This window comes from Streptomyces olivaceus (assembly GCF_000721235.1).
Lineage (GTDB): Bacteria > Actinomycetota > Actinomycetes > Streptomycetales > Streptomycetaceae > Streptomyces > Streptomyces olivaceus.
The window spans coordinates 1-115343 of record NZ_JOFH01000019.1 but is presented as its reverse complement, the minus strand read 5'-3'; the positions used below and the strand labels follow the sequence as shown (position 1 = coordinate 115343).

The window sequence follows — 115343 nt, the reverse complement described above, 5'->3', positions numbered from 1 at the left end:
GGGCTTCCGTCCGTCCACGCATAGTCCACAGAGATACGTTGAGGCCCCTCGGAACCTCGCTGATCTACTGCGGAGCCCTCCAAGATCAACACGCCGTTACGACGTGATCAGTGGCAAACGGCTGCTTCCGGCGGCATCCGCCTGCACATACGCGAAGACCCCGACTCCAGCGAACGCGCTGGTGGCGGGGTCTTTGGGCACCCAATACAAGGTGCCCCCGGCAGGATTCGAACCTGCGCACACGGCTCCGGAGGCCGCTGACGTACCTCACATATGTGCAGATCACACCCCTGCACCTGCTCGGGCTCGGGCCACCAGTCCACGGATGGTCCACGTTCCGCTTCACAGCCCAACCTGCGATCCGCCATACGCTTAGCCTTGCTGGCTGGCACTGTTCTCCGAGCCCATCGGCGACGTCTCTACGCGCCTCCGGATGCAGACGCAGCCCCGAGTTCGTCCGGATTCCCTGGCTCGTACAGCCGTCCTGCCGCTGCAGAGGCGGGGCGCGGGGACCCGTGGGAGCACGGCGACCCCGGGTTCACAGCTAGTTGGCAAGCTGATGCCCGCGGTCGACAGCCGCACTCTCGGCCTTTGCTGCCGCCTTCTTGGCGTACTCAACATCATCACGGGCAACCAGGATGGTCGGCTCCTGCGCAACCGTGGCCGGAGCAGCCTTCCGCGCCCGCTTCTTCGCCCTGTGCTCAGTAGCGATCTGTCCCCTGAGCACCTTCCGGTAGACGAGGGATTTGCTCTGCTGGCCGGCTCCAGAGCTGCCCGCCGCGCTTGGCTGCGCGTCAGCACGTGCATTTTTGGGGCGGAGCCTTACTCCCGCAGGGCGAGATCGAGCCAGTGGCCATCGGCTGGCTGATCACCAGAAGCTGGCGCGTGCCGACCCAGGGGTCGGCACGCGCGTAGGCAACGACGATTTAGTCCAGGACTGCCCTCACATCGGCTGGCTTTGCGAATGGGGCCTGAAGTCGCTCCACCTTTCCGTTGCGGTAGAAGAGCAGGTCACCGTCCCCGAGGAGGTTTTCTGCTCCGCCCTGGTCCAGGACAGTCATGGAGTCCCGATGGCTGGGCAGAGAGAAGGCCATCCGCGCGCTGAGGTTCGCCTTGATACTTCCAGTAATGACGTCGACGCTGGGCCGCTGGGTGGCGAGCACGAGGAAGATCCCGTATGCGCGCGTGAGCTGGGCGTAGCGCTGGATGAGCTCGCTGAAAGCTTTGCGGTCGCTGCCGGACAGGATGAGATCCGCGAACTCGTCGACGAGGATCACTAGCTGGGGCAGCTCTTCTAGCGTTCCTCCGGATTCGTAGAACTCAGATGCTGAGCTGACGCCCGCTTCCTCTAGGATGGGCTGCCGGCGCTCGAGTTCGCTTTCCAAGACGTTCCGCAGTGTTTCCAGAGCGATGTCGGCATCGCTGATGATCTGGGAGTTGCGCAAATGCGAGGCCTTGGCGAACGGAGCGAAGTCGAGCCTCTTGGGGTCGATGATGATCAGCTCGAGCTGTTCCGGGGTACGTGACCGAAGTAGCTCAACCAGCAATCCTCTGAGGAATACTGATTTGCCCGAGCCAGTGGCGCCGGCGACGAGCAGGTGGGGAAGCCGGGACAGATCGGCAATGTGCGCGGTTCCGCTCGGGGCGATGCCGGCGATGAAGGACAGAGCTCCGGGCTTTGCGGGCTTGTCGAGTTCGTGAAGCACCTCGCCCAGAAGTACTGGCTGGCGGTGCTGTCTTGGGACGTCGATCGTTACGTAGCCCGGTTCATGGCCGACGGCGATCTCACCTGTGGTGGCGACCTCGCGGCTGATGTCCCTGGCACGCCGTTCGATGTCGCTGATGGACAGTTTACCCAGGGTGCGGGTACGGAAGCGAATCACGCTCGGGCCTTGGTGGGCGAGTTCCGGACCGAACGGTTCGACAGCCAGCCCGTATTTAGCGAATGCGCTGTCCAAACGCTGAGCCACGGACACTACTTCTTCCCTGTCCTCCTCGGTCACGGTTGGATCTGCTTTCTTCCCAGGCTTGGCCTGGCTGTCATGCCCGTTCGGCAGTAGATCCAGGCCGGAGGGCGCTACCGGTTTCGGATCGAAGCCGGCTGGCGTGCCAGTGTCCTGTGGGGGAACCGGTGTGAGTCGGTGCCAGCTCGCAGGGGCCGCAACCGGGTCTCCGCGCAGTGCGCTTCGCACAGCCGTACTGCGTACGCTGACTACGTCGACCGGTCCTTCTGGGCCGTTGAGTTGGTGCAGTTCAACGGTGCCGGGGGCGTTCCGTTCGACGGACACCACCATGCCCCGTCGATAGGAGCCGCTGCGCCAGTGGCCGAAGGCCAGTTCATAGTTGCCTTGTGCTACTTGCTGTAGGAGGTCTTCAGCGTCTCCCCGTGTTGCTTCGGTGAGTCCGAAGGCGGTATTGCGGGCAGTGGCGGAGCGGATGAGCTCGGCAAGTTCCCGGCCCCGGAGGTCCTTCAGCGGGCCGGGGGTTTGGAACCGGTCGGCCAGCCATTTGATGCTCTCTTCGACCTGCGCGGCGGCGTCACTGTAGTTGGGTGCTTCGCTCCAGAACTTGATCTCAGCGACGCTCATCTGTACCAGCGGCGGCCTGTTATCACGGGGAAGCAAGCTGACCAGGAGCAGGTCGTCACACATCGCGCCGTGCTTTTTGCGGGTCGCAGCCAGCCTGTGTGGGACTCCGGCCTGTGGAAAAGAGGGGACGAGTTCTTCAAGTGAGACGATGGCCCGCAGCCCGGGTAGAGGGTCGAGTGCGCCCTCCACTCCCTGGGCGTAGCGGATGGCACACGCTGTTCCGGCGCGCTCGAGTACTTTGTTCTGGGGGCGCTGGACGATCTGCAGGGCCCACCTGCCAGAGACGCTTTCCAGCAGGGCCATCAGCGACTGAGCCTGCTGTGGATCAGGCGCAGCAATTCCGTCGAGGGCTCGGTTGAGTGCTGCGACGTACGGGCCGACGTACTCCGTGCCCGTGATGCCGTCGTAGCCGGATGAGTCGGGATCTGCCCGTTCCTCGTATTCCAGGACGGTGCGTCGCCGTGCACTTGCGAGAGTGAACGCTTCGAGGCCAACCAACCGGTCTAGGTGTATTACCCACGCCGACTTGCCGTACCACTCCGACAGGGCCTTGTCGGAGGTGCGGACAGTGACCATGCGGGTCTGGTCAGCGGCGAGATTTTCCCCACCCTGCCCGCCGACCAGCTCCAGGCATCGATACTGGATGGCTTCCAGATCGGATGAGCCTTGGTCCGGCTGAGGAGCGAAGACTCCGGTGGCGAAAACCGGATCGGCGTCGGGAATCAAAACTCGTCCGGGTGCACATGCGAGCGCACGGGCGAAGGTGGTACCCGCTCTCCGTTGCAGGCCGACCGGCCGTACCTTGCGTTCGCCGGGGCTCCGGAATAGGAAGGACAGGTGGGAGAAGTCCTGCTCGTCAGCGGGGCGGTGGCGGATGACCGAGCGAGTGCATACCAGTCGGTCCAGAGGATCGGAGGCGGCCGAGGCGACCAGCGATGAGACGCCGTGCCGGATCCCGTCTGCGTCCCCGTCAAGGGTCACGCGGAGCTTGGGGCGCGTATACGCCTGGCGTGTCAGGTCCTTGCGGTAGAACTCGCGCATCGCGTCCAGGACTGGCTCGATGCCGGGGTTGGCGAAGGTGACGGCAACAGTGGCGTCGGGATTGCTCATGCCCGGGTGAACATCCAGGAAGAAGGCGATGCGGCCGGCAATGAACGAGCTGTTGCGTTCAAGCGCTCCCGGCGTGCTCCCGTCCAGCGGTCGGTAGCGTCTCCACAAGAAGGCATGGGGGCAGGGCACGCCTTCGTGCCAGCTGCCGTCCGCCATGATCAGGGGCAGCAGGTGCTGCGGTGAAAACGCGCTGAGGTCGGCCTTGTCCAAGTCTTCCGCACCTGCACCAACGAGTTCGGCGAAGCGCGTGGTGAGGCCCGCGTAGAAGGCAATGCTCAGCGGATTGGTGGGCGCCACGAACAAGTCCGGGGTCCCGATGACTTCAGTGGTGTCGATGAGCAGGAGCCGCTCGTACTCAGTGCGGGAGGCACCGCTGCGGGGCAACGCTTCGAGCAGGGCGCGGTAGGTGCTGGTGTAGGCAGATGCCTCAGGGGATCGCGGGTCCAGAGCAAAGACGCTGCCGACGGCGGCGGCAATTTCGAAGAACCGGCGTCTGGCATCGGCGAATGCCTTGAGCTCCTTTGCCCACGAGGCTTCGGGCTGTGGCAGCTGCTGGAGGACTTCGGCACCCGTGCTGCTGACGCGGAAGGCAGCTCCCTCAGGGTGCTGAAGGATCAGACTCTCGGGTCCGAGGAGGCTGGTCTTGCCGATCCTGGGCTGCACCTCGACACGCTGTGCACCGTATCTGGCGGTGATCTTCTTCTGTTGTCCGGATGCGGTTGTCTCAGGGATGTTGGCGTTCGCCGGCCAGTCGGATTGGCGGAAAGCGAGCATGGCGTGGGCGAGCGTGAGCTGCTGTCCGTTGGTGGGCAGGGATTCGCCCCTGCCGAGGGCAGGCCGATTCAGCAGAGGGTCCGGTTCTGGCCCGGTATCTTCGTCGCCGTGCAGGTCCTCGTGGTCGGCCTCGTCGTTGTCGGCGCGACTTCCCTTGGCGTCGAGCAAGTCGGAACCGGGGCCAGAGGCGTCTTCCTCCTCGTCAGTTTCTGTGGCGCTGCGAGGCACCACCGGGACGGGCCCGACGGGTGATCCTTGCAGCAGGCCTGTGACCAGTTGCGGACCATCGTTGTCGCTGTTGTCCGTAGCAGGGGTGATGATCTTGGCCGTGCCGAGTTCCTTGCCGTCAGCGCGCCAGGCGTCGAGCTGCGGCTGGTCCGCGCAGATGAACCCCCCGACGTCAGGGTCGACGTCGAGCCCGCGCTCAAACCCTGCGATGTCTGCGTCACTGAAGAACAGTGCCAGACGGAAGCTTTGAACCGGGCCATCGGGCGAGTTCAGTTCAACGGCGCCGAAGCGCCATTGGGCAGCGCTTGGCGGCGCCACGTTGAGGAGCGCGCCGCGGCCCTGAGTCTTAAGGGTGGCGTAGCTGTCGTGCTGCCACCGCACGCGCACGCTCTCTCCTCGTCCGAGAAGCCGGATGAGGTTGAATTGCAGTGTCCCACCGCTGGCAGGCATCCAGATGGCCAGACTCTGTTGGCCCTTCAGGACAAGCCGCGGCCCGCTGACGGGGTGGACAGCGTCCAGGTCCAGTGCGGCGCCAGTGGCGCTGCGGGCGAGGTCGTCCAGCGTGAATCCCGTGTAGTCCATGCCGCGGAGGCTGCGTGACTGCAGGACCTTGGCGGCTCCTTCGGCCGGGATTCGCTTCAGGAGGAGCCGGCGCGCCAGGTCCTCGGAAGGGGATGCGATCCAGTCGTCAAGGTCCCGCCGCCAGTCAGCGGATTTGGCCAGGCGCCGCGGGGTGGGTTTGCTGTCGGCGATGTAGAAACCGAGCAGTGGAAGTGCCAGGCCTGCGTGTGTTTCGGGCTTGTCCTTGTTGTCCGTCACCCAACCCCGGAGCCGCTCAGCGTCCTGCCAGTTGATCTGGGCGCTCGTGACGCACCGGTCGAGGTAGTCCTCGACGACGGCTGCAACGAATGCAGACAGGGACGGTGTCTCCTGCACCGCGGCCTGCCGGGCAAGCTGGGTCCACTCCAGTTCGGGGAGCAGGGCGGCGTCCTCGGTCGTGGACAGGACTGTCTCAGGGGGTTGGTGGTCGAGGATGAGCAGGACGCGGGGCTCGGTTGCTCCAGCAAGGAAATGGGTGCGCAAAGCGGCGGCGAAGCCTTCGCCTCCGGTGTTGGGTCCCGTCGGCGTCGAGGTATCCGAGTTGACCAGGTACGGGATGAGCAGGGTGCCGTTGGCCAGCCTGGTCGCGGTGATATCACGGGACTGCCCGCTGAGGCCTTCAGGGTAGACCGTCACGGTAACGGTCTCGGAGGCCAGGAGTGCGGGCAGGAGGTCAGCGGGGGCCAATCCGTGCAGACCGCGCAGCATCAGGCGGCGGCCTGCACGCTGGGGCTGTGCTGCCGCCTGCTTGAGGGCGGCAGCCACAAGTGTGGTGTAGTGCCGGCGGCCTGAGTCAGAGGATGTGGCGGACATACAGTGCCTCCCCGGCATCGCTGTAGCGTTCGAGCAGTCCCAGACGGCCCAGGGCCTGGGAGAGAAGTTCTTCCTCCGCCGCGTCCTGAGGCGCAAGGCCGTACTCGCGGAGACCCGGTAGGAATTCCTGGCGGAAAGCCAGCTGGTTCCGGCCGGAGTTATCGAGCAGCAGCTTGACGAGGAGGAAGATGACCTGTTCGTCCAGCTCGAAGAAACGCACTCGGCCGCGGTTGCGTTTCAACTCGCCGCTGAAGCCGCCGACGAACGTGTTCACAATGTCGCGGCCCCGTTGCTTCAAGGCATTGCCCCGGCTCCGGAATGAGGCCAGGACGGCCTCTCGAAGGGCGTAGACTCCGATGCCCGGATCCGATGGGACAACTTCCGTGCTGTCCTTCCGGAGCATCACGGCTGCGGCAGCACACAGCAGGTCCGCCAAGACCCGGCCAACCGGATCGCCGGCCAGAGCCTGTGCGCAGGCGTACGGGTCGGGTACGGGGCCACAGTCTGATCCGCTGACCTGCGCTACCTGGTGAACCAGATTTGCGGAGACCATGTTGGCTGGTAGGGCCAGTAGGTGATGCTCATCGAGATGCCGCCAGGCTTGGGCGCAGGCGTCGGAGGCCCGAACCGGCCGGTCACCTGCGCTACCGACGCGGAAAAGGATTCGCCCTTCAAATCTAGGGCGCTCAGGCAGCTCCTTGCCATCGAGGACCGCTGCCGCGCAATCCAGCCCCGTCCCCAGGCGGAATGCGAGCCGGTAGTAGTAGAGGGCGATGTGGAGGCTGAACACTGCGATCAGCGCGTGTGCCTTGTCGTGGCGGGGCAGTTGGAGCTTGACTACTGCCAGCAGGTCCCGGCGGATGCGGTCCAGGCTCTCTTGATCGAATGCGCCGGGCGCGAGGTCGTTCCGCAGCGCTTCACCGTACCGTTCGAGGAGTCGCCTCGAGGACACAGGTGCTAGCTCCTGCGAGCTAGCCGCCGTGCGGGCGGCATTCAGGAAAACCCGGTCCAGTGGGCTGAGGCCGTCTTCGCTTCCCAGGAACTTGGCGATCTCGTCGGCCAGCGCGGTGTCGAAGCCGCTGCCGTCCCAGCACAGAAAGAGCAGCAGATTGCCGCGAAACGACTTGTAGCGGCCCGCATAGTCGAAGGCGGTGGGGAGCTCACTGTGGAACGGCGCGAGGAAGCTGCGCGGGCTATTCGAGGCTGAGGTGGGGTGGATCCAGTACTGCCTCTCGGTGACGGCGGCCAAGACCTGCCGGTGGCCCTGGTCGACCTGCAGGAGGTCGGCGAGCTTCTCGCGGAGATTCTCGTCGTTTACGCGGTTGCCCGAGTTGTCGGACATGTCCTGCAGGATGTTGTAGAGGGTCTTCTCCCGTACGTCACCGCGCGCACGGGAGGGAAGAGCGCTGGGAATGTGGGCAAGGCGGTCGAGGTCGGTTCCGTCGATCGGAAGCGCGAGCTCGGACTGCCGACCGGCGTACGTTGCCCGCAGCGTCCGGCCGTCAGCCAGCAGGCTGATCGTTGCGTTCCGTGAGGCCGCGACTGTGTTCAGCGTGTCCTGCAGGCTCGCGGCAGGGCCGGTCATTCGTTCACCATCCTGGCGTTGAGAGTGAGCTTTCCGCTGAAGCCCGTCCGGGGCTCGATGACGAAGCGGCATCCGGATGTCGGGTCGTCCACAAGCATGTGCACGTACTCTCGGTCTTCTGCGAGCCGTGCGAGCGTTGCTGCCGCCCTCCGCAGGGCGTAGACACGTTCGGCGTCCCCACTGCTGGCCACTCCCCGGGTGGCAGCGCTGAGGATGCGGTAGGAGGGGAGGTCAACAGCCAGCTGGGCGTCCGGTCGGCCGTCTCGCCCTTGTTCAATGCGGAGGGATACAGCCATCGGTCTGTAGCCGACGTGGCGCGTTCCGGTCGGGTTTGTCGACGATGGCTTGTCGAGGACAGGCACCGCTTCGGCCAGAGTGAGTCTGAACTGCACGAACACCCGCGTTGGCTCCCGGGCGTCGTAGATGTGGACGGGTAGGTAGGTGCCCCCTGAGGCCTGAGCGCCGAACAGGGCAGCGAAGCCGCCGGCGAGCTCGTCAACCATGGCGCTGACGTGCTGTTCGACGTCCTCTTCGAGTGCTGTATCCCCATGATTGTCGCGCTTTGCTGCCTGCCAGCGTTCGTAGGCACTGAGCGCACGGAGAAACCGCTCCTCCTCATCGAACTGAGTGTCCGGAAGCTCGTCCAGGAAGTAGCGCGATCCGATGACTGTGGCCGCCACCAGGTCACGCCAGGCGCGTTCCTGGGTTGCGTCCGGACTGGTGGACCCCGCCTTGAGGGCCTCGGCTGCGGTCCGCAGGGCCGGTGTGTCGATCCCGGCTCTCTCTACGGCCTCCACCAGACGCTCTACCGGTCGCGCGTCCTGGATCGGGAGCAAACCGGAGTCTGCGAAAGCCTCGTATGCCTCGCGTGTCGGAGCCAGTGCCGGCGACTGTGCGGCGATGCGGGGCCCTACCTCGCCTCCACCAGCGAACGCGGTCACCGGAAGCAGGCCTCTAAGCACGAAAGTGGCATCGTCCTTCTGGTGAGCCTGCAGACTTGCCTCACAGGGGTCAACGAAACTGTCGTACAGCTCCGGTCGCAGGACAGTCCGGCTTACCAGATCCCATAGCGCCCGAGGGGTGTCGCTCCGCCCGCGTTCGACGGCCGCGCGGCGTGCCACCGTGTCGAACGCGCTGACGGCTACTGTCGACAGCAGGACCGCATTCGTGTGGGCGGGGCAGTGTGAGATGGCCGGACAGGTGCCGCATCTCCTGGCATCGAACAGAGCCGTGCCGTCGCCCGGTGCCAGCCGCTTGAGCATCTCCGGCAGCAGGGTCCCCTCTCCTGCGGTAGGGCGGTGGTCCAGGTTCAGCACCTCGACCTGCAATGGGAGCAGCGGTTGTCCGACCGCGTCTTCCACTGGCAGGCCCAGGCGCGTGAACAGCGCATGGACGAGAGCGGTGAACTGGAACCCGCGTTCTTTCCACAGCGGAGCAAGTTGGATGAGCATCCCGATGTTTGCTGCGACAAGGATCGGTGCGCTGGGGCGTTGGTCTGCATCGTCGGCAAGGTCGGCGAGTCTGCGCGCAAGGCTGTCGGCCTGGTCCTCGCCGGGGCTATCGGCATGCGTGGCGTCCTCCACTATGACGCTGAACTTTTCGGCGTGAGCCTGCCGTTGGAACTCCGCTGCTCCGCTTTTGCCTCCCCCTGCGCTACCAGTGATGAAGATGGCATGCGGCGGAACGGTTTGAGAGGCCAGTTCCGTGATCGCGTCGTCGACTGCGCTGGGGACGTAAGCTGCTGCCTGCGAGTCAGTCTGGCTACCGAGAGCTACGACGGCGCCTTGGGCATCGGCGCGCATCTGGCGGATAGCCGCCAGCGGGCTGGGGGAGTCGTCTCCCCACGGACGTGCCTGATTACCTGTCACCAGTGAAGTTCTCCGATCTTGTCTTCGGCCACACGTGCTGAAGCCCACTGGGTAGGGACCCGGAACCGGGAGGCGACCCGCTCCAAGGCGGCTGTAAATTCGGTGGGATCCTGCGGCAGTGGCCTTTGCCGCAAGTCAGCGGCCAGCAGGGCTTGAGGTACGAGGATGCGGGACGCTACATAGGTCGCCTCCCTCTCAGCCACCGAGCCGACTTCTCTCACCTGGCACTCCGGTATGGTCCCGCTCTCGGCGGCGATGAGTCGATGGGCGATGCCATGCGCACCCCAGAGCCGCTGTCCCATCGGGGCACTGTCATTGCCCCGAGGGAACTCGTAGCACTGGCCTTGGCGGGCGAAGCGGGCCTCCGTACCGTTACTCGGAACGAGGGTGAGACCTGCCTTCTTGGCAGCGAGCCGCACGTCTACGGGCCTCGCGCTCCCCAGATCGGCTGAAAATTCTGACGAGAGCAGCCTCAGATGCGTCACGCGGAGTGCCGACAACGCATCTGGGTTCAGTCGGCCGTCTCGCAGAACACGGCGGATACTGGGGTCAGCGAGTTCGGCCGAGCCGGCCGACGCTAGCGGCCCAGCCAGACGCAAAACCTCCCCCTCCTCCAGCCCAACGTTGCGGGCGACCGCCAATGCAACTTGGAGTGACCGGACTGGTAGCACACCGTTCTCGATCCGGGAAAGCGTCGAATACGAGATCCCGCACCCCTCGACCGCGTCACGCTGAGTGATGCGCCCACGTTTGCGTGCTTCGCGCAACGCTGCCCCGAGCAGGCTGTCCCTTGATCCGGTCACACGATGAACAATCTCACCCACGCTCCGACAACCTCAAGGAGATTGCACGTTGCGCAAATGCAACACACTCGCGCTGGTGACATCGGTTGTTCGTCGTCAGCCCCGCTCGGGTGACGTACGAGCCGTAGATGCCCTCTGGGAGGTGGGGAGACCGCGCCCGTGTGGGTGCCTCAATCTGACGCGAGGCTGACGTTCACCCAGTCCCTGCACTGCCGCTCGGTTGGCATGGAGGCGCCGACTGCCACGTCTGTTGTCACACCTGCCCTTTAAGCTCCGCCCATGGAAAAAGGGGCCATCTCGCGTGACGACATCCTGAAGACTCTGCAGGAGTACGACGAACTGGGGGCGGAGGCGTTCCTCGACCTCTACGACTTCAAGCCGGGCCGGAAGTTCCCGATCCTGCACGACGGCAAGGAGTATGACTCCAAGGCCGTGGCAGCGGTGGCCCACAAGCACTCTCAGGGTAGGCCCTTGACTTGGGGTGAGCTGAGCGCCGGTGTGGGACCCGCAGTTGGCTGGCTCAAGCGCGAAGGCTTTCAGGTGGGAGTATCTCGTAGCCCGAAGTGGACCAGGGACGAGCTGATCCTCGCGTGCGATGTCGTCGCCAAGAACGGGTGGCGAGCGCTCCCATCCTCGGACCCCCGGATCGCGGAACTGTCCGACCTCCTACAGCTCTTGGCTGCTTACCCACCGGAGCAGCGGGCGGCCGAGTACCGCAACCGCAACGGCGCGGCGCTCAAGACTGTCAACATCGCCAGCTTCCACCCCGACTACGACGGTGATCCGACCAACGGCGGACAGCTGGACCGCGAGGTACTCCGTGACTTCCTGGACCGACCGGCCGAGATGGCGCGTGCCGCTGAGCTACTTCGTGAGGGACTGCGGTCCGGTGATCTGCAACCTGTAGCGCAGTCTGATGATGGAAGCTTCGATGACGACGTCAGCGTACCCGAGGGACGTGCTCTCTACCGGCGCCATCGCACGCGCGAACGCAATAAGGGTCTCCGCAGGAAGAAGATCGAATCGGTACTCAAGCGGGGTGGCGCCCTGTCTTGCGAAGCCTGCGGATTCGACTTCGCCAAGGTGTACGGCAAGCGCGGTGACGGTTACATCGAGTGTCACCACGTAGTGCCGCTCCACGTGGCTGGAGAGGGCACTACAAAGCTGGCGGACCTGGCTCTGATCTGCTCGAACTGCCACCGCATGATCCACCGCAGCGCGCCGTGGCCCACCCCGGCGGAACTTCGCCTCCTGGTGCTGGAGCAAGCTAACGATGGAGAACCCGGTTTGCCAGGCCCTCGGGCACCGATGGAGTCCGCGGACGTGTGACCGCTGCGACCATTCTCTACAGCCACAACTGATCACCGACGGCCGTAACCTGCGGCCGCCTAATCGATCAATGTCCTGACCTGCTGCTGAGCTGTCGGTAGCTGTCGACGTTGGTCAACGCTGAGCGCCCCTCCACGGCCCGAGGACGGCCCGGGAGGGCGCTTGTGCATCTACCCGCGCAAGTTCGATCTGGTACCTCCGACCACTCCGTAGACGACGCTGCTGCTAAGGACTGCTCGATACTGCTGCTCCAAGGTTTCCGGGGGTGATGGGCCTGCTGACAGGAATACCTCAGCGACCGAACCATCGGCGCGGGTATGGTGTATGGCGATGCCGGTGGCAAGATCGGGGGACCCGATGAACCAAAAAGAAGATGAGTGGCGGCCTTTTTCGGCTCGTCGCAGTGAGGCTGCACACCAGGAATTTGTGCGACTCACGGACGGAGTCCCTTCCTGGCTCCGCGAGTCCTTGTGGAGTTGGCTCTCTGGGCAGCTTCACAGCACGTATGGCAACAACCGGAGCGGCTCCTACTCTGCACCAAACGCCGAGAAGATGCGTAGAGTCGAACGCGTTCTGAGGATTTCATCCGGATGGACCGGCGGCGAAGCCACAATTTCCGACAGGCAAGCCCTCCTTCATCACTTGCGAGGCACCCTCTATAAAGACGACGAATCATTCCTCGGCGCCGTGGACCTGATGCTGTCGGATCTACCACCTGAGCACTACCACTGCGAGGAGTTGGAGCGGTCGCTTGAGGAAGCCGCCTCAGCCTGGCGAGTTGGCCTCGTATCGGGCAAGCCGGGACTCGTCGAGCGCATCGATGCCACGGTGCAGCTCGCCGCAGAGACAACGGGAACTCTCGATGCACGTGCCGGCAGGCTGCTTGCTGACGCTTGGAAGCACGCCTTCTCGATGACGAGGGACCCTTCAGCCGCCTACCGATATGCGGTTCGGGCGGTGGAGGCCGCCGCCGCGCCGGTTATCTCACCAAAAGACTCCATCCCGACTCTCGGTAAAATGATCACAGCATTCCGAGATAAGCCTGATAAGTGGAACTTCACTTTCAAGGTCGACTCAGCGGCAGATCCCAAGACTGTTCTCCTTGGGATGATGCAGATTCTTTGGACGAACGAGTACACCCGGCACGTCGACCCTGACATCCAAGCCCCCTTGCACGTCTCTCAAGCGGAAGCAGAGAGCGCCGTGGTCCTTGCATTGACTCTGGTCAATTGGTTCGTCTCGGGCGCGATCAGCCCGGTGTAGGTGTACCGCAAGGTCGGCGGAGCGGCTTTGGGCTGGAGCTGCTTTGGGGCGAGTGATCATGGCCCCGTAAGCTGATGGCGAGTCGGGCAGTCTGTGGACCTGCCCGGTAAAGTACGACGTTGGGGCCATGATCTTAGAGGCTCGCCCCAAAGTGGCTGCCTAAAGCCGTGGAGCCGACCGCCCCAGCCACAGAGGGTGTCTCCCACTTCTGCCCGCAGCCGCCGAGCGCGCCGCCGGGCGCGGCCAGCCGGGGCGGAGACAGGAGGCAGGCCGCGCCGCAGAGGCGGCGCGCGCCCGCGCCGTGCGCGGGCCTTGAACCCGTGAAGAAGGTTGTAACTCAGTCGTCGGTTGGGATGCGCCACAAGGGAGCTGCGTACTGCTTCGGGCAGCTACTGATGAGCAGTTGGCGCAGGGCGTCCCTGTGAGAACCGCTGAGGTTCAGGGCCTCGGTGATGTGGCGGAACGTCGTGTGGGTGGCTCCGCGGGCTCGGGCCTCGCTCTGGAACTGGTCGAGCCGAGACAGGGTGTCGTCCGGGTCCAGCTTCGTCGGTGGCCGCTCAGTGAGCCATGCTGCCTTGTTGCGCTCGTAATCGATTTCCGAGAAGCCGCAGATTTCGCGGCTGTATGCCTCGGCCTCGTCCAGGGCGGCGGTCGTCATGATGGCGCGGGCCAGGCTGTTGCGGCTGATCGCGTCGTCCAGGTCGACTTCGTGAACTGTGGGCCCCTCGTCGGTGAGGGGGACGGGGAGGCCGGCGTCGCGCACCTCGCAGATGCCGCGGGCTCCTCGGGCGGTTGCGGCGAGCATGGCGGTGGCCTCTGAGGGGTGCCATTCCAGGATGCTGCCGATCGTCTCCACGTCCTCGGCGGTGAAGGTGTGGACGAGGGTGCCGAGCAGAGGGCGCAGGTCGTCGGCGGGGATCTCGCCGTCCAGCCCGGGGCCTGCGACCAGGAGCCGGATCGGGGCGTTGACCTGGCAGCAGGCGGCGAGGGTGAGGGCGTCGGCGAGGGGGCTCTTGAGGGTGGGTTCGTCGCCCTGGGCGAGGATGTCGCCGCCGACATCGAGCAGATCGATCGATGCCGGCGCCAGGTGGGACACCAGCTCTTCGAGCTGGCGAGTGATGCCCTCGGCGCCGTGGTGCGGGTCGAGCAGAGCCAGTGTGTGCGGGAGCTCCGTCGCGAGTCGGGGGAGTGCGGAGCCCGCCGGGGCGATCGGCTGGGCCTCGGCCGGCACCGACCAGACGGACTGAGTGACGGGTTCGAGTCCCGTGAAGCTGTCGGCTCCCCGTGGTCCCGGGAGGGGGTCGATCAGGAGGCGGTCCCACGCGTACGTGAGGATCACCGCCCGGTCCTCGTCGCCGTATAGGGCGGCGTGAAGCATGGCGGCGGCGACTGCGTCGCCCCCTCCTCCTGCTGCGACGATCAACCGCGTCATGCGCTCAGAGTACGGGTTCACGGGTTGGCCATTCACCCTATAGTGGCCAAAGGCCATAGCCACTTGGACGAGGAAGGGAGGGGAGATGCCGCAGATCGAAGAGGCCCAGCCGAAGTATCTCCAGATCGCCCACTACATCCGTGACCAGATCCTTCGGGGTGACCTGCGACCGGGGGACGAGGTTCCTTCGGAACGGCAGCTCGCCGCGGACTGGAAGGTGTCCCGGCCCACGGCTGCGCGGTCGTTGGAGGCGCTGAGTCATCAGGGCCTGGTCGAGAAGCGTCAGGGCTCGGGGACGTACGTGCGCAGCCTCCAAGTGAACCGGCGCGCACGCGAGTTGTACGGACGCGCACGGCAGACCGGGAAGATCTACACGCCCGGAGAGTACGCGGTGATCACCTCGACCGGGTGGCTGGAGGCTCCGGACTACGTTGTCGAGGCGCTGGGACTGGTGAAGGATCGCCGAGCCGTGCACCGCCGGCGGGTGACGAACAACCAGGACGGCCCGATCAACCTGTCCACTTCGTGGTTCGCTGCGGATGTCGGCCAGCGGGCACCCAAGCTCTTGGACCCCGAGCGGATCCAGGAAGGCACGCTCATGTACGTCGAGCGAATGACGGGGCGTCAAGGCAGTTACGCGGAAGACCGGATGTGCGCTCGTGCTGCCACGGATGAGGAGGCGGACGACCTGCGGTTGGAGCCGGGGTCCGCGGTCCTCATCGTCCATCACGTCGTCTTCGACCTCCAGGACCGTCCCCTGGAGTTCGCCGAAGCCACCTACCCGCCGCACCGCTGGGCGTTCGAGCAGGGCTACCCGCTCACCTGACGACGACTCGCCAGTTCCGGCGAACCGCTTGCACACCTCAAGTGGCCAATGCCACTATCCAGAAAGTGGCTAAGGCCACTTGAGGAGAAGGGGGCACGACGTGACGAGTCGGCGGCCGGTACAGGGCGCGCGGTTAGCTTGCCGGGGGTGTCGGGGGCGTGGATGGAAGCGCGTCGGCTCCCGAACGGCGCTGGCGCTCTCCACGGCCAACGACCGCGACCGTGCCACGTCGAAGCGGCGCTGCCTCGACTGCGACGGCAGCGGCAAGGAGTGAGCACGCATGGCCTACACGATCGACCGCCACCCCTGTGAGGACTCGCCGCGGCTCGGAGCGATGACCTTGCATCCGGAGCCTGAGTCCGTGTCTCGTGCGCGGCGCTGGTTCCGGAAGTTCATCGCCCCGTACAACCCGGCCTGCTCGATCGACGACTGCACGCTGATGATCTCGGAACTGGTGACCAACGCCATCTGCTATGGGAAGTCGGATAACCCGTGGTTGGTGCGGGTCGAGTGGTACCGCGAGGGAACCTCGCTCCGCGTCGACGTGCACAACCCGGGGTTCCCGGCGAACGTGCGGCTGAGGCATCCGGAGGCAAACGACGCTCACGGACGGGGGCTGCTCCTGGTCGACTCCATCGCGGATTCCTGGCGCTCCGGGCCCAGCCACCTCGGCGGAACGGTCGTCTCCTTCGTGGTCGCTGATGCCTGGCCGGTGTGACGGGATAGCTCGCCTCTCCTACTGTCACTGTGAAAGTGTCGCTAGGCTGGTTGACCAGTTGACTTGGCCAATCCCGACAGGCGGCGTTCATGGCGTATGAAGTGGAGCCACCGAAGTACGTGCGCCTCGCGCAGACGCTTCAGCAGCGCATCGAGGACGGCACATACGCGCCCGGCACCCGCGTACCAAGTGAGAACCAGCTGGTGCAGGCCTTCGGGATGTCCCGCCCGACCGTCGTCCGGGCGCTGGAGCTGCTGAAGCGGGACGGCTGGCTCGAGTCGCGGCAGGGGTACGGCACGATCGTCCGCGGTCGACCGGAAGTCGTCGAGCAGAAGGACCGGCGGGGGCGTGAGGCGCTGGAGCGCGATGAGACGCAGGGTGCGGGGCGGCTGATCGAAGTCGGGCGTGTACCTGTCCCGGCTCGGGTCGCCTCGGCGCTCGGCCTGCCGAAGCAGACCGAGGTTCTCATGCGTCGCTTCCTGGTCGAGGAGGACGGTGAAGCTGTCGAGCTGGTCTCGTCGTACTTCCCCGCCGGCCTGGTCGAGGGTACTGAGCTGGGGACCGACGAGCCTCTGAGCGGGAGTGTTCGCGAACACCTCGAAACGCGGAAGAAGGTCCGCTTCGACCACGTGGTCGAGCGTGTGTCGGCCCGGCTGCCCGAAGCGAGTGAAGCCGAACTGCTGGATCTGCCGGACGGTATGCCCGTGCTGAGTGTCCTGGTCGTCGCCTGTGACGCCTCCGGCCGGTCCTTGCAGGTCGCTGACGTGCTCCTGCCCGCTGACCGGCAGGAACTCGAAGACACCTACCGTCTGAGCTGAGCCCCGTCCGGGAGCGAAGCCCCGCGACAGCAGCTTGACAAGTCAACCTGGCATCCTTAGCTTCGAACTTGCTAAGTCAACTTGTCAGGTTGGCGAGTTGATCAACTCTCAGAAGGAGCAATCCCTGTGCGTGTGATCCGCGTTGACGCCTCGACCGCCACGATCCTGCTCACCGAAGCTCCGGCGCCGAAGGTGCGCGACCGGCAGACCGGTGAAATCGCCAAGGACGCGATGACCGGTGAGGCGCTGATGACCGTCGGCGTCGTCTACATCGACGAGGGCGAGTCGTCACTGATCCAGGTCACCGTCCCGGAGAGCGGCGTGACCGAGGGCCTGACGGTCGGTGCTCCGGTCTCGCTCCCGGGGCTGGTGGCACGACCTTGGCAGAGCGTCTTCAACGGCCGGGAGCGGCACGGCATCGCCTACCGGGCGACCGCCGTCGCTCCGGGCGCCTTCTCGATGGCACAGGCAGGCTGACCGCCATGACGGATCTGGTGACGTGGGCCGAGCTGGGCGGTTCGCTCGCCGCGATAGGCGGCGCCGCCTACGCCCGGCACGCCCACCCGGCGGCGTACTGGTCCACGGTCGGGCTGCCGCTCTCGGTGGCCCGGCTGTTGGCCTCGTACTCCTCGACCATGGACGCTTGCGGCCTGACCGTCGAGCCGTCCCGGTGGCGGGCACTGGCTGTCCGGGCGACCACCCGCCGTGAGGTCCGGCCGGTGCCTCCTCGCCGGGGCGTCATCCGTCCCACCACGACCGGCCTGCGCATACGGCTGCGGCTGGCCCCGGGCCAGGAGCCGGCGGACGTGGCGGCCTCCGCCGAACGCCTCCGGCACGCCTGGGGCGTCCACGCCGTCCACGTGCGGGACGTCAAGCCGGGCGTCGTCGAACTGCGGCTCGTCGGCTTCGACGTGCTGCGGAAGGTGCGGATGCCCCGTCGGCTCGACGGCGGCTCGCTTCGGATCCCGGTGGCGTTACGAGAGGACGCGACCGCGTTCGTACGGGACTACCAGGCCGTGCCGCATGAACTGGTGCTCGGCGCAACGCTCTCGGGCAAGTCCATGTACCTGCGGAACCTGCTGACCGGGCTCGCCGCCCAGCCGGTGGCCCTGGTCGGCATCGACTGCAAGCGCGGGGTCGAGCTGGCGCCCTTCGCACCCCGGCTCTCCGCCCTGGCGACCGACCCGGACCAGGCGGCCGAGCTGCTTCCCGCGCTCATGAAGGAAATGGAGGACCGATACGACCTGATCAAGGCCCGGCAGGGCATCGCGCCCGGCACCCCAGAAGAGCTAATCACCTCGGACCTCTGGGGACTGCCGGAGGACGAACGCCCGGCCCCGATCGTGCTCTTCGTCGACGAGGTGGCCGAACTCTTCCTCGTCGCCACGCGGAAGGAGGAGGAACGGAGGGACGAGATGGTCACCCACCTCATCCGGCTCGCCCAACTCGGCCGGGCCGCCGGCATCTACCTCGAAGTCTGCGGCCAGCGCTTCGGCGCCGAACTGGGCAAGGGCGCGACCATGCTCCGCGCTCAGCTCACCGGCCGCGTCTGCCACCGCGTGAACGACGAAGCCTCGGCCAAGATGGCACTCGGCGACATCGCCCCTGAGGCGGTCCTCGCGGCCTGCGCCATCGCCCCCGAGCTGCCCGGCCTGGCCGTCGTCGGCGACACCTCCGGCGGCTGGTCCCGCATCCGCACCCCCTACCTCTCCCTCGCCGACGCCGCGGCCACCTGCCGCGCGACGGCTCACCTCGCCCCAGACGTACCGGCGCTCCACCCCCTCCGGCCGTACGTCCAGCCGATGCCGGTAGAGGCGTACGGGCCCGTAGCCACGGCCCGCCCGGTCATCGAGTAAGCGCACCCGCCCACGGCCGGCACGGCCGTCCCGTGCCACGTCCCTACCCCCTCCATGCCTGGAACCGGAAGGAGCTGCGCCGTGCGTGCCCTGTCCGTCCGCATCGACGCCGTACTCGTCCAAGCGCTGATTGCCGCCGCGCTGTCTTTCGCCCACCTGCATGACCTGGCGCTGGCCGCCGGACAGGACGGCTGGAAGGCCTGGGCCTACCCGGTCTCCGTCGACCTGCTGTTGGTCGCAGCCTGGCGGCGGCTGCGCTCCGGTGAGGCGAAAACGGCCGGGTGGTGCTGGTTCCTCGTCGCCCTGACCGCCTCGCTCGGCGCCAACGTCGCCACGGCCGGACTCCTCGACCTCGACGACGTGCCGGACTGGCTGCGCATCCTCGTCGCCGGATGGCCCGCGATCGCCTTCCTGGGCGGAACGCTGCTCGCCCACGGAGCAACCGCGGACGCCTCGACGGAGCAGCGCGAGTCGGCCCCGGAACCCATCGCGTCCGAAGCGCGCTCCTCTGCACCTGAGTTGCCCGCTGCGGAGCCGGAGCCGGCTCCACCCTCCACGCCCCCGGTCCCGCCGGCGCTCGTCACGCTCGCACGCAAGGTCGCCGACGAGCACCGCGCCCGCACCGGAACGCCCATCGACACCTCGACCCTTCGCTCCCGGCTCGGCGTCCCGCTGCCGCTGGCCCAAGCCATCTCCACCCACCTGACCTGACCCGGAGGACTTTCCCCCGTGCGCCCGTCCACGCTCCGCGCGCTGAAGCGTGCCGCCGAGCTGACCCGACAGAACCGCCTCACCGAAGCCGTGCTCATCGCCGAGCCCGTGATCCTCGCCGCCGACAGCTACGAGGGCGACGAGATCTTGCGCTGGCTGGCCGAGCACGTCACCGACTTCACCGGCCAAGACCTCAAGGAGACCCCCTGATGACCGCCAACCGCCGCTTCCGCCGCGTCGTCCGCATCGGCCCCGTGCAGGTCGCCACCTACTACGACGACCGGGGCCGCGAGAAGCACACCGCCGCCTGCACGGCTCCCCGCTGCGGCTTCGCCACCGACTACGACAGCCGCGCCGCCGCCGAGCTGGCCGCCCGTACTCACCGCTGCGCCGTCCGCTGAAGGAGCTTCCGTGACCGTCTCGCTGCCGCTCGTCTTCGTCCTCGGTGTCATCGCCTGGGCCGCGATCAAGTTTCTCGGCGTCCGGCTCTGGGTCGCCGTCGTGATCGCGCTTTTCGGCTTCTGGCTCTCGCACACCTTCCTCGCCCCCGCCATCGAATCCGGCACCCGTTCCGGGGTCGACGTCGTCAACGGCACCCACGAGTGACAAGGAGATCCGCCGTGTTCCGTCCCAAGCTGCCCGACGTCCCGACCCTGCCGACAACGGCCGTCACGCATCAGCAGACGCAAGCTCCGGTTGCCTCGGCCGGTCGTCCGGTCGCCCCGTACGTGGGCATCGGTGCCGGCGCGGTCGGCGCCGTGGTCGTCGTCGGGATCGTGCTCACCGCGCTCCTGGCGGCGGTCGCCGTCTCGGCCGTTTCCGTGGCCATCGCCGCCGTGGTCCTGCGCTCGCTCGTCAACGGCGCACACAAGCGCTGACCGGCCACCGGGGCGGCAACAAGCCGCCAAGCATCCCGCCGCCCCGGGGCCGTCCCTTCCGAACCGTCACGACAGCCGAAAGGAACTCCCATCATCACCCGGCAGACTCCGCCTCCGCTGGCGGAACTCTCCATGCTGGCCTCCCTCGGCACCCTGCCCGAGCTGGGCCGCCAACTGTCCGGCCTGGGCGGCTGCACCCGCCCGGTACGCCTCGACGGCCACCGCACCGAATACGCGGTGGACCGGACCACCGGGGAGATCGGCCGCGTCCTGCACCACCTGGACTCCTCCGCCCTCCCGGCCGGCCAGCTCCTCGTCCGCTGCAACAACCGCCGCGCCACCCGGTGCGCGGCCTGCGCCGAGACCTACCGCCGCGACACCTACCACCTGATCACCGCCGGACTCCGCGGCGGCAAGGGCACCCCCGAACGGGTCGCCACCCACCCGCGCGTCTTCGCCACCTTCACCGCCCCCGGCTTCGGCCCGGTCCACAACCGCCCCTCCGGCGATCGCCCCTGCCGCTGCGGCATCCGCCACGACGGCCAGGACCCGGCCCTGGGCACGCCCCTCGACCCGGACACGTACGACTACGAAGCGGCCGTGCTGTGGAACGCGCACGCCGGGGCCCTCTGGCAACGCTTCTCGATCTACCTCCGCCGGGAATTCGCCAAGCGAGCCGGCCTCACCCAGCGGGCCTTCCGCGACCATGCCCAGGTCTCCTTCGCCAAGGTGGCCGAATACCAGAAGCGTGGCGCCGTCCACTTCCACGCGGTCATCCGCCTCGACGGCCCGGAAGGCGGCGAGACCGCGCCCCCGGCCTGGGCGACGGCCGAGCTACTGACCGACGCCATCCGCGCTGCCGCCGCTGCCGCTCGCGTCGACGGCCCGGAGGTCGACGGCCGGCCGCACACCTTCGTCTTCGGCCGACAGCTCGACGTCCGTACGATCCGCTCTGCCGACTTCGGCGACGGCCAGGACCTGACCGAGCGGGCCGTAGCGGCGTACGTCGCCAAGTACGCCACCAAAGGCGCCGAGACGGCGACCGGCACCCTCGACCGGCCGATTCGCTTCCTCGCCGAGCTGGCACAAGCGAGGATCACCGACCACGCCCGGCGCATGATCCGCACCGCCTGGACCCTGGGCGCACGCACCGAGCTGGCAGACCTCCGCCTGCGGGCCTGGGCCCACATGCTCGGCTTCCGCGGCCACTTCTCCACCAAGTCCCGCCGCTACTCGACCACCCTCGGCGCCCTCCGCGACGCCCGCGCCGAATGGCGCCGCGCCCAAGCCGCTCCGGCCGTCGACACCGCCCAGGAAACGACTCTCGTCCTCGCGCACTGGGTCTTCGCCGGAACCGGCCTCTCCGGTGCTGAAAGCTGGCTCGCCGCCACCCTCGAACCCGCTCCCGGAACGGAAGGAGAACCGACATGGACCGCCGACGCGACGAACTCATGACCGTTCCGCAGATCCTTGCCGAGCTGGGTGGGGTGTCCCGGCGCACCTTCTACCGCTGGCGCGAATTGGGCCAGGGCCCCGCTGCGTTCAAGTTGCCCAATGGGGAGCTCCGGGTGTGGCGGAGTGACTTCACAACGTGGCTCCGGCAGTTGGAGGCGGCGGCGTGAAGTCTCTCGATGTGAAGGTCTGGAGCGTTCGTAAGCGGGACACCAAGACGCCCTCATATGGAGTCCGCTGGTCTGTTGCGGGCAACGTCTTCTCGGAGTCCTTCCGGACCAAGGCGCTCGCCGACCACTACCGCACGAAGCTCATGCGCGCGATGCGGGACGGCGAGGAGTTCGACACGGAGTCGGGCCTTCCGGCCTCGATGGAAGAGAAGAAGTCGGCCGTGTCGTGGTACGCCTTCGCTCTCAGGTACCTCGCCATGAAGTGGCCCCATGCCGCCCCCAACACACGGGACGGGATCAACGAAGCCCTCACCAGCGTGACGCTCGAACTCCTCGACGAGCGTGCTGGACGGCCGTCCGACGAGGTGATCCGCAGAGCACTGCGCAACTGGGCCTTCGTGCTGCCGGGGCCGGATGACCGGGAAGTCCCGGACGACGTGCGGAACGTTCTCCACTGGGTGTCCAAGGCGTCCCGGCCGCTCGCCGATCTCGCAGAACCGGCCACGGCTCGCGCGGTCCTCGACTCGCTGAAGCTCAAGCTCGACGGCACGGCGGCAGCGGCCGAGACGGTGCGGCGCAAGCGTCGGACGCTCGTCAACGCCGCGAATTACGCCGTCGATCTGGGGGAGCTGCGGGAGAACCCGATCACGGCTGTCCGCTGGCAGAAGCCAAAGGTGTCCAACCAGGTCGATCCGCGGGTCGTCGCCAACCCGGAGCAAGCACGAAACCTGCTGGCGGCGGTTTCCTACGTGGGCGGGTACCGGCGTGCCCGTGGTCGTCGCCTCGTGGGTCTGTTCGCCGCCATGTACTTCGGTGGTCTCCGGCCGGCGGAAGCGGTCGGCCTCGTCGAGACGGACCTGAACCTTCCCGGGCAAGGCTGGGGCTCGGCGCTGCTCCACCGGACACGTCCGTCCGTCGGCAAGCAGTGGACCGACTCGGGGGAGACCCATGACGACCGCGGGCTGAAGAACCGGCCGACCGAGGACGTCAGGCGGGTGCCCATCCCGCCCCACCTCGTCGCCGTGCTCCGCGAGCACCTGGCCACCTTCGGCACGGCGGACGACGGGCGGCTGTTCTTCAGCGAGAAGGGCTCGGTCGTCCCGTCCTCGACCTACTACCGCGTGTGGCAGGAGGCCCGGCTCCTCGCGCTTCCGCCGGCCGTCGCGGCCTCGCCGCTCGCGAGTAGGCCGTACGACCTCCGGCACTCGGCGCTGTCGACGTGGCTCAACGCCGGTGTCGATCCGACCGAGGTGGCCGAGCGCGCCGGCAACAGCGTCGAGGTCCTGCTGACCCGCTACGCCAAGTGCCTCGACGGACGGCAGGACGTCGCCAACCGGCGAATCGAGGACCTGTTGCGCGAGTACGAGTGAGGCGTCCTGCCCCAACACTGAGGCCCCAGACTTATCGTCTGGGGCCTTGTTCGCTCCCCGCCCTACCTGTGCTGCTGCTTCCTCACTTGTTCGGGCAGTTGCGCTTGTCGTGCCCGTGGTAGTTGCACACGCTGCACTTCCCAGCGTTGTGAGAGACATCGCACGTCCTCTTGTCGTGCCCCGCCTCGCCGCACCAAGAACAAGTGCGGGTCCCGCTCGCGCTCATTTCCCCTCCCCATGGTCCGTGGCTCGTCGCCAACGCACGGAGTGTAACGCCGCAAACCAGCTAGATCGGCGTTTTGTCAGACTGCTGGTGCTCCCGGCTTTCTCCCTTGAGTTGGTTGCTGCGGGTGCACTTACCATTGCCCGTCGACGGCACGCGGACCCTTTGGCGCCCGCCGGGTGGAGGGCCGCTTTCGCCTACGAGTGCTCGCAGTCTCCAGGGCTCACCTGCGGCGACGCTCCAAGATCCCGTCCACGCCTCGTCCACAGACCCCGACATACGCCCGCTCCGAGCGGCATACGCCTGCACATACGCGAAGACCCCGGCCTCAGCGTTTCCGCTGGTGACGGGGTCTTTGGGCACCTAATCCAAGGTGCCCCCGGCAGGATTCGAACCTGCGCACACGGCTCCGGAGGCCGTTGCTCTATCCCCTGAGCTACGGGGGCGTGTCGGTCGCGGTCGGTGTTGCTCGCGGCGACGGGTAGAACACTACCAGCTTGCCCGGGGTGGTCAGGTACGGGTTTTGGCGGGTCGGCGGCCCGGTCCCGACGGGCGTTGTCCCCCGCACGGGGTGGAAGTGGGGAAAACCCGGACGCGGCGGCCGGGGGCGACCTACTCTCGAGTTGTGCCTAGGGCGTCTGGCCGAGTTCTTGTTGTGGACGACAACAAGGTCATCCGGCAGCTGATCAGGGTCAATCTCGAGCTGGAGGGCTTCGAGGTCGTGACCGCGGGCGATGGTGCCGAGTGTCTGGAAGTCGTCCATCAGGTGCGGCCCGACGCCGTGACGATGGACGTGGTCATGCCCCGGCTGGACGGGCTCGGAGCCGTTGCCCGGCTGCGTGCCGATCCGCGTACCCGGGACCTGCCGATCGCGATCGTCAGCGCATCCACGCCGTACGAGGTCGAGGCCGGGCTTGCCGCCGGAGCCGATGCCTTTCTGTCCAAGCCTTTCGAGCCCGCCGAGCTGATCGTCCTCGTGCGGCAGTTGGTCGAGCGGAAGGCGAGGGGAGTGGGCGCCGGTTCGTCGGGGTTCGGGGCGGCGCATGTGCTCGGGCGGGCGGGGGAGAGTGAGTCGCCCGCTCAGGCGTGACCTGAGGGTGGTCCCAGCCGTGGCGTCCATATCGCGGGACTCCCGGAAACCGGGTCGCCTTCCCCGCCCCCTCCTCCCATACGCTTGACCCGTGACCCCCGTAGAGCTCTCCCGCACCGTGTTGCACGCGGTGCGTCGCGCTGTCGACGCGGGGGAGCTGAGTGTGGCCGTACCGGAGCGGGCCGTGGTGACGCTCCCCGGGCCCGGGGGGTGTGGTGACTACGCCACCAATGTTGCCCTTCAGCTGGCTCGGCCGGCCGGGCAGACGCCGCTGCGGGTGGCCGAGGTGTTGCGGCGTCGTCTTGTCGGGGTGGGCGGGATCGCCGACGTTGTTCTTACCGGGCCCGGGTTCATCAACATCAGTCTTGATGAGGGGGGTGGCGGGGCCGTCGGTGCCGGACTCGTTGCCGAGGTGCTGCGGGCCGGGGGGCGGTACGGGCATGTCGAGAGGGCCGGCGGGGCCGTCGTGCGGCTGCACTGTGCGCGTGAGGTGCGGGCCGTCGTCGTGGGTGAGGTCGTCGGGCGGTTGCTGCGGGCGCAGGGCGTGACCGTGCGGACCAGTGCCGAAGGGGTCGAGCCCCGCTGGACCGACGTCCTCGGGGTGCGGGTCGATGGTGGCGGGAGTGCGTCCGCCGAGGTGTCCGTGAATGTGCGGCCCGTGCCCGTGGCCGACCCCGACTCCCTTCTCGCCCTCGGGCGTGATGCCGGGCGCTGGGCGTTGCTGCGACCCGCCGGGCACGACCGGGTCCGGGGTGGGGCGGAGGGGCTCGTGCAGCGGGAGGTCAATCCGCTGTTCCGGGTGCGGTACGTGCACGCCCGGACCCGGGCCCTGGGGCGGAATGCCGCTGATCTCGGGTTTGTGGCTGATCCCGGGCCCCTGGAAGGCGCCGAGCGTGTTCCCCCCGCCACCCTCGCCGCCCTCGCCGACCACCCCCGCGTTCTCGCCGCCGCCGCCGAGCACCGTGCCCCGGACCGGCTCGCCCGGCATCTCGTCGCCGTGGCCGATGCCGCGCTGCCCCTGCTGCCCGGCGTGCTGCCGCGCGGTGGGGAGAAACCCTCGGCCGCCCACCGTGCCCGGCTGGCTCTCGCCGAAGCCGTCGGGGCGGTGCTGGCCGGCGGCCTGTCCCTGCTCGGCATCGACGCACCCGACCACATCTGAGAGAGCACGAAGAGCTATGAGCCGTTCCGCACACCCCGCCGGGCCCCGGCACGCCGATGTCCTGCCCGAGGGTCACTACACCGCCCCGGCGGACGACCTGAACGCCCTCGACCCGAAGGTCTGGGCCCACACCGTCGGGCGGGACGCCGACGGCGTCGTCACCGTGGGCGGGATCGCCGTCACGCAGCTCGCCGAGGAGTACGGGACGCCCGCCTACATCCTCGACGAGGCCGACTTCCGGGACCGTGCGCGGGCCTGGCGGACCGCCTTCGGGACCGACGCCGATGTTTTCTATGCGGGCAAGGCGTTTCTGTCGCGGGCCGTTGTGCGGTGGCTGGATGAGGAAGGGCTCAACCTGGATGTGTGTTCCGGGGGTGAGCTCGCCACCGCGCTGTCCGCCGGGATGCCGGCCGAGCGGATCGCCTTCCACGGCAACAACAAGTCGCCGGAGGAGATCGAGCGCGCCGTGCGGGCCGGGGTCGGGCGGATCGTGCTCGATTCCTTCCAGGAGATCGTCCGGGTCGCTCACATCGCCGAGTCGCTGGGCAAGCGGCAGCCCGTGCAGATCAGGATCACGGTCGGGGTCGAGGCGCACACCCATGAGTTCATCGCCACCGCTCACGAGGATCAGAAGTTCGGGATTCCGCTGGCCGGCGGACAGGCCGCGGAGGCTGTGCGGAGGGCGTTGCAGCTCGACGGGCTCGACGTGATCGGGATCCACTCGCACATCGGGTCGCAGATCTTCGACATGTCCGGGTTCGAGGTCGCCGCGCACCGCGTGGTGGGGCTGCTCAAGGACGTCCGCGACGAGCACGGGGTCGAGCTCGCCGAGATCGACCTGGGGGGCGGGCTCGGGATCGCCTACACCAGCGACGACGACCCCCGTGAGCCGCACGAGATCGCCAAGGCGTTGAGCGAGATCGTGACGCGGGAGTGCGAGGGCGCGCGGCTGCGTACGCCGCGGATCAGTGTGGAGCCGGGGCGGGCCATCGTCGGGCCGACCGCGTTCACGTTGTACGAGGTGGGGACCGTGAAGCCGCTGGAGGGGCTGCGGACGTACGTCTCCGTGGACGGGGGGATGTCCGACAACATCCGGACCGCGCTCTACGACGCCGAGTACAGCGTCGCCCTCGCCTCCCGCACCTCCGACGCCGAGCCGATGCTCGTGCGCGTCGTCGGCAAGCACTGCGAGAGCGGGGACATCGTGGTCAAGGACGCCTTCCTGCCGGGTGACCTGGCACCGGGGGACCTGATCACCGTACCGGCGACCGGGGCCTACTGCCGTTCCATGGCCAGCAACTACAACCACGCGATGCGGCCGCCCGTCGTCGCCGTACGGGACGGTGCGGCGCGGGTCATCGTGCGGCGGGAGACCGAGGAGGATCTGCTCCGGCTCGATGTCGGATGAGAAGTCGGGTGAGAACGGGTGGGAAGTCGAGTGAGACGCCGAGGGGGCGGCGGCGGGAGATCCTCCCGTCGCCGGGGGCGGTGAAAATGAAATGTACGTCTCATGATGCGGACTAATGGTAGGAATTCGCGTCCGGTGCATGAGACTGGTCGAACCGTAGACGGTAGAGGAAACGAGGTCGGATGATGCGTACGCGTCCGCTGAAGGTGGCGCTGCTGGGCTGTGGAGTGGTCGGCTCAGAGGTGGCGCGCATCATGACGACGCACGCGGCCGACCTCGCCGCCCGCATCGGGGCCCCGGTGGAGCTCGCGGGGGTCGCCGTGCGGCGGCCCGACAAGGTGCGGGAGGGCATCGACCCCGCCCTCGTGACCACCGACGCCACCGCCCTGGTCAAGCGCGGCGACATCGACGTGGTGGTGGAGGTCATCGGGGGGATCGAGCCCGCCCGTACGCTCATCACCACCGCCTTCGCGCACGGTGCCTCCGTCGTCTCCGCCAACAAGGCGCTCATCGCCCAGGACGGCGCCGCCCTGCACGCCGCGGCCGACGAGCACGGCCGGGACCTGTACTACGAGGCCGCCGTCGCCGGTGCCATCCCGCTGATCCGGCCGCTGCGCGAGTCGCTCGCCGGCGACAAGGTCAACCGGGTGCTCGGGATCGTCAACGGGACGACCAACTTCATCCTCGACGCGATGGACACGACGGGGGCCGGGTACCAGGAGGCGCTGGACGAGGCGACCGCCCTCGGGTACGCCGAGGCCGACCCGACCGCCGACGTCGAGGGGTTCGACGCCGCCGCCAAGGCCGCCATCCTCGCCGGGATCGCCTTCCACACGCGCGTGCGCCTCGACGACGTGCACCGCGAGGGCATGACCGAGGTCACCGCCGCCGACTTCGCCTCCGCCAGGCGGATGGGCTGCACCATCAAGCTGCTGGCGATCTGCGAGCGGGCCGCGGACGGGGCGTCGGTCACCGCGCGGGTGCATCCGGCGATGATTCCGCTCAGCCATCCGCTGGCCAACGTGCGCGAGGCCTACAACGCCGTCTTCGTCGAGTCCGAGGCCGCCGGACAGCTCATGTTCTACGGGCCCGGCGCCGGCGGTTCGCCGACCGCGTCCGCCGTCCTCGGCGACCTCGTGGCCGTGTGCCGCAACCGGCTCGGCGGCGCGACCGGGCCCGGTGAGTCCGCCTACGCCGCCCTGCCCGTCTCGCCGATGGGCGAGGTCGTCACGCGGTACCACATCAGCCTCGACGTGGCCGACAAACCGGGCGTGCTCGCCCAGGTCGCGACCGTGTTCGCGGAGCACGGTGTCTCCATCGACACCGTGCGGCAGTCCGGCAAGGACGGCGAGGCATCCCTCGTCGTCGTCACCCACCGCGCGTCCGACGCCGCCCTCGGCGGTACCGTCGAGGCGCTGCGCAAGCTCGACACCGTGCGGGGTGTCGCCAGCATTATGCGGGTTGAAGGAGAGTAACCAGCAATGACCCACCAGTGGCGCGGAATCATCGAGGAGTACCGGGACCGGCTGCCCGTCTCCGACAGCACGCCCGTCGTGACGCTCCGTGAGGGCGGCACCCCGCTCGTGCCCGCGCAGGTGCTCTCCGAGCGCACCGGCTGCGAGGTCCACCTCAAGGTCGAGGGGGCGAACCCGACCGGGTCCTTCAAGGACCGCGGCATGACCATGGCCATCAGCAAGGCCAAGGAGGAGGGCGCGCAGGCTGTCATCTGCGCGTCCACCGGGAACACCTCCGCCTCCGCGGCCGCGTACGGCGTGCGCGCGGGCATGGTGTCCGCGGTGCTCGTGCCGCAGGGCAAGATCGCGCTCGGCAAGATGGGCCAGGCCCTCGTGCACGGCGCGAAGATCCTCCAGGTCGACGGCAACTTCGACGACTGCCTCACCCTCGCCCGCGCGCTCAGCGACAACTACCCCGTGGCGCTGGTCAATTCGGTCAACCCGGTGCGGATCGAGGGGCAGAAGACGGCCGCCTTCGAGATCGTGGACATGCTCGGGGACGCACCCGACATCCACGTCCTCCCGGTCGGCAACGCGGGCAACATCACCGCGTACTGGAAGGGGTACCGGGAGTACGCCGACGACGGGGTCAGCACCAGGAAGCCGCGGATGTGGGGATTCCAGGCCTCCGGCAGCGCCCCGATCGTGCGCGGCGAGGTCGTCAAGGACCCGTCGACCGTCGCCACCGCCATCCGGATCGGCAACCCCGCCTCGTGGAACTTCGCGCTCGCCGCCCGCGACGAGTCCGGCGGCGCCATCGACGAGGTGACGGACCGTGAGATCCTGCGCGCCTACCGGCTGTTGGCCTCTCAGGAGGGCGTCTTCGTGGAGCCCGCGTCCGCCGCGTCGGTGGCCGGTCTGCTGAAGGCGGCCGAGCAGGGCAAGGTGGACCCGGGCCAGCGCATCGTGTGCACCGTCACCGGCAACGGGCTCAAGGACCCGGACTGGGCCGTCGCCGGCGCCCCGCAGCCGGTCACCGTGCCGGTCGACGCGGCGACGGCCGCCGAGCGGCTCGGCCTGGTCTGAGCGGCGGCGGCAGCGGCAGCGGCGTCGTGGAACGCGCCCAGCGTACGGGGGCGTAAGCGACGCTCGGCCGGGCATCTCACCTGCGGGGGGTGCACGGGGGGGCTTACGACACGCATCGTGCGCCTCCTGTGCGCCCTGTGTCGCCGCAGAACCTTCCTTCGATAGGCTGTACCGAACCCGCCTGCCGCATATGCAGCGGTGCCGCGCCGTCTCCGCGGTCGGAAGGCGGCCGCACACGCGGGCCGGCAGCAGCCGGCAGCGGTCGACCGTTGGGCAGGCAGCGGCGAACCCAGGGCCGTGTGCGTCGTGCGTCGTCGAATGTCGTGCGACGGGTCCGACACGTACGCCGGGCTCGACAGTTCCATCCCGACAGTTCCAACCGCCCCGACAGCTCCGACAGATACACAGTTCGACAGTCACCGCAGCTCAAGGAGAGTCATCGAGCGATGGCCGGTCCAGCGTTCCGCGCCGCCGCCGTCAGGGTGCGCGTCCCCGCCACCAGCGCCAACCTCGGCCCGGGCTTCGACGCCCTCGGCCTCGCGCTGGGGCTGTACGACGACGTGGTCGTCCGAGTGGCCGACTCCGGACTGCACGTCGACATCGCGGGCGAGGGCAGCGAGACCCTCCCGCGCGACGAGAAACACCTCCTCGTCCGCTCCCTGCGCACCGCCTTCGACTTGCTGGGCGGGCAGCCGCGCGGCCTGGAGATCGTCTGCGCCAACCGCATTCCGCACGGCCGCGGCCTCGGCTCGTCCTCCGCCGCCATCTGCGCCGGCATCGTCGCCGCGCGCGCGGTGACCATAGGCGGCGAGGCCCGCCTCGACGACGCCGCGCTGCTCGACCTCGCCACCGAGATCGAGGGCCACCCCGACAACGTCGCGGCCTGCCTGCTGGGCGGGTTCACCCTGTCCTGGATGGACTCCGGCGCCGCGCGGGCGATCAGGATGGACCCCGTCGATTCCATCGTTCCGGTGGTTTTCGTGCCCGGAAAACCGGTACTGACCGAGACCGCGCGCGGACTGCTCCCGCGGCACGTCCCGCACGTCGACGCCGCCGCCAACGCGGGCCGTGCCGCGCTGCTCGTCGAGGCCCTCACCAGGCGCCCCGAGCTGCTGCTGCCGGCCACCGAGGACCGCCTGCACCAGGAGTACCGCGCACCGGCCATGCCGGAGAGTGCGGCACTGGTGGAGAGGCTGCGCGGCGACGGCATCCCCGCGGTGATCTCGGGTGCCGGACCCACGGTGATGGCACTGGCCGACGCCGACACGGCCGACAAGGTCGAGGCGCTGGCCGGAGCGGAATGGGCGGCCAACCGGCTGAGCCTGGACCAGCAGGGCGCGAGCGTGCTGCCCCTGGCGACCTCCAGCGACATTTGAAACGCGCAGGGTTGCCGGATTTCGAGAGGGGGAATGTTTGTTGGATCCGGTAGTGTTAACCTCAAGTCTGCACCCGACCCCACCATGGCGAGGTGCCTCGTGTCCCCGTCCGGGACAGACATCCTTCCGGGAGCCCCCCAAGCCGCATTGTGTAGTGGATGCCGTACGTGATCTGCACGGCCTGCACGGACACTGAGCGGCCCGACGGGCACGCTCCGGAACCGGTGCGACCACGCCGCGTGACACGGACACAGGGTGCCACGGCCAGGGGGCGCGCCATCACCAGATATCCCTTCCGCCGTTCAGGCGGACCACCGCCCCGGCACGGTTCGCACAGCAAGAACCGAAGCCGGACAGCACAACCGGTCGCCGAGCCAGACAGGCCGACGTCCGCTCCAGGGAAGGACCCTTCGTGAGCGACACCACCGATCTGATGGGCGCACGTGTCGAGGAGACCGCTGCCGCGCCCGCCACGGACGCCTCCGCGCCTGCCACCGGTGCCGGCTCCCGGCGGCGCCGCGGTACCGGCCTCGAGGGCATGGTGCTGGCCGAGCTGCAGCAGGTCGCATCCGGCCTCGGCATCAGGGGCACCGCGCGGATGCGCAAGAGCCAGCTGATCGAGGTCATCAAGGAGGCGCAGGCCGCGGGGGGCGCCTCCGCCAAGGCCGCCCCCGCCGCGGACGCCGGCGAGACCAAGCCGAAGCGCCGCAGCACCTCCCGTTCCCGTACGGGCGACGACGCCTCCGCCGAGAAGGCCGAGCGGGCGGAGAAGGGCGGCAAGGCCGAGAAGAAGGCGGACACGGCGGACGCCGACCAGTCCGCCGCCCAGCAGCAGATCGACATCCCCGGGCAGCCGTCCGCCAAGGTCCCCGCCGACGCGCAGGCCGGTGCCGGTGACGACGCCCCCACCGAGCGCCGTCGCCGCCGCGCCACCGCGGGCGCGGGCAGCCCCGCCACCGACACGGTGGCCGTCGAGACCCGCGGCGAGCAGAAGGCCGCCGCGTCGGCCCAGCAGCAGCCCCAGTCGCAGGGCGGCCAGCAGCAGGGCCAGGGCGACGGCCGCTCCGACGGCGACGGCGGCGAGGGCCGCCGCCGCGACCGCCGGGACCGGGGTGACCGGGGCGACCGCGGTGACCGGGGCGACCGTGGTCGCGACCGCGACCGCCGGGGCAAGGGCGACGACCAGCAGAACCAGGGCGGCGGCGGTCAGCGCCAGCAGCAGGGCGGCGGCCGCCAGGACCGTCAGCAGCACGACGACGGCTACGACGACGACGGCAGTGGTCGTCGCGGACGCCGGGGCCGCTACCGGGACCGCCGGGGCCGTCGCGGCCGCGACGAGATCCAGGAGCCGCAGATCAACGAGGACGACGTCCTCATCCCGGTCGCCGGCATCCTCGACATCCTCGACAACTACGCGTTCATCCGGACCTCCGGCTACCTGCCCGGACCCAACGACGTGTACGTCTCCCTCGCCCAGGTCCGCAAGAACGGCCTGCGCAAGGGCGACCACCTCACCGGTGCCGTGCGCCAGCCCAAGGAGGGCGAGCGGCGCGAGAAGTTCAACGCGCTGGTCCGCCTGGACTCGCAGAACGGCATGGCGCCCGAATCGGGGCGCGGACGCCCGGAGTTCAACAAGCTGACGCCGCTCTACCCGCAGGACCGCCTCCGCCTGGAGACGGACCCCGGCGTCCTCACCACCCGCATCATCGACCTCGTCGCGCCGATCGGTAAGGGCCAGCGCGGTCTGATCGTGGCCCCGCCGAAGACCGGCAAGACCATGATCATGCAGGCGATCGCCAACGCGATCACGCACAACAACCCCGAGTGCCACCTGATGGTCGTCCTGGTCGACGAGCGTCCGGAAGAGGTCACCGACATGCAGCGCTCGGTCAAGGGCGAGGTCATCTCCTCGACCTTCGACCGCCCGGCCGAGGACCACACCACGGTCGCCGAGCTGGCCATCGAGCGCGCCAAGCGCCTGGTGGAGCTGGGTCACGACGTCGTCGTACTGCTCGACTCGATCACGCGTCTGGGCCGTGCGTACAACCTCGCCGCCCCGGCCTCCGGCCGCATCCTGTCCGGTGGTGTCGACTCGACGGCCCTGTACCCGCCGAAGCGGTTCTTCGGCGCGGCCCGCAACATCGAGGACGGCGGTTCGCTGACCATCCTCGCCACCGCCCTGGTGGACACCGGGTCCCGCATGGACGAGGTCATCTTCGAGGAGTTCAAGGGCACCGGCAACGCCGAGCTCAAGCTCGACCGGAAGCTCGCCGACAAGCGCATCTTCCCCGCGGTGGACGTCGACGCGTCCGGTACCCGCAAGGAGGAGATCCTGCTCGGCAGCGAGGAGCTGGCCGTCACCTGGAAGCTGCGCCGGGTGCTGCACGCCCTCGACCAGCAGCAGGCGATCGAACTGCTCCTCGACAAGATGAAGCAGACCAAGTCGAACGTCGAGTTCCTGATGCAGATCCAGAAGACGACCCCGACGCCCGGCAACGGCGACTGACGTCTTCGCCCGCACCACCCACCGCAGGGACCGCACCACCAGGACCGCCCCGTCGCGCACCGTGACGGGGCGGTCCTGTGTGCTCCCTGTGCGCGGGCGGCCCTGTGCGGCCGTGCTCTCTGTGCGCGGGCGGCCCGTGCGGCGCGATCTGCGCCACAGCCGCCGCACTCGCCGACGGGTGCGCCGGCTCCCACCCGGTCGGCCGAAACCCCAGGTGGCCGCCCCGATGGCGCCCTCGGCCGCCACGGAGGGTGACCGCTGTCGTACGTATCGGACACGTCCCGTTGTGCAACCCTGGCCCGAGTTCCGCCGTCTCCGTCACGGAGGGACGATGGTGAGGTACCGGTGGAAAACCGCCGGAGCCGACCGACCCGCCCCGACCGCAGGGGGTAACCGAACCGGACGAACACCGAGGAGCCCATGTCCGCCGAGAGCACGCCGGAACCCGCGATACCCGACCCCGGACAGGCCGGCGCCACCGGACCGGGACGCCGGGGCAGGGGCCGCCGCCGCAGGCCCCGAACGGGCCGCCGCAAGGCCCTGCTCGTCGCGGCCTGGAGCGCCGCCGGCATCGTGGTCCTGGGCGGCAGCGGTGCCGGAGTCCTGTACTTCAAGCTCAACGGCAACCTCACGAGCGTCGACATCGACCAGGCGCTCGGCGCCGACCGGCCCGAGAAGGCCGACAACGGCTCCGAGAACATCCTGGTCCTCGGCTCCGACACCCGCTCCGGCGGCAACAAGGACCTCGGCGGCGGCACCGACGACGGCACCGCCCGCTCGGACACCGCGATGGTCGTGCACGTTTACGAGGGCCACAAGAAGGCCAGCGTGGTCTCCATCCCGCGCGACACCCTCGTCGACCGCCCCGACTGCACCGACCCCGACGGCGGCGACCACCCCGCCGCACGGGGCGTGATGTTCAACTCCGCCTACTCCACCGGCGGCGGCGCCTGCGCGGTGAAGACCGTCGAGTCGATGAGCGGCCTGCGCATGGACCACTACCTGGAGGTCGACTTCAGCGGCTTCCAGAACCTCGTCGACGACCTCGGCGGCGTCAAGGTCACCACCACCGAGGACATCAACGACCCCGACAGCCACCTCGACCTCACGGCCGGCACCCACCGGCTCGACGGCGAGCAGGCCCTCGGCCTGGTCCGCACCCGGCACGGCGTCGGCGACGGCTCCGACCTCGGCCGGATCCAGCTCCAGCAGGCCTTCGTCAAGTCCCTGGCCGAGCAGGTCCGGGACATCGGCCTGCTCGGCAACCCGAAGAAGCTGTACGACATCGCCGACACCGCCACCAAGACGGTGACCACCGACTCCGACCTCGGCTCGGTGAACTCCCTGATGTCCTTCGCGAGCGGCCTCAAGGGCATCGGCCCGGACGGCATGCACATGGTCACCATGCCGGTGACCTACGACCCCGCCGACGCCAACCGCGTACTGGTCGAGAAGGCCAAGGCCGGCCAGGTGTGGACGGCCCTGCGGAACGACCGGCCGATCCCCGCGAGCGCCACCGAGGGCAACGCCACCGGCGGGGCCGAGGGCGTCGTCGGCAGCGGGCAGCGGGCGGCGGAATAGATCGCGGCCGCCCCCGGTTTTGGAGGGTGGCCCCAGTCCTGGCAGACTGGTACGTCGGCTCCGGTTCACGCTCCCGCATCCCGCGGCTGCGACCCGGCGCCCTCCCGGAACAGTAGGAGACACCTTGAAGCGCGACATCCACCCCGAGTACGTCGAGACGCAGGTCAGCTGCACCTGTGGCGCGTCGTTCACCACCCGCAGCACCATCGAGTCCGGCACCGTCCGGGCCGAGGTCTGCTCCGAGTGCCACCCGTTCTACACGGGCAAGCAGAAGATCCTCGACACCGGTGGCCGCGTGGCCCGCTTCGAGGCCCGCTTCGGCAAGGCTGCCGCCGGCTCCAAGAAGTAGCGAGCCCCCAACCGCCGGTCCACGGCCGCATCCCCTCCCCGGGGAGCGCCGGGACCGGCGTTTTTGGTCGCCCGCCTTCCCCTTCCAAGCAGTAAGCAGGAGCCCAAGATGTTCGAGGCCGTCGAGGAACTCGTCGCCGAGCACGCCGACCTGGAGAAGAAGCTCGCCGACCCGTCGGTCTTCGCCGACCAGGCGAACGCGCGCAGGCTGAACAAGCGGTACGCCGAGCTGACCCCGATCGTCGCCACGTTCCGCTCCTGGAAGCAGACGGGCGACGACATCGGCACCGCGCGCGAACTGGCCGCCGACGACCCCGACTTCGCCGCCGAGGTCAAGGAGCTGGACAAGCAGCGCGACGAGCTCACCGAGAAGCTCCGCATGCTGCTCGTGCCGCGCGACCCCAGCGACGACAAGGACGTCATCCTCGAGATCAAGGCGGGCGCCGGCGGCGACGAGTCGGCCCTGTTCGCCGGGGACCTGCTGCGCATGTACCTGCGGTACGCCGAGCGCGTCGGCTGGAAGACCGAGATCATCGACTCCACCGAGTCCGAGCTGGGCGGCTACAAGGACGTCCAGGTCGCCGTGAAGACCAAGGGCGGCCAGGGCGCCACCGAGCCGGGGCACGGCGTCTGGGCGCGGCTCAAGTACGAGGGCGGCGTGCACCGCGTGCAGCGCGTGCCCGCGACCGAGTCCCAGGGCCGGATCCACACTTCCGCGGCCGGCGTGCTCGTCACGCCCGAGGCCGAGGAGATCGACGTCGAGATCAACCCCAACGACCTGCGCATCGACGTCTACCGCTCCTCCGGGCCCGGCGGCCAGTCCGTCAACACGACCGACTCCGCCGTGCGCATCACGCACATCCCCACCGGAGTCGTCGCCTCCTGCCAGAACGAGAAGAGCCAGTTGCAGAACAAGGAGCAGGCGATGCGTATCCTGCGCTCCAGGCTGCTCGCGGCGGCACAGGAGGAGGCGGAGAAGGAGGCCGCGGACGCCCGGCGCAGCCAGGTCCGCACCGTCGACCGCTCCGAGAAGATCCGCACGTACAACTTCCCGGAGAACCGCATCTCCGACCACCGCGTCGGCTTCAAGGCGTACAACCTGGACCAGGTCCTGGACGGCGACCTCGACTCGGTGATCCAGGCCTGCGTCGACGCGGACTCGGCCGCCAAGCTCGCCGCCGCGTAGGCGCCGCGGCCGCACCCGTACGACCGGGCAGGCCGCGCCTGCACGATCCGACCAGCCGCACCCCTCGCCCGTACCGGACGAACCGCTCAGCCCCGGAGGACCAGCGTGAACCTGCTGCTCGCGGAGGTGGCCCAGGCCGCCCAGCGGCTGGCCGACGCCGGCGTGCCCTCGCCGCGCACCGACGCGGAGGAGCTCGCCGCGCACCTGCACGGCGTCAAGCGGGGCGAGTTGCACGCCGTGCCGGACGCGGACTTCGACGCCCGGTACTGGGAGGTCGTCGCCCGCCGCGAGGCGCGCGAGCCGCTCCAGCACATCACCGGCCGCGCCTACTTCCGCTACCTGGAGCTCCAGGTCGGCCCCGGCGTGTTCGTGCCCCGCCCCGAGACCGAGTCGGTCGTCGGCTGGGCCATAGACGCCGTGCGCGCCATGGACGTCGTCGAGCCCTGCATCGTCGACCTGTGCAGCGGCTCGGGCGCCATCGCGCTGGCGCTGGCCCAGGAGGTGCCCCGCTCGCGCGTGCACGCCGTGGAGCTGTCCGAGGACGCCCTGGTGTGGACGCGGAAGAACATGGAGGGGTCCAGGGTCGACCTGCGCCAGGGAGACGCCCTGACGGCCTTCCCCGACCTCGACGGGCAGGTCGACCTGGTCGTCTCCAACCCGCCGTACATCCCGCTCACCGAATGGGAGTACGTCGCCCCCGAGGCCCGCGACCACGATCCGCAGCTCGCCCTGTTCTCCGGCGAGGACGGCCTCGACCTGATCCGCGGCCTGGAGCGCACCGCGCACCGCCTGCTGCGCCCCGGCGGCGTGGTCGTCGTCGAGCACGCCGACACCCAGGGCGGCCAGGTGCCGTGGATCTTCGCCGACGAGCGGGGCTGGGCCGACGCGGCCGACCACCCCGACCTCAACAACCGCCCCAGGTTCGCGACCGCCCGCAAGGCGCTGCCGTGACCGCCCCGACGACTCCCACCCCGCAGTACGTGTACGAGGAGGCCCGCTAAATGGCACGGCGATACGACACCAACGACGCGACCGACCGTGTGACCGGTCTGCGCGAGGCCGCGTCCGCCGTCCGCCGTGGCGAGCTCGTGGTACTGCCGACGGACACCGTGTACGGCATCGGCGCCGACGCCTTCACCGCGGAGGCCGTCGGCGACCTCCTGGAGGCCAAGGGGCGCGGCCGCAGCATGCCCTCGCCGGTGCTCATCGGCTCGCCGAACACCCTGCACGGCCTGGTCACCGACTTCTCCGAGATGGCCTGGGAACTCGTCGACGCCTTCTGGCCCGGCGCGCTGACGCTGGTCGCCAAGCACCAGCCGTCGCTCCAGTGGGACCTCGGCGAGACCCGCGGCACCGTCGCCGTGCGCATGCCGCTGCACCCGGTCGCCATCGAGCTGCTCACCGAGGTCGGCCCCATGGCCGTCTCCTCCGCCAACCTGACCGGGCACCCGGCGCCCGAGGACTGCGACGCCGCCCAGCAGATGCTCGGCGACTCCGTCTCCGTCTACCTCGACGGCGGCCCCACCCCCGCCAACGTCCCGTCGTCCATCGTCGACGTCACCCGCGAGGTGCCCGTGCTGCTGCGCGCGGGCGCCCTGTCGGCGGAGGAGCTGCGGAAGGTAGTACCCGACCTCGAGGTGGCGAATTGACGGCCCCTGGGACGGGGCGTGGCATAGGCAACGGGGAACGTGCCGCGGAGATCACGACGACGTTCGTCGGACTTCCGCGCGACAGCTTCCGCATCCTCCACGTCAGCACCGGCAACGTCTGCCGCTCGCCGATCACCGAGCGGCTGACCCGGCATTTCGTGTCGGAGCGGCTCGGCGTGCTGGGCGGCGGCCTGATCGTGGAGAGCGCGGGCACCTGGGGCCACGAGGGCGCCCCCATGGAGACGAACGCCGAGACGGTCCTCGCGGACTACGGCGCCGACCCGGCCGGCTTCACCGGGCGCGAGCTGCTCGACGAGCACGTGATCCGCGCCGACCTGGTGCTCACCGCGACGCGGGACCACCGGGCGCAGGTCATCTCCATGGGCCACTCGGCGGGCCTGCGCACCTTCACGCTCAAGGAGTTCACCCGCCTGGTGAACGCCATCGACCCGGCGACGCTGCCGCCCCTGGAGGACGGCCTGGTCACCCGCGCCCGCGCCCTGGTCCGCGCCGCCGCCGCGCTGCGCGGCTGGCTCCTGGCGCCCACCGTCGACGCCGACGAGGTCTACGACCCGTACGGTGCTCCGCTGCCCTTCTTCCGCTCGGTGGGCGACGAGATACACCAGGCGCTGGACCCGGTCGTGACGGCCCTGACGGGAGTCCCGGCGCGGGCGTAGGGGCGGGGCGGCGCCGCGGGGGCCCTGCGTCCGGCGCCCGGAGCCTCGGACGGTGCTCGGCGTCGTGGTGGGGGTCGGCCGGGTCGGCGCCCGGCGTCCGGGGCCGTGCCCACCCGTCCCGCCCTGCGGGACGACTGCCCACGGCGGGGCGGGGCGACGGCCCACGGCGCGGCCGGGCGGCACCGGTCCGCGCGGCCTACATTGGACGTACGTCACCGTCGACGCACGCCCGGAGCGCACCATGTCGGTCACCCACGACGTCCTAGAGGCCGATGCCGATGTCCTGAGCCGTCAGGACCCCGAGCTGGCCGAGATCCTCTTCGCCGAACGCCGCCGGCAGTCGACGACCCTCCAGCTGATCGCCGCCGAGAACTTCACGTCCCCGGCCGTCCTCGCCGCCCTCGGCTCCCCGCTGGCCAACAAGTACGCCGAGGGCTACCCCGGCGCCCGCCACCACGGCGGCTGCGAGATCGTGGACGTCGCCGAGCGGCTCGCCGTGGAACGGGCCCAGGACCTCTTCGGCGCCGAGCACGCCAACGTGCAGCCCCACTCCGGCTCCGCCGCCGTGCTGGCCGCCTACGCGGCCCTGCTGCGCCCCGGCGACACCGTGCTCGCCCTCGGCCTGCCCCACGGCGGACACCTCACCCACGGCTCGCCCGCCAACTTCTCCGGCCGCTGGTTCGACTTCGTCGGCTACGGCGTCGACGCGGAGACCGGCCTCGTCGACCACGACCAGGTGCGCGCCCTGGCCCGCGCCCGCCGGCCCAAGGCGATCGTCTGCGGCTCCATCGCCTACCCGCGCCACCTCGACTACGCCTTCTTCCGCGAGGTCGCCGACGAGGTGGGCGCCTACCTCGTCGCGGACGCGGCCCACCCGATCGGCCTGGTCGCCGGGGGAGCGGCGCCCAGCCCGGTGCCGTACGCGGACATCGTCTGCGCCACCACGCACAAGGTGCTGCGCGGCCCGCGCGGCGGCATGGTGCTGTGCGGGAGCGAACTGGCCGAGCGGGTGGACCGGGCCGTGTTCCCGTTCACGCAGGGCGGGGCCCAGATGCACACCGTCGCCGCCAAGGCCGTCGCCTTCAAAGAGGCGTCGGCCCCGTCCTTCGCCGCGTACGCCCGCCAGGTGGTCGCCAACGCCCGCACCCTGGCCGCGCGGCTCGCGGACGACGGTCTCGTGGTGACCACCGGCGGTACCGACACCCACCTGATCACCGCCGACCCCGCCCCGCTCGGCGTCGACGGCCGGACCGCGCGGGGCCGGCTGGCCGCCGCCGGGATCGTCCTCGACTGCTGCGCGCTGCCGCACGCCGATGCCCGCGGGCTGCGCCTGGGCACCGCCGCCGTCACCACGCAGGGCATGGGACAGCGGGAGATGGAGGCGGTGGCCGCGCTGCTCGCCGGCGTGCTGCGGGGCACCACCGAACCGGCCTCGGCGCGGGACGACGTACGCTCGCTGGTCGCGGAATTTCCGCCCTATCCGGACTGAGACGGGGTAGGCGTGCACAGGTGCACAGCCACACGTGCAACCATCGTCGCTACCCGGAAGTCCTCAACCATATGCGCGCATCGCTAGGGTGTGGGGCTGAGGATGGCCAGCGAGACCTGTGGGGAAGCCTGTGCGTGAATACCTGCTGACGCTCTGCATCACGGCCGCGGTGACGTATCTGCTGACAGGGCCGGTACGGAAGTTCGCGATCGTGGCCGGAGCGATGCCGGAGATCCGGGCACGTGACGTGCACCGGGAACCCACTCCGCGACTCGGCGGTATCGCCATGTTCTTCGGGTTGTGCGCGGGCCTGCTCGTCGCCGACCACCTCACCAACCTCAGTGAGGTCTTCGAGAAGTCGAACGAGCCCCGCGCGCTGCTCTCCGGCGCCGCCCTGATCTGGCTGATCGGCGTCCTGGACGACAAGTTCGAGATCGACGCCCTGATCAAGCTGGGCGGCCAGATGATCGCCGCCGGCGTGATGGTGGTGCAGGGCCTGACCATCCTGTGGATCCCGCTGCCGGGCGTCGGCACGGTGGCGCTCACCCAGTGGCAGGGCACCCTGCTGACGGTGGCGCTGGTCGTCATCACCATCAACGCGGTCAACTTCGTGGACGGCCTGGACGGCCTCGCGGCCGGCATGGTGTGCATCGCGGCGGCGGCGTTCTTCATGTACGCCTACCGGATCTGGTACTCGTACGGCATCGAGGCGGCGGCGCCCGCCTCGCTGTTCGCCGCCATCCTGATGGGCATGTGCCTGGGCTTCCTGCCGCACAACATGCACCCCGCCAGGATCTTCATGGGCGACTCCGGCTCGATGCTGATCGGCCTCGTCCTCGCGGCCGGCGCCATCTCCGTCACCGGGCAGGTCGACCCGGACCTGATGAACCTGTTCACCGGCTCCGAGCGCAACGCGGTCCACCAGATGGTGCCCGTCTACATCCCGCTGGTGATGCCGCTGACCATCATCGCCATCCCGGCCGCCGACCTGATCCTCGCGATCGTCCGGCGCACCTGGCGGGGCCAGTCGCCGTTCGCCGCGGACCGGGGGCACCTGCACCACCGGCTCCTCGAGATCGGGCACTCGCACAGCCGCGCGGTGCTGATCATGTACTTCTTCTCGGCGCTGATCGCCTTCGGCGCGCTCGGCTACTCCGTGAACGCCGCGTCCATGTGGATCGTCCTCGGCGTGGTCGCCCTCAGCGCCATCGGCCTGGTGCTCCTCCTGCTGCCGCGCTTCACGCCGCGCGCCCCGCGCTGGGCCGAGCGGTTCGTGCCGCCGCGCTACCGGCGGCGCCGCGGGACGGCCGGGGTGGCCGCACCGGAGGCGGCCACGGGCGCGCCGGCGGTGGACGAGGACGCCGAGGAGCGGGTCCCGGTGGCCGCGGGCGTCTCGGGCGTCAACGGGGCGACCGCCGTCGGATCCCGTTCGCGCACAAGGTAAGAATCTGACTAGAGCATTGCCAACTCGTGGGGGAACGAATGCCCCTAATACCAGACAAGTGGGTGCAGTAATTGCTCAGGCGCGCAGTGTCACTCTCATGTGTGACAGCCAGCACACCCACAGGTAAAGGTCTCATCAAATAGTTTGTGATACGGTTCACGAGTATCCCGGGGGCCGCTGAAAGACCGTACTGCGACGGTCTCTTGGCGTGAGGACCTCACTCGGCCCGGGACTACGCTCGTCCATGACGACACCTACCCCCTGTGTGTGAAAGCGGAGTTGCCGCCATGCCGTCCAATGACGCCCGGATCCTGCTTCAGGCAGCCGTGCCCACGGCCGCCGTCGGCGCCGTCGCCGCCGTGATCAGTGCCGTGGTCGCGGGCGGCAAGGGGGCGTTGGGTGCCGTCGTCGCGACGCTGGTGGCGATGCTTTTCATGGGGATCGGTCTCTATGTCCTGCAGCGCACCGCCACATCGCTTCCGCACCTTTTCCAGGCGATGGGCCTGATGCTCTACGCGGCGCAGATCCTGCTGCTGTTCGTCTTCCTCGCCGTGTTCAAGAACACGACGCTGTTCAACCCCCGGTCCTTCGCGATCACTTTGGTCGTCGTCACGCTCGCGTGGATCGCCGCGCAGACGCGGGCGCACATGAAGGCCAAGATTCTCTACGTCGAACCCGAACCGACCGGCGAAAAGTCCGAAAAGACGGGCCACTCGTCGTGAGGGGTAGGGCCGGGATAAAGGGGCGTGTGAACTCCTGCTATCGTCCGGTGCCAACTGCGGCATCGCGGGCGCGGGCATCCGAGCTGACGCCTGCCGAATCGCGAGGCGAGATGCCCCACAGCCGCCCCCATATCCGTAACACCAGTCCCGTGCCGAACAGCGGCCCCGCGCCGCGCCGACACAACGAGGTTGCCGTATCCATGCGCCACGCTGAAGGAGCCCGCGGTGAGTGCTGACCCGACGCAGGTGCTCGCCTTCGAGACCGACTGCCACATCTTCGACGGCTGTGGCTTCCCGGCTCCCGGCCTGCATTCGTTCCTGTTCGAGCCCCTCTGGGGCGACGCGGACAGCAACCTGTACTTCAACAAGCCGATGCTGCTGGCCCTGCTCGGTTCCATCGTCATCGTCGGCTTCTTCTGGGCGGCCTTCCGCAAGCCGAAGGTCGTGCCGGGCAAGCTGCAGTTGGTCGCCGAGACCGGTTACGACTTCATCCGTCGAGGCGTTGTCTACGAGACCATCGGCAAGAAGGAAGGCGAGAAGTACGTCCCGCTGGTCGTCTCGCTCTTCTTCTTCATCTGGATGATGAACCTCTGGTCGATCATCCCGGTCGCCCAGTTCCCGGTGACGTCGATCATCGCCTACCCGGCGGTGCTGGCTCTCATCGTGTACATCCTCTGGGTCGTGCTGACGTTCAAGCGGCAGGGCTTCGTCGGCTTCTTCAAGAACGTCACCGGCTACGACAAGTCGCTGGGCGCCGTGCTGCCGCTGGCCATGGTCATCGAGTTCTTCTCGAACCTGCTCGTCCGGCCCTTCACGCACGCGGTGCGGCTCTTCGCCAACATGTTCGCCGGCCACACGCTGCTGCTGCTCTTCACCATCGCCAGCTGGTACCTGCTGAACGGCGTCGGCATCGCCTACGCGGGCGTCTCGTTCATCATGACCGTGGTGATGACGGCCTTCGAGCTGTTCATCCAGGCTCTGCAGGCCTACGTGTTCGTCCTGCTGACGTGCACCTACATCCAGGGCGCCATGGCCGAGCACCACTGAGCAAGCGCGCCCCGCACCTCCCGTATTCGTCCGGTGGCCAACCCCCACCGGTCCGTAAAGAAAAGGAAGAACTGGCATGTCCCAGACCCTTGCCGCTGTTTCCGGCTCGCTCGGCTCCATCGGTTACGGCCTCGCTGCCATCGGCCCCGGTGTCGGCGTCGGCATCATCTTCGGTAACGGCACCCAGGCCCTCGCCCGTCAGCCCGAGGCGGCCGGCCTGATCCGCGCCAACCAGATCCTCGGCTTCGCCTTCTGTGAGGCGCTCGCCCTGATCGGTCTGGTCATGCCGTTCGTCTACGGCGTGTGATCGCGGACCACTTCCCGCCGACTAGACGAAAGGCAAACCCATGAGCCCGATGCTCCAGATCGCGGCCGAGGAGATGGAAAATCCCCTCATTCCGCCGATCCCCGAGCTCGTCATCGGCCTGATCGCCTTCGTCATCGTCTTCGGCTTCCTCGCCAAGAAGCTCCTCCCGAACATCAACAAGGTTCTGGAAGAGCGCCGCGAGGCCATCGAGGGCGGTATCGAGAAGGCCGAGGCCGCGCAGACCGAGGCCCAGAGCGTCCTCGAGCAGTACAAGGCCCAGCTCGCCGAGGCCCGTCACGAGGCCGCGCGCCTGCGCCAGGAGGCGCAGGAGCAGGGCGCCACGCTCATCGCCGAGATGCGCGCGGAAGGCCAGCGGCAGCGTGAGGAGATCATCGCCGCCGGTCACGCCCAGCTCCAGGCCGACCGCAAGGCCGCCGCGTCCGCGCTGCGGCAGGACGTCGGCAAGCTCGCCACGGAGCTGGCCGGCAAGCTGGTCGGCGAGTCCCTCGAGGACCACGCCCGCCAGAGCCGCGTCGTCGACCGCTTCCTGGACGAGCTGGACGACAAGGCCGCGACCGCAGAGGCAGCCCGATGAGTGGGATGCACGGAGCGAGCCGCGAGGCTCTTGCCGCCGCACGCGAGCGTCTCGACGCGCTGACGGACTCCACGTCTGTCGACGCCGGCTCGCTCGCCGGCGAGCTGGCCGCCGTCACCGCGCTGCTCCACCGCGAGGTGTCGCTGCGTCGGGTCCTCACCGACCCGGCGCAGTCCGGCGAGGCCAAGGCCGAGCTCGCCAAGCGCCTCCTCGGCACCCAGGTCAGCGGCACCGTCGCCGACGTGGTGGCCGGCCTGGTGCGCAGCCGCTGGTCGCAGTCGCGCGACCTGGTGGACGCGCTGGAGGAGCTGGCGAACACCGCCGATCTCACCGCCGCGCAGAAGCGGGGCCGGCTCGACAACGTCGAGGACGAGCTGTTCCGGTTCGGCCGGATCGTCTCCTCGAACACCGAGCTGCGCGCCGCGCTGACCAGCCGGTCGGCCACCGAGGCGGCCAAGGGCGAGCTGCTGCGCAGCCTGCTCGGCGGCCGTGCGGAGCGGACCACCGAGCAGCTGGTGACGCGCCTTGTCACCGCGCCGCGGGGACGTAGCCTGGAGTCGGGACTCGAATCCCTGTCCAGGCTCGCCGCCGACCGGCGGGACCGGATGGTCGCGGTCGTCACCTCCGCGGTGCCGCTCAGCGACCCGCAGAAGCAGCGCCTCGGTGCCGCCCTGACGAAGGTCTACGGCCGTCCGATGCACCTCAACCTCGACGTCGACCCCGAGGTCGTCGGAGGGATCCGGGTGCAGGTCGGTGACGAGGTCATCAACGGCTCCATCGCGGACCGCCTGGAGGACGCCGGCCGCCGCCTGGCGAGCTGACTCCCCGCGCGACAACAGCAGCGACAACAGCACAGCAAGCAGTACGTACTTACGACGGCCCTGGTTGGGCCGTACAGAGGATTCACCTCTTACTGGGGGGAGTCCCGAAACGTGGAATACCCCCCAAGTGAAACTTCGGGCCCAACAAGGAGAGCAGGGAACTCAGATGGCGGAGCTCACGATCCGGCCGGAGGAGATCCGGGACGCGCTGGAGAACTTCGTCCAGTCGTACAAGCCGGACGCGGCCTCGCGCGAGGAGGTCGGTACGGTCACCGTGGCCGGCGACGGCATCGCGAGGGTCGAGGGTCTTCCCTCGGCCATGGCCAACGAGCTGCTGAAGTTCGAGGACGGCACCCTCGGCCTCGCCCTCAACCTCGAGGAGCGAGAGATCGGTGCCATCGTCCTCGGTGAGTTCAGCGGCATCGAGGAGGGCCAGCCGGTCAGCCGTACCGGCGAGGTCCTGTCGGTCGCCGTGGGCGAGGGCTACCTCGGCCGCGTCGTCGACCCCCTCGGCAACCCGATCGACGGCCTCGGCGAGATCGAGACCGAGGGCCGCCGTGCCCTCGAACTGCAGGCCCCCACGGTCATGCAGCGCAAGTCGGTGCACGAGCCGATGGAGACGGGCTACAAGGCCGTCGACGCCATGACCCCGATCGGCCGCGGCCAGCGTCAGCTGATCATCGGCGACCGCCAGACCGGCAAGACCGCCCTGGCCGTCGACACGATCATCAACCAGCGCGACAACTGGCGCACCGGCGACCCGAACAAGCAGGTCCGCTGCATCTACGTCGCCATCGGCCAGAAGGGCTCCACCATCGCGTCCGTGCGCGGCGCGCTGGAGGAGAACGGCGCGCTGGAGTACACGACCATCGTGGCCGCCCCCGCGTCCGACCCGGCCGGCTTCAAGTACCTGGCGCCGTACACCGGCTCGGCCATCGGCCAGCAGTGGATGTACGAGGGCAAGCACGTCCTGATCATCTTCGACGACCTGTCGAAGCAGGCCGACGCCTACCGCGCCGTGTCGCTGCTGCTGCGCCGCCCGCCGGGCCGCGAGGCCTACCCGGGCGACGTCTTCTACCTGCACTCCCGTCTGCTGGAGCGCTGCGCCAAGCTCTCCGACGCCGAGGGCGCCGGTTCGATGACGGGTCTGCCGATCGTCGAGACCAAGGCCAACGACGTCTCGGCGTTCATCCCGACCAACGTCATCTCCATCACCGACGGCCAGTGCTTCCTGGAGTCCGACCTGTTCAACGCCGGCCAGCGTCCGGCCCTGAACGTCGGTATCTCGGTCTCCCGCGTCGGTGGCTCCGCCCAGCACAAGGCCATGAAGCAGGTCTCCGGCCGACTGCGCCTGGACCTCGCCCAGTTCCGTGAGATGGAGGCGTTCGCGGCCTTCGGCTCCGACCTGGACGCCGCGTCGAAGGCGCAGCTGGAGCGCGGTCAGCGCCTGGTCGAGCTGCTGAAGCAGGACCAGTACCAGCCGATGGCCACCGAGAACCAGGTCGTCTCCGTCTGGGCCGGCACCACCGGCAAGATGGACGAGGTGCCGGTCGTCGACGTCCGCCGGTTCGAGAAGGAGCTCCTCGAGTACCTGCACCGCCAGGAGCAGGGCCTCATGACCTCCATCAAGGAGGGCGGCAAGATGTCCGACGACACCCTGCAGGCCGTCGCCGACGCCGTCGCCGCGTTCAAGAAGCAGTTCGAGACCTCGGACGGCAGGCTGCTCGGCGAGGACGCCCCGTCCGCCGCCAAGTGACGTAAGGAAGGGACCTGACTCATGGGAGCCCAGCTCCGGGTCTACAAGCGTCGCATCCGATCCGTCACCGCGACCAAGAAGATCACCAAGGCGATGGAGATGATCGCCGCCTCGCGCGTCGTCAAGGCGCAGCGCAAGGTGGCGGCCTCCACGCCGTACGCGCGGGAGCTCACCCGCGCGGTCACGGCGGTCGGTACCGGGTCGAACACGAAGCACCCGCTCACCACGGAGGCCGAGAACCCGGCCCGCGCCGCGGTCCTGCTCATCTCGAGCGACCGCGGTCTGGCCGGCGCCTTCAACTCCAACGCCATCAGGGCGGCGGAGCAGCTGACCGAGCGCCTCGAGCGCGAGGGCCGGCAGGTCGACACGTACATCGTCGGCCGGCGCGGTCTGGCCCACTACAACTTCCGCGAGCGCAAGGTCGTGGAGTCGTTCGCGGGCTTCACCGACGAGCCCTCGTACGCGGACGCCAAGCAGGTCGCGGCGCCGCTGATCGAGGCGATCGAGAAGGACACGGCGGACGGCGGCGTGGACGAACTCCACATCGTCTACACCGAGTTCATCTCGATGATGACGCAGACGGCGGTCGACTCCCGACTGCTGCCGCTGAGCCTCGAAGACGTGGCCGAAGAGTCGGGCGCGAAGGACGAGATCCTTCCGCTGTACGACTTCGAGCCGTCGGCGGAGGACGTCCTCGACGCCCTGCTGCCGCGCTACGTCGAGAGCCGCATCTACAACGCGCTGCTTCAGTCGGCCGCCTCCAAGCACGCCGCCACGCGGCGCGCGATGAAGTCGGCCACCGACAACGCGGGCGAGCTGATCAACACGCTCTCCCGTCTTGCCAACGCGGCCCGCCAGGCCGAAATCACCCAGGAAATCAGCGAGATCGTCGGTGGCGCCAGTGCCCTGGCCGACGCGAACGCGGGGAGTGACAACTAATGACCACCACTGTTGAGACCGCGACGGCCACGGGCCGCGTCGCCCGGGTCATCGGCCCGGTCGTCGACGTGGAGTTCCCCGTCGACGCGATGCCGGACATCTACAACGCGCTGCACGTCGAGGTGGCCGACCCGGCCAAGGAGGGTGAGCTCAAGACGCTGACCCTCGAGGTCGCCCAGCACCTCGGTGACGGCCTGGTCCGCACCATCTCCATGCAGCCCACCGACGGCCTGGTCCGCCAGGCCCCGGTGACCGACACGGGCACGGCCATCTCCGTCCCCGTCGGCGACTTCACCAAGGGCAAGGTGTTCAACACCCTCGGCGAGGTCCTCAACGTCGACGAGACCTACGACGGCGAGCGCTGGCCGATCCACCGCAAGGCGCCGAACTTCGACGAGCTCGAGTCGAAGACCGAGATGTTCGAGACCGGCGTCAAGGTCATCGACCTGCTGACCCCGTACGTCAAGGGCGGCAAGATCGGCCTGTTCGGCGGTGCCGGCGTCGGCAAGACGGTGCTCATCCAGGAGATGATCTACCGCGTCGCCAACAACCACGACGGTGTCTCGGTGTTCGCCGGTGTCGGCGAGCGCACCCGTGAGGGCAACGACCTCATCGACGAGATGAGCGAGTCCGGCGTCATCGACAAGACCGCCCTGGTCTTCGGTCAGATGGACGAGCCGCCGGGCACCCGTCTGCGCGTCGCGCTGGCCGGCCTGACCATGGCCGAGTACTTCCGCGACGTCCAGAAGCAGGACGTGCTGTTCTTCATCGACAACATCTTCCGCTTCACGCAGGCCGGTTCCGAGGTGTCGACCCTGCTCGGCCGCATGCCCTCCGCGGTGGGCTACCAGCCGAACCTGGCCGACGAGATGGGCCTCCTCCAGGAGCGCATCACCTCGACCCGCGGTCACTCGATCACCTCGATGCAGGCGATCTACGTCCCCGCGGACGACCTGACCGACCCGGCCCCGGCCACCACCTTCGCCCACCTCGACGCGACGACGGTGCTCTCCCGTCCGATCTCCGAGAAGGGCATCTACCCGGCCGTGGACCCGCTGGACTCGACGTCCCGCATCCTCGACCCGCGGTACATCGCGGCGGACCACTACCGGACCGCGATGCGGGTGAAGAACATCCTGCAGAAGTACAAGGACCTGCAGGACATCATCGCGATCCTCGGTATCGACGAGCTGGGCGAAGAGGACAAGCTCGTCGTCCACCGCGCCCGTCGCGTGGAGCGCTTCCTGTCCCAGAACACCCACGTCGCCAAGCAGTTCACCGGCGTCGACGGGTCGGACGTCCCGCTGGACGAGTCGATCGCGGCCTTCAACGCGATCTGCGACGGCGAGTACGACCACTTCCCGGAGCAGGCGTTCTTCCTGTGCGGTGGCATCGAGGACCTGAAGAACAACGCCAAGGAGCTGGGCGTCTCCTGAGCCGCGGCTCACGGTGAGCCCACGGCTCACACCGGAGGGGGCGGGCACGTCCCGTCCCCTCCGGCACGCACCTTAGACTTGTAACCAACACCCGGCTCTCCGGCCGGGTGGTGACCCGAGGAGCCACCTTGGCTGCTGATCTGCACGTCGCGCTGGTCGCGGCCGACCGAGAGGTCTGGTCCGGCGAGGCCACTCTGGTCGTCGCGCGCACCACGTCCGGCGACATCGGCGTCATGCCCGGTCACCAGCCGCTGCTCGGTGTGCTGGAGTCGGGCCCGGTGACCATTCGTACGAGTGACGGTGGGACGGTCGTCGCCGCCGTGCACGGCGGTTTCATCTCGTTCGCCGACAACAAGCTGTCGCTGCTGGCCGAGATCGCCGAGCTGTCGGACGAGATCGACGTCCAGCAGGCGGAGCGGGAGCTCGAGCGTGCCAAGGCGGAGGGCGACGCCCACGCCGAGCGCCGCGCGGACGTCCGACTGCGCGCGGCGGCGGGACGCTGATCCACAGCACAGTGCGATAGCGTCCTCCTGTGACGTCACTCAGCCGCGGCTGGGACCGGAGCCATCCGGACCCGGCCGCGGCTGAGGCAGATCCGGGTGGTTTTTCCGTTCCGTTACCTAGGAGACGAGGAGGTCGGTGTCGATGGCCCTCGCTCTGACTGTGTGCGGAATCGTTGTCGCCCTGGTGGTGATCGGGCTCTTCGTCTTCGGTCTGCGCCGCCGGCTGATCCAGCGGTCGGGCGGCACCTTCGACTGCTCCCTGCGGTGGGACGCCCCCAAGGAGGCCGACAGCGGCGGCAAGGGCTGGTCCTACGGGGTGGCCCGCTACAGCGGTGACCGGGTCGAGTGGTACCGCGTCTTCTCGTACTCCCCCCGGCCGCGCCGCGTGCTGGAGCGCTCGGCGATCGAGGTGGCCGGCCGCCGGCTCCCGGACGGCGAGGAGGAACTGGCGTTGCTCTCCGACGCCGTGGTCCTGACCTGTCTGCACCGGGGCTCACGGCTCGAACTGGCGATGAGCGACGACGCGCTGACCGGATTCCTCGCGTGGCTGGAGGCAGCCCCGCCCGGTCAGCGCGTCAATGTTGCCTAGAACTTGCTGCTAGCGGCCGCTTACTTCAGGCCGCTGTTGATGGCGTTCACCAGCTCGCCGTTCGAGGTGTCGCCGCTGAACTCCCAGAAGAAGGCGCCGCCGAGGCCCTGGTTCTTGGCCCAGGTCAACTTGGACGCGATGGTCGACGGGGTGTCGTAGGACCACCACTGGTTGCCGCAGTGCGCGTACGCCGTGCCCGCGACGGTGCCGGTGACCGGGCAGGAGTTCTTGAGCACCTTGTAGTCCTCGATGCCGGCCTCGTAGGTGCCGGGGGCCGCGCCGGTCGCCGAGCCGCCGGGTGCGGACTGGGTCACGCCGGTCCAGCCGCGGCCGTAGAAGCCGATGCCGAGCAGCAGCTTGGCGGACGGGACGCCCTTGGCCTTGAGCTTGGCGATCGCGTCCGCGGAGTTGAAACCGGCGGCCGGGATGCCGGAGTACGAGGTCAGCGGGGAGTGCGGGGCGGTCGGGCCGTCCGCGTCGAAGGCGCCGAAGTAGTCGTACGTCATCACGTTGTACCAGTCGAGGTACTGGGCGGCGCCGCCGTAGTCGGCCGCGTCGAGCTTGCCGCCGGAGGAGCCGTCGCCGGTGATGGCGGCGGTGACGAGGTAGTCCTGGCCGAACTCGCTGCGCAGCGCCTGCGAGAGGTTTTTGAAGGCCGCGGCACCGGAGGAGTCGCAGGTCAGGCCGCAGGCGTTCGGGTACTCCCAGTCGATGTCGATGCCGTCGAAGACGTCGGCCCAGCGCGGGTCCTCCACGACGGCCTTGCAGGACTTGGCGAACGCGGCCGGGTTCTGCGCCGCCTGCCCGAAGCCGCCCGAGTAGGTCCAGCCGCCGAAGGAGTACAGGATCTTGATGTTCGGGTACTTGGCCTTGAGCTGGCGCAGCTGGTTGAAGTTGCCGCGCAGCGGCTGGTCCCAGGTGTCGGCGGCGCCGCTGACGGACTGGTCGGCGGTGTACGACTTCTCGTACGCGGCGAAGGTGTCGTCGACGGTGCACTGACCGTTCTTGACGTTGCCGAACGCGTAGTTGATGTGCGTGATCTTCGAGGCGGAGCCCGAGGTGACCAGGTTCTTGACGTGGTAGTTGCGCCCGTAGACGCCCCACTCGGTGAAGTAGCCGAGGTTGACCTTGCCGCTCGGGCCGGGCTCGCCCCCGCCGTCGCCGGTGGTGCGGACCTTGACCGCGTCGCTGACGGGGCCGGTCTGGTCGGCGGTGTCGCGGGCCTGGACCGTGTACGAGTAGTCGGTGCCCTTGCTGAGGCCCGTGTCGGTGTGGGTGGTGCCGGTGACGGTGGCGATCCTGGCGCCGTCGCGCAGGACGTCGTAGTTCTTGACGCCCTTGTCGTCGGTCGCCGCCGACCAGGACAGCTTCACCGAGGTGTCGGTGATGCCGGAGGCGGTGGGGGTGCCGGGCGCGGAGGGGGCGGCGTCGCCGGGGACCGAGGTGCCGTCGCAGCCGCCGCCGTTGAGCTTGCAGTTGGAGGGGGAGCCGGGGCCGCTGCCGTTGAAGCCGAAGGAGACCGAGGCGCCGGGGGCGAGCGTCCCGTTCCAGCCGACGTTCTTGGCGGTCCAGTGGTCACCGGAGTTGGTGACGGTGGCGTCCCAGGCGGAGGTGACCTTGGTACCGGAGGGGAAGTCCCACTCGACGGTCCAGGAGTTGAGGGTGGTGGTGCCGGTGTTCTTCACCGTCCAGTTGCCGCCGAAGCCCGTTCCCCAGTCCTGGGTCTTGGCGAAGGTGGCCGTGGCACTCTCGGCCGCCTGGGCCTCACCCGCGAGGCCGACGAGACCGGCCAGGGGGAGCGTCAGGGTCGCGAGAAGTGCCGCGGCTCTGTGTCTGAAGCGCATGCTGCGCCTCCTTATGTGGTTGTCGGCGCGGGCCGACCGAGCCATCGGCCCGCAGTGCCGCGAGAATAGAAAGGTCTGGACCTTAGGTCAATAGGTCTGGACCAGTGCTCGCGCACATGGGAGCGCGGTCCCTCTCAGACGCCCAACTCCTGCGCCAGCACCGCCGCTTGCACCCGGCTGCGCAGCCCGAGCTTGCCCAGCAGCCTGCTGACGTGTGTCTTCACCGTGGCCTCCGCCATGTCCAGGCGCTCGGCGACCGCGGCGTTCGACAGCCCTTCGCCGAGACACGACAGCACCTCGCGCTCGCGCCGGGTCAGGTCCCGCAGCACCGACGGATCGGCGGCCGGCTCGCGGACGGGCTTCGCGGCGAACTCGGCGATCAGCCGCCGGGTGACGGCCGGGGCCACGATGCCCTCGCCGGACGCCACCGTGCGCACCGCCGCGATCAGGTCCTTGGCGTCCGTGTTCTTCAGCAGGAACCCGGCGGCCCCCGCCCGCAGCGCCCCGAAGACGTACTCGTCCAGGTCGAAGGTGGTCAGCACCAGCACGTCGGCGAGCCCTTCCCCGACCACCGCCCGGGTCGCCGACACACCGTCCAGGCGGGGCATCTGCACGTCCATCAGCACGAGGTCCGGCCGCAGTTCGCGGGCGAGGGCCACCGCCTGCTCGCCGTCCGCCGCCTCCCCGGCCACCTCGATGTCCGGCGCGCTGCCCAGGATCAGCACCAGGCCCGCGCGGACGGCGGACTGGTCCTCGGCGACGAGGACACGGATCATGCGAGGTCTCCTTCGGTCAGGGGCAGGGTGGCGCACACGGCCCAGATCGTGTCGCCCGCCGCGTCGGGGTCCGCCACCGCCCCCGCCTCGAACGTGCCGTGCAGCAGGGCGGCCCGCTCCCGCATGCCGACCAGGCCGGCCCCGGAACCGGGGGCGCGCGGGGTGTCTTTGGCGCCGTACGGGCTGGTCACGTGCACCCGCAGGGCACCCGCGTGCCGGGCGAGCCGGACGTGGACCGGGCCCTTCGAGGCGTGCTTGAGCGCGTTGGTGAGCGACTCCTGCACGATCCGGTACGCGGCCAGCTCGACCGGCGCGGGCAGGTTCTCGCCGGGCGCCGCGTCCAGCGTGACGTCGAGTCCGTTGGCACGGGCGCCGTCGACCAGCGCGTCGAGCCCGTCGAGGGTGGGCGCGGCGGCGGGCCCGGTGTCCCCGCCGCTCTCGTCCCGCAGGATGCCGATCAGGCGTCGCATCTCGGCCAGTCCCGCCACGCTGTTCTCGCGGATCACGCCGAGCGCCTGCCGGGTGGTCGCCGCGTCGTCCAGGGAGAGCGCGGCCGTGGAGTGGACGGCGATCGCGGAGAGGTGGCCCGCGACCAGGTCGTGCAGCTCGCGGGCCATCCGGGAGCGCTCCGCCGTCACCGCCTGGACCCGGTCCTTCTCGGCGAGCAGCGCGGTCTGCTCGGCCCGCAGCAGGGCGGCGTCGGCGGCCTCGCGGTGGTTGCGCACGATCAGGCCGGTGGAGGCGGGCGCGAAGGAGACGATCCCGACGGCCACACCGATCAGCAGCGCCTCGGGCGTCCGCCACAGGGCGAACGGCACCACGGTCCCGGCCACCGTGAGCAGCCCGGTGATCCGCGGGATGCGCCGGGCGGAGGCGGGCGGGCCGTACAGCACGGCGGCGTACATCACGTCGGTGTACATGATCACCGTGACCAGGCTGCCCCGGGTCAGCGTGTCCGCGATCAGCGCCGCGGTGCCCACGAGGAGGCCGGTGCGCGGCGCGTCCCGGCGCAGCAGTTCGCAGCCGGCCATGACGACGAGCGGGGCCAGCAGGGGCCAGCGGCCGTCGAACAGCACGACCGGCTCGTCGGCGGGCCGCACGCCCAGCCCGATGCCCCACAGCAGCAGCCCGCCGAGCAGCCCGCCGACGGCGACGCAGACGTCGAACCGGTGCGGGCGGGGGAGTCGTGGAGCCATAGCACCATCCAACACGGCCCGCGCCCCGCCCGCCTGGTCCCGCGGAACGGTCCCGTACTGCATCTTTCGATGTACCGGAGGTTCGTCACCCGCGACGACGAACGCAGCGGATCCGGGCGGGAGCCTGGAAGGGTGAACGAAAGGAGTGCGTCGTGGTCGTCGCGTTGATCATCGCCTGCGAGGTCGGTTTCTGGGTGCTCCTCGCCCTCGGTCTCGGCGCCCGCTACCTGCTGAGGTGGCGGCGCACCAGTGTGGTCCTGCTGCTGTGCGAGCCGGTGCTGGAGCTGGTGCTGTTCGCCGTGACGGCGTGGGATCTGAAGAACGGCGCCGAGCCGGGCTGGGAGCACGGCCTCGCGGCGCTCTACCTCGGGTACACGGTCGCCTACGGCCACTACACGATCCGCTGGCTCGACGGCCACGCCGCCCACCGGCTGGCCGGCGGCCCGCCGCCCGCCAAACCCCCGCGGTACGGCATGCCCCGCGCCCGGCACGAGGGAGCCCTGTGGCTGCGCACGCTGCTCGCCGCGGCCGTGGCGGGGGCCCTGCTCCAGGGCGCGGTCTGGTACATCGGCGACGGGGGCGACGTCTCGTCGCTGCGGTCCTTCCAGTGGACGGCCCTGCGGGTCGCCGCCATCCACGGCGTGATCGCCCTCACGTACCTGCTCTGGCCGAAAAAGGCCCCGCAGGGCGCACCGGGGCCGGGAGCCGGCACCTTCGCTCAGTCGCCGACGGGAACGCACCTCGAAGGCGCGCGGTTCGAAAAGGCACCGGGAACCGCGCGCCCGGCCACGAAGGAGCCGCAGACGAACGACGGCACCGCCGCCCGGCACACCCGGCGGAGTGCCTAGCGCTCCCCGCCCGGTACCCACAGCACGTCGCCGACCTCCTTGTTGGCGACGCGCGCCAGGATGAAGAGCAGGTCGGAGAGGCGGTTCAGGTAGGTCGCCGTCAGCGGGTTCATCGACTCGCCGTGCGCCTCCAGCGCCGCCCACGTGGAGCGCTCGGCCCGGCGGACCACCGTGCACGCCTGGTGCAGCAGGGCCGCGCCGGGCGTGCCCCCGGGCAGGATGAAGGAGCGGAGCTTCTCCACCTCGGCCAGGTAGCGGTCGCAGTCCGCCTCCAGCTTGTCGACGTAGAACTGCTCCACCCGCAGCGGCGGATACTCGGGGTTCTCCACCACGGGCGTGGACAGGTCCGCGCCCACGTCGAACAGGTCGTTCTGGACGCGCACGAGGACCTTGACGACCTCCTCGTCGAGACCGCCCAGCGCGATCGCCGTGCCGAGCACCGCGTTGGCCTCGTTGGCGTCGGCGTACGCGGAGATCCTCAGGTCGGTCTTGGGGACCCGGCTCATGTCACCGAGGGCGGTGGTGCCCTGGTCGCCGGTGCGGGTGTAGATGCGCGTCAGATTGACCATCGGACCAGCGTAGTCAGGCTCCGGCGCCACGGAACACGCGTGTGCCCGCGCGCACGGCCAGTGCGGTGAGGCCGAGGGCGACACGCTTGGCCGCACGAACGGTTCTCGCGGCCATCGGGCAGCGCATGGTCGACGGTGGGGAGCCGTCCGAAGTGTCCCGCGAGGTGATGCTGCTCCTCGACGAGATGGAGGATCTGTTGAGCGGGAAAGTCCTCAACTACGCCGTACGGGGAGCCGGGTGACACCCGAATGGCGCTCCACGGTGTGATGTCCGTCATGTGAGACGTGACGCGCGTTACTAAGCGGTCACACAGCCTCTCACTCCCGCTAACCTCCGGCCCAGACGACAATCAGCGCGTATTTCAGGGGAGTCGCACAGTGGCACGCAAGCTCGCCGTCATCGGAGCCGGCCTCATGGGGTCCGGCATCGCCCAGGTCGCCGCACAGGCGGGCTGGGACGTCGTCCTGCGGGACGTCACCGACGAGGCGCTGCGGCGCGGGACCGACGGCATCAGGGCCTCCTACGACAAGTTCGTCGCGAAGGGCAAGCTCGACGCCGACGACGCCGGGGCCGCCCTCGCGCGCATCACCGCGACCACCGACCTGGACGGAGCCGCCGACGCGGACGTGGTCGTCGAGGCCGTCTTCGAGAAGCTCGAGGTCAAGCACGAGATCTTCCGTGCCCTCGACAAGCTGGTGAAGGACGGGGCGATCCTCGCGTCCAACACCTCCGCCATCCCCATCACCAAGATCGCGGCCGTGACGCAGCGCCCCGAGCGGGTCGTGGGCACCCACTTTTTCTCGCCGGTTCCGATGATGCGGCTGTGCGAGCTGGTGCGCGGCCACAAGACCAGCGACGAAACCCTCGCCACCGCGCGGGAGTTCGCCGAGTCCACCGGCAAGACGTGCGTCGTCGTCAACCGCGACGTCGCCGGCTTCGTGACCACCCGGCTCATCTCCGCCCTCGTCGTCGAGGCCGCGAAGCTCTACGAGTCGGGCGTCGCCACCGCCGAGGACATCGACCTCGCCTGCCAGCTGGGCTTCGGCCACGCCATGGGGCCGCTGGCCACCGCCGACCTGACGGGCGTCGACATCCTGCTGCACGCCGCGGACAACATCTACACCGAGTCCCAGGACGAGAAGTTCGCCCCGCCGGAACTGATGCGCCGGATGGTGGACGCCGGTGACATCGGCCGCAAGAGCGGGCAGGGCTTCTACAAGCACTGAGGTCACGTCAGCCCCGGCACACGTCACACGCCGGGGTGAATTTCGGTATCGGTTCGCTTACAGGCGGCAACCTCCGGTCGTTTCGGCCAGTCAGAGGGTGCAACACCTGATATCGCCGAGAGACCACAACGCGCAGAACGCAACCGCAGAGACGACAGAGAAAAGACGCACGCCGGGGAGCGCATATGCACATCAGGGGCGACTACGTCGAGCTGGTCGTCGGGGGCCGCCTCGACGTCCGCAGCGCGGCGGACGCCCGTACGGTCCTGCACTCGGCCGTCGACGACGGAGTCGGCGACCTGGTCCTGGACCTGTCCGAACTGGACTCCTGGGACGCCACCGGACTCGGCGTGATCATGGGGGCCCACCGGCGGGCCGGCCGCTGCGGCCGGCGCCTGGTGCTGCGCGGGGTACCGCCCCAGATGCAGCGCCTGCTGGTGGCCACCCGGCTGCACCGGATCCTGGCCATCGAGGGCGGCATCGGCGTGGAGTCCCTGCCCCGGGTGTGAGGCCGCGCGGTCCATGAGGCGCAGACGACCGACCTTCATAAGCGGGTGACCGGACCTGATCGGCAGGTGAACGGTTCCGGCAAAGGCCCGACACACGCCCGACACGCGCAATCCTCACGAGAACGTGACGTCTCGGACGGGCCGCCACCCCGGACTGTCGGAGATACTGGGCGAAGGTTTAGGGTCTGGCTGCCCGCCCTTTTGCAACCCACCGGCGGGCCCGGACCAGAAGCGACAGCGCGGTGTGCGGCAAGGCCGGGAGGGTGGCTCCGCCCGGGGCCCTGCACACGACGCTTTTGGGGGGCTTGAACCAATGGACCCGAACAACCGGGGACCTGAGGAGTACGGCCAAGACGGCGACCACCAGGCGCCGCGCCCGCGCTCGCCCAGGGACTCCCTCACACCCGACTTCGGCCAGCCCGCGCCCGCGCTGGCCCGCACGGTGCAGCTCGTCTCCGGCGACTACCTGCTCACCGTCAACCCCGTCGACGGCAGCGAGATCGAGGTCTGCCCGCCCGCCGAACGGCCCGCCCGGCCCGAGAAGCTCACTGCCGCCGAGCGCGCCGAGGCGGAGCGCGCCGCGAGGCCGCCGGTCCCGCCCGGACCGGTCCGCACGGTCCTGGGCCTGCTGGCCCGCGAGGACGAGCGCGAACGCCTGGTGCGGCTGCTCGCCCGCGGCCGCTCCGTCCGGCTCACCGGCCCCGCGGGATCCGGCCGCACCAGCCTCCTCGACCTCGTCGCCGAGGACTGCGCCGGCCTCGCGCCCGACGGCGTCGTGCGCCTGAGCGGCTTCCACCGCACCGCCGACGACCTGCTCCACGACATCTTCTACGCCGTCCACCGCGCGCCCCTGCACCGCCCGGGCCGCCAGGAACTGCTCGCGCACCTGCGCGAGGTGGGCGCCGTCGTCGTCCTTGACGACGTCGAGTTCGGCGGCGCCGCCCTCGACGAACTCCTCGACGCCACCCCCGAGTGCGCCTTCGTCCTCGGTGCGACCCCGGACGTGCCCGCGCCCTCCGCCGACTCGGCCGTCGAGGAGGTCTTCCTCACCGGCCTGGACCGCTCGGACGGCGTGGAGCTGCTGGAGCGCGCCGCCGGCCGCACCCTCACCGAGGAGGAGGCCAACTGGGCGGGCGACCTCTGGTTCGAGTCCGAGGGCCTGCCGCTGCGCTTCGTGCAGGCCGGCGCCCTGTTGCGCCGCCGCGACCGGCTGCGCGCCGGTGCCGACGCGGTCGACGAGTTCGGCGTCTTCGCGGGCACCCGCCCCGCCGACGACACGCCCTACGAGTCCGCCGAGGCCACCGAGGCCGACGAGGTGCCCCTGCCGTCCCTCGGCGAGGCCGCCGCGCCCGCCCCGCTGCTCGCCTCCCGGCTCAGCTCCTCGGCCCGCGCCACGCTGGAGCTCGCCGTCGCGCTCGGCGGCGAGGTGCCGCACCAGGCGCACCTGCCCGCCCTGGTCGGCGACACCCACGCGGACGCCGCCCTCGGCGAGCTGGCCGACTGCGCGCTGATCTCGCCGGTCGGCTCCCGCTACCGGCTGGCGGCCGGCGTGCTCACCCAGCTGGAGAGCGCCGGGTACGCCGACGAGGCACCGGCGCGGGCCCTGTCCGCCGCCCAGCACTACTCCTGGTGGGCCGGACACCCCTCGGTCGGCCCGGAGAGGGTCTGCGCCGAGGCCGACGCCGTGCTCGCCGCCCTCGCGCCGCTGGTCCCGGCGACGACCCGGACCGCCGACGACGAGGAGAGCCCCGCCGTCCAGCTGGCCCGCGCCGCCGCGCCCGCCTTCGCCTCCGGGCTGCACTGGAGCGCGTGGGAACGGGCGCTGCGCTCCGGCACCGAGGCCTCCCGGCTCTCCGGCGACGTCGCGGAGCAGGCGTACTTCCACCACGAGCTCGGCGTCCTCGCGCTGTGCGAGGACCACCTCGACCGGGCCCGCGCCGAGCTGGAGGCCTCCATCGGGCTGCGCGGCGCGCTGTCCGACAAGCGGGGCGCCGTCGCCGGCCGCCGTGCCCTCGCGCTGGTCGCCGACCGCACCGGTGACACTCCGGGCCTGGGCAGCGGCGCCGCCGCGTTCGGTGCCGCGGGCGCCGCCGGGCCCGGTGCCGCCGGCGCCGGCCTCGGTCCGACGGCGGGGGAGCAGGTGCCCGAGGCGCGCCACGAGGTGACGCCGGCCGTGGGCATTCCCGCGCCCTTCCCGCCGCTCCAGCCGCCTCCGCAGTCCCCGACCCTGGTCACCAGCCGCGCGGAGCCCGACGAGCCGTCCGCCACGGTCGGCAGCGGCATCAAGGGCTTCGCCCGCCGCAATCTGGTGGCGGCCGGAGCGGGCGCCCTGCTCGTCGCCGTGCTCGGCACGGTCGTGACCCTCGGCGCCACGTCCGAGGGCGGCGCGGGCGACCCCTCCAACGAGGTCGGCGTCAACCCGTCCGCCAGCCAGGGCATCGACGACGGCGACCTCGGCGCCGACCGGCCCTCCGACGACGGGCAGGACCAGGACTCCTCCGGCAGCCCCTCCGACACCGGGGCGCCCAGCACGTCGGGCGCCCCGACGCCCACGGAGTCCGGGCAGCCCTCGGACGGGCCCAGCGACACCGGCAGCCCCGGCGACGACGAGGAGAGCCCCGACGACCCCGGCTCGCCGAACGAGCCGAGCAAGTCGCCGAGTTCCCCGCCGACGAAGCCGACGCCGCCGGACCCGACGGAGAGCGAACCGGACGACCCGACCACTCCGCCGGACTCGCCCGACCCGAGCCCCACCGAATCGGAGACGGAGGAACCGCCGCCGTCCCCCGACGACCCGCCCGTCTCCAACAGCGCCAGCGGCACCGTCACGCCCACCGCCTCGCAGAGCAGCGCGGGAGCGGGCACGCCGACCGGTTCCGGGCCCGCGACGGAGCAGATCGTCTGACCCCACCGGACGCCGGGCGGACCCCGCCGGGCGCCCGGCACCGGGCGACGCACGACGAGCAGCGCCGGCGCACGACCAACAACGAACACCGCACGACGCACGACGCAAAAGGGGCCGGGTCCGCGTGCCGGACCCGGCCCTCCCGTCTGTCTCCCGTCGTCGACGGGCGGCTCGCTCAGAACAGCCGCAGCTTGTCGTCCTCGATGCCCCGCAGGGCGTCGTAGTCCATGACGTGGCAGCCGATGCCGCGGTCCGTGGCCAGCACCCGGGCCTGCGGCTTGATCTCCTGGGCGGCGAAGACGCCGCGCACCGGGGCGAGATGGGGATCGCGGTTCAGCAGCTCCAGGTAACGCGTGAGCTGCTCCACACCGTCGATTTCGCCGCGCCGTTTGATCTCGACCGCGACCGTTGCGCCCTCGGCGTCCCGGCACAGGATGTCGACGGGCCCGATGGCGGTCATGTACTCGCGGCGGATGAGCGTGTAGCCCTCGCCCAGCGTGTCGATGCGGTCGGCGAGCAGCTCCTGGAGGTGCGCTTCCACGCCGTCCTTGATCAGGCCCGGGTCGACGCCCAGTTCGTGCGAGGAGTCGTGCAGGACCTCCTCCATCGTGATGATGAGCTTCTCGCCCGCCTTGTTGACGACGGTCCAGACACCCTCCTCGTCGCCCGCGCCCTCCTTCAGCGTGCAGGGCGGCGACATCCAGTTGAGGGGCTTGTAGGCCCGGTCGTCGGCGTGGATCGAGACGCTGCCGTCGGCCTTGACCAGGATCAGCCGGGGGGCCGAGGGGAGGTGGGCCGTGAGCCGCCCGGCATAGTCGACGGAGCAACGGGCAATGACGAGACGCATGGTCGGCAACGCTACTCGACGCTCCCGGCCCGACGCGATTCGCCCGTGCGCCCGGTGCGACGCGGCCGCGTGCCGGTGCCCCGCGGACTGTCCCACTTCTCCCCTTGGCCCCACCTTGCCCACTGGCCGATTGTGTGCGTACCCGAAGGGGCCCATCTCGGCATTCTCCTGGTGCGGTCACGATCGGTTGCTTACGGTATTGAACGGGAGGTCGCGAACTGTGTACGCAGCGTGTTCACCATCGCGCACTCTCTTCAACTGTCCGGCAACCCCCGTTGATCGGGGGTGCGAGAGGAGAACCCATGTCGCTCGACGTCTCACCGGCCCTACTCGAACAGGCCGAGCGAGGCGAGGTCGACGAAGCAACCTTCGTCGACTGCGTCCGGACCTCCCTGCCCTACGCATGGGAGATGGTCAGCTCCCTGGTGGCACAGCTGAAGGTCGACGGCGGAGCCTTCGCCGACAACCAGACGCCCCCGCCGGACGAGCAGGCGCGCGGCCAGCTGCTGCGCGCCCTCGCGAGTGACGCCATACGCGGTGCACTGCAGCGCCACTTCGGGGTGCGGCTGGCCTTCCAGAACTGCCACCGGGTGGCGGTGTTCCCGTTGGATTCCTCCGTCGACGAGAAGCTGACCCGCTTCACCTCGGTGCGCAGCCAGATCTTGAACCAGTCGCCCGAACTGCGCGACTGCTGAGGCCTTCCGGGTCGTCCGCTTGCCGCTCCGCACGCGGGAGGTGCGGTGCCACCGGAGCGGCAAGCTCCGCCCCGTACCGGGCCCGTGCCGGGGCGGCGGGCTCCCGCCCACCGCCTCCCGCCCGGCGCCTCAGCGGAGTTGGGGGAGCACCTCGGTTCCGAGCCGCCGTACGTTCTCCTCGGTCGCCGCGAGGTCTCCGGACCCCTCGACGAGCAGGGCGAAACGCGAGACGCCGGTCCGCTCGGCGGTCGCCGCGAGGCGGTCGGCGCAGAGCCGGGGAGGGCCCACCGGGTGCAGCCCGCAGAGCAGTTCGGTGTAGGCGTGCGGATCGCGCATCCGCCGCTCCCGGGCGTCCACCGTGACGTGGGCGCCCAGACCCTGCCGCAGCCAGCCCGGCATCGCCTTCAGCAGGGTCTCCGCCGCGTCCGTGCGGTGGTCGGCGATCTGGCAGACGCCGGCCGAGACGTGCGCGGCGCCGCGGACCCGGTCCGCCGGGTGTCCCGCCGCGCGGGCGTGGCGCCGCCACAGGGCGACCATCTCCGCCTTCTCCTCGTCGCCGACGTGCATGCCGAGCAGCATCGCCAGCCCCCGCTCGGCCGCCGTCCGCACACTGGCCGGGGAGGTGCAGGCGACGACGACCTCCGGGCCGGGCTCCTCCGACAGGGACTCCGAGGGGCGCGGAACCACGGGCACCTCGCGGAACCGGAAGCGGTCGCCCGAGGCGCCGACGGCCGGTTCGCGCAGCCAGCGCACCAGCAGGTCGAGCGACTCCGGGAAACCCGACTCGTACGCCGCGAGGCCCGCGCCGAACACCTCCAGGTCCACCCACGGCCCGCCCCGGCCCACGCCCAGCGTGAACCGGCCGCCGCTCGTGACGTGCAGCAGCGCGGCCTGCTCGCCGAGCGCCACGGGGTGGACGGTGGGGAGGACGCTGACCGCGGTGCCGACCCGGATGCGCCGGGTGCGGCCCAGCAGCAGCGCGGCCAGCGTCACCGCCGAGGGACACGTCCCGTACGGCACGAAGTGGTGCTCGGCCAGCCAGACCGTGTCGAGCCCGGCCTCCTCGGCGACCTCGGCCGAGCGGACCGCGCGGTGCAGCGCCTCCCCCTGGCCCTGGCCCGGGAACTGGGCTCCCAACACGAAACTACCTACGCGCATTGCCTTTCCCTGCTTCCTCGGCCCCGACAAGGAGCTCCCCCGCAGGGCATAACCGCCTGACACGTGCCGAGGACACGGCCGGACGGAGGAATTTGCGGATTGTCTGCAGAATCGACCGTTGTGGGAGGGTGTGCCGGTCCCGCCGGGGACCTCGCGCGGGCGAGTTGCGGTAGTTGGCGGCGTACGCGCACCCGGCTGTCCGTGCCGCGTAGGCTGGATGCGCCCTGCTTCCTGTATAGCTCCGTGAGGTGTCCCGTGTCCCCGCGTCGCAACCGACCCAAGGGAGCCGGTCCGTCCGGCCGGAGCGCCGAGGCCGACGGCGCCGGCCGCTACGGCGGCCTGCAGTCGTCGGAGAGCTGGCGGGGAGAGGACTGGAACGTACGGCACGTGGCGGGCGCGAGCGCCCAGGGGAAGTCGTACCGCTGCCCCGGCTGCGACCAGTTGATCCCGGACGGCGTCCCGCACGTGGTGGCCTGGCAGGCGCACGCGGGCGTCGACGACCGCAGGCACTGGCACAAGTCGTGCTGGAGCGCGAAGGACCGCCGCACCACGCGGGTGCAGCGGTCCCGTAACGCGCCGAGGTTCTGAGCGGCCCGGTCAGACGTCCCGCCGCTCCAGCAGGGCGAAGGCGCCGGCGAACACGGCCGCCGCCACGCCGAGCGCGATCCACAGCGGGTCCCAGCCCGACGGCCCGGAGTCGGAGAGCGAGTTGGCGTAGAAGATGCTCATCTGGTTCGGGATCGAGTACTCGAACAGGGCTTCCTGCACTCGCCGCAGCGAGTCGGAGAACATGAACAGGGCCATCACCAGCGGGGCGAGCAGGACGCCGATCATGATGGTGATGGCGCCCGCCGAGTGCCGGATGACCGAACCCACGGCCAGCGACAGCAGCCCGAGCAGCGCGATGTAGAGCGACACGCCGACGGTGGCCTTCAGCCACTCCTCGCCGGTGGGGTTCGCCGCGCCGTTGCCCTCCAGCATGGTCACCTGGGCCAGGGCGACCAGCGTCGAGGAGACCAGGGTCACCACGAACGCCACCAGGAAGAACACGATCGCCTTCGCCGCGAGCACCCGGCCGCGGCTCGGGCAGGCGGTCATCGTCGTGCGGATCATGCCCGTGCCGTACTCCGTGGCCGTGGTCAGCACGCCGAGCGTGATGACGCACATGCTGCCGAGGAGCAGACCGAAGAAGCCGAGGCTCAGCGGGCTCTCACCGGCCAGGTCGGAGGACGAGCTCGCCACCACACCGGCGGTCAGCAGCCCGATCCCGACGACCAGCAGCACGAACACGCCGAGCGTCCAGATCGTCGAGCGCACCGACTTGATCTTCGTCCACTCGGAGGCGATCGCGTGCACGAGGTTCGTGCGCACCACCGGGATGGGCGACGTGTAGGTCGGGTACGGCGAACCGGACGCCCCCTGCCACTCGGGGGCGGCCTGCGGCATCGGGTGCTGGGGCGTGCTCATCGGGCGTCCTCGGGCTTGGTCGGGTCGGTGACGGGCGCGGAGGCGGGCAGGGGAGCGGGAGCCCCGGAAGGCTGCGCGGGGGCCGCAGCGGGCGCCTCAGGCGGCTGCGGGGCCCCGGGAGCCGCCGGCGGCTGCTGGGCCGCGTACGGGTTGGCCGCCTGCTGTCCGCCCGGCCCGGCTCCCGGCGCCGCCTGGGCGCCGTACGGCCCCGCCGGCGCCTGGCCCGGCGCGCCCTGCGGCGCGGCGAACGGCCGGCCGCCCTGCTGGGGCGGCGGCGGGGCGTACCAGTCGGGCTGGCCCTGGCCGGGTACCGGCATCGGCGGCTGCGCGCCCGGCGGCAGCGGCTGCTGGAGCCCGGCCTTCCGGTCGTCGGTCGACCGGTAGTCGACGGCGCCCTGCGTCATCCGCATGTACGCCTCCTCCAGCGAGGCCTGGTGCGGCGACAGCTCCCACAGCCGAACGCCCGTGTCGTGCGCGATGTCGCTGATCCGGGGGAGCGGGAGGCCCGTCACGCGGAGCGCGCCGTCCTGCTCGGGCAGCACGTTGCCGCCCACCTCGGTCAGCGCGGAGGTCAGCTTCTCGCGCAGCTGCGGCTCGGTGTCCGGCGTCCGCACGCGCGCGAAGTCGGCGGAGTTGGCCGAGATGAAGTCCTTCACGCTCATGTCGGAGAGCAGCTGGCCGCGGCCGATGACGATCAGGTGGTCGGCGGTCAGCGCCATCTCGCTCATCAGGTGCGAGGAGACGAACACCGTGCGCCCCTCGGCGGCGAGCGCCTTCATCAGGTTGCGCACCCAGTGGATGCCCTCGGGGTCGAGGCCGTTGACGGGCTCGTCGAAGAGGAGGACCTGGGGGTCGCCGAGCAGGGCGGCGGCGATGCCGAGCCGCTGGCCCATGCCGAGCGAGAAGCCCTTGGAACGCCGCCTGGCCACGTCCTGGAGCCCGACCACGCCGAGCACCTCGTCCACCCGCCGGGCCGGGATGCCGGACAGCTGGGCGAGGCTCAGCAGATGGTTGCGGGCGGACCGGCCGCCGTGCACCGCCTTGGCGTCGAGCAGCGCCCCGACGTGGCGCGCGGCGTTCGGGAGCCTGCGGTACGGGTGGCCGCCGATCGTCACGTGCCCCGCAGTGGGGTTGTCCAGGCCCAGGATCATGCGCATCGTCGTCGACTTGCCCGAGCCGTTGGGCCCGAGGAAGCCGGTGACGGCACCGGGCCGTACCTGGAAGGACAGGTTGTACACAGCGGTCTTGTCGCCGTAGCGCTTGGTCAGGCCGACTGCTTCGATCATGCTCCGCACCCATCGGAAGGTTCAGGACAGCAGGGCACACGCCCCCGTAAGGGTTAGGAGGATATCCAGGCCCCGACGGTTCCGTTCAAGCCCGGGCAAAATCCGACGCTCCCCGGACGTGCCCGGAACCTTCCCGGAACCTTTCCCGGCGTGCTCTCCCGGGCCTGCCTCTTCCAGGCGTCCCGCCTTCTTAGGCGTCCCGCCTCTTCAGGACGGCGTACCCGCCGACCAGCGCCGCGACCACCCACAGCGCCATGATGCCGAGGCCGCCCCACGGCCCGTACGGCACGTCGTCGTCGAGGGGCGTGACCACCTGCATGATCCTGCTGCCGGCCTGGTCGGGCAGGAACCGGCCCACCTTCTCGGTCGCCGGGACACTGCCCAGGATGTTGGAGATCAGGAAGAAGAACGGCATCAGGATGCCCAGCGACAGCATCGGCGAGCGCAGCATCGCCGCCACGCCCATCGAGAACATCGCGATGAGGGTCATGTAGAGGCCGCCGCCGATCACCGCGCGCAGCACGCCGGGGTCGCCGATGGACGCCTTGAGGTCGCCCAGCATCGCCTGCCCGAGGAAGAAGGCGGCGAAGCTGGTGATCATGGAGACGACCAGGGCGAGGGCCGTGGCCACCATGATCTTGCCCGCCAGGAAGGCCCCGCGCCGCGGTACGGCCGCCAGCGAGTTGCGGATCATGCCGGAGCTGTACTCGTTGCCCACGACCAGCACGCCGAACACGATCATCGCCAGCTGGCCGAGGCTCGTGCCCGCGAAGCTGATGAAGGTCGGGTCGAACGTGAAGCGGTCCTCCCGGCTCATGTCGTCGAACTGGCTCTTCGACAGCGCCGAGATCAGCATGCCGAGGGCGATGGTGACGACCACCGCGAGGCCCAGCGTCCACACCGTGGACGCGACCGATCGGATCTTGGTCCACTCGGACCGGACGACCTGTGCCGCCGCCATGCTCAACCCCTCTTCCAGTCGCTGCCCCACGGCTGCTGCGGAGGCTGCCCCGGCTGCTGCTGCCCCGGCGCCGCTCCGGGCGGCTGTCCGTCGTGCGCGTGGTACTCCACCGACTCCGCGGTCAGCTGCATGAACGCCTCCTCCAGCGAGGCCCGCTGCGGACTCAGCTCGTGCAGCACGATCTGGTGGCGTGCCGCCAGCTCGCCGACGGCCTGCGCGATGTCGCCGTCCACCTCGAGCGCCTCGGCGCCCGGCTCGGCGACCTTGATGCCGGCGCCCTGCAGCGCGTCGAGCAGCTGCTCGCGCTGCGGGGTGCGGATCCGGACGTAGCTGCGCGAGTTCTCCGCGATGAACTCGGCCATCGAGGTGTCCGCCAGCAGCCGTCCCTGACCGATGACGACCAGGTGGTCGGCGGTCAGCGCCATCTCGCTCATCAGGTGGGAGGAGACGAAGACCGTACGGCCCTGGGCGGCCAGCGTCTTCATCAGATTGCGGATCCAGTGGATGCCCTCGGGGTCCAGCCCGTTGACCGGCTCGTCGAACATCAGCATCCGCGGGTCGCCGAGCAGCGCGCCGGCGATGCCGAGCCGCTGGCCCATGCCCAGAGAGAAGCCCTTGGTCTTCTTCCGGGCGACCGCCGTGAGCCCCACCGTGTCCAGGACCTCGCGCACCCGGCTCGCCGGGATGCCGTTGCTCTGCGCCAGGCACAGCAGGTGGTTGTAGGCACTGCGCCCGCCGTGCCAGGCCTTGGCCTCCAGGAGCGCGCCGATGTACGTCAGCGGGTCCTTGAGCTGGTCGTAGTGCTTGCCGTCGATCCGCACGTCGCCGGAGGTGGGCCGGTCCAGGCCCAGCACCATCCGCATGGTCGTCGACTTGCCGGCACCGTTCGGGCCCAGGAAGCCCGTGATGATGCCGGGTCGGACGGTGAAAGACAGATTGTTGACCGCCACCTTCTCGCCGTACCGCTTGGTCAGCCCCTCGAGCTCGATCATGGCGCCCACGCTAGAACGGGACGAGGCCCACTGCCACCCCAGTGGCAGAAGGCCTCGCCCTTGTTCGTACTTGTCCCTACTTGCCCTCCGTGACCCTTGGGTACCGGTTCGGCGGCCGAACGCCGCGTCAGCGGGACTGCTGGGCCGGCACCCCGCGGGAGGCCGACTCGTCCTCGGCCGGCGAACCGGCGGCCACCGCGGCGCCCGTGAGGGACGCCAGCATCTCGCGCACGTTGGTCAGCTGCGCGTTGATGGAGTCGCGGCGGTTGGTGAGGGCGGCCAGCTCGCGCTCCGACTCCGAACGGATCCGGTCGGCCTTGGCGTTGGCGTCGGCCACGATGTCCTCGGACTGGCGCTGCGCCGTCTCGACGGTCTGGCGGGCACGGCGCTCGGCGTCCGTGCGCAGCTTCTCCGCCTCCAGGCGCAGCTGCTCCGCGCGGTGCTCGATCTCCGCGAGCCGCTTCTCCGCCTTGGCCTGACGCGAGGCCAGGTCGCGCTCGGACTGCTCGCGGCGCTTGGCGAGGTTCGTCTCGAAGTCCGCGGCGGCCTGCGCGGCCTTGGCGCGGGTCTCCTCGAAGAGCGCGTCGGCCTCGTCGCGCTTGGACTGCGCGTCCTTCTGCGCCTCGGAGCGCAGCTGGGACGCGTCGCCCTTGGCCTTCTCGACGATCCGGACGCCCTCGTCCTCGGCCTTGGCCTTGCGCTCGGCGGCGTACGACTCCGCGTCGTTGCGCACCTGCTGGGCCGAGGACTCGGCCAGCTCCCGGTGCTGCTCGGCCGCGCGCCGGGCCTCCTCGCGCAGGTCCTTCGCCTCTTCCTCGGCGAGCCGCAGGATCTTCTCGACCCGGGCACCGAGACCGGCGTACGACGGCTCGGCGTCGTTGACCTGGGCCTGGGCGTTCTGAGTCTCGAGGTGGAGCTCCTCGATGCGCTTTTCCAGAGCGGTGATGCGGGACAGAGCGCTGTCACGGTCGGAGACGAGCTTGGAGATGCGTTCGTCCACCTGAGCGCGGTCGTACCCACGCCGCACAAGCTCGAAGCCGTAGGGGGAAGTGTCGCTCATGGGGTTCCTGTCGAAAGAGACCGGGTGAGGTGATAGAGGGAATCCTAGGCGCCAATGCGGTGTGTCATCGAGCGGATGCACGTTTGATACGGAGAATGACACCTCTTTTGAGTGGCTGAGCCGCGGACGGCTTGCCAAAGTCTTGGTCAAGGGTCCGGACGGAACTCGGCCAAAGATCTCCAGGAGACACCGAACCCGCCCCGAACGCTAGCTGTCTGACGACTTGCCACCCGAACGTGGGGCGCCCACCGTCGCTCCGGCCTTCACCCCGTTGTCCTTGGCGCCCCCCGGCGCCTCGAAGGACTCCAGCGCCTCCAGCACGTCCTGCACCCGCGAGATCTCCGCGTTGATGTCCTCGCGGCGCCGCACCAGGACCTCCAGCTCGCGCTTGCCCTCGTCGACCGTGCGCCGGGCCTCCTCGACCGCCTCGGCCTTCAGCTCCTCGGCCTCGCGGACCAGGGTGGCCTTCTTCTGCTCGGCCTCCTTCAGCAGCCCCTCGGCCTTCTTCACGGCGGCGATCCGCACCTTGCCGGCCTCGGAGTTGGCCTCCGACACCAGCTCCTTGGCCTTCGCCCCCGCCTTGGCCAGCTGCTCCTCGGCGGCCTTGATCAGCGCGTCGCAGCGGTCGCCGGCCGACTTCATCGTCTCGGCGGCCTCGCGGCGGGCCCGCTCGTGCAGTTCCTCGATCTCGGAGGTGAGCCGCTCGCGCAGCTCCTCCGCGCGCTCCCTGATGGCCGTCGCGTCCCTGCGCGCGCCGACCAGCAGCTCGTCCGCGTCCGTACGGGCCTTCTCCACCCGGGTGTTGCCCTCGACCGTCGCCTCCGAGACGATCCGGTCGGCCTCCGTACGGGCCGCGCCGACCATCGTGTCGGCCTGCGACTCGGCGTCCGCGGTGGTCTTCTGCGCCTGCTGCTGCGCCTCGGTGAGCAGCTTGTCGGCCTCGGCGGTGGTCTCCGTGATGAGCGTGTCGACCTGCTCGGCCGCCTCCGAGCGACGTTTGTTGGCGTCCTTGCGGGCCTCGTCGAGGGTGTGCTCGGCCTCCTCGCGGGCGGCCGCGGTGACCCGCTCGGCCTCGTTCGCCGCCTCGGTCCGCACCCGCTCGGCCTCGATGCGGATCCGCTCCGCGTGCTGCTGGGCGGAGCCGACGGTGTCCGCGGCCTCGGCCCGCAGCCGCTCCGCCTCGCCGGTGGCCTCCGAGACCATCTGCTCGGCCCGCGCGCCCGCCTCGGCCCGGACCCGGTCGGCCTCGGCGACCGTCTCCGTCGTCAGCCGGTCGGCCTCCGTCTGCGCCTCGGCCCGCACCCGCGCGGCCTCGTCCGCCGCCTCGGTGCGGACCCGCTCCGCCTCCGCGACCGTCTCCGTGCGCAGCCGGTCGGTCTCCGTCACCGTCTCGGTGGTGAGCCGCTCCGCCTCGGAACGCGCCTCGGTGATCAGGGTGTCCGCCTGCGTCGCCGCGTCGGACCGCATGCGGTTGGCGTCCTCACGGGCGTCCGCCCGGGTGCGCGAGGCGGCCTGCTCGGCCTCCGCGATGGCGTCGGAGGCCTCCGTACGCACCCGCTGCGCGTGCTCGGAGACGTCCGCGCGGATCCGGTCGGCCTCCGTGATGGCCTCGGACACCGTCCGCTCGGCCAGCGTCTTGGCGGCCTCCGACTCCTCCTGCGCCTCGTGCCTCAGGCGCCCGGCGTCCTCGCTGGCCCGCTCCCGCTCCGCGTAGGCGTCGGCGCGGACCCGGTCCGCCTCCTCCTCGGCCTCGCGCCGGGTGCGCTCGGCCACGTGCTCGGCGGCGCTGCGCAGCCCGGTGATCTCCTCCTGGGCCTGCTCGTGCAGCCCGGCGACCGACTCCCGCACCTGGGTCGCGTGCTGCTCCGCGGCCGACACCATCTCGGTGGCGCGCCGGTCGGCCTCCTCGACCAGCCGGACCGCCTCGGCCTGCGCCTCCTCCACGCGGTTGCGCGCCGAGGCCAGCAGCTCCTCGCTCTGCTCGCGGGCCCGCTCCCGCTCCTGGTCGGCCTCCTGCCGGGCGGAACCGAGCAGCTCCTCCGCCTCACGGCGGCGCCGGGCGGACTCCTCCTGGGCGGCGGCCAGCGCCTCGGACGCCTCCGCGGCGATGCGCTCGGCAGCGGTCTGCGCCTCCGCCCGCACCCGGTCGGCGCTCTCCTGCGCCTCCGACTTCAGCCGCTCCGCCTCGCTGGAGGCCTCCGAACGCAGCCGCACCGCGACGGACTCGCCCTCCGCGCGGGAGGCGGACGCGTCGGCGGCGGCCTCGGTGCGCAGCCGCTCGGCCTCCGTCTCGGCCTGCTGCTGGAGCGTACGGATCCGCTCCGCGGCCTCGGTGCGCAGCCGCTCGCTCTCCTCGGCGGCCTCGCGCCGGATCCGCTCGCCCTCCTCGCGGGCCTCGGTCAGCGCCTCCTCGGCGGCCGTGCGGCGCTCCTCGGCCTCGGTGTGCAGCCGCGTCAGGTCCTCGGCGGCCTCCTCCCGCCGGGCCTCGACGGCGCGCTCGGTCTCCTCGCGCAGCTCGCGGGCGGCCCGCTCGGCCTCCGCCTGGAGCTCCTCGGCGCGCTCGGCGGCCTCCGCGCGGTGCCGCTCGGCCTCCGCGCGGGTGCGCTCCAGGGTCTCCTCGGCCTGCCGGCGCAGGGTCGTCGCCCGCTCGATGGCCTCGGTGCGGACCTTCTCGCTGTCCGACGTCGCGGTCTGCCTCAGCTCGTCCGCGTCCGCCTTGGCCTTGGCGAGCAGCTCCTCGGCGGACTTCGCCGCCTCCTCGATCTGCGCCACGGCCTCCTTGCGGGCCTCCGCGCGGATCTTCTCGCCCTCGGCGACCGCGTCCGCCCGCAGCTGCTCGGCCTCGCCGCGCAGCCGGCGCGCCTCCTCCTGCAGCTCGACCGTCTTGGCGCGGTACTCCTTGGTGTCGTCCTTCGCCGCGCCCTTGAGCTGCTCGGCGATGTCGTGCGCCTCGCCGCGCAGCCGGTCCGCCTCGGCCTCGGCCTCGGTGCGGATTCGCTCGGCCTCCTCGGTGGCCGCCCTGGTCGTCCGCCTGGCGTCCTCCGACGCCTTGTTCAGTACGTCCTCGGCGGTCTTGGCGGCCTTGGACAGCTGGGTGGCCGACTCCTCGGCCGTGATCGTACGGGCCTTCTCCGCGGCCTCGGCGACGATCCGCTCGGCCTCGGTACGGGCGTCCGCGACCACCTGCTCGGCCTCGGACCTGGTGTTCTCGGCGTCCTTGGTGGCCTCGCCGACCAGCCGGGCGACCTGCTCCTTGGCGGTACGGGTGCGCTGCTCGTTGGTCGCCTCGGCGCTCGACAGTGCCTTGGCCGCGGCCTCCTCGGCCTCGGCGACCACCTTCTCGGCCTCGGTCTGCGCCTTGCGCAGCGACTCCTCGGCCTCGGACATCCGCTGCTCGGCGGCCCGGCTCAGCTCCTGGGACTGGCGGCGGGCCGACTCCGACTCGTCGGCGGTGGAGCTGCGCAGCTGCTCCGCGTGGTCGGTGGCCTCCTGCGCCTGGGTGGAGGCGGCGTTCAGCAGCCGCTCCGCGTCGGTACGGGCGCGGCGCAGGAGCTGCTCGGCCTCCGCGCGGGCGCTCTCGGCGTCGTCGCGCAGCCGCTGACGGGCCTCGGAGGTCAGCCGCTCGGCCTCCGCACGGGCCGCTGTCAGGGCCTGCTCGGCCTCGGCGCGGGACTCGTCGAGCAGACGGCGGGCCTGCTGCTCGGTGCGGGCACGCAGCTGCTCCGCCCACGACACGTTCTCGTTGACGTGCGACTCGACGGTCTGCCGGCGCTCGGCCAGCTCCTGGTCCAGCTGCTGGCGGCGGGTCACCGCCTCCTGGTGCAGCTCGGCCTGGAGCCGGGCGGAGTGCTCCGCGTGCTCCTGGAGGATGCGCTGGGTCTGCGCCCGGGCCTGGCTCAGCTCCCGCTCGGCGTCGGCCCGCAGCTGGTCGGCCTGCGTCTGCGCGTTGCGCAGCAACTGCTCGGCCTGGTACCCCAGGTCACCGCCGTCGAAGGCGGGCCGGGACATGATGGTGCGCCGCGCCTCGTGCAGCTTGGCGCGCAGCACCTCGACCTGGTAGCCGAGGTCCTCGGCGTGCTGGATCGCCTTTTCCCGCTCGGTCTTCAGCCGCTTCATCTCGGCCTCGAACCGAGAGAGGTGGTCGACGTCAGCCGCCGGCTCTCGCTCCTGGCTCTCGTAGCCCCGCACTGCGCGGTCCCATCCGTCCCCTGGTCGCAAATCTTCCCGAACGAGCTCCGTCCGTCCGCGGAACGGGGCCCCCGGGGAATGGTGTCAGATCAACGGCGGGGCTCGTGCTGCTGCCCCGTCGCCCGCCCCCCGAAACACGACCCCGGCGATCCCGCCGTCGCCGACGACAGGACCGGGTCACCCTGGACTGAGCGGCGACCGCGCCCAACCCTACCGGCCCCTATGTACGGGAGTCAGTGCTCAGGTGACTCAACGGCCGCCGATGTGACGAGTTCTGTCAGTACGCCATGGCAGTCCTTGGGGTGCAGGAAGGTGATCCGCGACCCCATGGAACCGCGTCGGGGCTCGTCGTACAGAACGCGTACGCCCTTCTCGCGGATGTCCGCGGCGTCCGCGTCCACGTCCGCCGTGCCGAAGGCGATGTGGTGGACGCCCTCCCCGTTCTTGGCGAGCCACTTGCCGACCGCCGAGTCCTCGCGGACGGGCTCCAGGAGCTGCAGGTAGGAGGCGCCCCCGTCCGACGTACCGTTGATCCTGAGCATGGCCTCGCGGACCCCCTGCTCCTCGTTGACCTCGGTGTGGGTCACCTCGAATCCGTAGGTGGCGCGGTAGAACTCGACGGTCGCGTCGAGATCGTGGCAGGCGATTCCGATGTGGTCGATTCGCGTCAGCATGGACTCAGTGCAGCGCTCCGGAGGTGGTTACGCAACGTGCGCGCCATCACACCGACAGCCCGGTGACGGGCGGGATACCGCTCAGTACATTCGAGTAAACCCTCGTTCACTTCCTCGGCCTGTGCGGGCCGGAAAAGGGGATCGCAGCCCATGTCTTCCGCAGCAGCATCAGGAACCTCCCGAACCTCTCGTGCCTCTCGTGGGAACGGCACGACCTCCGTCGTCGTCGCGGGCGCCCGCACCCCGATGGGTCGGCTGCTCGGCTCCCTGAAGTCCTTCTCCGGCGCCGACCTCGGCGGCTTCGCGATCAAGGCCGCCCTCGACCGCGCGGGGATCGGCGGCGACCAGGTCCAGTACGTGATCATGGGCCAGGTGCTCCAGGCCGGCGCCGGGCAGATCCCCGCCCGCCAGGCCGCCGTCAAGGCCGGCATCCCCATGAACGTCCCGGCGCTCACGGTCAACAAGGTCTGCCTCTCCGGCCTCGACGCCGTCGCGCTCGCCGACCAGCTCATTCGCGCGGGTGAATTCGACGTGATCGTCGCCGGCGGCCAGGAGTCCATGACCAACGCCCCGCATCTGCTGCCGAAGTCCCGCGAGGGCTACAAGTACGGCGCGGTCGAGATGATCGACGCCATGGCGCACGACGGTCTGACCGACTCCTTCGAGAACGTCGCCATGGGCGAGTCGACCGAGAAGCACAACACGCGGCTCGGCATCACCCGCCCCGAGCAGGACGAGATCGCCGCCCTCTCCCACCAGCGCGCCGCCGCCGCCCAGAAGAACGGTCTCTTCGAGGCCGAGATCACCCCGGTCGAGATCCCGCAGCGCAAGGGCGACCCGGTGCTGTTCAGCCAGGACGAGGGCATCCGGGGCGACACCACCGCCGAGTCCCTCGCCAAGCTGCGGCCGGCCTTCGCCAAGGACGGCACGATCACCGCGGGCTCCGCCTCCCAGATCTCCGACGGCGCCGCGGCCGTGGTGGTCATGAGCAGGGCGAAGGCCGAGGAGCTGGGCCTGGAGTGGATCGCGGAGATCGGCGCCCACGGCAACGTCGCCGGGCCGGACAACTCTTTGCAGTCGCAGCCTTCGCATGCCATCCAGCACGCCCTGAAGAAGGAGGGCCTGACGGTCGGCGACCTCGACCTCGTCGAGATCAACGAGGCCTTCGCGGCCGTCGCCGTCCAGTCAATGAAGGACCTCGGCGTATCCACCGAAAAGGTGAACGTCAACGGTGGTGCCATCGCCCTGGGACACCCCATCGGCATGTCCGGCGCCCGCCTGGTGCTCCACCTCGCGCTGGAGCTCAAGCGGCGCGGCGGCGGCGTCGGCGCGGCGGCGCTGTGCGGCGGCGGCGGCCAGGGCGACGCGCTGATCCTGCACGTGCCGGGCGCCTGAGCCCCAGAATGACGACTTCGCACCGAACGGATCGCTGAACGGAGCTGTGATGCAGGACGTCTCCTCACTGGTGGCCCAGGCCAGGGAAGGCCGGCCGCGGGCCGTGGCCCGGCTGATCTCCCTGGTGGAAGGGGCGTCTCCGCAGCTCCGGGAGGTCATGGAGGTCCTCGCCCCGCTCACCGGCGGTGCCTACGTCGTCGGTCTGACCGGCTCGCCGGGCGTCGGCAAGTCGACGTCCACCTCGGCGCTGGTGACGACGTACCGCAAGCAGGGCAAGCGGGTCGGCGTCCTCGCCGTCGACCCGTCCTCCCCCTTCTCCGGCGGCGCCCTGCTCGGCGACCGCGTGCGGATGTCGGAGCACGCCTCCGACCCCGGCGTCTACATCCGCTCGATGGCGACCCGCGGCCACCTCGGCGGCCTCGCCTGGGCCGCGCCGCAGGCGATCCGCGTCCTGGACGCGGCCGGCTGCGACGTGGTCCTCGTCGAGACGGTGGGCGTCGGCCAGTCGGAGGTCGAGATCGCCTCCCAGGCCGACACCTCCGTCGTTCTCCTCGCCCCCGGCATGGGCGACGGCATCCAGGCGGCCAAGGCCGGGATCCTGGAGATCGGCGACGTCTACGTGGTCAACAAGGCCGACCGGGACGGCGCCGACGCGACCGCCCGCGAACTCAACCACATGCTGGGCCTCGGCGAGGCCCGTGCCGCCGGCGACTGGCGCCCGCCCATCGTCAAGACGGTCGCCGCGCGCGGCGAGGGCGTCGAGGAGGTCGTCGAGGCGCTGGAGAAGCACCGCGCGTGGATGGCGGAACGGGACGTGCTCGCCGAACGACGACGCGCCCGCGCCGCCCGCGAGGTCGAGACCATCGCCGTCACCACCCTGCGCGAGCGCATCGGCGACCTGCACGGCGACCGCCGCCTCGGCGCCCTGGCGGAGCGCATCGTGGCGGGCGAACTCGATCCCTACCGCGCGGCGGACGAACTGGTGGCGGGCCTGACGAACGGCTGACGCCGGCCCGCCCCCGGGCCCGGACGGGACCGGTCAGTCGTCGTCGGAGTCGTCGGCGTCGGCGGAACCGGAGCCGTCGCGGTCGTCGGCGTCGTCCGCGTGGGAGCCGTCGTCGTCCCGGTCGGCCGTGACCTCGCCGGTCTTCAGGTCCACCCGCCAGTCCCGCTCGCCCTGGCCGGAGGCGCGGGTCTCGACCTCCCAGGCGGCCTTGGAACGGTCCGCACCGTCGCCACCGTCGTCGCCGTCGTCGTCCAGGTCCACGGACGTCACCGTGCCCTTGCCCGCCGCGGCCTGTGCCGCCTCGGCGGCGGTGACGGAGGTGCCCTTGAGCGCGGCCCGCGCCTCGGCGGCGTCGTCGTCCTCCTCCTCGGCGTCGGCGTCGGCGTCGGCGTGCGAGCCCAGGACCTTGCCGGAGGCGGGGTCGACCCGGACGCTGTGCCAGGTGCCGTCGCCGGAGAGGACGTCGACCTCCCAGGCGGCGCGCTCGCGGCGGTCGTCGCGGTCGTCGTCGTCCCCGTCCCCGTCCCGGTCCCCGTCGTCCGCGTCGTCCAGCTCGGCGGAGACGGCCGTGCCCGGCGTGTCGCGCAGCGCGGCGGCGATGGCCTCGGCCGCGGTCACCTTCGCGGCGGAGGCACCGGGGCCGTTGCGCCGGTCGCCGTCACGACCGTCGGCCTCGTCCCGTACGCCGCCGTCGTCGGACACGCTCACGTCCGCCCGGGGTGCCGTACCCCTCCCGTCGTCCTCCGCCGTCGCCAGCGCGGTCGCCGTACCGCCTCCGATCAGTGCGGCGGCGGTGACGGCGGCGATCACGATGTTGCGCCTCATGCGTTTTCCTCCGAGTCGTCCTGAGTCCAGCGGTTTTCGGTGACTTCACTGTCACGGACCGACGCTGAGGCCACGCTGAAGCCGCCTGAAGGGATCTTCAGCTCGGCTTTGCGACTCTTTAGGCATGCGCCTGTTGATCGTGGAGGACGAGAAGCGTCTGGCCGTGTCGCTCGCCAAGGGCCTCACCGCCGAGGGCTACGCCGTGGACGTCGTCCACGACGGCCTGGAGGGCCTGCACCGGGCCGGCGAGGGCGTGTACGACCTCGTGATCCTCGACATCATGCTGCCCGGCCTCAACGGCTACCGCGTCTGCGCCGCCCTGCGCGCCGCCGGGCACGACGTGCCGATCCTGATGCTCACCGCCAAGGACGGCGAGTACGACGAGGCCGAGGGCCTGGACACCGGCGCCGACGACTACCTCACCAAGCCCTTCTCGTACGTCGTCCTCGTCGCCCGCGTGAAGGCCCTGCTGCGGCGGCGGGGCCAGGGCGCCGGCGCCTCGCCCGTGCACGTCCACGGCGATCTCAAGGTGGACACCGCCGCCCGCCGGGTGTTCCTCGGCGAGGACGAGATCACCCTCACGGCGAAGGAGTTCGCGGTCCTGGAACAGCTCGTCGTCCGGGCCGGACAGGTCGTCTCCAAGGCGCAGATCCTGGAGCACGTCTGGGACTTCGCCTACGACGGCGACCCCAACATCGTCGAGGTCTACGTCAGCACCCTCCGGCGCAAGCTGCGGGCCGAGCTCATCCGCACCGTGCGCGGCGCCGGGTACCGGCTGGAGTCCGGGCGGTGAGCCGCCCCTTCGCCTCGGTGCGGGCCCGCGCCACGCTCGCGGCGACCCTCGTGGTCGCCGTCGCCCTCGTCGCGGCCGGTACGGCGGTCCTGCTGTCCCTGCGCTCCAACCTGCTGGGCGAGGCCGGCACCCAGGCGGAGCGCTCCGCGCGGGAGGTCGCGACCGGGCTGGCCTTCGCGAAGCCGTACGACGATCTGCCGCTGGACGTCGACGACCGGCCGGTGCAGGTCGTCGACGAGGAGGGGAGGCTGGTCGCCGCCAGTGAGGACCTGGAGCGGATCAGCGGCACCGGCGTGGACGCGGTGAAGCCGCAGCCGGCCGCCACCGCCCGGGACGGCGGGGACGACGAAGATGACGACGCCGCCGACGACGACGATGACCACGGCGAGTCCCTCGAACCCGGTGAGATCGGCGCCCGGACGACCGTCAGCGACGGCTCGGCGACCATCGACGGCGACACGGAGGACTACCGTTTCGCCGCCGTCCCCGTGGAGACCGAGGACCGCGGCCGGCTCACCGTCTACGCGGGCGCCCCGCTCTCCGCCGAACACGGCGCCGTCAACACCGCGCTGACCGTGATGCTGATCGGCTTCCCGGTGCTGCTCGCGGTCGTCGCCTGGGTGACCTGGCTGGTCACCCGGCGTGCGCTGCGTCCGGTGGAGGGCATCCGGCGCGAGATGGCCGCGATCACCGCCAGCGAGGACCTGGCCCGCCGCGTCCCGGTGCCGGACACGCACGACGAGGTGGCCAGGCTCGCCTCGACCACCAACGAGACGCTGACCGCGCTGGAGTCCTCGGTGGAGCGGCAGCGCCGGTTCGTCGCCGACGCCTCGCACGAGCTGCGCAGTCCGATCGCCTCGCTGCGCACCCAGCTGGAGGTGGCCGCCGCCCACCCCGAACTGCTGGACCTGGGCGGCGCGGTGGAGGACACCGTACGGCTGCAGCGGCTCGCCGCCGACCTGCTGCTGCTCGCGCGGCTCGACGCGGGGGAGCGGCCCGCGGACGCCCGGGTCGACCTCGCGGCGCTCGCGCGGGAGGCGGCCGAGGGGCGCCGCGGGGTGCGGGTGCGGGCCGAGGAGGACGTGACGGTGGCCGGGTCCCGGGGGCAGCTGGAACGGGTGCTGGCCAATCTGCTGGACAACGCCCAGCGGCACGCCCGTTCGGCGGTGGAGGTGTCCGTGCGGCGGCACGGGGCCGGCGGGGGCGGGCAGACGGCCGTGGTCGCCGTGGCCGACGACGGCGAGGGAGTGCCGGCCGCCGACCGGGAGCGGATCTTCGAGCGGTTCGTACGGCTCGACGCCGCCCGCAGCCGCGACGACGGCGGGGCCGGTCTGGGCCTGGCCATCGCCCGTGACGTCGCTGTGCGGCACGGCGGCACGCTCACGGTGCGGGACACCCCGGCGGGCGGCGCCCTGTTCGAACTCCGCCTGCCGGGTGCCTAGGAGAACGTGAGGACGGCGGCCGCCGGGGCGCCTCGCCTCAGCCCCGGCCCCGCTGCCCGCGCAGGTGCTCCGCGATGGGCCTGAGCGCCTTGTCCAGCTCCGTCAGGGTCTCCGGGGCCAGCAGGTCGATGAAGTGCCGGCGGACGGAGGCCACGTGGTGCGGGGCGACCTTCCGCATCGTCGCCATGCCGTGCTCGGTGAGGACGGCGTAGAGCCCGCGGCGGTCGGACTCGCAGTTCTCCCGGCGGACCAGGTTCGCGTTCTCCATGCGGGTGATCTGGTGTGAGAGGCGGCTCTTGGACTGCATCGTGGCCGTGGCCAGGTCGCTCATCCGCATCCGGTCGTCCTCCGACTCGGAGAGGTTCACCAGGATCTCGTAGTCGTTCATTGTCAGGCCGAACGGCTGCAGGTCCTTCTCCAGCTGGTGCGTCAACAGCTTGTTGACCTCCAGGTGGGTGCGCCAAGCACACTGCTCCGTGTCGGTAAGCCAGCGAGTGGCCGTCTCGGTCTCCATGAATGAAGTCTACCTAAAATGTTGAAAGGCGAACTAGTGACGGGGTCTTCCGTGACGGTGACGGTGCGCACGCGTTCGATGTCACACTCCGCAGATTACCGCTCACAGCCCGAAGCGGCGCTGGAGGTCCCCCAGCTGTCCGGGAAGCCCCGGTGCCCCCGACCGGCCACCCTGCCCTCCGGACGCGCCGCCGCCGGGCACTCCCGCCTGCTGCGGAGGCGCTCCCACGGCCTGCTCCGCCAGCAGCGCCTCGCTCGACTGCAGCAGCACCGTCCCCGCCCCCGCGAACTCGAACTGGTGCTCCTCCCCGGAGGCCCCGCCGAGCCCCGTCATCGCACGTAGACCGCCCAGCAGGCCGGTCATGTACCCGTGGTCGTAGTGATGGCACGGCGAGGGGCAGTCGGCCCAGCCGACCAGGGCCTGCGGGTCGACCCGGATCGGGGGTTCCATGAACACCACCGGGCCGTTGGACGCGGCCACGAACTTTCCGGTTCCGAGCAGGGTCAGGAAGCCCGGCACGATCGACTGCTTGAGCGCGAGACTTGGCTGAAAAGCGAGCAGGTTGCCCGAGCGAATGGTCAGATTGCCGTCTTCGAGGTCGTACGAGTTCACGTCGAAGGCCCGGTCGGCGAGGAGCATCTTGCCCGATCCCTCGGCCACGACCCAGTCGCTCGCGTGCAGAGGCGAATGGAACGACGTGCGCGTCAGATGGTCCAGCCGCCCGTGCCCGACACCGTTGAAGTCGATCGTCCCGTAGTAGGCGATCATCTTCCCCTTCTGCAGGAACCACTGGCTCCCCTTGAGCTCTACACAGAAGGTGTACGCGTTGACGTTGTCGTCGGCCGGCAGCGTCACCGGATCGTGGTGGACCGTGCTCACAGCTTCTCCTCCGACGCCTGGACGAACACCGTGCCGCTGCCGCTCAGCTCCAGCTGGAACGCCTCGCCCGAGCCGCGTCCCACCATGTCCCGCCAGCCCAGCGCCGTGGACAGCTTGTTGCGTACGTCCCCGTGGTGGGCGACGTACGCCTGCGGGTCGACGCGCACCGGTCGCTGCGGGGTGATCGGCACCTCGAAGACGCCGCCGTGGGCCATCACCGCCACCGAGCCGTGGCCCCTGAGGGACGTGGTGAACAGCCCCTGCCCGCTCACCTGGCCGCGCACCATGCCCATCACCCCGCCCTGCGAGCCGAGGAACACCGTGCTCTGCTCCAGGGTGCCCTCGAAGGCGAGGAGGCGGTCCGCCTCCACGTACAAGGTGTCACCCGAAAGGTTGATCACCTGTACGTGGTGGCCGCCGTGCCCGAAGAACACCGTGCCGCTGCCCTCGACGGTCATCAGCGGCGTGTCCTCGTTGGCCACCCGGCGCCCGATCATCGGCACGACCCCGCCCCGGCCGCCGGTCACGTTCGGGGTGAAGGACACGTCCCCCTGGTAGGCGAGCATGGCGCCGCGCTGGCTGAACAGGCGCTGACCGGGCGAGACGAACGCCCGCACCATCTTCGAGTTGATCTCCTCGAACGCCATCTCACACATCCCCCGCGATCGTGTTCCGCTCGCTCGGCTGCACGTACACCAGCCCGTCGCCCTCGAAGCGGATCTGGAAGGCCTCCCCGCCGCCCTCCCCGAAGAGCGTGCGGAAGGTCACGCCCGACTGGAAGGACTGCCGCAGGTTCCCCTGGTGCGCGACGTACGCCCCCGGGTCGACCGTCAGCGGGTACTGCGCGCTGACCCGCAGCACGACCGCCGGACCGTCCGACATGATCGCGACCTGCCCGTGCCCCTCGACGGTCGTGGTGAACAGCCCGTTGCCCTGTGAGGCGCCGCGCGTCCCGGTGAAGCTGGTGCCGGTGCGCAGCCCGGCGTCGGCCGCCAGGAAGTTGCTCGACTCGACGTACAGCTTGTCGCCCTGGAGACCCACCAGATTGATCTCCGAGGCCCGGTCCGCGAACCAGCAGGTCCCGTGCCCCTTCACCTCCATCACCGTCATCTGCTCGCCGGTGATCCGCCGGGTCACCATCCCCCGGAGGCCCTCACCGCCGCCGCTCAGCTTCTTGAAGGCCATCTCCCCGTCGTACGCGACCATCGAGCCGTTCTTCGCCTTCACGGCGTCCCCGGTCATGTCGACGGCGAGCACCTTGCTCTCTTGAAGTCGGAACATCGCCACAAATGCGAAGGTAGCCCCCCGGCCGGGTGGACCGACAGGTCCCACGGGTGGAGACGCACCCCGATTCCCACCCCTAGGGGTGGCGCCGAGGCCCTTGCCGACCCCCTCGCCCGGGCGCGTCGCACGGTTTGCCACAATGGTCGCGCGCTTGTGCGTGCGTTCACAAAGAGCGCGGCGGGGGCGTGCCCCCTTCGCGCTCCCGATCCCTCTCCCACCGACCCCCCTCCACCGAAGGTGACCCGTGGACCTCAAGACCGCCAGTGCCCTCCGCCGCCTCCGCCTGGTCTCGGCCCCCGAGGCGATCTCGTTCCTCCTCCTGCTGGTCTGCTCCGTCCTGAAGCGGACCACCGACTTCAACGCGGTGCCGGCCATGGGCATGATCCACGGCGTCCTCTTCGTGCTGTACGTGGTCTTCTGGGCGGACGCCTGGAACCGCGCCAAGTGGCCGCTGAAGACCGCCGCCCTCTACTTCGTCCTCTCGGTGCTCCCGACCGGCGGCTTCTTCGCCGACCGCAGGCTCAAGCGCGAGGCCGAGGACGCGGTCATCGCCACCCGCGCCCGCCAGGAAGGGGTCGTGGGCGCATGATCGTCGCCTTCTCCGTGACGCCGCTCGGCGTCGGCGAGGACGTGGGGGAGTACGTCGCCGACGCCGTCCGCGTGGTCCGCGAGTCCGGGCTGCCCCACCGTACGGACGCCATGTTCACGTCGATCGAGGGCGAGTGGGACGAGGTCATGGACGTGGTCCGCCGCGCGGTCGCCGCCGTCGAGGCCACGGCGCCGCGCGTGTCCCTGGTCCTCAAGGCGGACATCCGCCCCGGCGTGACGGACGGTCTCACCTCCAAGGTCGAGACGGTGGAGCGCCACCTCGCGGACTGACCGCGGCCAGCGGTGGTATCGAAAGGCGAGACGGGGCTGACCGGCATATGACCGGCCGGTAAGGTCTGTTGCCGTGTCCAAGCCCCTCAGTCTCTCCTTCGACCCGATCGCCCGCGCCGACGAACACTGGAAGCAGCGCTGGGGCGGCGTGCCGTCCATGGCCGCGATCACCTCGATCATGCGGGCGCAGCAGATTTTGCTGGCCGGGGTCGACGCGGTGGTCAAGCCGTACGGGCTGACCTTCGCGCGGTACGAGGCCCTGGTGCTGCTCACCTTCTCCAAGTCGGGCGAACTGCCGATGTCCAAGATCGGCGAGCGCCTCATGGTGCACCCGACCTCGGTGACGAACACGGTCGACCGCCTGGTGCGCTCCGGCCTGGTCGACAAGCGCCCCAACCCCAACGACGGCCGCGGCACGCTCGCCACCATCACCGACAAGGGCCGCCAGGTCGTCGAGGAGGCCACCCGCGACCTGATGGCGATGGACTTCGGCCTGGGCGCGTACGACGCCGAGGAGTGCGGCGAGATCTTCGCGATGCTCAGGCCGCTGCGGGTAGCCGCGGGGGACTTCGAGGAGGAGTGAGCCGGCCGGGTGGTCCGCCGACCCGCTCGAAGATCGCGCGAGGCGTGCCGTTACGCTCGTGGCCATGAAACGAAGCGTGCTGACCCGCTACCGGGTCATGGCGTACGTCACCGGTGTGCTGCTGATCGCGCTGTGCCTTGGCATGATCGCCAAGTACGTGCTGGATCTGGGCGGCGCCGCCGACTTCACCCAGGTCGTCAGCATCGCGCACGGCTGGCTGTACGTGATCTACCTCGTCGTCGCCTTCGACCTGGGCTCCAAGGCGAAGTGGCCGGTGAAGAAGCAGCTGTGGGTGCTGCTCGCCGGGACCGTTCCGACGGCCGCCTTCTTCGTGGAACGACGGATCAGCCAGGAGCTGGAGGCGAAGGTCGCCGGCGCCGAGGCGCCCGCCCCCGCCGAGGCGTGACCGGCCCCTCACCGGCCGTCCCCCCCCGCTGTCCCCCCGCCGTGCGGACACCCGCACGGCGGTACCCCATCGACATTTACTTGGACGTCCTAGTAAATTGAGGGTATGGACGCTCATGCCATAGAGGAGGGCCGCCTTCGCTGGCAGGCCCGGTACGACGCGGCACGCAAGCGCGACGCGGACTTCACCACGCTCTCCGGCGATCCCGTGGAGCCGGTGTACGGGCCCCGGCCCGGGGACGAGTACGAGGGCTTCGAGCGGATCGGCTGGCCGGGGGAGTACCCCTTCACCCGCGGTCTGCATCCGACCGGGTACCGGGGGCGGACGTGGACGATCCGGCAGTTCGCCGGGTTCGGCAACGCCGAGCAGACCAACGAGCGCTACAAGATGATCCTCCGCAACGGCGGCGGCGGGCTCTCGGTCGCCTTCGACATGCCGACGCTGATGGGCCGCGACTCCGACGACCCGCGCGCGCTGGGCGAGGTCGGGCACTGCGGCGTGGCCATCGACTCGGCCGCCGACATGGAGGTGCTGTTCAGGGACATCCCGCTCGGGGACGTGACCACCTCCATGACGATCAGCGGGCCCGCCGTGCCCGTGTTCTGCATGTACCTGGTCGCCGCGGAGCGGCAGGGCGTCGACGCGGGCGTGCTCAACGGCACGCTGCAGACCGACATCTTCAAGGAGTACATCGCCCAGAAGGAGTGGCTCTTCCAGCCCGAGCCGCACCTGCGCCTCATCGGCGACCTCATGGAGTACTGCGCGGCCGGCATTCCCGCCTACAAGCCGCTGTCGGTCTCCGGGTACCACATCCGCGAGGCCGGGGCGACGGCCGCGCAGGAGCTGGCGTACACGCTCGCCGACGGCTTCGGGTACGTGGAGCTGGGCCTCAGCCGCGGCCTCGACGTGGACGTCTTCGCGCCGGGTCTCTCCTTCTTCTTCGACGCGCACCTCGACTTCTTCGAGGAGATCGCCAAGTTCCGCGCGGCGCGCCGGATCTGGGCCCGGTGGATGCGCGACGTGTACGGGGCGCAGACCGACAAGGCGCAGTGGCTGCGGTTCCACACCCAGACCGCCGGTGTCTCGCTCACCGCGCAGCAGCCGTACAACAACGTCGTGCGCACCGCCGTGGAGGCGCTGGCGGCCGTGCTAGGCGGGACCAACTCGCTGCACACCAACGCGCTCGACGAGACCCTCGCCCTGCCCAGCGAGCAGGCCGCCGAGATCGCCCTGCGCACCCAGCAGGTGCTGATGGAGGAGACCGGCGTCGCCAACGTCGCCGACCCGCTGGGCGGTTCCTGGTTCATCGAGCAGCTGACGGACCGGATCGAGGCCGACGCCGAGAAGATCTTCGACCGGATCAAGGAGCGGGGGCTGCGGGCCCACCCCGACGGGCAGCACCCCATCGGTCCGATCACCTCGGGCATCCTGCGCGGGATAGAGGACGGCTGGTTCACCGGTGAGATCGCCGAGTCCGCCTTCCGCTACCAGCAGGCCCTGGAGAAGGACGACAAGAAGGTGGTCGGCGTCAACGTCCACACCGGCTCCGTCACCGGCGACCTGGAGATCCTGCGGGTCAGCCACGAGGTCGAGCGCGAGCAGGTGCGGGTCCTGGGTGAGCGCAAGGCCGCCCGCGACGACGCGGCCGTGCGCGGTGCCCTGGACGGCATGCTCGCCGCGGCCCGCTCAGGCGGCAACATGATCGGCCCGATGCTGGACGCGGTGCGGGCGGAGGCGACGCTGGGCGAGATCTGCGGGGTGCTGCGCGACGAGTGGGGGGTGTACACCGAGCCGGCCGGGTTCTGACGGGCCCACGCGGCCCACGCAGCCCACCCGGCCGGACAGGGGCATCGGCCTGCCCGGCCGGACACAGGACCGCCCGACCCGGCCGGACACGGTGACCGGCTCGTCCGGCCCGGTGCGGTACCGGACCGCCCGGCCGGATTCGAGGGCCGGACCGCCGAGCCGGACCCAGGGGCCGGCCCGCGGCCTCACACCGAGGCGCGGAAGGTGCGGCGGTACGCCGACGGGGCGACCCCCGCCTGGGCCGCCAGGTGCCGCCGCAGCGAGGTGGCCGTGGCGAAGCCGACCTCGTGGGCGACCCGCTCCACCGGGAGGTCGCTGGACTCCAGCAGGTGCTGCGCCCGCCGCAGCCGCTGCCGGGTCAGCCAGCGGCCGGGACTCAGGCCGGTCTCCTCCCGGAAGCGCCGGGCGAAGGTCCGGGTGCTCATCGCCGCGTGCGCGGCCATCTCGTCCAGCGACAGGGGCTGCCCCAGCCGCCCCAGCGCCCAGTCACGGGTCGGGCCGGTGCCGGTCGTGCTCGCGGGCGGCAGCGGCTGCTCGATGTACTGCGCCTGCCCGCCGTCCCGGTACGGCGGCACGACGCAGCAGCGGGCGACCTGGTTGGCCACCTCACTGCCGTGGTCCTCGCGCACCAGGTGCAGGCAGACGTCGACACCGCTCGCCGCGCCCGCCGAGGTCAGCACGTCGCCGTGGTCGACGAAGAGCACCCCGGCGTCCAGTTCGACCTGCGGGAACAGCTCCCGGAAGTGGTCGGCGAGCGCCCAGTGGGTGGTGGCCCGGCGCCCGTCCAGGAGACCCGCGGCGGCCAGCAGGAAGGCGCCGGTGCAGATGGAGACCAGGCGGGTGCCGGGCCGTACGCGGGCCAGGGCGGCGAGGGCCCGCGGGTCCGCGGCCGCGGCGGACGCGGCGGTGACCGCGTACGGCGGAATGACCACGGTGTCCGCCTCGGCCAGCACCTCGGGGCCGTGCCCGGGGGTGACGGTCAGGTCCGAGTCGGTGCGCACGGGGCGCCCGTCCACGCTCGCGGACCGCACCTCGTAGCGGCCCTCGGCGGAGCCCAGGACGCGGTGCGGGATGCCCAGTTCGAAGGGGTAGACGCCGTCCAGGGCGAGGACGACGACCCGGTGGGCGCCGGGGCGCGGGACGGGGCGCATCCGGCGCTCCAGTTCGGCCGTGCGGGCGGCGGTGTCGGTGAGCATGGCACGAATGTATCGGAGGATGACCTTCTTGCCGTCGTCGCGGGGTGCGCCCGGCGGCGAGGATCGGGGCATGACCACTACGGACACCCCCGCCGCCCCCGCCGCCCCCGTGATGCTCGCCCTGCGCCAGACGGTGCTCGGCGGCCCCGAGGTGCTGGAGCCGACCGAGCTGCCGCGGCCCGCGCCGGGCCCCGGCGAGATCCTCGTCGCCGTGCACGCGGCCGGGCTCAATCCCACGGACTTCAAGCACCGCGCGCAGAAGCTCTTCCTGCCGCCCCCGCCGTTCACCCTCGGCTGGGACGTCTCCGGCACCGTGGTGGAGGCCGGCTTCGGCGTCACCCTCTTCCGGCCGGGCGACGAGGTCTTCGGCATGCTCCCCTACCCGTACGGGGCCGGGGCCCACGCCGAGTACGTCACCGGCCCGGCCCGTGCCTTCGCCGCCAAGCCCGCCGGGATCGACCATGTGCAGGCCGGCGCGCTGCCGCTGGCCGCGCTCACCGCCTGGCAGGCCCTCGTCGACACGGCGGACCTGCGGGCCGGGCAGCGGGTGCTGGTGCACGCCGCGGCCGGCGGCGTCGGCCACCTCGCCGTGCAGATCGCCAAGGAGCGCGGCGCCCACGTCACCGGCACGGCGAGCGCCGCCAAGCACGCCTTCCTGCGCGAGCTGGGCGCGGACGCCTGCGTGGACTACCGCACCCAGGACTTCACGGACACCGGCGAGCGCTACGACGTCGTCCTCGACGCCGTCGGCGGCGACACCGCCCTGCGCTCCGCGGACGTACTGCGGCCCGGCGGTGTCGTCGTGTCCCTGCTGCCGGTGGACGCGGAGACCCGGGCCGCGGCCGAGAAGGCGGACGCCCGTGCCGTCGGCCTGCTGGTCGAGCACGACCACGCCGGGATGAGCGCCATCGCCTCCCTCGCCGAACGGGGCAGGCTGCGCGCCCACGTCTCCGGCACCTTCCCGCTCGCCGAGGGCGCCCGGGCGCATGCCCAGGGCGAGACCGGCCGTACGACGGGGAAGCTGGTCCTCACCGTGCGCTGAGCCGGTCGCTGAGCCGTGCGCTGAGCCGGGCGATGAGCCTTTGCGCTGAGCCGGGCGCGACCGGGCGCCGGGTCGCGGGGGCCGACCGGTCTCCGGGGCCTTGAACCGGGGCCTTGAACCGGCGCCGCAGGGGCCGCGACCGCCGTGCCCGCCAGGCCCGTCAGCAGGACCCGGGACAGGTCGCGCACCCACTCCTCGTCCGCGGCCCCGGCGCTGACCAGGGTGCGGTGCACCACCGCGCCCGCCACCAGGTCGAAGATCAGGTCCACGGTGCGCCCGGCCTGGCCGGCGTCCGGCTCGGGCGGCAGTTCGCCCCTGGCCTCGGCGCGGGCCCTGCCCTCCAGGACCAGGCGCTTCTGCCGCTCCACGATCGATGTGCGGATGCGCTCGCGCAGCGCGGCGTCGCGGGTGGACTCGGCGACCACCGCCATCAGGCCGCTCGCGGCCTCCGGGCGGGCCAGGATCGTCGCGAACTGCAGCACCACGCCCTCGATGTCGGCGGCCAGCGAGCCGCTGTCGGGCAGTTCGAGCTCGTCGAAGAGCTCCGCCACCGCGTCCACGACCAGCTCGTTCTTGCCCGCCCAGCGACGGTAGAGCGTCGTCTTGGCGACCCCGGCCCGTGTCGCGACGTCGCCCAGGGTGAGCTTGGACCAGCCCAGGTCGACCAGCGCCGCCCGCGTCGCGGCGAGGATGGCGGTGTCCGCCGCGGCGCTGCGCGGGCGCCCGGCACGGCCGGCGGGGGTGCTGCTCTGCATGCCCCGACCATAACCGGCGGGTTGTGTGTGGCCGTGAGGGAGATCACCGGGGAGGGCTGTTCCGCCGCACCCTCCCGGTATTACGCTACGAGGCGTAGCGAAAGCACGGGTGCGCCCGTGCCCCAGCGACGACCACCGGCGCGGGGTGGGGACCCGGCGCCCAACAGCACACGTCCGGGCGGGCTTTCGACCCGCTTTTCACACGCGCGCGCAGTACGGGGGAGGATAGGCCCATGCAGCCACGGAACATGTCCATGAGCGGGGTCGTCGACCTCGGCGCGGTGAAGGCGGCCCAGGAGGCCAAGACGAAGGCGGAGCAGGCGCGCGCCGAGGCGGCCAGGACTGGCGGCGCGGACGCCGTCTCCCCGGCCGACCTCGTCATCGACGTCGACGAGGCCGGCTTCGAGAGCGATGTCCTGCAGCGGTCCACCGAGGTCCCGGTCGTCATCGACTTCTGGGCCGAGTGGTGCGAGCCCTGCAAGCAGTTGAGCCCGGTCCTGGAGCGGCTGGCCGTCGAGTACAACGGGCGCTTCCTGCTCGCCAAGATCGATGTCGACGCCAACCAGGCGCTGATGCAGCAGTTCGGTATCCAGGGCATCCCCGCGGTCTTCGCGGTCGTCGCCGGGCAGGCGCTGCCGCTCTTCCAGGGGGCCGCGGGCGAGGCGCAGATCCGCCAGACCCTGGACCAGCTGGTGCAGGTCGGCGAGGAGCGTTTCGGCCTGATCGGTCTCACCGTCGACCCCGAGGCCGAGCCGGGCGCCGCCCGGCCCGCCGCCCCGGAGCGCCCGGTCTCGCCGCACGACGCGGCGCTCGAGACCGCCGTGCGGGCCCTGGACGCGGGCGACCTCGACGGCGCCGTCCAGGCGTACAAGGGCGTGCTGGCCGAGGAGCCGGGCAACACCGAGGCCAAACTGGGTCTCGCCCAGGCCGAGTTGCTCCAGCGGGTACAGGACGCCGACCCGCAGCGGGTCCGGCAGGAGGCGGCCGACAAGCCGGCCGACGCCCAGGCGCAGATCGCCGCGGCCGACCTGGACCTGGTGGGCGGTCACGTGGAGGACGCCTTCGGGCGCCTCGTCGACGCGGTCCGCGTCACGGCCGGCGACGAGCGCAACGCCGTACGCGTGCGGCTGCTGGAGCTGTTCGAGGTGGTCGGCGCGGACGATCCGCGGGTGGCCGCGGCGCGCAGGGCGCTCGCCCGCGCGCTGTTCTAGACGGGTCCGGGTACGCCGGAACTGCGGCCGGCCGTCGGCCGTTCGTTCGGGTGTGGCCCGTGTGAAGGAGCTGTCGACGGGACGTCACTGCGGCCGTGCTTTGCCAAAACTTGGCAATCGCGGCCGCTGTTACTGCCAGTAAGGGCAGTGCGTCGATCTGTTGGGCTCTGTCCATTGTTCAATGGTTTTGTTCCGGCCTCGGGGCACACCCAGCGTCGCCGTCCGGGGCCGGTGTGTCGCCCTCCGGTTATCCGGCCGTTACTAGCCAGTAACGAACCCCCTTGTGTCGACGGCGAGAATGCACCACGATCGGCGACGCTCGGTCCATTCCCGTACCCCGAAAGCCAGTCGGGTCGCGGGTGCTCCTGGGTCCCCACCGAGCAGGGTCGGCGGCAGTGGAGCCGGCCCTTGGGCAGGGGGGTCTTCGTCCAACCGGCGAAGCCTGCCCAGCAGGGTTGTGCGTGATGCGTGTCAGGCGCGACCAGTGGTTGTCGCTCGGGGGTGAACGCCGGTGATTCGGGCGCGTTGCAGGTGCCTCCGAGTACGGGCGCTCTCCTTCCCGAGGACGTAGCACTTCTCCCATCCCTGCCAGCCGTGCCGCCGAACCGGAGGCTCGGCCGAGGGCAGGAGATGTACGTCCGAGAAGGAGGAAATATGGAGTCCCAGGTGCGTGGCGGGACCAGATGGAAGCGGTTCGCTGTGGTCATGGTGCCCAGCGTCGCCGCGACGGCCGCGATAGGTGTCGCGCTCGCGCAGGGCGCTCTCGCGGCGTCGTTCAGCGTGTCGGGGCAGTCGTTCAAGGTGACGGCCGACCAGCTCGACGGCAAGGGCTTCTCCCAGTACGGGGCGGTCGACCAGGGCTACACGCTGAGCGGCGAGAAGGCGGCTCACCCCGTCGCGGTCTCGGCGTTCAAGTCCGCGACGATCAAGAACCTGTGCCAGTCCGTGGTCACCCCGGACATCCCGCTGATCGGTTCCGTCAGCCTCACCCTGAAGGCCGGTGGCGGTGACAAGCCGGTCGAGGCAGAGAACCTGTACATCGACATCGAGGACCTGCAGGCCGATGCCACGTTCCGCAACATCGACATCGGTGTGGCGGCGAAGGACGCCAACAAGGGTCCCGGCATCAAGAAGGGCGACACCACCAACCCCAACGGGTTCGCCCAGCAGGCCGACACGGCCACGCTGACCGGCGTGAAGCAGACGGCGTGGGCCACCACCGCCGGAACCTTCAAGCTCAGCGGTCTGAAGATGTCGCTGTCCAAGGGTGTCAAGGAGTGCTACTAAGCACTCCCTGAAGGGCGGGGGAGCCACGGCGCCCCCGCCCGCCCACTCTCCGGCCGCGTCGTGGCACGCGGCCCCCGTCTCCACCACAGCAAAGCCGTACCAGGGAGCTGTTTTCCATGAGCGCCGAGACCCCTGCCGCAGCCGGCCAGTTCACCCGCCGGCGGCTGCAGTTCCGTGCCTGGCGAGGCGGGCGGCCGTTCTGGGCCGGCCTGTTCATCGCGCTCGGTGGCCTTCCCATCGCCTACTTCCCGTACGCGAACCTCCAGATCGGTCACCTGACGCTGGCGATGGCCACCACCGCGGGCGCCGGATCCCTGATCATCGGCGTGCTGCTGGTCGTCCTGGGCGTCAGCCTGTGGTACCAGAAGCACGTCCGGGTCTTCGCGGGTGTGGCGGCGATCCTGCTGGCGCTGGTGTCCATCCCCGTGTCCAACCTCGGCGGTTTCCTGATCGGCTTCCTGCTCGCGCTGGTCGGCGGCGCGATGGCCGTGTCCTGGGTGCCGGGCGAGCCGCCGCAGGCCGAGCCGCCGGCGGGGGGCAGGGCGACCGACGACACGCCCGAGGGTGCCACTCCCGGCACCCAGGCCGACGACACCGCGTTCCCCGGCTTCCCGGAGCCCGGCACGCGGGGGGCCGACGGGGCGGTGCCGAAGCCGCGGAGCGGGATGGACGACGGAAGCCCCGCACAGGCCTACGCGGGGCTGCGGGCGAACGATCTGTCAGGAACGAGCCCGGCCAACGGGGCGAACGGGAGGCACAGTGCCGGCTGACGAGGTGACCCGCGGGGCTGACGTGGAGTCCTCCCGTGTGAGAACCGGGCCGCGCCACGCGGCACCCAAGAAGCCGTTGTTCACCAGGTTCCACATGCCGGCCGGCAAGGCGATAGCCATCGCGGCGATGCCCACGGCCGTCCTCATGGGGATGGGGTTCACCCCGACGCTGGCCCTCGCCGACGGCAACGACGCGGCGCCGCCGACCTCCAACAGCCTGACGGCCGACGAGTACAAGGACTGCGTGGCGGCCCTGGAGGACGCCGAGAAGGACCCGTCCGAGTCCCCGTCGCCGTCGGCGACCGACGAGGCGGACCAGGACGGCAAGGGCGAGAACGACGGCAAGGAGCCCGGCGACTCGGCCTCCGGCGCCGACAAGGACGAGTCCTCTTCGTCGGATTCAGGTTCCGACGACAAGGGCGACACCGGCGACAAGGGCGGCGAGAGCGGCGCGGACGGCGGGTCGGGGCCCACTCCGAGCCCCTCCGAGTCCGAGAGCCAGGAGACGTCCGGTCAGGACGCCGCGGAGCCGTCCCCCTCCGAGTCGGAGAAGGGCGGCCTGCTCGAAGGCATCGGCGACGCCCTCGAAGGCATCTTCACCGGCGGCAAGAAGGCCGAGGAGAGCGCGAGTCCCACGCCCACCCCCTCGGCGTCCCAGGGCGCCGGCGACGACGCGTCCGACGCCGTGAAGGAGACCACCGACAAGGTCGCCGGCACCGCGAAGGACACCGTCGAGGGCGCGACCGACGCCGCGTCGAAGGCGGCCGAGGACACCAAGGAGACGGTGGACAAGGCGGCCGAGGCGGCGAAGGAAGCCGCCGAGAAGGCCAAGGAGGACGCCGAGAAGGCCAAGGAGGACGCGGAGGACGAGGCCACCCCCTCACCCACCCCCAGCGCCTCCGGGAGCACCGACGCGGACGACTGCCCGGTCGCCACCGACGACGAGGGCGGCGTCGACAACAAGGTGCCGCTGCCCGACGACCCCTGGTACCTCGACGCCAGCTCGCTGACGCTGAAGGGCGCCTCCTACAAGGGCATCGTCGAGGTGAAGACCGCCAACGGCACCACCAAGAAGGTGCTGAAGTACGTCATCTCGAACGGCACCGACATCGGCGACCTGCACCAGACGGTGAAGGACAAGCAGGCCGGCAAGACGTACCACGTCCAGGCGGCCGAGGGGTCGACGTCCACCATCCGCGACGGCGACACCGTGTTCTACACCGAGAGCATCTCGGGCAACCTGCTCGGGCTCATCCCGATCACCTTCGACCCGGAGAACCCGCCGCCGCTGGACATCCCGCTGATCTACTTCACCAAGGTGAAGGTCGTACAGGCCGGTCAGTTCGGCGGGACGCTCCACATCCCCGGGCTGCACCAGTACATCACCGACTGAGACCGGACCGGCGAAGCGGCCGGGAGACCGGGAACGGCGCTGAGGGCGCCCCCTGCACCAGGGGGCGCCCTCAGCGCCGTACAGGACAAGGCCCGTCCGGGAAGCGGCCGTCAGCCGCGCCGGGTCTCGCCCAGGTGGTGGACGCGGACCATGTTGGTGGTGCCGGGCACGCCGGGGGGCGAACCGGCGGTGATCACGACGACGTCGCCGTCGCTGAACCGGCCCAGGCGCATCGTCTCCTGGTCCACCAGGTCGACCATCTCGTCGGTGCTGTTCACGAACGGCACCACGTGCGACTCCACGCCCCAGCTGAGCGCCAGCTGGTTGCGGGTCGACTCGTCGGTGGTGAAGGCCAGGATCGGCTGCGCCGCGCGGTAGCGGGACAGACGGCGGGCGGTGTCGCCGGACTGCGTGAAGGCCACCAGGCCCTTGCCGCCCAGGAAGTCGGCGATCTCGGCCGCCGCGCGGGCCACCGAACCGCCCTGCGTGCGCGGCTTCTTGCCCGGCACCAGCGGCTGCAGGCCCTTGGAGAGCAGCTCGCCCTCGGCGGCGGTGACGATCTTCGACATCGTCTTGACGGTCTCGACCGGGTACGCGCCCACGGACGACTCCGCCGACAGCATGACCGCGTCCGCGCCGTCCAGGATCGCGTTGGCCACGTCGGAGGCCTCGGCGCGGGTCGGACGGGAGTTGGTGATCATCGACTCCATCATCTGGGTCGCCACGATCACCGGCTTGGCGTTGCGCCGGCACAGCTCGATCAGGCGCTTCTGCACCATGGGGACCTTCTCGAGCGGATACTCGACGGCCAGGTCGCCGCGGGCGACCATGACGGCGTCGAAGGCCGCGACGACGCCCTCCATGTTCTCCACCGCCTGCGGCTTCTCCACCTTGGCGACGACGGGGACGCGGCGGCCCTCCTCGTCCATCACGCGGTGCACGTCGTCGACGTCCTTGGCGTCCCGGACGAAGGAGAGGGCGACCATGTCGCAGCCCATGCGGAGGGCGAAACGGAGGTCCTCGACGTCCTTCTCGGACAGCGCGGGGACGTTGACCGCGGCGCCGGGCAGGTTGATGCCCTTGTGGTCGGAGATGACGCCGCCCTCGATGACGATCGTGCGCACCCGCGGGCCCTCGACCTCGGTGACCTTCAGCTCGACGTTGCCGTCGTTGATGAGCACCTGGTCGCCCTTGGTGACGTCGCCGGGCAGGCCCTTGTACGTCGTGCCGCAGATCGTCCGGTCGCCCGGGACGTCCTCGGTGGTGATGGTGAACTCGTCACCGCGCACCAGCTCGACGGGGCCCTCCGCGAAGGTCTCCAGACGGATCTTCGGGCCCTGCAGGTCGGCGAGGACCCCGATGGCCCGGCCGGTCTCCTTGGCGGCGGCCCGCACCCGGTCGTAACGCCCCTGGTGCTCGGCGTGGCTGCCGTGGCTGAAGTTGAAGCGGGCCACGTTCATGCCGGCCTCGATCAGCGAGACGAGCTTCTCGTGGGAGTCGACCGCGGGGCCGAGAGTACAGACGATTTTGGAACGGCGCATGGGGCGATCCTATCGGTTTGTTTCGGCGCGGAATATTCCGGCCAGTGGAAAGTACAAAAGGGCGGGATGCCGCTCAGGTGAGATTCCCCGAATCGTTTACCAGCGCGTAGGTCTGTGTCGCGATCTCCATTTCCTCGTCCGTCGGCACCACCGCCACCGCCACCCGCGCGTGTGCGGGCGAGATCAGCCGGGCCCCGTCCCCGCGTACGGCGTTCAGCTCTCCGTCCACCGCCAGGCCGAACCCCTCCAGGCCCGCCACGGCCGCCTCGCGCACCGGCGCCGAGTTCTCCCCGACCCCGGCCGTGAAGGCCACCGCGTCCACGCGGCCGAGAACGGCGGAATAGGCGCCGATGTACTTCTTCAGCCGGTGAATGTAGATGTCGAACGCCAGCCGCGCCCGCTCGTCCCCGGCGTCCACCCGGCGGCGGATCTCCCGCATGTCGTTGTCGCCGCACAGCCCGATCAGACCGCTCCTCTTGTTGAGGAGAGTGTCGATCTCGTCGGCGGACATTTCACCAACACGCATCAAATGGAAGATGACGGCCGGGTCCATGTCTCCCGAGCGCGTACCCATCACGAGCCCCTCCAAGGGCGTCAGCCCCATGGAGGTGTCCACGCACCGGCCGCCGCGCACCGCCGAGGCCGAGGCCCCGTTGCCGAGGTGCAGCACGATCACGTTCACGTCCTCGGGCGCCCGGCCGAGGAGCCGCGCCGTCTCGCGCGAGACGTACGCGTGCGAGGTGCCATGGAAGCCGTAGCGCCTGACGCGGTGCGCGTCGGCGGTCTCCACGTCGATCGCGTAGCGGGCCGCGGACTCCGGCATCGTCGTGTGGAAGGCCGTGTCGAAGACGGCGACCTGCGGCAGGTCCGGGCGCAGCTGCTGCGCGGTGCGGATGCCGGTCAGGTTGGCCGGGTTGTGCAGCGGGGCGACCGGGATGAGCCGCTCGATCTCGGCGAGTACGGCGTCGTCGACCACGGTCGGCTCCGTGAACCGCCGGCCGCCGTGCACCACGCGGTGGCCGATCGCTGCCAGCTCGGGCGAGTCCAGGCCGAGGCCGTCCCCGGCCAGCTCGGCCGCGACCGCCTTCAGCGCGGCGTCGTGGTCGGCGACCGGCCCGGACCACTCGCGGCTCCCGCCGCCCGCCGGCGTGTGCTTCAGCCGCGAGGTCTCCTCACCGATCCGCTCGACCAGGCCCACCGCGAGCCGGTCGCCGCCGTGCATGTCGATCAGCTGGTACTTCACCGACGAGGAGCCGGAGTTGAGGACGAGGACACGGGTGCCGTTCACAGGTCGGACGCCTTCTCGGTGGGGGACTGCCCGGTCGGGGGCTGCCCGGCCGGGGACTGCTGGGCCTGGATCGCCGTGATGGCGACGGTGTTGACGATGTCCTGGACGAGCGCGCCCCGGGACAGGTCGTTGACCGGCTTGCGCAGTCCCTGGAGCACCGGGCCGACCGCGACGGCGCCGGCCGAGCGCTGCACGGCCTTGTACGTGTTGTTGCCGGTGTTCAGGTCGGGGAAGACCAGCACACTGGCCTGCCCCGCGACCGCCGAGCCGGGCAGCTTGGTCGCGGCCACCGACGGCTCGACCGCGGCGTCGTACTGGATCGGCCCCTCGATCCTGAGGTCCGGGCGGCGCGCCCGCACCAGCTCCGTCGCCTCGCGCACCTTGTCGACGTCCGCGCCCGAGCCGGACGTGCCGGTGGAGTACGACAGCATCGCGATCCGCGGGTCCACCCCGAACCGCGCCGCCGTCGCCGCCGACTGGGTCGCGATGTCGGCGAGCTGCTCGGCGTCCGGGTCGGGGTTGACCGCGCAGTCGCCGTAGACCAGGACCTTGTCGGCCAGGCACATGAAGAAGACGGACGAGACGATCGCCGCGTCCGGCTTCGTCTTGATGATCTCGAAGGCCGGCCGGATGGTCGCCGCCGTCGAGTGCACGGACCCCGACACCATGCCGTCGGCGAACCCCTCCTGCACCATCAGCGTGCCGAAGTAGTTCACGTCGCTGACCACGTCGTACGCCAGTTCCGCCGTCACGCCCTTGTGGGCCCGCAGCTCGGCGTACTTCTCCGCGAAGGAGTCCCGCAGCTCGCTGGTGGCCGGGTCGATCAGCTCGGCGCCGGCGAGGTCGATGCCCAGGTCGGCGGCCTTCTTGCGGATCTGCTCGGCCGGGCCGAGCAGCGTCAGCTCGCACACGCCCCGGCGCAGCAGCACCTCCGCCGCGTGCAGCACCCGCTCCTCGGTGCCCTCCGGCAGGACGACCCGGCGCAGGTCGGAGCGGGCCTGTTCGAGCAGCGTGTGCTCGAACATCATCGGCGTGACGCGGTCGCTGCTCGGCGCGGAGACCCGCCGGCTCAGCCCGGCGGTGTCGACGTGCCGCTCGAACAGGCCGAGGGCGGTCTCCGCCTTGCGCGGAGTGGCCGCGCCCAGCTTGCCCTCCAGGGAGAACAGCCGCTCGGCGGTGGGGAAGCTGTTGCCGGTCACCGAGAGCACCGGCGTGCCCGGGGCGAGGCGGGCGGCCAGGGTGAGGACGCCCTCGCCGGGCACCTCGTCCAGGGTCAGCAGGACGCCGGCTATCGGCGGGGTGCCGGCGCTGTGCGCGGCCAGCGAGCCGACCACCAGGTCGGCGCGGTCGCCCGGCGTGATCACCAGGCAGCCCGGGGTCAGGGCGGCCAGCAGGTTGGGCAGCATGGCCCCGCCGAACACGAAGTCCAGCGCGTCGCGGGCCAGCCCGGAGTCGTCGCCCAAGACCACCTCGGCGTCCAGGGCGTGCGCGATCTGGGAGACGGTCGGCGCGGACAGGGCGGGCTCGTCCGGCACCACCCAGCACGGCACCGGAAGGCGGTCGGTCAGCCGCTCGGCGATCACGTCCCGGTCCTCGCGGGCGACCCGGTTGGTCACCATGGCCAGGACGTCGCAGCCCAGGGTGTCGTAGGCGCGGAAGGCGTTGACGGTCTCGGCGAGCACGGACTCCGCGGTCTGCTTGCGGCCGCCCACGACGGGGACGACCGAGGCGCCGAACTCGTTGGCGAGCCGCGCGTTCAGCGACAGCTCGTCCGGGAACTGGGTGTCTGCGTAGTCGGTGCCCAGGACGAGCACCACGTCGTAGTCGCGGGCGACCAGGTGGAAACGGCCGACCAGCGCGGACACCAGTTCGTCCGTGCCCTCTTCGGCCTGGAGCGCGGAGGCCTGCTGGTAGTCCATGCCGTAGACCGTCGAGGGGTCCTGCGCGAGCCGGTAGCGGGAGCGCAGCAGCTCGAACAGCCGGTCGGGCCCGTCGTGCACCAGGGGGCGGAAGACGCCGACCCGGTCGACCTGCCGGGTGAGGAGTTCCATCACCCCCAGTTCGACGACCTGGCGGCCGTCGCCGCGGTCGATGCCGGTCACGTACACGCTGCGCGTCACGCGTGCTCTCCGTTTCGTCGGGTGGCGGCTGTTCCGTGTGCGTCCAGTGGCGGCCGTCCCGTGCACGGGGATCGCCCGCCGGGGTGAGCGGAACCCTCTTGACAATACCTTCGGCGATGGATAAGGCGCCCGTCAGCACCGGATGCTCACCGGCCTCTCTCCGGCACCGTGGACCACCGCCCCGCGGGCCATGGAACAATTGGACCGGCTCACAGGTGCCCACAGCGAGCAGGAGACACAGCACGATGCGTATCGGAGTTCTCACCGCAGGCGGCGACTGCCCCGGCCTGAACGCAGTGATCCGGTCGGTCGTGCACCGAGCGGTCGACAACTACGGCGACGAGGTCATCGGCTTCGAGGACGGCTACGCGGGCCTGCTGGACGGCCGCTACCGCACCCTCGACCTCAACGCGGTCAGCGGCATCCTCGCCCGCGGCGGCACCATCCTGGGCTCCTCCCGCCTGGAGCGCGACCGGCTCCGCGAGGCCTGCGAGAACGCCTCGGACATGATCCAGAACTTCGGCATCGACGCGCTGATCCCGATCGGCGGCGAGGGCACCCTCACGGCGGCCCGGATGCTGTCCGACGCTGGGCTGCCGGTGGTCGGTGTGCCGAAGACGATCGACAACGACATCTCCTCCACCGACCGCACCTTCGGCTTCGACACCGCCGTCGGCGTGGCCACCGAGGCGATGGACCGCCTCAAGACCACCGCCGAGTCCCACCAGCGCGTCATGGTCGTCGAGGTCATGGGCCGGCACGCCGGCTGGATCGCCCTGGAGTCCGGCATGGCCGCCGGCGCCCACGGCATCTGCCTGCCCGAGCGCCCCTTCGACCCGGCCGACCTGGTCAAGATGGTCGAGGAGCGGTTCGCCCGCGGCAAGAAGTTCGCCGTCGTCTGCGTCGCCGAGGGCGCCCACCCCGCCCAGGGCTCCATGGACTACGGCAAGGGCGCCATAGACAAGTTCGGCCACGAGCGCTTCCAGGGCATCGGCACCGCCCTCGCCTACGAGCTGGAGCGCCGGCTCGGCAAGGAGGCCAAGCCGGTCATCCTCGGCCACGTCCAGCGCGGCGGCGTGCCGACCGCGTACGACAGGGTGCTCGCCACCCGCTTCGGCTGGCACGCGGTGGAGGCCGCGCACCGGGGCGACTTCGGCCGGATGACCGCGCTGCGCGGCACCGACGTCGTGATGGTGCCGCTGGCGGAGGCCGTCACCGAGCTGAAGACGGTCCCCAAGGACCGCATGGACGAGGCGGAGTCGGTCTTCTAGCCCCGGTTGTGTGACCGTCCGTGCGGCGCCTACGGGTGTTTCTCCACCGCCGACCAGAAGTGCTCCACGATCCGGTCCAGGAAGTCGCGGCCGCCGGCGGCGGAGTCGGCGGTGCCGCCGCCCCAGCCGAGGGTGCTGCTCATGCGGCCCTGGTAGTCCTGGTGCAGCACCTGCAGAACGTTCTCCAGGACGCGCCGGTCCAGCGGGGCCAGCTTGGCGATCGGGCGCACACAGCCCTGCCAGCGGGTGGTCACGGCGCTGGTCAGCAGGTCGGCGAGCTTCTCCTCCCGGCCCATGACGACCACGAAGTCGGGCATCGTCAGGCCGAGCGCGTCGGCCAGCAGCGCGGACTGGCGGTCGGTGCCGTGCCAGTCGTCCGCCTCCTCCATCCGCTGGTAGGCGGCGAGCCCCAGCCCCACGGCCCGCGCGACGTCCTCCGGCGCCAGGCCGCGGGCCACCCGGTGCTCGCGCAGCGACTGCGGCCGGCCGATCAGCTCGCCCGGCGAGCACCACAGCATCCCGGCGAGCGCCGTCAGCTCCGGGCCCCGGGGCGAGACCGTCCCCCGCTCCCAGGCGGCGACGAGGTCCGGGGTGACGTACGGCAGCCCGTACGAGACCTGGATGCCGTGGGCGACGTGTTCGGGCCGCATGTTGAGGGCGGCGCGCAGCCGGCGCGCGGCGAGGGCGTTGAACGGGGGACCCGACTGGCTCGGGCCTGGTGAGGGTCGGCGCACGCGCCACACCGTAGGGGTACGGGACGCCGCTGGCTACGGACTGTTCGGCCAGCGATACGTGTTGTAGGAACATACGGAGGGCGGGTGAGGGGAGGGGGCCGGCCTCGTGCTCACCCCTTCACGGCGCCGCCCAGCGCGAACCCGCCGCCGAGCCGCCGCGAGATCAGCACGTACAGCAGCACGACCGGCGTCGAGTAGACGATCGAGAACGCCGCCAGCTGCCCGTACGCCACCATGCCCCGGTTGCCGAAGAAGTCGTTGATGCTGACGGAGGCGGGCATCTGGTCCGGGGAGAGCAGCAGCATGAAGGGGACGAAGAAGTTCCCCCACATCATCACGAACGAGAACACCGTCACCACCGCCACTCCGGGGCCCATCAGCGGCAGCACGATCCGCAGCAGCGACTGGAACGACGACGCGCCGTCCGTCCACGCCGCCTCCTCCAGCTCCTTGGGCACGCCGTCCATGAAGTTCTTCATCAGCCAGATTGCGAAGGGCAGTTGCGAGGCGGCGAAGAAGAAGATCGTCCCCTGCATGGTGTCGATCATGTTCACGCGCACGAACAGCGCGTAGACCGGCACCATGATCGCCGTGATGGGGAGGCTGGTCGCGAAGAGGACGGTCAGCAGGAACGGGCGGTTCAGACGGGAGCGGAAACGGGAGAGCGGGTACGCCGCGAGCGCCGCGCACACCACCGTCAGCAGCGTCGCGCCGCCGCACAGGATCAGGCTGTTGAGCAGCGGGGTGAAGGTGATCTCGGGGGTGAGGATCGCGTCGAAGTTGTCCAGCGTCAGCCCGTCGGGGACCTTCACGCGCAGGCTCGCGTGCGGGTCCAGGGCGGACAGCACGACCCAGGCCAGCGGGAGCACGAAGGCCGCGGCCACCACGAGCAGCCCGGCGTCGGCGGCGGCCCGGCGCCGGTTGCGCCGGGAGGCAGGGGTGGTGCGGCGGGGTGCGGTGGACGTCCGGGACGTCCCGGACGGTCCGGAGGTCCCGGGTGTTCGGGGCGTGAGCGTGTCCGCCATGTCAGACCTCCGTGCGCAGCAGGCGCAGATACACGACCGAGAACAGCGAACCGATCAGCAACAGCAGCAGGGCCACCGCCGTGCCGTAGCCGATCAGGCTGTTCTGGAAGGCCTGTTCGTACATGAACAGCGGCAGCGTCTGGCTCTTGCCGCTCGGACCGCCCCGCGTCATCACCCAGATCAGTCCGAAGACCGAGAGGGTCTGGAGGGTGTTGAGCATCAGGTTGGTGCCGATGGAGCGCCGGATCATCGGCAGCGTGACGTGCCACATGCGGCGCCAGCCGCTCGCGCCGTCCACCTCGGCGGCCTCGGTGACCTCCTTGGGGATCTCGTTCAGCGCGGCCGAGTACACCAGCATCGAGAAGGCCGTGCCCCGCCACACGTTGGCGAAGGACACCGCCAGGATCGGCAGCGTGAACAGCCAGTTCTGGGACGGCAGATGGAGCCAGTCCAGAACGGCGTTCAGGGTGCCCTCGCGGCGGAAGAAGGCGTAGAGCAGGAAGCCCGCCACGACCTCGGGCAGCACCCAGGCCGTGACAACGATGCCACCGGTGAGCGTGCGGACCGGTTTCGAGGCGCGCTGCATCAGCGAGGCCAGCGCGAGGCCCAGGGTGTTCTGCCCGATCAGCGACGACAGCACCGTGAACACCAGGGTCAGCCATACGGCGTTGAGGAACGCCTCGTCCCTGAAGGCCCGGGTGAAGTTGTCGAAGCCGACGAAGGACTCCTCGGCCTGACCGGTGAGCTGCAGGTCGGTGAAGGCGATGACCACGCAGTAGACGATCGGGCCGGCCAGGAAGAGCAGCAGCAGGACGACGGCGGGGGAGACGGGCAGGGCGCGCAGGAGGGAGCGGCGTGCGGTGCCGGGATGGGCGCCGGAGTCCGGGGGCGGCGGGGCCTTGCGGACCTCCGGCTCCGCCTGCGGCGGCGGGGTGGTCGCGGTCACTTGGAGGTCACCTGGTTGTCGGTGGCGTCCTTGAGCGCCTCGTCGTAGCCGCTCGCGGCCTCCGCGACCGACGTGTCGCCGGTCGTCACGCCCTCCATCGCCTCCTGGATCGCGACGGACACCTTCGGGTACGCCGGGTAGGCGGGCCGGAAGTGGGTGTCGGCGACGAGGTCGGTGAAGAACTTGATGCCGGGCTGCGCGGAGACGTACGAGGGGTCCTTGGCGACGTCGTCGCGGACCGAGATGCCGGAGTTGGCGATGTACCACTTCTGGGCGTTCGCCTTGGACTGCATCGTCTTGACGAACTCGAAGGCCAGGTCCGGGTTGCCCGCCTTGGCCGGCACGGACCAGGCCCAGCCGCCGGACATGCTCACCCGGCCCGGCGCCTGCCCGTTCTGCGTGGGCATGGCCGCGAGCCCCAGCTCCTTCGGCCACTCGGGCCACTCGTGTCCGCTGCCCTCCAGCCAGTCCTGCGGCAGCCAGGAGCCGTCGAGCGCGATGCCGAGCTTGCCCTGCGGGAGCAGCTCTCCGCGGATCTTGGTGGAGAAGTTGGGGTCGAGCGCGTCGGAGACCTCCGGGCCGAGCTTCTCCTTGTACACGCTCTCCACGAAGGCGAGGGAGTCCTCGAACCCCTGCCCCGCCGTGATCCACTTCTTGCCGCTCTTGTCGTACAGCGGGTCCGCGGACCCGTCGCCCGTGCCGTACAGCAGCATCTCGAAGCCCTGCATGGCGGCCATCTCACCGGCGGGCTTGCCCGTGTAGACGTTGAGCGGCGTGACGCCGGGGACCTTCTCCTTGATGGTGCGGGCGGCGTCGAGGACCTCGGCCCAGGTCTTCGGCTGCCAGTCGGCGGGCAGGCCGGCCTTGGCGAACACGTCCTTGCTGAACCACAGCCCGCGGGTGTCCGTGCCGTCCGGCACGCCGTACGTCTTGCCGTCCTCGCCCTCGACGGCGGACTTCGCCGTGTCGATGAACTGGTCCCAGTCCTTCCACTGCGCGAGGTAGTCGTCGAGCGGCTTCAGGTACCCGCTGGTGATGTCGGAGTTGATGAGGAAGGTGTCCTCGTAGACCACGTCCGGGGCGGTCTTGGGGGAGCGGAGCATCTGCTGGAGCTTGGTGTAGTACTCCGCGTCCGGCGCCTTGATGGGGACGAGTTCGACCTTCTTCCCCGGGTTGGCCTTCTCGAACTGCCTCTTGATGTCGGCGAGGTAGGTGTCCATCACCTTGACGGAGTTGTCCGTCGACTGCTTGAAGGAGACCTTCACCGTGTCCGGATCGCTGCCGGAGCCGCTGCCGCAGCCGGCGAGTGCGGTGGAGGCGAGCGCGGTGATGGTGAACAGGGCGGTGAACCTGATGGCGGGACGCACGGGCACGACCTCCTACGGGCACGACACTGTGGCCGGGACGGCTGCTCGGTGAACGTAAGAGGGGCGGTCTGTTCAGGTCAATGAGCGTGCGGTGGACAACCTGTGTTCATCACCGCGGCGCGGGCGCGGTGAGCGGCCCGCTCTCACCGGTCCCGTTCGGGCTTCCGCGCCCACCGGTACACCAGTTCCGGCCGCCCCACCTGGCCGTACTGCGGGCTCCGGCCCGCCCGGCCCGCGTTCACCAGGTGCTCCAGGTAGCGGCGGGCCGTGATGCGCGAGATGCCCACCGCCTCGGCCACCCCGGCCGCCGTGAGGCCCTCCTGCGAGCCGCGCAGGGTGGCGGTGACCCGTTCGAGGGTCGGGCCGCTCAGGCCCTTCGGCAGGGCGGCCGGGCCCGGGGCGCGCAGGGCCGCCAGGGCGCGGTCCACCTCGTCCTGGCCGCTCGCCTCGCCCGCGGCGCCCCGGAACTCGGCGTAGCGCACCAGGCGGTCGCGCAGGGTGGCGAAGGTGAACGGCTTCAGCACGTACTGCACGACGCCCAGCGACACGCCCTCGCGCACCACGGCCAGGTCCCGCGCCGACGTCACCGCTATCACGTCGGTGTGGTGCCCCGCCGCCCGCAGCGAGCGTGCCAGCTGCAACCCGTGCACGTCCGGCAGGTGCAGGTCGAGCAGGAGCAGGTCCACCGGCGTGCGGTCCAGCAGCCGCCGGGCCTCCGCGCCGGTGTGCGCCTTGCCGACGGCCGTGAACCCCGGCACCCGGCCGACGTAGAGCACGTGCGCGTCGGCGGCGACCGGGTCGTCCTCGACGACCAGGACCCGGATGGGCTGTGCGGCGGCGCTCACGCGGCACCCCCGTCTTGCGGTCCGCCGGTCGGGGCGGTCGGCGTGGTCGGCGTCGCCGGGTCGGCACCGGCGCTGCCCAGCGGCAGCCGAGCCTCGAAGCGGGCGCCGCCGCCCTCCGCGTCCGTCACGCTCAGGGTGCCGCCGTGGCGCCGCACCGCCTGCCGCACCAGGGCGAGGCCCAGGCCGCGCCCGCCCTCGTCGGCCGGCTTCGTCGAGTAGCCCCGCTCGAAGACCAGGTCCGCGTGGGCGGGGTCGACCCCGGCACCGGTGTCCGACACCCGCAGCACCAGCTCGGAGCGGCCTCCCTCGGCCGTTCCCGAACCACCCACCGCCCCCTGCGCGCCCAGCGTTTCGGCGCCCGCCGCCTGCGTACCCGCCCCCTCCGCCTCGGCGCCCGCCGTCTTCGCGCCCGCTGCCTCGGCGCCCGCCGCCTCCGCGCTCGCCTTCCCCGTGCCCACCCGCTCCGTGTACGCCGCCACCGCCACCCGGGACGGCACCGCGCCCTGGGCCGCGTCCACCGCGTTGTCCACCAGGTTGCCCAGGATCGTCACCAGGTCCCGGGCGGGCAGCGACGGCGGCAGCAGTCCGTCGTCCAGCCGGCTCTCCTGCGACACCACCAGCTCCACTCCCCGCTCGTTGGCCTGCGCCGTCTTGCCGAGCAGCAGCGCCGCCAGCACCGGCTCGCCCACCGCCGCCACCACCTGGTCGGTGAGCGCCTGCGCCAGTTCCAGTTCCGCCGTGGCGAAGTCCACGGCCTCCTCCGCGCGTCCCAGCTCGATCAGCGAGACCACCGTGTGCAGCCGGTTCGCCGCCTCGTGCGCCTGCGAGCGCAGCGCCTGCGAGAAACCCCGCTCGGAGTTCAGCTCGCCCGTCAGCGACTGCAGTTCGGTCACGTCCCGCAGCGTCACCACCGTGCCGCGCCGCTCACCGCCGGAGACCGGCGAGGTGTTCACCACCAGCACCCGCTCCGCCGCCAGGTGCACCTCGTCCACCCGCGGCTCCGACGCCAGCAGCGCCCCCGTCAGCTGCGACGGCAGACCCAGTTCCGCGACCGAGGCGCCCACCACGTCACCGGTCACCCCGAGCAGCTCCCGTCCACCGTCGTTGATCAGCGCGACCCGGTACTGCCCGTCCAGCATCAGCAGCCCCTCGCGCACCGCGTGCAGCGCCGCCTGATGGTAGTCGTGCATCCGGCTCAGTTCGTCCGCGTTCATCCCGTGCGTGTGCCGGCGCAGCCGCGCGTTGATCACGTACGTGCCGACCGCGCCGAGCAGCAGCGCCCCGGCCGCCACCCCCGTCAGCGCCGCCAGCTGCTCCCGGGCCCGCTTGCTGATCTCCTCCACCTTGATCCCGGCGCTCACCAGACCGACCACCCGCTCGCCGTCCTTGATCGGCGTCACCGCCCGCACCGAGGGCCCGAGCGTGCCCGTGTAGGTCTCCGTGAAGGTGCCGCCCCGCTGCGCGCGGTCGATGTGCCCCTGGAAGGGATGGCCGATTTGCTTCGGGTCGGGATGGGTCCAGCGGATGCCCCGCGGGTTCATGATCGTCACGAAGTCCACGTCCGTGTCCTGCATGACCCGGACCGCGTACGGCTGCAGCAGCGCCGACGGGTCCGGGGTGCGGACCGCCTCCGCCACCGACGGCGAGTCGGCGATCGCCAGCGCAACCGCCCTGGCCTGACGCCCGGCGGCCGCCTGGGCCTGCCCGCGGTCGCTGATGTAGCTGAACAGCGCGTATCCCACCACGACGACCGCTATCAGGACGGCCTGCATGGCGAAGAGCTGCCCGGCGAGGCTCCGGGGTCTCGGGAGGGGGAGGCGCATGCCGCCAGTCTCCCCCCTGGCTGGATTGTGAACTAAATGAACGCAAGGGTGACCGCGCTCACACGCCGCGAGATAGTCACCCCATCCCCTGATAAACACCCCGGACGTGAGCCGCACGCCGGTGATGCCGACGACGTCGTCAAGGAGGGCCGCCGTGACCAGCAACGCCGCTACGGCACCTGCCGCACCCAAGGTCAAGCGCGATCGCACGCACTATCTCTACATCGCGGTGATCATCGCGGTCGTCCTCGGTATCGCGGTCGGCCTGCTCGCACCGGATTTCGCGACCGAGCTGAAGCCGCTGGGCGAAGGCTTCGTGAACCTGATCAAGATGATGATCTCGCCGATCATCTTCTGCACGATCGTGCTGGGCATCGGATCGGTCCGCAAGGCCGCCAAGGTCGGCGCCGTCGGCGGTATCGCCCTGGTCTACTTCTTCGTGATGTCCCTGGTGGCGCTCGCCATCGGCCTGATCGTCGGCAACATCCTCGACCCGGGCACGGGCCTCGCGGTCACCGACGCCGTCAAGGACACCGGCCAGGCGCAGGTCGACGCCGAGGCCAAGGGCACCACCGAGTTCCTGCTCGGCATCATCCCGACGACGATGGTCTCGGCGTTCACCGAGGGCGAGGTCCTGCAGACCCTGCTGATCGCCCTGCTGGCCGGCTTCGCCCTGCAGGCCATGGGCAACGCCGGGCAGCCCGTCCTGCGCGGCATCGAGCACATCCAGCGGCTGGTCTTCCGCGTCCTCGCGATGATCATGTGGGCCGCGCCGATCGGCGCCTTCGGTGCCATCGCCGCCGTCACCGGCTCGGCCGGCCTCGAAGCGCTTAAGAGCCTGGCCGTGCTGATGCTCGGCTTCTACGTGACCTGCGTCCTCTTCCTCATCCTGGTGCTGGGCACGCTGCTGCGCGTCATCGCCGGCGTCAGCGTCTTCTCGCTCTTCAAGTACCTGGGCCGCGAGTTCCTGCTGATCCTGTCCACCTCCTCCTCGGAGTCGGCGCTGCCGCGTCTGATCGCGAAGATGGAGCACCTGGGCGTCAGCAAGCCGGTGGTCGGCATCACGGTCCCGACCGGCTACTCGTTCAACCTCGACGGCACCATGATCTACATGACCATGGCCTCGCTGTTCATCTCGGACGCCATGGGTACGCCGATGTCGATCGGTGAGCAGATCCCGCTGCTGCTCTTCCTGCTGGTCGCCTCCAAGGGCGCCGCCGGTGTCTCGGGCGCCGGTCTGGCCACGCTGGCCGGCGGCCTCCAGTCGCACAAGCCCGCCCTCGTGGACGGCATCGGCCTGATCGTCGGCATCGACCGCTTCATGAGCGAGGCCCGCGCCCTGACCAACTTCGGCGGCAACGCCGTGGCCACCGTCCTGATCGGCACCTGGACCAAGGAGATCGACAAGGACCGGGTCAACGAGGTGCTCGCGGGCCGGGCGCCGTTCGACGAGAAGACCCTGCTGGACGACCACCACGGTGCCGACGACACCGACGCCGACTCCGGGGAACTCCCCGAGGCGGGCGGCGAGAAGGAACTGGCGAAGACCTGACGTTCCCGGGTTCCCCCCCGCACGCCGGGCGGCTGAGGTGCTCCCCCCGTTGCTCAGCCGCCCGGTCACCGAGAAACCCCGCGCTCGTGGCGCGGGGTTTCTCGTGCGTCCCGCCTCGCCGTCTCGTCCTGCTCTGCCGTCTTGCCTTGACGCCCGCGTCAAGGCTTACCTTCGTCGGTATGCGAATCGGCGAGCTGGCCGCACGGGCCGGGACCACGACGCGGACGCTGCGGTACTACGAGTCACGGGGCCTGCTGCCCGCGCGGCGCGCCGGCAACGGGTACCGGACCTACGACGACGGCGACCTGAAGCTGCTGCGGCAGATCATGACGCTGCAGGACTTCGGGTTCGACCTGGAGGAGACCCGCCCCTTCGTGGAGTGCCTGCGCGCCGGGCATCCCGAGGGCGACTCCTGCCCGGCCTCGCTCGGGGTCTACCGGCGCAAGCTGGCGGAGCTGGACGCGCTGATCGAGCAGCTCTCGTCGGTGCGGACGCAGGTGGGTGCGCAGCTGGCGCGGGCCGAGGCGGCGGTTCCGGGGGGTCCGGAGCCGAAATGTGAATTCGGAGGAGACGCATGACGACGGTCGAAGGGGTGGCGGAGGTCACGGACGCGGATTTCGGCACCGAGGTCCTCGGCAGCGAACTGCCCGTCCTTGTGGAGTTCACCGCGGACTGGTGCCCGCCGTGCCGGCAGATGGTGCCGGTGCTCGGCGCCCTCGCCCAGGAGGAGGCCGACCGGTTCCGGGTGGTGCAGCTGAACGTCGACCGGAACCCGGCCACGACCAACGCCTACAAGGTGCTGTCGATGCCGACGTTCATGGTGTTCCGCGACGGTGAGCCGGTGAAGTCGATGGTGGGCGCCATGGCGAAGCGGCGGCTCCTCGCGGAGCTGGCCGACGTCGTCTGACCCGCGCGGAACCGGCGCGGGACACAAGAAATCCCCCGAGCAATTGCGCTCGGGGGATTTCTCTGCGTATATTCGGTGATTCGTGACTTCAAACAGAGGCAGTCACAAAGAAGTGCAGTGAGCACAGTATATCCGGGCGGGAGTGGAATTGTCAAACACCGAATTGCCGGACGATGAATTGCGACACGAGCAGGAATTCGTCGACGGGCTGTACGCGCGCGTGGACGCGCTGCGCGGCGACGCCGAGGTGGCGGTGACGGACGCGCTCGCCCAGGGGAGCACCCCGCAGCAGGCCAAGCTGGAGCGGGACATCCTGGTCGCCGAGCGCTCGGGACTGCTCGCCGCGCTCAACGCGGTGGACGGCTCCCTCTGCTTCGGCCGGATCGACCTGGCCTCCGGGGACGGCCACCACATCGGCCGGATCGGGCTGCGCGCGGACGACCCGGAACGCACCCCGGTCCTCATCGACTGGCGGGCCGACGTGGCCCGCCCCTTCTACCTGGCGACCGGCCACACCCCGATGGGTCTGCGCCGCCGCCGGCACATCACCAGCGACGGCCGCCGGGTCACCGCGCTGCACGACGAGATCCTCGACCTCGGCGACGAGACCCGCACCGGTCACGAGGACCCGTCGGGCGACGCCGTGCTGCTGGCCGCGCTGAACTCCGCGCGCACCGGCCGCATGGGCGACATCGTGCAGACCATCCAGGCCGACCAGGACCGCATCATCCGCGCCCCGCACCGCGGTGTGCTGGTCGTCGAGGGCGGTCCCGGCACCGGCAAGACCGCCGTCGCGCTGCACCGCGCCGCCTACCTCCTCTACGAGCACCGCGAGCTGCTCGCCAAGCGCGCCGTCCTCATCGTCGGCCCCAACCCGGCCTTCCTCGGCTACATCGGCGAGGTGCTGCCCTCGCTCGGCGAGACCGGTGTGCTGCTGTCCACCGTCGCCGAGCTGTTCCCCGGCGTGCGGGCCACGGCGGCGGACCTGCCCGCGGCGGCGGCCGTGAAGGGCCGCGCCGACATGGCCGACGTGCTCGCCGAGGTGGTCCGCGACCGGCAGACGCTGCCCGACCCGGTGATCGCGATCGAGCACGACCGCGACGTCCTCATGCTGGACGACGACCTGGTCAACGTCGCCCGGGAGCGCACCCGCGCCGCGAAGCTGCCGCACAACGCGGCCCGCGAGCACTTCGAGGGCCACATCCTCAACACCCTCACCGACATGGTCGCCGAGCGCATCGGCACCGACCCCTACGACGGCGGCAACCTCCTCGACCCCAGCGACATCACCCAGATCCGCGACGAACTCGCCGAGAACCCCGAGGTCTGGGCGGCGATCGACCAGCTCTGGCCCCGGCTCACCCCGCAGCGCCTGGTCGCCGGCTTCCTGGCCGCCCCCGAGGCCTTCCTGCCGGCCCGGGACGCCGCCGCCGTCCGCCGCCCGGTCACCCGGCGCTGGACCGTCGCCGACGTGCCACTGCTGGACGAGGCGGCCGAACTGCTCGGCGTGGACGACCGGGTCGCCCGCTCCCGGGCGGAACGCGAGCGGGAGGAGCAGATCGCCTACGCACAGGGCGTCCTCGACGTGTCGTACGCGTCGCGGACCTACGAGTTCGAGGACAAGGACGAGGAGGAATCCGAGGTCCTGCTCGCCCACGACATCATCGACGCCGAGCGTTTCGCCGAACGCCAGGAGGAGGACGACCACCGCAGCGCCGCCGAACGCGCCGCGGCCGACCGCACCTGGGCCTTCGGGCACATCATCGTGGACGAGGCGCAGGAGCTGTCCCCGATGGCGTGGCGGCTGCTGATGCGGCGCTGCCCGACCCGCTCGATGACCCTGGTCGGCGACCCGGCCCAGACCGCGGAGGCGGCCGGCGTCGGCTCCTGGTCGAAGATCCTCGCCCCCTACGTCGAGGACCGCTGGGAGCACACCCGCCTCGGGGTCAACTACCGCACCCCGGCCGAGATCATGGACCTGGCGGCGTCCGTCGTCCGCGCCGACGACCCGGACTTCGCCCCGCCGAGTTCGGTACGGTCCACCGGCGTACGCCCCTGGATCCGCGCCACCGGCGACCTCCCGGCCGCCGTCGCCGTGGCCGCCCGCGAACTGACCCCGGACGAGGGCCGCCTCGCGGTCATCGCCCCGCGCGAACTCCACCGGGCGCTCGCGGCCCGCCTGGACGGCGTGAGCGCGGACGCCGAGCCGGACCTGACCCACCGCGTGGTCCTCCTGGACCCGCGTCAGTCCAAGGGCCTGGAGTTCGACTCCGTCCTGGTCGTCGAGCCCGGCCGCTACGGCACCAGCGACCTCTACGTGGCCCTCACCCGCGCCACCCAGCACCTCGGCATCCTGCACACCGAGCCGCTGCCGAGGGGGCTTCGACAGGACTGAGAGGACTGAGTGGGAGCCGCACCCTGCCGTCTCAGGCCGGGCGCAGCCACACCGTGGCCAGGGGCGGCAGGGTCAGTCGGATGCTCGCCGGGCGGCCGTGCCACCCCTGGGGCTCCGGCTTGACCGGGTCCGGGTTCCCCGCGTCGCCGCCGCCGTAGCGGGCGGCGTCGGTGTTGAGGACCTCGTGCCAGGCGGGGACGTCGGCGGGGACGCCGAGGCGGTAGTCGGAGCGGACGACCGGGGCGAAGTTCGACACCGCGAGCAGCGGCGTGCCGTCGGCGTCCAGGCGGAGGAACGCGAGCACGTTGTCCTCGGCGGCGTCCCCCACGACCCAGGAGAAACCCGAGGGGTGGGTGTCGCGCTGCCACAGCGCCGGTGTGTCCCGGTAGACGCCGTTCAGGTCCGACCACTCGGCGCCCTGCGCGAACTCCTGCCCCATGAAGAGGAGTTGCTTGCCGGGGTGGGCCCACATGAAGGCGAGGTAGGCGCGTTCGTTCGCGCGCTGCTGCCACCAGTCGCCGGGCATCTTCGACACCAGGGACTTCTTGCCGTGCACCACCTCGTCGTGGGAGATCGGCAGCACGTAGTTCTCGCTGTACGCGTACACCATGGAGAAGGTCATCTCCCCGTGGTGGTACCGGCGGTGCACCGGCTCGTGGCTCATGTACTCCAGCGAGTCGTGCATCCAGCCCATGTTCCACTTCAGCCCGAAGCCGAGCCCGCCGAACCCGCTCGGGCCCTCGTGGTGCGTGGCCCGCGTGACCCCGTCCCAGGCCGTGGACTCCTCGGCCACGGTGACGACGCCGGGCACCCGGCGGTAGACGGTCGCGTTCATCTCCTGGAGGAAGGCCACCGCGTCCAGGTTCTCCCGGCCGCCGCGCTCGTTCGGCGTCCACTGGCCCGCCTCGCGCGAGTAGTCCAGGTAGAGCATGGAGGCGACCGCGTCGACGCGCAGCCCGTCGATGTGGAACTCCTCGCACCAGTACACGGCGTTGGCGACCAGGAAGTTGCGCACCTCGCGGCGCCCGAAGTCGAACTCCAGCGTCCCCCAGTCCGGGTGCGCGGCCCGCTGCGGGTCGGAGTGCTCGTACAGCGGGCGCCCGTCGAACTCGGCCAGCGCCCAGTCGTCGCGCGGGAAGTGCGCCGGCACCCAGTCCATCAGGACGCCGATGCCGGCCCGGTGCAGCCGGTCCACCAGGTACCTGAAGTCGTCCGGGTCGCCGAGCCGGGCCGTGGGCGCGTAGAAGCCGGTGACCTGGTAGCCCCACGAGCCGCCGAAGGGGTGCTCGGCGACCGGCATCAGCTCGACGTGCGTGAAGCCCAGGTCGGCCACGTAGGCGGGGAGCTGCTCAGCCAGTTCGCGGTAGGTCAGCCCCGGCCGCCAGGAGGGCAGGTGGACCTCGTACACCGACAGCGGGGCCTCGTGCGCGGGCCGGTCCGCGCGGCGGGCCAGCCACTCGGCGTCCCCCCACGTGTACTCCGAGACGTGGACGACGGAGGAGGTGGCCGGCGGGACCTCCGTGCGGCGGGCCAGCGGGTCCGCGCGGAAGGTGCGGGAGCCGTCGGGCCGGGTGATCTCGAACTTGTACAGCTCGCCCGCGCCGACACCGGGCAGGAACAGCTCCCACACGCCGGTCGAGCCGAGGGAGCGCATCGGGTGACCGGTGCCGTCCCAGAAGTTGAAGCCGCCGGCCACCCGGACGCCGCGCGCGTTCGGCGCCCACACCGCGAACCGGGTGCCCGCGACGCCCCCGTGGACCGTCGGGTGCGCGCCGAGCGCCTGCCAGAGCTGCTCGTGCCGCCCCTCGGCGATCAGGTGCAGGTCCAGGTCGCCCAGCGCGGGCAGGAAGCGGTACGGGTCCTCGACCTCCTGTACCGACCCGTCGTACGTCACCAGGAGCCGGTGCGACGGCACCTCGCGCAGCGGTACGAGCCCGGAGAAGAAGCCGTCGCCGTCGTCGTGCAGCTCGATGCGCAGGTCGCCGGAGCGGACGCTCACCGCCAGGGCGTACGGCCGGAAGGCCCGGAAGGCGACCCCGCCGGGCACGCGGTGGGCGCCGAGCACGGAGTGCGGGTCGTGGTGGGCGCCGGCGAGCAGGCGCTCCCGGTCGGCGGCGTCCAGGGAGGGGGAGGAGGCCGCGACCGCGACCTCGGGGGAGGCTGCGGGGCCTCTTCCGGGCGCGGCCTCCTGCGCCGGCTCCCTCGGGGGCGCCCCGGCCGTCCTCGCCGCGGGGTTCTTCGCCGCGGGGCTCTGCTTCGGGGTCGTTTTCGCGGCCGTTCCCGCGGCCGACTTCCGGGTCGTGTTCTTGGCCGTGTTCTTGGCCGTGTTCTTGGGCGTCTTCGTGGTCTTCTTCGCGGCCTTCTTCTTCGGTTCGGAACCGCTGGACGAGGGGCGGGGGGTCACGGGCGGAGCCTCCTGGGCGACGGGGGACCGGACGGGGAGGTCATGCCGGTTCGGGTTCGGGCGCGCTGAGGCGGCGCACGGCGGCGAGGGGCACCGGGAGCCAGTCGGGGCGGTGCCGGGCCTCGTACAGCACCTCGTAGACCGCCTTGTCCGTCTCGTAGGCGCGCAGCAGCACCGGGTCCGTGCGCGGGTCGTGGCCGCCCGCCTCCGCGTACCCGGCGCAGTACGCCGCCCGGCAGGCCGCGGCCCAGCCGGGCACCGGGGCGTCGGCCGAGTGCTCCGCGTAGTCGAAGGACCGCAGCATCCCGGCGACGTCCCGCACCGGCGGCTGCGGCAGCCGCCGCTCGGCCAGCGGCTTCGCGGGCTCCCCCTCGAAGTCGATCAGCGACCACTCGCCGCCGGGGGAACGCAGGCACTGGCCGAGGTGCAGGTCCCCGTGGATCCGCTGGGCGGTCCAGGTGCGGCCCTCGGCGGCCAGGTCCGCCAGCGCGGTGAACGCCGTACTCAGCGCGGGCGCGTACGGACCGAGCAGCGGTACGGCCCGCGCGGCCTGTGCCAGCCGTTCGGCCATGCCGTCGGCGAGCCGCCGCACCGCACCCTGGCCGAGGGTGACCGTCGGCAGCGCGCGGGCCAGCGCGGTGTGCACCTCGGCGGTGGCCCGGCCGAGCGCCCGCGCCTCGGCGGTGAAGTCCTCACCCCCGGCCGGCTCGCGCAGCGCCAGCTCCCAGCCGTCGGCCGCGTCCCGCACGTACGGCTGGAGCACGCCCAGCACCCAGGTGCGGTCGTCCAGGTCGGCCGTCAGCCAGCCGGCCGGCGCCGGTACGCGGGGGCAGCCCTCGCGGGCCAGCGCGAGCGGCAGCTCCAGGTCGGGGTTGACGCCGGGCACGGCCCGCCGCAGCAGCTTGAGGATGAACGTATCTCCGTACACGACGGAGGAGTTGGACTGCTCGGCGGTCAGCAGCCGAGGCTCCAGACCGGCGGGTATCTCCTGCTCCGGGTCCCGCTCGAAGCGGAGCCCGCCGATCCTGGCCCCGGTGCGCAGCGCCTCCAGAAGCACCTCGGCGGGCCGGGTGTCGTACAGGGCGTCATAGGCGGTGCGTCCGGCATCCGGGCCCTCGGTCAGATGTCCGATCAGCGCGGGCGCCAGCCGGGGCGGCAGCGCCTCGCGCGTGCCTATGAGGAGCTGGTAGCAGTCGCCGGGCTCCTCCGGCGCGCCCGGCGCCGGGGCGGACTGCTGCCGGGTGCGGACCAGGACGTGGTGCAGGCCCAGGCGGGAGCCGGCCGGAAGCAGCTCGGTCGCGGCGACCAGCGAGAAGCCGGTGACGGGACGCCCCTTGCCCGCGAACCAGCGCTGGCGCGGCAGCCACTGACGCAGCAGCGGATCGAGTGAGGCGAGGAGGCCCGGCGGGCTCGGGACGGTGCGTATGACGGCTTCCGGCATGGCGTCGCGTCCTTTCCCCGGAGAGGTCGGGGTGGTTACTGATGCGTGCCCCGGGCGGCGCGGCGGAAACCGCACTGCGGGCGGGGACAGGGACTACAGGGACTAAGGGGCGTCCTTGCGCAGCCGGAACCAGTAGAAGCCGTGACCGCCGAGGGTCAGCAGGTACGGCAGGTCGCCGACCGGCGGGAAGCGGACCCCGCCGAACAGCTCGACCGGGTGCCGTCCGCCGAAGGCGCTGAGATCCAGCTCGGTGGGCTGCGCGAACCGGGAGAAGTTGTTCACGCACAGGACCAGGTCGTCCGCTCCTTCCCCGTTCGCGGGGGCCTCGCGCAGGAAGGCGAGGACGGCGGGGTTGGAGGAGGGCAGTTCGGTGTAGGTGCCGAGGCCGAAGGCGGGGTTCTGCTTGCGGATCTCGATCATGCGTCGGGTCCAG

General features: G+C 70.7%; 101 protein-coding genes, 1 tRNA gene and 2 pseudogenes. 66 read left to right on the top strand and 38 right to left on the bottom strand.

Annotation, left to right across the window (positions count from 1 at the left end; all coding sequences use genetic code 11):
• Positions 1-926 precede the first annotated feature (926 nt).
• From IG94_RS39705 to IG94_RS44370, 4 genes are all read right to left on the bottom strand, one after another.
• A complete protein-coding gene (locus tag IG94_RS39705; RefSeq protein ID WP_169752381.1) occupies positions 927-6065 on the bottom strand; it encodes an FtsK/SpoIIIE domain-containing protein in 5139 nt (1712 codons plus the stop codon).
• Between the two features lie 28 nt (positions 6066-6093).
• A complete protein-coding gene (locus tag IG94_RS0121720) occupies positions 6094-7698 on the bottom strand; it encodes a hypothetical protein (RefSeq protein ID WP_031039473.1) in 1605 nt (534 codons plus the stop codon).
• Positions 7695-9500 (bottom strand): hypothetical protein, encoded by a 1806-nt coding sequence (locus IG94_RS0121715; RefSeq protein WP_157852291.1) that lies wholly within the window; start codon positions 9498-9500, stop codon positions 7695-7697. The genes IG94_RS0121720 and IG94_RS0121715 overlap by 4 nt, the downstream gene beginning before the upstream one ends.
• A 62-nt stretch (positions 9501-9562) precedes the next feature.
• Entirely contained in the window at positions 9563-10369 is an 807-nt protein-coding gene (locus IG94_RS44370) for a helix-turn-helix domain-containing protein (RefSeq protein ID WP_043484231.1), read from the bottom strand.
• 279 nt (positions 10370-10648) lie between these two features.
• Between IG94_RS44370 and IG94_RS0121700 the strand changes: the two genes are divergently transcribed.
• A complete protein-coding gene (locus IG94_RS0121700) occupies positions 10649-11698 on the top strand; it encodes an HNH endonuclease (RefSeq protein WP_031039465.1) in 1050 nt (349 codons plus the stop codon).
• Positions 11699-12250: 552 nt separating this feature from the next.
• A complete protein-coding gene (locus IG94_RS0121695) occupies positions 12251-12961 on the top strand; it encodes a hypothetical protein (RefSeq protein ID WP_157852289.1) in 711 nt (236 codons plus the stop codon).
• 337 nt (positions 12962-13298) lie between these two features.
• Here the strand turns inward: IG94_RS0121695 and IG94_RS0121690 are convergent, their stop codons facing one another.
• The gene (locus IG94_RS0121690; RefSeq protein ID WP_078892385.1) at positions 13299-14393 is read right to left on the bottom strand and encodes a DUF1152 domain-containing protein; all 1095 of its coding nucleotides are present in this window, start codon (positions 14391-14393) and stop codon (positions 13299-13301) included.
• Between the two features lie 85 nt (positions 14394-14478).
• On the opposite strand from IG94_RS0121690, the gene IG94_RS0121685 reads away from it, so the two are divergent.
• The 13 genes from IG94_RS0121685 to IG94_RS0121625 all read left to right on the top strand — a co-directional run bounded on the left by IG94_RS0121685 (position 14479) and on the right by IG94_RS0121625 (position 23192).
• The gene (locus IG94_RS0121685; protein ID WP_031039457.1) at positions 14479-15219 is read left to right on the top strand and encodes a GntR family transcriptional regulator; all 741 of its coding nucleotides are present in this window, start codon (positions 14479-14481) and stop codon (positions 15217-15219) included.
• Positions 15220-15499: 280 nt separating this feature from the next.
• Complete coding sequence (locus tag IG94_RS0121680) at positions 15500-15937, top strand: ATP-binding protein (RefSeq protein WP_031039454.1); 438 nt, start codon at positions 15500-15502, stop codon at positions 15935-15937.
• Positions 15938-16026: 89 nt separating this feature from the next.
• Positions 16027-16755, top strand: coding sequence for a GntR family transcriptional regulator (locus tag IG94_RS0121675; RefSeq protein ID WP_031039451.1), 729 nt, complete (start codon positions 16027-16029; stop codon positions 16753-16755).
• 126 nt (positions 16756-16881) lie between these two features.
• Complete coding sequence (locus IG94_RS0121670; RefSeq protein ID WP_004928450.1) at positions 16882-17232, top strand: SCO3933 family regulatory protein; 351 nt, start codon at positions 16882-16884, stop codon at positions 17230-17232.
• A 5-nt stretch (positions 17233-17237) separates the two neighbouring features.
• Positions 17238-18611, top strand: a complete 1374-nt coding sequence (locus IG94_RS0121665) for an FtsK/SpoIIIE domain-containing protein (RefSeq protein ID WP_031039445.1) — start codon at positions 17238-17240, stop codon at positions 18609-18611.
• 81 nt (positions 18612-18692) lie between these two features.
• On the top strand, positions 18693-19322 hold the full coding sequence (locus IG94_RS0121660) for a DUF2637 domain-containing protein (protein ID WP_031039444.1): 630 nt from the start codon (positions 18693-18695) through the stop codon (positions 19320-19322).
• A gap of 18 nt (positions 19323-19340) precedes the next feature.
• Positions 19341-19532 (top strand): RING finger protein, encoded by a 192-nt coding sequence (locus IG94_RS0121655; protein WP_019527053.1) that lies wholly within the window; start codon positions 19341-19343, stop codon positions 19530-19532.
• Positions 19532-19723, top strand: coding sequence for a mobile element transfer protein (locus tag IG94_RS0121650; protein ID WP_031039443.1), 192 nt, complete (start codon positions 19532-19534; stop codon positions 19721-19723). The genes IG94_RS0121655 and IG94_RS0121650 overlap by 1 nt, the downstream gene beginning before the upstream one ends.
• A 10-nt stretch (positions 19724-19733) precedes the next feature.
• The gene (locus IG94_RS0121645; protein WP_023588145.1) at positions 19734-19928 is read left to right on the top strand and encodes a hypothetical protein; all 195 of its coding nucleotides are present in this window, start codon (positions 19734-19736) and stop codon (positions 19926-19928) included.
• Between the two features lie 14 nt (positions 19929-19942).
• Positions 19943-20200: a hypothetical protein gene (locus IG94_RS0121640; RefSeq protein WP_031039437.1), complete on the top strand. Its 258-nt coding sequence runs from the start codon at positions 19943-19945 to the stop codon at positions 20198-20200.
• A 132-nt stretch (positions 20201-20332) separates the two neighbouring features.
• Entirely contained in the window at positions 20333-21655 is a 1323-nt protein-coding gene (locus IG94_RS0121635; RefSeq protein WP_031039434.1) for a replication initiator, read from the top strand.
• Positions 21628-21822, top strand: a complete 195-nt coding sequence (locus IG94_RS0121630) for a helix-turn-helix transcriptional regulator (RefSeq protein ID WP_031039432.1) — start codon at positions 21628-21630, stop codon at positions 21820-21822. Before IG94_RS0121635 ends, IG94_RS0121630 begins: the two co-directional genes overlap by 28 nt.
• Positions 21819-23192: a tyrosine-type recombinase/integrase gene (locus IG94_RS0121625; protein WP_031039427.1), complete on the top strand. Its 1374-nt coding sequence runs from the start codon at positions 21819-21821 to the stop codon at positions 23190-23192. The genes IG94_RS0121630 and IG94_RS0121625 overlap by 4 nt, the downstream gene beginning before the upstream one ends.
• A 597-nt stretch (positions 23193-23789) precedes the next feature.
• On the opposite strand, the gene IG94_RS0121620 is transcribed toward IG94_RS0121625, so the two are convergent.
• A tRNA-Arg gene (locus tag IG94_RS0121620) sits at positions 23790-23861 on the bottom strand.
• A 131-nt stretch (positions 23862-23992) separates the two neighbouring features.
• On the opposite strand from IG94_RS0121620, the gene IG94_RS0121615 reads away from it, so the two are divergent.
• The 25 genes from IG94_RS0121615 to IG94_RS0121495 all read left to right on the top strand — a co-directional run bounded on the left by IG94_RS0121615 (position 23993) and on the right by IG94_RS0121495 (position 50583).
• Positions 23993-24505 carry a response regulator gene (locus IG94_RS0121615; protein WP_211269685.1) on the top strand — a complete coding sequence of 171 codons (513 nt, stop codon included), beginning with the start codon at positions 23993-23995 and terminating at the stop codon, positions 24503-24505.
• A 91-nt stretch (positions 24506-24596) separates the two neighbouring features.
• Positions 24597-25664, top strand: a complete 1068-nt coding sequence (gene nrtL / locus IG94_RS0121610) for an ArgS-related anticodon-binding protein NrtL (protein ID WP_031039420.1) — start codon at positions 24597-24599, stop codon at positions 25662-25664.
• A 16-nt stretch (positions 25665-25680) separates the two neighbouring features.
• Positions 25681-27072 carry a diaminopimelate decarboxylase gene (lysA, locus tag IG94_RS0121605; RefSeq protein WP_031039404.1) on the top strand — a complete coding sequence of 464 codons (1392 nt, stop codon included), beginning with the start codon at positions 25681-25683 and terminating at the stop codon, positions 27070-27072.
• A gap of 182 nt (positions 27073-27254) precedes the next feature.
• Positions 27255-28547: a homoserine dehydrogenase gene (locus IG94_RS0121600; protein WP_031039402.1), complete on the top strand. Its 1293-nt coding sequence runs from the start codon at positions 27255-27257 to the stop codon at positions 28545-28547.
• A 6-nt stretch (positions 28548-28553) separates the two neighbouring features.
• Positions 28554-29612: a threonine synthase gene (gene thrC, locus IG94_RS0121595; protein ID WP_031039401.1), complete on the top strand. Its 1059-nt coding sequence runs from the start codon at positions 28554-28556 to the stop codon at positions 29610-29612.
• 446 nt (positions 29613-30058) lie between these two features.
• The gene (gene thrB, locus IG94_RS0121590; RefSeq protein ID WP_031039400.1) at positions 30059-30988 is read left to right on the top strand and encodes a homoserine kinase; all 930 of its coding nucleotides are present in this window, start codon (positions 30059-30061) and stop codon (positions 30986-30988) included.
• A gap of 412 nt (positions 30989-31400) precedes the next feature.
• The gene (gene rho, locus IG94_RS0121585) at positions 31401-33494 is read left to right on the top strand and encodes a transcription termination factor Rho (RefSeq protein ID WP_031039399.1); all 2094 of its coding nucleotides are present in this window, start codon (positions 31401-31403) and stop codon (positions 33492-33494) included.
• A gap of 420 nt (positions 33495-33914) precedes the next feature.
• Positions 33915-35075: an LCP family protein gene (locus tag IG94_RS0121580; RefSeq protein ID WP_031039397.1), complete on the top strand. Its 1161-nt coding sequence runs from the start codon at positions 33915-33917 to the stop codon at positions 35073-35075.
• A 124-nt stretch (positions 35076-35199) separates the two neighbouring features.
• Entirely contained in the window at positions 35200-35424 is a 225-nt protein-coding gene (gene rpmE, locus IG94_RS0121575; RefSeq protein WP_031039396.1) for a 50S ribosomal protein L31, read from the top strand.
• 108 nt (positions 35425-35532) lie between these two features.
• On the top strand, positions 35533-36609 hold the full coding sequence (gene prfA, locus IG94_RS0121570; protein ID WP_031039393.1) for a peptide chain release factor 1: 1077 nt from the start codon (positions 35533-35535) through the stop codon (positions 36607-36609).
• Between the two features lie 105 nt (positions 36610-36714).
• The gene (prmC, locus tag IG94_RS0121565; RefSeq protein ID WP_031039392.1) at positions 36715-37560 is read left to right on the top strand and encodes a peptide chain release factor N(5)-glutamine methyltransferase; all 846 of its coding nucleotides are present in this window, start codon (positions 36715-36717) and stop codon (positions 37558-37560) included.
• A gap of 50 nt (positions 37561-37610) precedes the next feature.
• The gene (locus IG94_RS0121560) at positions 37611-38258 is read left to right on the top strand and encodes an L-threonylcarbamoyladenylate synthase (protein WP_031039391.1); all 648 of its coding nucleotides are present in this window, start codon (positions 37611-37613) and stop codon (positions 38256-38258) included.
• A complete protein-coding gene (locus tag IG94_RS0121555; RefSeq protein WP_031039390.1) occupies positions 38255-38935 on the top strand; it encodes an arsenate reductase/protein-tyrosine-phosphatase family protein in 681 nt (226 codons plus the stop codon). The genes IG94_RS0121560 and IG94_RS0121555 overlap by 4 nt, the downstream gene beginning before the upstream one ends.
• 241 nt (positions 38936-39176) lie before the next feature.
• Positions 39177-40424 carry a serine hydroxymethyltransferase gene (locus tag IG94_RS0121550; protein WP_031039389.1) on the top strand — a complete coding sequence of 416 codons (1248 nt, stop codon included), beginning with the start codon at positions 39177-39179 and terminating at the stop codon, positions 40422-40424.
• A 130-nt stretch (positions 40425-40554) separates the two neighbouring features.
• Positions 40555-41868 carry an MraY family glycosyltransferase gene (locus IG94_RS0121545; RefSeq protein WP_031039387.1) on the top strand — a complete coding sequence of 438 codons (1314 nt, stop codon included), beginning with the start codon at positions 40555-40557 and terminating at the stop codon, positions 41866-41868.
• 287 nt (positions 41869-42155) lie between these two features.
• Positions 42156-42590: a Cg1360 family ATP-synthase-associated protein gene (locus IG94_RS0121540; RefSeq protein ID WP_031039385.1), complete on the top strand. Its 435-nt coding sequence runs from the start codon at positions 42156-42158 to the stop codon at positions 42588-42590.
• Between the two features lie 225 nt (positions 42591-42815).
• Entirely contained in the window at positions 42816-43637 is an 822-nt protein-coding gene (gene atpB, locus IG94_RS0121535; protein ID WP_031039382.1) for a F0F1 ATP synthase subunit A, read from the top strand.
• Positions 43638-43713: 76 nt separating this feature from the next.
• A complete protein-coding gene (gene atpE / locus IG94_RS0121530) occupies positions 43714-43944 on the top strand; it encodes an ATP synthase F0 subunit C (protein ID WP_031039373.1) in 231 nt (76 codons plus the stop codon).
• Positions 43945-43984: 40 nt separating this feature from the next.
• Positions 43985-44539, top strand: a complete 555-nt coding sequence (locus IG94_RS0121525) for a F0F1 ATP synthase subunit B (RefSeq protein WP_031039372.1) — start codon at positions 43985-43987, stop codon at positions 44537-44539.
• Positions 44540-44544: 5 nt separating this feature from the next.
• Positions 44545-45360 (top strand): F0F1 ATP synthase subunit delta, encoded by an 816-nt coding sequence (locus IG94_RS0121520; RefSeq protein WP_031039368.1) that lies wholly within the window; start codon positions 44545-44547, stop codon positions 45358-45360.
• Between the two features lie 166 nt (positions 45361-45526).
• On the top strand, positions 45527-47116 hold the full coding sequence (gene atpA / locus IG94_RS0121515; RefSeq protein WP_031039366.1) for a F0F1 ATP synthase subunit alpha: 1590 nt from the start codon (positions 45527-45529) through the stop codon (positions 47114-47116).
• Between the two features lie 21 nt (positions 47117-47137).
• Positions 47138-48055, top strand: coding sequence for a F0F1 ATP synthase subunit gamma (locus IG94_RS0121510; protein WP_031039363.1), 918 nt, complete (start codon positions 47138-47140; stop codon positions 48053-48055).
• Complete coding sequence (gene atpD / locus IG94_RS0121505) at positions 48055-49491, top strand: F0F1 ATP synthase subunit beta (protein WP_031039361.1); 1437 nt, start codon at positions 48055-48057, stop codon at positions 49489-49491. The genes IG94_RS0121510 and atpD overlap by 1 nt, the downstream gene beginning before the upstream one ends.
• Positions 49492-49619: 128 nt before the next feature.
• Positions 49620-49994, top strand: a complete 375-nt coding sequence (locus IG94_RS0121500; RefSeq protein ID WP_031039359.1) for a F0F1 ATP synthase subunit epsilon — start codon at positions 49620-49622, stop codon at positions 49992-49994.
• A gap of 142 nt (positions 49995-50136) precedes the next feature.
• Positions 50137-50583, top strand: coding sequence for a DUF2550 domain-containing protein (locus IG94_RS0121495; protein WP_031039357.1), 447 nt, complete (start codon positions 50137-50139; stop codon positions 50581-50583).
• Between the two features lie 20 nt (positions 50584-50603).
• Here the strand turns inward: IG94_RS0121495 and IG94_RS0121490 are convergent, their stop codons facing one another.
• The 3 genes from IG94_RS0121490 to IG94_RS0121480 all read right to left on the bottom strand — a co-directional run bounded on the left by IG94_RS0121490 (position 50604) and on the right by IG94_RS0121480 (position 54399).
• Complete coding sequence (locus IG94_RS0121490; RefSeq protein WP_031039356.1) at positions 50604-52427, bottom strand: glycoside hydrolase family 18 chitinase; 1824 nt, start codon at positions 52425-52427, stop codon at positions 50604-50606.
• 134 nt (positions 52428-52561) lie between these two features.
• Entirely contained in the window at positions 52562-53203 is a 642-nt protein-coding gene (locus IG94_RS0121485) for a response regulator (protein ID WP_031039353.1), read from the bottom strand.
• Positions 53200-54399: a sensor histidine kinase gene (locus IG94_RS0121480; protein WP_031039350.1), complete on the bottom strand. Its 1200-nt coding sequence runs from the start codon at positions 54397-54399 to the stop codon at positions 53200-53202. Before IG94_RS0121480 ends, IG94_RS0121485 begins: the two co-directional genes overlap by 4 nt.
• Before the next feature lie 152 nt (positions 54400-54551).
• On the opposite strand from IG94_RS0121480, the gene IG94_RS0121475 reads away from it, so the two are divergent.
• Entirely contained in the window at positions 54552-55247 is a 696-nt protein-coding gene (locus IG94_RS0121475) for a hypothetical protein (protein ID WP_052410788.1), read from the top strand.
• Here the strand turns inward: IG94_RS0121475 and IG94_RS0121470 are convergent.
• Positions 55244-55816, bottom strand: coding sequence for a cob(I)yrinic acid a,c-diamide adenosyltransferase (locus IG94_RS0121470; protein WP_031039339.1), 573 nt, complete (start codon positions 55814-55816; stop codon positions 55244-55246). The genes IG94_RS0121475 and IG94_RS0121470 overlap by 4 nt on opposite strands.
• Before the next feature lie 98 nt (positions 55817-55914).
• Here IG94_RS0121470 and IG94_RS0121465 point away from each other — a divergent pair.
• The 4 genes and pseudogenes from IG94_RS0121465 to IG94_RS0121450 all read left to right on the top strand — a co-directional run.
• Positions 55915-56058, top strand: a pseudogene (locus IG94_RS0121465) (TetR/AcrR family transcriptional regulator); the annotation flags it as partial.
• Positions 56059-56194: 136 nt separating this feature from the next.
• Positions 56195-57043 (top strand): 3-hydroxyacyl-CoA dehydrogenase family protein, encoded by an 849-nt coding sequence (locus IG94_RS0121460; protein WP_031039334.1) that lies wholly within the window; start codon positions 56195-56197, stop codon positions 57041-57043.
• Positions 57044-57228: 185 nt separating this feature from the next.
• Complete coding sequence (locus IG94_RS0121455; protein WP_031039331.1) at positions 57229-57552, top strand: STAS domain-containing protein; 324 nt, start codon at positions 57229-57231, stop codon at positions 57550-57552.
• A 313-nt stretch (positions 57553-57865) separates the two neighbouring features.
• Positions 57866-60457: an ATP-binding protein gene (locus IG94_RS0121450; protein ID WP_031039330.1), complete on the top strand. Its 2592-nt coding sequence runs from the start codon at positions 57866-57868 to the stop codon at positions 60455-60457.
• 175 nt (positions 60458-60632) lie between these two features.
• Here the strand turns inward: IG94_RS0121450 and nucS are convergent, their stop codons facing one another.
• On the bottom strand, positions 60633-61304 hold the full coding sequence (nucS, locus tag IG94_RS0121445) for an endonuclease NucS (protein ID WP_031039327.1): 672 nt from the start codon (positions 61302-61304) through the stop codon (positions 60633-60635).
• Between the two features lie 302 nt (positions 61305-61606).
• Here nucS and IG94_RS0121440 point away from each other — a divergent pair, with 302 nt between their 5' ends.
• Positions 61607-61999, top strand: coding sequence for an SCO5389 family protein (locus tag IG94_RS0121440; RefSeq protein WP_031039324.1), 393 nt, complete (start codon positions 61607-61609; stop codon positions 61997-61999).
• Positions 62000-62128: 129 nt separating this feature from the next.
• Here IG94_RS0121440 and IG94_RS0121435 read toward each other — a convergent pair whose 3' ends face one another.
• Complete coding sequence (locus tag IG94_RS0121435; RefSeq protein WP_031039322.1) at positions 62129-63157, bottom strand: LLM class flavin-dependent oxidoreductase; 1029 nt, start codon at positions 63155-63157, stop codon at positions 62129-62131.
• A gap of 255 nt (positions 63158-63412) precedes the next feature.
• On the opposite strand from IG94_RS0121435, the gene IG94_RS0121430 reads away from it, so the two are divergent.
• Positions 63413-63745 carry a hypothetical protein gene (locus IG94_RS0121430; protein WP_031039320.1) on the top strand — a complete coding sequence of 111 codons (333 nt, stop codon included), beginning with the start codon at positions 63413-63415 and terminating at the stop codon, positions 63743-63745.
• Positions 63746-63754: 9 nt separating this feature from the next.
• Here IG94_RS0121430 and IG94_RS0121425 read toward each other — a convergent pair whose 3' ends face one another.
• From IG94_RS0121425 to mce, 7 genes are all read right to left on the bottom strand, one after another.
• Positions 63755-64624, bottom strand: a complete 870-nt coding sequence (locus IG94_RS0121425) for an ABC transporter permease (RefSeq protein WP_031039318.1) — start codon at positions 64622-64624, stop codon at positions 63755-63757.
• A complete protein-coding gene (locus IG94_RS0121420; RefSeq protein ID WP_031039315.1) occupies positions 64621-65910 on the bottom strand; it encodes an ABC transporter ATP-binding protein in 1290 nt (429 codons plus the stop codon). Before IG94_RS0121420 ends, IG94_RS0121425 begins: the two co-directional genes overlap by 4 nt.
• Positions 65911-66100: 190 nt before the next feature.
• Complete coding sequence (locus tag IG94_RS0121415) at positions 66101-66871, bottom strand: ABC transporter permease (RefSeq protein WP_031039302.1); 771 nt, start codon at positions 66869-66871, stop codon at positions 66101-66103.
• Positions 66872-66873: 2 nt separating this feature from the next.
• A complete protein-coding gene (locus IG94_RS0121410; RefSeq protein ID WP_031039299.1) occupies positions 66874-67863 on the bottom strand; it encodes an ABC transporter ATP-binding protein in 990 nt (329 codons plus the stop codon).
• Positions 67864-67990: 127 nt separating this feature from the next.
• A complete protein-coding gene (locus IG94_RS0121405) occupies positions 67991-68923 on the bottom strand; it encodes a coiled-coil domain-containing protein (RefSeq protein ID WP_031039296.1) in 933 nt (310 codons plus the stop codon).
• A 207-nt stretch (positions 68924-69130) separates the two neighbouring features.
• Positions 69131-73111: a polarized growth protein Scy gene (gene scy / locus IG94_RS0121400; protein ID WP_031039293.1), complete on the bottom strand. Its 3981-nt coding sequence runs from the start codon at positions 73109-73111 to the stop codon at positions 69131-69133.
• Positions 73112-73344: 233 nt separating this feature from the next.
• Positions 73345-73785, bottom strand: coding sequence for a methylmalonyl-CoA epimerase (gene mce, locus IG94_RS0121395; RefSeq protein ID WP_031039288.1), 441 nt, complete (start codon positions 73783-73785; stop codon positions 73345-73347).
• 150 nt (positions 73786-73935) lie between these two features.
• On the opposite strand from mce, the gene IG94_RS0121390 reads away from it, so the two are divergent.
• Both IG94_RS0121390 and meaB read left to right on the top strand, forming a co-directional pair.
• Positions 73936-75180 (top strand): acetyl-CoA C-acetyltransferase, encoded by a 1245-nt coding sequence (locus tag IG94_RS0121390; protein WP_078892381.1) that lies wholly within the window; start codon positions 73936-73938, stop codon positions 75178-75180.
• 49 nt (positions 75181-75229) lie between these two features.
• Positions 75230-76186, top strand: coding sequence for a methylmalonyl Co-A mutase-associated GTPase MeaB (gene meaB / locus IG94_RS0121385; protein ID WP_031039283.1), 957 nt, complete (start codon positions 75230-75232; stop codon positions 76184-76186).
• A 33-nt stretch (positions 76187-76219) separates the two neighbouring features.
• Here meaB and IG94_RS0121380 read toward each other — a convergent pair whose 3' ends face one another.
• A complete protein-coding gene (locus IG94_RS0121380; RefSeq protein WP_031039281.1) occupies positions 76220-77011 on the bottom strand; it encodes a PepSY domain-containing protein in 792 nt (263 codons plus the stop codon).
• A 124-nt stretch (positions 77012-77135) separates the two neighbouring features.
• Here IG94_RS0121380 and IG94_RS0121375 point away from each other — a divergent pair, with 124 nt between their 5' ends.
• Both IG94_RS0121375 and IG94_RS0121370 read left to right on the top strand, forming a co-directional pair.
• Entirely contained in the window at positions 77136-77804 is a 669-nt protein-coding gene (locus tag IG94_RS0121375) for a response regulator transcription factor (protein WP_031039279.1), read from the top strand.
• Positions 77801-79246 carry a sensor histidine kinase gene (locus tag IG94_RS0121370; RefSeq protein ID WP_031039276.1) on the top strand — a complete coding sequence of 482 codons (1446 nt, stop codon included), beginning with the start codon at positions 77801-77803 and terminating at the stop codon, positions 79244-79246. The genes IG94_RS0121375 and IG94_RS0121370 overlap by 4 nt, the downstream gene beginning before the upstream one ends.
• 37 nt (positions 79247-79283) lie before the next feature.
• On the opposite strand, the gene IG94_RS0121365 is transcribed toward IG94_RS0121370, so the two are convergent.
• The 4 genes from IG94_RS0121365 to IG94_RS0121350 form a co-directional block, all read right to left on the bottom strand.
• Positions 79284-79760 (bottom strand): MarR family winged helix-turn-helix transcriptional regulator, encoded by a 477-nt coding sequence (locus tag IG94_RS0121365; protein WP_031039273.1) that lies wholly within the window; start codon positions 79758-79760, stop codon positions 79284-79286.
• Between the two features lie 102 nt (positions 79761-79862).
• On the bottom strand, positions 79863-80639 hold the full coding sequence (locus IG94_RS0121360; RefSeq protein WP_031039271.1) for an AIM24 family protein: 777 nt from the start codon (positions 80637-80639) through the stop codon (positions 79863-79865).
• Positions 80636-81286 carry an AIM24 family protein gene (locus IG94_RS0121355; protein WP_031039268.1) on the bottom strand — a complete coding sequence of 217 codons (651 nt, stop codon included), beginning with the start codon at positions 81284-81286 and terminating at the stop codon, positions 80636-80638. Before IG94_RS0121355 ends, IG94_RS0121360 begins: the two co-directional genes overlap by 4 nt.
• Before the next feature lies 1 nt (position 81287).
• Entirely contained in the window at positions 81288-81920 is a 633-nt protein-coding gene (locus IG94_RS0121350) for an AIM24 family protein (protein ID WP_031039264.1), read from the bottom strand.
• A gap of 247 nt (positions 81921-82167) precedes the next feature.
• Here IG94_RS0121350 and IG94_RS0121345 point away from each other — a divergent pair, with 247 nt between their 5' ends.
• From IG94_RS0121345 to icmA, 5 genes are all read left to right on the top strand, one after another.
• A complete protein-coding gene (locus IG94_RS0121345; protein ID WP_031039261.1) occupies positions 82168-82512 on the top strand; it encodes a DUF3817 domain-containing protein in 345 nt (114 codons plus the stop codon).
• On the top strand, positions 82509-82802 hold the full coding sequence (locus IG94_RS0121340) for an MTH1187 family thiamine-binding protein (RefSeq protein ID WP_031039258.1): 294 nt from the start codon (positions 82509-82511) through the stop codon (positions 82800-82802). Before IG94_RS0121345 ends, IG94_RS0121340 begins: the two co-directional genes overlap by 4 nt.
• A 73-nt stretch (positions 82803-82875) precedes the next feature.
• The gene (locus IG94_RS0121335; RefSeq protein ID WP_031039256.1) at positions 82876-83385 is read left to right on the top strand and encodes a MarR family winged helix-turn-helix transcriptional regulator; all 510 of its coding nucleotides are present in this window, start codon (positions 82876-82878) and stop codon (positions 83383-83385) included.
• A gap of 64 nt (positions 83386-83449) precedes the next feature.
• Positions 83450-83791, top strand: coding sequence for a DUF3817 domain-containing protein (locus IG94_RS0121330; protein WP_031039253.1), 342 nt, complete (start codon positions 83450-83452; stop codon positions 83789-83791).
• Between the two features lie 105 nt (positions 83792-83896).
• On the top strand, positions 83897-85597 hold the full coding sequence (gene icmA / locus IG94_RS0121325) for a coenzyme B12-dependent isobutyryl-CoA mutase large subunit (protein ID WP_031039250.1): 1701 nt from the start codon (positions 83897-83899) through the stop codon (positions 85595-85597).
• Between the two features lie 185 nt (positions 85598-85782).
• Here icmA and IG94_RS0121320 read toward each other — a convergent pair whose 3' ends face one another.
• Entirely contained in the window at positions 85783-86793 is a 1011-nt protein-coding gene (locus tag IG94_RS0121320; RefSeq protein ID WP_107060628.1) for a GlxA family transcriptional regulator, read from the bottom strand.
• 70 nt (positions 86794-86863) lie between these two features.
• Here IG94_RS0121320 and IG94_RS0121315 point away from each other — a divergent pair, with 70 nt between their 5' ends.
• Positions 86864-87835: an NADP-dependent oxidoreductase gene (locus IG94_RS0121315; protein WP_031039244.1), complete on the top strand. Its 972-nt coding sequence runs from the start codon at positions 86864-86866 to the stop codon at positions 87833-87835.
• 136 nt (positions 87836-87971) lie between these two features.
• Here the strand turns inward: IG94_RS0121315 and IG94_RS40665 are convergent.
• Positions 87972-88590, bottom strand: a pseudogene (locus IG94_RS40665) (TetR/AcrR family transcriptional regulator); the annotation flags it as partial.
• A 233-nt stretch (positions 88591-88823) separates the two neighbouring features.
• On the opposite strand from IG94_RS40665, the gene IG94_RS0121305 reads away from it, so the two are divergent.
• The 4 genes from IG94_RS0121305 to IG94_RS0121290 all read left to right on the top strand — a co-directional run bounded on the left by IG94_RS0121305 (position 88824) and on the right by IG94_RS0121290 (position 93251).
• A complete protein-coding gene (locus tag IG94_RS0121305; protein ID WP_194963050.1) occupies positions 88824-89801 on the top strand; it encodes a tetratricopeptide repeat protein in 978 nt (325 codons plus the stop codon).
• Between the two features lie 654 nt (positions 89802-90455).
• Positions 90456-91088: a DUF6230 family protein gene (locus IG94_RS0121300; protein ID WP_031039236.1), complete on the top strand. Its 633-nt coding sequence runs from the start codon at positions 90456-90458 to the stop codon at positions 91086-91088.
• 116 nt (positions 91089-91204) lie between these two features.
• Entirely contained in the window at positions 91205-91858 is a 654-nt protein-coding gene (locus IG94_RS0121295) for a DUF6114 domain-containing protein (RefSeq protein WP_031039233.1), read from the top strand.
• Complete coding sequence (locus IG94_RS0121290; protein WP_031039228.1) at positions 91848-93251, top strand: hypothetical protein; 1404 nt, start codon at positions 91848-91850, stop codon at positions 93249-93251. Before IG94_RS0121295 ends, IG94_RS0121290 begins: the two co-directional genes overlap by 11 nt.
• Positions 93252-93361: 110 nt before the next feature.
• On the opposite strand, the gene pyk is transcribed toward IG94_RS0121290, so the two are convergent.
• The 3 genes from pyk to pta all read right to left on the bottom strand — a co-directional run bounded on the left by pyk (position 93362) and on the right by pta (position 98200).
• Positions 93362-94792, bottom strand: coding sequence for a pyruvate kinase (pyk, locus tag IG94_RS0121285; RefSeq protein WP_031039226.1), 1431 nt, complete (start codon positions 94790-94792; stop codon positions 93362-93364).
• Positions 94793-94865: 73 nt separating this feature from the next.
• Positions 94866-96080 (bottom strand): acetate kinase, encoded by a 1215-nt coding sequence (locus IG94_RS0121280; protein ID WP_031039223.1) that lies wholly within the window; start codon positions 96078-96080, stop codon positions 94866-94868.
• Complete coding sequence (pta, locus tag IG94_RS0121275; RefSeq protein ID WP_031039220.1) at positions 96077-98200, bottom strand: phosphate acetyltransferase; 2124 nt, start codon at positions 98198-98200, stop codon at positions 96077-96079. Before pta ends, IG94_RS0121280 begins: the two co-directional genes overlap by 4 nt.
• 245 nt (positions 98201-98445) lie before the next feature.
• On the opposite strand from pta, the gene IG94_RS0121270 reads away from it, so the two are divergent.
• Positions 98446-99471: an ATP-dependent 6-phosphofructokinase gene (locus tag IG94_RS0121270; protein ID WP_031039217.1), complete on the top strand. Its 1026-nt coding sequence runs from the start codon at positions 98446-98448 to the stop codon at positions 99469-99471.
• Between the two features lie 29 nt (positions 99472-99500).
• Here the strand turns inward: IG94_RS0121270 and IG94_RS0121265 are convergent, their stop codons facing one another.
• From IG94_RS0121265 to IG94_RS0121240, 6 genes are all read right to left on the bottom strand, one after another.
• Positions 99501-100214, bottom strand: a complete 714-nt coding sequence (locus IG94_RS0121265) for a helix-turn-helix domain-containing protein (protein WP_031039214.1) — start codon at positions 100212-100214, stop codon at positions 99501-99503.
• A gap of 101 nt (positions 100215-100315) precedes the next feature.
• The gene (locus IG94_RS0121260) at positions 100316-101230 is read right to left on the bottom strand and encodes a carbohydrate ABC transporter permease (protein ID WP_031039209.1); all 915 of its coding nucleotides are present in this window, start codon (positions 101228-101230) and stop codon (positions 100316-100318) included.
• 1 nt (position 101231) lies between these two features.
• Complete coding sequence (locus IG94_RS0121255; protein WP_031039205.1) at positions 101232-102176, bottom strand: carbohydrate ABC transporter permease; 945 nt, start codon at positions 102174-102176, stop codon at positions 101232-101234.
• On the bottom strand, positions 102173-103543 hold the full coding sequence (locus tag IG94_RS0121250) for an extracellular solute-binding protein (RefSeq protein ID WP_031039200.1): 1371 nt from the start codon (positions 103541-103543) through the stop codon (positions 102173-102175). Before IG94_RS0121250 ends, IG94_RS0121255 begins: the two co-directional genes overlap by 4 nt.
• A 143-nt stretch (positions 103544-103686) precedes the next feature.
• Positions 103687-104388 carry a response regulator gene (locus IG94_RS0121245; protein ID WP_031039196.1) on the bottom strand — a complete coding sequence of 234 codons (702 nt, stop codon included), beginning with the start codon at positions 104386-104388 and terminating at the stop codon, positions 103687-103689.
• Complete coding sequence (locus IG94_RS0121240; RefSeq protein ID WP_031039193.1) at positions 104385-106211, bottom strand: sensor histidine kinase; 1827 nt, start codon at positions 106209-106211, stop codon at positions 104385-104387. Before IG94_RS0121240 ends, IG94_RS0121245 begins: the two co-directional genes overlap by 4 nt.
• A 154-nt stretch (positions 106212-106365) precedes the next feature.
• Between IG94_RS0121240 and IG94_RS0121235 the strand changes: the two genes are divergently transcribed.
• The 4 genes from IG94_RS0121235 (at position 106366) to IG94_RS0121220 (ending at position 111065) form a co-directional block, all read left to right on the top strand.
• Positions 106366-107763, top strand: a complete 1398-nt coding sequence (locus tag IG94_RS0121235) for a cation:dicarboxylate symporter family transporter (protein WP_031039190.1) — start codon at positions 106366-106368, stop codon at positions 107761-107763.
• Between the two features lie 179 nt (positions 107764-107942).
• Positions 107943-108341, top strand: a complete 399-nt coding sequence (locus tag IG94_RS0121230) for a MerR family transcriptional regulator (protein ID WP_031039186.1) — start codon at positions 107943-107945, stop codon at positions 108339-108341.
• 14 nt (positions 108342-108355) lie between these two features.
• On the top strand, positions 108356-108670 hold the full coding sequence (locus IG94_RS0121225) for a thioredoxin family protein (protein WP_043484245.1): 315 nt from the start codon (positions 108356-108358) through the stop codon (positions 108668-108670).
• 130 nt (positions 108671-108800) lie between these two features.
• On the top strand, positions 108801-111065 hold the full coding sequence (locus IG94_RS0121220; protein ID WP_031039179.1) for a HelD family protein: 2265 nt from the start codon (positions 108801-108803) through the stop codon (positions 111063-111065).
• Positions 111066-111096: 31 nt separating this feature from the next.
• Here the strand turns inward: IG94_RS0121220 and glgB are convergent, their stop codons facing one another.
• From glgB to IG94_RS0121205, 3 genes are all read right to left on the bottom strand, one after another.
• Positions 111097-113469: a 1,4-alpha-glucan branching enzyme gene (gene glgB, locus IG94_RS0121215; protein WP_078892380.1), complete on the bottom strand. Its 2373-nt coding sequence runs from the start codon at positions 113467-113469 to the stop codon at positions 111097-111099.
• Positions 113470-113509: 40 nt separating this feature from the next.
• Positions 113510-114910 (bottom strand): maltokinase N-terminal cap-like domain-containing protein, encoded by a 1401-nt coding sequence (locus IG94_RS0121210; protein ID WP_031039174.1) that lies wholly within the window; start codon positions 114908-114910, stop codon positions 113510-113512.
• Between the two features lie 102 nt (positions 114911-115012).
• Positions 115013-115343 (bottom strand): alpha-glucosidase C-terminal domain-containing protein (locus tag IG94_RS0121205; protein WP_211269684.1); only part of this gene is annotated, 331 nt, incomplete at its 5' end.

Coding starts and splice junctions, on each gene's coding strand:
- IG94_RS0121455 (WP_031039331.1), top strand. CDS start 57,229: ATGCACATCAGGGGCGACTACGTCGAGCTGGTCGTCGGGGGCCGCCTC.
- IG94_RS0121635 (WP_031039434.1), top strand. CDS start 20,333: ATGCTGGCCTCCCTCGGCACCCTGCCCGAGCTGGGCCGCCAACTGTCC.
- IG94_RS0121365 (WP_031039273.1), bottom strand. CDS start 79,760: ATGGAGACCGAGACGGCCACTCGCTGGCTTACCGACACGGAGCAGTGT.
- IG94_RS0121680 (WP_031039454.1), top strand. CDS start 15,500: ATGGCCTACACGATCGACCGCCACCCCTGTGAGGACTCGCCGCGGCTC.
- IG94_RS0121600 (WP_031039402.1), top strand. CDS start 27,255: ATGATGCGTACGCGTCCGCTGAAGGTGGCGCTGCTGGGCTGTGGAGTG.
- IG94_RS0121425 (WP_031039318.1), bottom strand. CDS start 64,624: ATGAGCACGCCCCAGCACCCGATGCCGCAGGCCGCCCCCGAGTGGCAG.
- atpA (WP_031039366.1), top strand. CDS start 45,527: ATGGCGGAGCTCACGATCCGGCCGGAGGAGATCCGGGACGCGCTGGAG.
- IG94_RS0121210 (WP_031039174.1), bottom strand. CDS start 114,910: ATGCCGGAAGCCGTCATACGCACCGTCCCGAGCCCGCCGGGCCTCCTC.
- meaB (WP_031039283.1), top strand. CDS start 75,230: ATGCAGGACGTCTCCTCACTGGTGGCCCAGGCCAGGGAAGGCCGGCCG.
- IG94_RS0121330 (WP_031039253.1), top strand. CDS start 83,450: ATGAAACGAAGCGTGCTGACCCGCTACCGGGTCATGGCGTACGTCACC.
- IG94_RS0121440 (WP_031039324.1), top strand. CDS start 61,607: ATGTCGCTCGACGTCTCACCGGCCCTACTCGAACAGGCCGAGCGAGGC.
- IG94_RS0121350 (WP_031039264.1), bottom strand. CDS start 81,920: ATGTTCCGACTTCAAGAGAGCAAGGTGCTCGCCGTCGACATGACCGGG.
- pyk (WP_031039226.1), bottom strand. CDS start 94,792: ATGCGCCGTTCCAAAATCGTCTGTACTCTCGGCCCCGCGGTCGACTCC.
- IG94_RS0121305 (WP_194963050.1), top strand. CDS start 88,824: ATGCAGCCACGGAACATGTCCATGAGCGGGGTCGTCGACCTCGGCGCG.
- thrC (WP_031039401.1), top strand. CDS start 28,554: ATGACCCACCAGTGGCGCGGAATCATCGAGGAGTACCGGGACCGGCTG.
- IG94_RS0121230 (WP_031039186.1), top strand. CDS start 107,943: ATGCGAATCGGCGAGCTGGCCGCACGGGCCGGGACCACGACGCGGACG.
- lysA (WP_031039404.1), top strand. CDS start 25,681: ATGAGCCGTTCCGCACACCCCGCCGGGCCCCGGCACGCCGATGTCCTG.
- IG94_RS0121520 (WP_031039368.1), top strand. CDS start 44,545: ATGCACGGAGCGAGCCGCGAGGCTCTTGCCGCCGCACGCGAGCGTCTC.
- IG94_RS0121510 (WP_031039363.1), top strand. CDS start 47,138: ATGGGAGCCCAGCTCCGGGTCTACAAGCGTCGCATCCGATCCGTCACC.
- IG94_RS0121355 (WP_031039268.1), bottom strand. CDS start 81,286: ATGGCGTTCGAGGAGATCAACTCGAAGATGGTGCGGGCGTTCGTCTCG.
- nucS (WP_031039327.1), bottom strand. CDS start 61,304: ATGCGTCTCGTCATTGCCCGTTGCTCCGTCGACTATGCCGGGCGGCTC.
- IG94_RS0121375 (WP_031039279.1), top strand. CDS start 77,136: ATGCGCCTGTTGATCGTGGAGGACGAGAAGCGTCTGGCCGTGTCGCTC.
- IG94_RS0121270 (WP_031039217.1), top strand. CDS start 98,446: ATGCGTATCGGAGTTCTCACCGCAGGCGGCGACTGCCCCGGCCTGAAC.
- IG94_RS0121300 (WP_031039236.1), top strand. CDS start 90,456: ATGGAGTCCCAGGTGCGTGGCGGGACCAGATGGAAGCGGTTCGCTGTG.
- IG94_RS0121490 (WP_031039356.1), bottom strand. CDS start 52,427: ATGCGCTTCAGACACAGAGCCGCGGCACTTCTCGCGACCCTGACGCTC.
- IG94_RS0121695 (WP_157852289.1), top strand. CDS start 12,251: ATGCGTAGAGTCGAACGCGTTCTGAGGATTTCATCCGGATGGACCGGC.
- icmA (WP_031039250.1), top strand. CDS start 83,897: ATGGACGCTCATGCCATAGAGGAGGGCCGCCTTCGCTGGCAGGCCCGG.
- IG94_RS0121240 (WP_031039193.1), bottom strand. CDS start 106,211: ATGCGCCTCCCCCTCCCGAGACCCCGGAGCCTCGCCGGGCAGCTCTTC.
- IG94_RS0121495 (WP_031039357.1), top strand. CDS start 50,137: ATGGCCCTCGCTCTGACTGTGTGCGGAATCGTTGTCGCCCTGGTGGTG.
- IG94_RS0121560 (WP_031039391.1), top strand. CDS start 37,611: ATGGCACGGCGATACGACACCAACGACGCGACCGACCGTGTGACCGGT.
- IG94_RS0121380 (WP_031039281.1), bottom strand. CDS start 77,011: ATGAGGCGCAACATCGTGATCGCCGCCGTCACCGCCGCCGCACTGATC.
- prfA (WP_031039393.1), top strand. CDS start 35,533: ATGTTCGAGGCCGTCGAGGAACTCGTCGCCGAGCACGCCGACCTGGAG.
- IG94_RS0121720 (WP_031039473.1), bottom strand. CDS start 7,698: ATGACCGGCCCTGCCGCGAGCCTGCAGGACACGCTGAACACAGTCGCG.
- IG94_RS0121525 (WP_031039372.1), top strand. CDS start 43,985: ATGAGCCCGATGCTCCAGATCGCGGCCGAGGAGATGGAAAATCCCCTC.
- IG94_RS0121700 (WP_031039465.1), top strand. CDS start 10,649: ATGGAAAAAGGGGCCATCTCGCGTGACGACATCCTGAAGACTCTGCAG.
- IG94_RS0121550 (WP_031039389.1), top strand. CDS start 39,177: ATGTCGGTCACCCACGACGTCCTAGAGGCCGATGCCGATGTCCTGAGC.
- IG94_RS0121690 (WP_078892385.1), bottom strand. CDS start 14,393: ATGACGCGGTTGATCGTCGCAGCAGGAGGAGGGGGCGACGCAGTCGCC.
- IG94_RS0121540 (WP_031039385.1), top strand. CDS start 42,156: ATGCCGTCCAATGACGCCCGGATCCTGCTTCAGGCAGCCGTGCCCACG.
- IG94_RS0121675 (WP_031039451.1), top strand. CDS start 16,027: ATGGCGTATGAAGTGGAGCCACCGAAGTACGTGCGCCTCGCGCAGACG.
- atpD (WP_031039361.1), top strand. CDS start 48,055: ATGACCACCACTGTTGAGACCGCGACGGCCACGGGCCGCGTCGCCCGG.
- thrB (WP_031039400.1), top strand. CDS start 30,059: ATGGCCGGTCCAGCGTTCCGCGCCGCCGCCGTCAGGGTGCGCGTCCCC.
- IG94_RS0121420 (WP_031039315.1), bottom strand. CDS start 65,910: ATGATCGAAGCAGTCGGCCTGACCAAGCGCTACGGCGACAAGACCGCT.
- IG94_RS0121295 (WP_031039233.1), top strand. CDS start 91,205: ATGAGCGCCGAGACCCCTGCCGCAGCCGGCCAGTTCACCCGCCGGCGG.
- IG94_RS0121260 (WP_031039209.1), bottom strand. CDS start 101,230: ATGGCGGACACGCTCACGCCCCGAACACCCGGGACCTCCGGACCGTCC.
- IG94_RS0121480 (WP_031039350.1), bottom strand. CDS start 54,399: ATGGCTCCACGACTCCCCCGCCCGCACCGGTTCGACGTCTGCGTCGCC.
- IG94_RS0121405 (WP_031039296.1), bottom strand. CDS start 68,923: ATGAGCGACACTTCCCCCTACGGCTTCGAGCTTGTGCGGCGTGGGTAC.
- IG94_RS0121340 (WP_031039258.1), top strand. CDS start 82,509: ATGATCGTCGCCTTCTCCGTGACGCCGCTCGGCGTCGGCGAGGACGTG.
- IG94_RS0121685 (WP_031039457.1), top strand. CDS start 14,479: ATGCCGCAGATCGAAGAGGCCCAGCCGAAGTATCTCCAGATCGCCCAC.
- IG94_RS0121415 (WP_031039302.1), bottom strand. CDS start 66,871: ATGGCGGCGGCACAGGTCGTCCGGTCCGAGTGGACCAAGATCCGATCG.
- IG94_RS0121435 (WP_031039322.1), bottom strand. CDS start 63,157: ATGCGCGTAGGTAGTTTCGTGTTGGGAGCCCAGTTCCCGGGCCAGGGC.
- IG94_RS0121410 (WP_031039299.1), bottom strand. CDS start 67,863: ATGATCGAGCTCGAGGGGCTGACCAAGCGGTACGGCGAGAAGGTGGCG.
- IG94_RS0121665 (WP_031039445.1), top strand. CDS start 17,238: ATGACGGATCTGGTGACGTGGGCCGAGCTGGGCGGTTCGCTCGCCGCG.
- IG94_RS0121315 (WP_031039244.1), top strand. CDS start 86,864: ATGACCACTACGGACACCCCCGCCGCCCCCGCCGCCCCCGTGATGCTC.
- mce (WP_031039288.1), bottom strand. CDS start 73,785: ATGCTGACGCGAATCGACCACATCGGAATCGCCTGCCACGATCTCGAC.
- IG94_RS0121450 (WP_031039330.1), top strand. CDS start 57,866: ATGGACCCGAACAACCGGGGACCTGAGGAGTACGGCCAAGACGGCGAC.
- IG94_RS0121485 (WP_031039353.1), bottom strand. CDS start 53,203: ATGATCCGTGTCCTCGTCGCCGAGGACCAGTCCGCCGTCCGCGCGGGC.
- atpE (WP_031039373.1), top strand. CDS start 43,714: ATGTCCCAGACCCTTGCCGCTGTTTCCGGCTCGCTCGGCTCCATCGGT.
- IG94_RS0121650 (WP_031039443.1), top strand. CDS start 19,532: ATGACCGCCAACCGCCGCTTCCGCCGCGTCGTCCGCATCGGCCCCGTG.
- IG94_RS0121715 (WP_157852291.1), bottom strand. CDS start 9,500: ATGCGCGCCGATGCCCAAGGCGCCGTCGTAGCTCTCGGTAGCCAGACT.
- IG94_RS0121580 (WP_031039397.1), top strand. CDS start 33,915: ATGTCCGCCGAGAGCACGCCGGAACCCGCGATACCCGACCCCGGACAG.
- IG94_RS0121320 (WP_107060628.1), bottom strand. CDS start 86,793: ATGCTCACCGACACCGCCGCCCGCACGGCCGAACTGGAGCGCCGGATG.
- IG94_RS0121630 (WP_031039432.1), top strand. CDS start 21,628: ATGGACCGCCGACGCGACGAACTCATGACCGTTCCGCAGATCCTTGCC.
- IG94_RS0121390 (WP_078892381.1), top strand. CDS start 73,936: ATGTCTTCCGCAGCAGCATCAGGAACCTCCCGAACCTCTCGTGCCTCT.
- IG94_RS0121470 (WP_031039339.1), bottom strand. CDS start 55,816: ATGGTCAATCTGACGCGCATCTACACCCGCACCGGCGACCAGGGCACC.